Here is a 115,343-nt window from a genome sequence, read left to right on the forward strand (position 1 = left end):
AAAAGGAGGCAACAAGTAAAAAAAGATAAAAATATTATAAATGAAATCATATAATTTAGACAGTTTTTATCAAATCAACGTATATAATGACATCATTTTAGATTGATTTGGATTGGAATTTTATGTCCGATTGGCCACCAAAACCACAAAATGAACCTATAATCCCTAAACAAAATGGACCAGAATGGCAAATTCTTGAGAAGGCTGTACTTGCTTCAGTAGAAGAGCAACGCCGTAGTCGTCGTTGGGGTATCTTCTTTAAAACATTAACTTTTATTTATCTATTATTCATTATTGTACTCATGGGCAAAGGCTGTTCAACCAGCAAAGAAGGCTCTGCTGTAAGTAGCAGTAGTGCTCATTTGGCAGTGGTGGATATTATTGGAACAATTGATGCTTCGAGTAATCAAGCGGTAAATAGTGAAGATACGAATAAAGCGCTTAAACGTGCTTTTGAAGCCTCAAATAGTAAGGCTGTTGCACTTAACATTAACTCACCTGGCGGTTCTCCAGTTCAGTCTGATGAAATCTGGCAGGAAATTCGTTATTTGAAAAAACAGCACCCTGATAAGAAAGTTTATGCCGTTATTGGTGATATGGGGGCATCGGGTGCGTACTATATCGCTTCTGCTGCGGATGAGATTATTGTCAACCCATCAAGTTTAGTGGGCTCAATTGGTGTAATCATGCCTAACTATGGCATTACTGGTTTAGCTCAGAAGCTCGGTATTGAAGACCGCACTTTAACTGCCGGAACGAATAAAGACATTTTAAGTATGACAAAACCGATTGATCCTGCTCAAAAGCAACATATTCAATCTGTTCTTGATAATGTTCATACTCACTTTATTACCGCAGTGAAAGAAGGCCGTGGTAAGCGTTTGAAATCGAATGATCCAGCTATTTTTTCTGGCTTATTCTGGACGGGTGAACAAGCAATTCAATTAGGTGTTGCTGACCGTTCAGGTAATATTACGAGCTTGATGCGTGAACTAAACCTTGATAATAAAGTTGACTACACAATTGAGCGTAACCCACTACAATCCATTTTGGGTCGTATGGGGGCACAAATCGGGCAAGGAGTAAGTGAATCTATTGCTCAAGAGGTGCAGACTAGTCAAAGCGCAAAATTACAATAAATCTGTATTTTTAGGATAACGGTATGTCAATGAAACCGGTTATACACTTTGCGCATGCTAATGGTGTGCCATCTATGGTGTATCAAAAATTGTTTGATGAATTAAAAGATGAGTATGACGTAATTTATGTTCCACTCATTGGTCCTGACAAACGTTATCCTGTGACTAACCATTGGCCTGCTTTGGTTGATCAAGTTATTGATAGTATTGTGCGTCAGGCGAAAGGACGTAAAGTCATCGGATTAGGCCATTCTCTTGGTTCGGTTTTAACATTGATGGCATCTTTTCGACGTCCTGAACTGTTTTCTCAAGTCATTATGTTAGATCCGCCTCTTATTTTAGGGCGATATTCATTTGCTTTTCATATGGCAAAATTATTTCGTCCTAAATTGGTTGATGCGATGACACCGGCGGGTTTATCTGCACGTCGTCGTGAACATTGGGAATCGAGAGAGCAGGCTGCTGAGTTACTTCGTCCTAAAGGATTTTATAAAGATTTTGATGAAGATTGTTTTCAGGCTTATATTGATTATGCTTTGAAAGAAGATTCGATTCGCGGTGGAGTAACTTTAACGATTTCTCGTGAAGATGAAGTTGCAATTTTCCGTAAAAATCCTTCTTGGTGGTGGCTGCCTATGCCAAAACCTAAGATGCCTGTGCATTTAGTTGTGGGTAAAGGAAGTGATTTCTTAAAAAGAGGCTTTCCTCAAATGGCAAAGCGAAAAATGGGAATCCCATTTACTGTGGTTGAAGGGGGCCATATGTTCCCTCTAGAGCATCCTATTGATACAGTAAACTCTATAAAGAAATTGATTCATCATTAATTAAATTAATTTAAAGCTTATAAAAAAGGACATGCCAGCATGTCCTTTTTTATTTTTGTTTGTTAGTAAAATACTTTACCAACTTGCAAAACGAATAGGGTCTTTTAGAACTTGATTACGGAAATAGGCTTGCCCATCTTTCCATGTAAGTTGACCGTTACACAGCCACTCTGCAACTTGTGGGTAGATAAAGTGCTCAAGTGTGTGCACTCGATCTGCTAATGAAGCGACAGTATCATGTTCTTTAACTGATATAGCTGATTGGGCAATAGATTGACCAGAATCCAGTTCAGCAGTTACAAAGTGTACGGTACAACCATGCAAACGATCACCCGTGTTTAAAACACGTTGATGAGTATTCACACCTTTGTAAGCTGGAAGAAGCGAGGGATGTATATTCAGCATTTTCCCTGGCCATTTGTTGACAAAAGTTGGTGTTAAGATACGCATGAAGCCAGCTAAAATAACTACATCTACTTCCCAAGCTAAGAGTTGCTGATGCATTGCCTCATCAAAAACTTCGCGCGTTGGAAAGTCTTTATGGGAGATAACAGCGGTAGCAATATTGGCTTTTTGAGCACGCTCTAGGGCATAAGCATCTGCTTTATTAGACAGTACACCTACAATTTGCCCTGATAGATTTGCATCTATCAAGGCCTGTAAATTACTGCCATTCCCAGAGACTAGAACAGCAATTTTTATCATGCAAAGATCACACGAATTTTTTCGTCTGCACCTTCCACTGACTCAGCATTTTCTTGGATATGTCCAATTTTCCAAGCTTTTTCACCTTGAGCATTAAGTACTTCAATTGTTTTTTCAGCATCATTTGCATCAACAGCAATAACCATACCTACGCCACAGTTAAACGTACGGTACATTTCAAAGCGTTCTACATTGCCTTCGCGTTGTAGAAGTTGGAACAATTCAGGCCATTCCCAAGAAGATTCATCAATAACTGCTTGTGCACCATTGGGTAATACACGAGGTAAGTTACCTGGTAAACCACCACCAGTAATGTGTGCCATAGCATGAACATCAACTTGTTTGCAGAGTTCAAGAACCGGTTTTACATAAATACGAGTTGGTTCCATTGCTACATCAGCAAGAGGACGACCATCAATCGTTTGAGTTAAATCAACGTTTTTAACGTCTAAAATTTTACGTAGTAATGAGTAACCATTCGAGTGAGCACCACTTGATGCAACACCGATAAGTACGTCACCAGACTTTACTTTAGAGCCATCAATAATTTTGCTTTGCTCAACAACACCAACGGCAAAACCAGCAAGGTCGTAATCTTCGCCTTCGTACATGCCTGGCATTTCTGCGGTTTCACCACCTACAAGTGCGCAACCTGCAAGCTCACAACCTTTACCAATACCAGTAACAACATTTGCAGCAACGTCAACATTTAAGTGACCAGTCGCGTAATAATCAAGGAAGAATAATGGTTCTGCGCCACAAACTAAAAGGTCATTTACACACATAGCCACAAGGTCTTGGCCGATTGTGTCATGACGATTGAGATTAAGGGCCAAACGTAATTTAGTTCCTACACCATCGGTTCCAGAAACTAAAACAGGCTCTTCATAACCTTTAGGAATTTTGCATAGTGCACCAAAGCCACCAAGCCCGCCCATTACTTCAGGACGACTTGTACGTTTAGCGACTGACTTGATACGATCGACCAGTGCGTCGCCCGCTTCAATGTCGACACCCGCATCTTTGTAGCTTAAACCGGTATTTGGGGTAGAAGTTGAGTTGCTCATAAATGAAGTCTCCGCATTGGCGGCAGATTATAACCTGAATATACGAAACTCTTATGTTATTTATGCTCGAAAATGCTATCTTTAATAAAAATATTTTTTCATTTATAACGATTAAATCAAAAAAGGCTAGATTTTATGCAAGATCGTATACTGCGCCGTATTTTTTTACTCGCAGGTATTGTATTGCTGGTATGGGTGTTGTACTTACTCAAGCCTGTAGTCATTCCTTTTATCGGTGCTTTTTTCCTGGCTTATTTATTCAGTCCACTTGTTGATGTGCTGGTAAAAATGAAATTGCCTCGCTGGTTAGCAATTAGCGTGGTATTTGTTGGAATAGGCGTAACCTTAACTATTGCACTCTGGTATTTAGTTCCACTGATTTGGAAACAATTAGTTTATGCCCGAGATAGTATTCCAGCAGGTATTCACTGGATTAACGCTACCTTTTTACCTTGGGTGTCTTCGACATTTAATGTCCAGCAAATGGAAATTGACACAGAGCAGTTGTCTAAAGCTGTCATGGAATATGTCCAAACAAACTATAGCGCAGACAGCATTCAGGCAGTGTTATTAAAACTGGCTCAATCTGGTTTGAATTTTATTCAGATTGGTGGAACAGTTGTTTTAATTCCAATTATTGCTTTCTATTTCTTGCTTGATTGGGAACGTATGTTACAAAACTTACGTCGTCTCATTCCGCGTCCATATGAAGCAACTACTTTACAGATCGTTGGTGAATGCCATAGCGTTTTAGGGGCATTTGTTAAAGGTCAGTTTCTTGTCATGCTATTGCTTGGCGTAGTGTATGCAGTTGGTTTACAGCTCATCGGTTTGGAAGTTGGCCTGATTATTGGTATGGTGGCAGGGCTTGCTAGTATTATTCCTTATTTAGGTTTTGCCGTAGGTATTATTGCTGCTGTTATTGCCAGCCTGTTCCAGTTTGGTATGGATTGGATGCATCTATTACTGGTTGGTATCGTCTTCATGATTGGTCAAGCGGTAGAAGGCTATATCCTACAGCCATTCCTACTGGGTGATAAAATTGGTTTATCTCCTGTAGCAGTTGTTTTTGCAGTATTGGCAGGTGCACAGCTTGCAGGCTTCTTGGGAATGTTAATTGCATTGCCTGTTGCTGCGGTTATTGTAGTGTTGTTGAAGCATTTAAGAGAGAATTACGAAAGAAGCTCACTTTATGCTCCACCATCTACATTAGTGATCCAACATGGCGATATTGAGCAAATTCATGTACAAACTGAAAGTACTAAGCTTGATCTTGAAGTTAAAACACAGCAAGATACAGATGAACTAAAATCTCCTAACCAGAAATAATTTCAAGGTTAATTCAATATATGCGTCAACTCCAACTGGATATAGAACCTCAACTTGATGCCCGAATCAGTGATTTTTCGGGACCGGGTTGGGGTCATGTAGTCGATGCCGTGCGTCAACTACATGCTGGTCTGGTGAGTAGGTTCTATATTTACGGTGGAGCGGGGACGGGGAAAAGTCATTTACTTTCTGCAATTTGTGATTCTTATTTAGAAATAGGCAAATCTGCTATTAAAGTATCTTTGCTTGAACTGCTTGATGCACCTATTGAGGCAATTACGTCTTTAGAACATTATGATCTTGTTGCTTTGGATGATATTGAATCGATTAGTGGTGTGCCTCACTGGCAAAAAGCTGTTTTTCATTTAATGAATAATCATGAAGGACAACTGGTATTTTCTTCGCGTGTAGCACCGATTGAATTAAAGCTGGAATTACCAGATCTACAATCACGACTTACACAAGCCGTTAGTGTAAAAGTGCCAAGTGGAAGTTTATATGCAGACCGCTATGCCTTGGTGACATCTGTAATGGCTAGACGTGGTATCCACTTTGATCAACAAATTGTTGACTACTTATTATTACATGGTCCTCATCAAGCATCTCTTTTACTGCAAACTGTTGCTCAGTTAGAAAAACTGCTCAAAGGCGAAAAAACAAAACTTTCTAATGCGACTTTAAGGCAAATTTACGCTTTGATTGATGAGTATCAACAATAGTTTCTTTAACTTAAGTTTGCTGTTTTGCTTAAATTAAACTCATACAATTAAAAAAGGGCTTTCCCTACATAAGTTTTTTATTTCAGAATAGTTATATTTATATCTTCTAAATTTTCTTTTAATTTTTTTAATACGCCACTTTTTTGTATTTAAAAAATTTTTTAGATCTACGAAGCTTTTTGTAATCTAGCTCAAAAATGACTCTACAGACCGACCAAAATGTCTTGAGAAATTCTACTTCCTGTGACAAAGTACGCACAAAGGATGCGATTGCAAAAGCGGAAATTTTGCAATATTGACAAAGAAAAATGAAAAAAGATGTAAGGAGATGGGTATGCTCAAACGGAGCATTGCTTTTGCTTTATTGGCTGTTGCTGGACACGCTTATTCTGCCGATATTCAAGTCACAACTACAACTGATGAAGACGTCGATAACACGGTCTGTTCATTACGTGAAGCAATACAATTTCTAAAATATCGTGCATCTTCTAATGCTGCTGAAGTTGAAAAATATGCAAATGGTTATAATGGTTGCGGAAATAAAGATGCTTCTTCAAATATTATTTTGCAGCGTGATAAAGAATATACTCTAAGTAAAAGTATAGTAATTACCATTCCTGTAGCTATTAGCACGGCAAAAAATGATTCTACTCTGATTGAGGAAGGTGCACCCAATTCACATAATGCAACGATTAAAATGATAGGTACGGATCAATTATTCCGTATAGATGATGGTAGTGTTGAAAAAGCCTCTTTTACAGTTTCATTTATTGATGTCAATTTAAAAGGTGCTGGCCTAAAGAGTGTAATACCTCAAGGTAACGGTGGATTGATTTATAACCATGAACAATTGGTTATTCAAAATTCTCGTTTAATAGATGGATATGCAACAAATGGTGGAGCAATTTATAACGCTGGTAATTTATCAAATACTACAAAAACAGCGGGTTCGGTAACGATCACTAATAGCTTGATTCAGAATAATAAAGCGAGTCAGGGAGGCATTTTATATAGTGATATGCCACTTTACTATATTACTCGCTCTGTAGTGCGTGATAATGAAGTAACTGCTGCAGATGGTGCATTATTTCATGCTGAAACTAAATTTGCAGATGAAAGTACGGGCGGATATTTAACCTCTCGTATTATTGGTTTAAGTAATAGTACGATTTTTCATAATAAGGGTAGTTTTATCGCCAATGTCCGTGATGGAATGGTGATCAATAATATTACTATGATTAAAAATGTGGGAGGCTTGTATTTTGATGCTCCACAAGGAAAAGCATCTGTCTCTAATAGTATTTTAGTAGGTAATACGACAAACTGTAAGGTATCTACAATAGATAAAACGATTGTGCAGAGTAATTTAGTAACAACGGAATGTAACCGTAATGCTTCTGCAGAGTTACCAAATATTCTATACCCTGCAAGTGAAAAACTAATTGCTGGAAATGCAGATGAAGGAACCTGTGATGTTCCACCAGCAGATGGTTTGTTATGTCCGTATTCAACACCGAGTGATAGTTTTTTAGGATTCTTTAAACCTCGAGTTTTGGATAAATATACTAGTCTTTCGCAATCATTGTTAATTAACAAAGGTCGTTTATATAGCGATGGAACTTCTGTCGGTTTGGCGAGTTGTGAAAAGCAAGATCAACGTGGAAAGAATCGAAGTGGTTATGACGAGTTATGTGATTTAGGTGCAATTGAATTAATTATCAACCGCGATGATATCAGTACACATGGTCAAGATATTAAGTATGGAGAAATTGCCAAATTTAATATCGCCGATGTTGTAGGTGATGGAGAGTTAGTTTCTCCACAAACATGTGAAAAAATGTTTGGAAAAAGAACAGATGGTCAAGCCTGGCAGTCTGGGTGTATGAAGATTGTTCAAACCAGTACACCATCTAAAGGGACTTTATCCATTGATGCTCAGGGAAATTTAACTTATGTTCCAAATGGGAACTGGCATGGAGCAGATGTATTTAATCTATTAGTCGTTACTACTACCACACGTTTTAATGATGCTGCGGATGTTTATCTAACTGTTCCAGTTCAAATCGTGCAAGATCCACCATCAGGTATTGAAGATAAATCTGTAAGCACGGGTGGCGGGGGAAGTGTAGGTGGTGGTTTAGTTTTAGGTCTATTTGGTTTAATTGCTTTAAGACGTTTAAAGTCATAATCAAGGATGATAAAGGCTATGAAAAATTATAAAAAGGCTTTATTAGCATTAGCTGTGATTGCTGCGATGCCATTATTTGCAGATACAACGACTGGAAGAATTGATGTTACAACTTTTGATGATGAAGATGGCGACAATACTAACGCCTGCTCATTGCGTGAAGCGATAAAAACAGCTGAGTTGCGTAAATCGTATGGTGGATGTACTGTTATTGATACACGCGAAACTACTCAAAAATCGATTCAGCTTAAAGCAGGAATGTACACTCTAAATAAGGAATTAGTTCCAAATGCTAATATTGCTATTTTTGGTGCTGATCCCGTAGATTGGCAGAAAAAAAGCGTATTAACCAATGATTATCCTGCACAACTTGACTTACAAACACGTATTAATGCTCAAGGTAAATCACGCATTTTCAATACTACTACCTATAAACAGCCCTTGACCTTAAATAATGTAATTCTTGAAAATGGCGTTACAACTGGCCAGGGTGGCGCGATTTATGCTGGTGCTGATATCGCTTTGCAAAATAGTCAGATTTTATCATCTCAAGCAACAAACGGTGGAGCAATTTATTTAGCTTCACCTAATATTACTTTGTCAGTAAATCATTCATTACTTAAAGGTAATAACGCAACACAAGGTAGTGTTTTATCAATGGGGTGTTTTAGTGACACTGTCTATGCACCACGTACCATCACCCTTACATCAAATAGTATTGTGAATAATGGTAATACAGCTTCAACAAGTACATTTGAGTTCTGTGGTAAACCTACTGCGACATTATCGGTTAATACCATTGCAAAAAATATAGCGAATAGTACTAGCGGCAGTATTATTAAGTTTACTGGTGATACCAATAATCCAGCCAATACATCAAGTATTTTAAGTTCAAGCAGTAGTTTAGTACTTTTAAATAATACAATTGTTGAAAACAACGCGAATAGTACTTTCCTCTACGATAAATTGGGCGCAAAAAAGCTAAGTTTTAACGTATTGGCTTATAATACCGGAAGTTATGCCTGTAAATATCTTTTAGGTGCGGCAGCAGAGCAAAAGAGTGTAGGTCTAACGCTAGATTTCAATGCACTTGACTGGACATCAGCAACAGCAAAATGTGATATACCAAAAGAGTCTTTACCAGATGGCCATACGAATATTGATATAAGTACACAATCTTTTAGTAATCTGCTAAGTCCTTTAGTAGAACCAGCAACAGCTTATACAGGCTTTTTACCTATTTACTATCCAAAAAATATTTCTTCTAGCACAGATTTAATTGACGTTGATCAAGATAGTAAAGGAAGTTGTGCCACAATTGACCAACGTGGTTTAAATCGTTTGGCAGACATTACCTCATATTATCAGCCAGAAAGTCGTAATAGTTGTGATATTGGCTCTGTTGAGTTAATGAAGCTCACTGCAGGTGATTTAGAGGATGTTAGTAATATTTCATTAACGACTTTAATTGATACTTATCAACAAAATTATGATTTATTTGATAATTATATTAAAGACCCTAAGACACCTTCTAACTTTATTACTTACTATAAAGTACGTTTAGCGGAGTTTAAGAATCTAATTGATACAACTAAGGCAAATCTTAAATATCGCGCAATTTATCTTGATTTAAAGAATTATGATTTACCTTTACCGACTGAAGACGCTAATCATGTGCTGAAGTTCTTTAACCCAACTGACTATCGTATGACAACTGAGCCATTAGGTATTGGATCACTTGATGATAAATATGATGCTCAACAAGTTAAAGATCTATCTGACAAAGACAAGGTATTCTGTGAGTGGAATAACGCTTTACAGCAAATTGTTTTTTATCGCAAAGACGATACGGTGACTCAAGCTGGTACATATGCTTATTGCAAATATACAATTACAACAGCTGATAATAAATTAAGCTCAAGCGGTCTGATAAAAGCTCGTTTTAATAATATAGAACCAGTTTCTGGCGATGGGACAATTACCTTTAAATATCTTGCAAATGAAATTATTCCATTGAATTTACTTAAATATGCTAACGATGATGGTGATGGTCCTATAAATACGCTTTTAAAGCCTAAATCACAATTTTGGGTAAATGGAGACGGTGTAGAGTTACCTATTTATTTACCAAGCAAAACATCGAAAGATGGTATTTTTAAAGTAATTAAGGCTGATCGAGAAGGCCCATGTCCGAAAGATGATAAGGATAAAATTTGTTATGGCGGAAATATCTATATTCAGGCAAATAACGTATTTAATACTTTTAATGACTCATTAAGTTATAACGTTTATGATGCTGATGGGAAAATTTCACCTAAAGCTGGCACAATTAACCTTGTAAGTACCGCTACTACTACAGATGATACACGTGGTGGAGGCGGCGGTGGTAGCTTCGGAATTTTATCTTTAGCCTCTTTACTTGGTTTAGCAGCTTATAGACGCTACCGTAAATAAAATTAAAGAATAAAAAAGCCTCCAATTGGAGGCTTTTTATAAGAAATAAAATCAAAATAATTAAGTGATTAGATGCCTTATCTTTGATAGCCAAATAAGAACTTAGTGTTCTAAATACTTGTTCATGTATTCTTCACGAATTGCTGTTCTTTCTTCACCATTCGCTTTAAGCATCCGCTCACGTAAGTCTTTTCGCTCTTGCGTACTCATTTTTTGCCATGCTTCACGCATTTTTTGTTTTTCAGCTTCAGGAAGTTGAGTAAACCAGTCCATACGTTGCTGTAAGTTGGTGCTTTGATTCGCTGGTAGCTCTTTTAAACTCTGGTAACGTTTAATGACTGCACGTTGCTCTTCTTCGGAAAGGGCATCCCATGTGTCATCCACTTGTGCATTGGCATCTTTAGAAAAAATCCAAAAGCGTTCAAAACCTGCAAAACTTGTCTGCAAGAAACTTAATGAACACAGGATAAGCGCTAACTTTTTAGCTGCCATGTTGTACTTTATCCTCACCCAACACCATTAACATCTCTAAATCTTCCACCATTTGTGGAGATAATTTAGGATTAACGATCACTTGATTTTGTGGCTTATCCACAATCTCGACTGAGTTAGGCAGAATCACAAAACCTGTAATTGCTGCGGCAAGTGCGAAACCAGTCATTTTCCAGACACTATAATAAGAGGCTGGTTTTTGTTGAATATGGTCAAGCACATGATTCATGACCACTGTTTTATTTTTATGGTGATCTGCCAAACTATCAAGTTTGGATGTCACCTTTTTAGTGAAATCATCATGATTCATCAGAACCTCCCAAGGGATTTAAATGTGCCAAGTATTCTCTAAGTCCCTGAATTGCTCGGTGATAATGGGTTTTCACACTACCTTCGGTACAGTTCATGATCTGAGCTGTTGTATGGGTGTCAAACCCTTCCCACGCACGTAACATAAATGCCTGTTGTTGACGAACAGGTAGTTTTTCAATTGCTTCCCGAATTTCCTCTATCGTTACTGCTTGATCGAGAAAATCTGCAGGATTAATAGCTTTTTCATCAACTACATCGATAACTTCGTCGTCGTCATTATCCAGACTAACTTTTTTGAAGAATGAAAATGGGTTTGCTCTACGAGCTTCTTTGCGGCGCCAATCTTGAAGTTTGTTATTCAAAATAGTGTAGAACAGGGGATACCATTCTTCAGTACTTTTATCGGCATAAGATTTGTGTAAAGCAATAAATGCTTCTTGAACCAAATCCATCGCAATACCTTGTTGACCTTGGGTAGCACTCTCCATCATTACCAAAGCACGACCAGTAACATCTTGCATGAAAACTTTCAGGCGTTGCTCAGCCGTGCTGGCATGAGCACTAGATGTTTCCGATCGAGACTTTTTCGGTGCTAAATCCATGGAGATGGAAAATCCTGTCATTGGACATACCCACCTTATCTTCAATATATCTCTTATATAACGTTGAAAAGAGGTGGGAGGTTGACAACAATCGGTTATTTTTTACTAGTGTAATTGATTTTTTTCACAAATATGTGCGATGTAAAATAAATTAACGTTTTATTGGCGTTGGCGAACCATCTCAAAAAAACAAATAGATCCTGCAATTGCCACGTTTAATGACTCTTGTCCACCCGGTTGAGGAATAGTCACTGATTGTGCGTGATCTAACGCGTAATCGCTTGCACCTTGACCTTCATTTCCTAAAATCCACACACACGGTTTAGATAGGTCTTTTGAGTAAAGACTGGTTGAGCGATGAGAGCTAGTAACAAAAACCGGGATTTGAAATTTTGGAAGGATATCTGTCAGCTGGAAGTTTTCAAAACAATGTAAGCTAAAATGAGCGCCCATACCTGCTCTTAAAACTCGTGGTGACCAAAGTGATGCAGAGCCTTGTGTGCAAATGATTTGTTTAATATTTGCTGCTGCTGCTGAACGTAGAAGTGTACCTACGTTACCCGGATCTTGAATATTTTCTAGAATTAAGGTGTCTACATTGTAGTCGATAGTTGATGCAGTTTTAGGTAAATCAATAATCGCTAAACAAGGTAAGCTTGTACCTAATGTACTCAAATCTCTATATAAAACTTCGCTAATAACAAAGATATGGCCTTGATGCAGTTTCGTTATTTTCTTTAAATCTTCGTGTTCTAATGCTTGTTCTGTCGTAAATAAAGAAAAAATCTTCTTTTGCTGTTGTAACCAAGCCAAACAAAGATGGGTGCCTTCAAGAACGGTTTGTTGGTGCTTTTTTCGGGCGTTACTGAGTTCGATTAATCCACGCAAATGTTTAATTTTTGCATTGTCTTTTGATTCTAAAAAAATAACCGCCATAAGAAAATATCCAACAAAAGGGCACCATCATACTATGATGCCCTAAGTAATTAAAATTATTAGTGGTAGCTTGTTACGCGTTCAACTTCATTTTTAGAACCGATAATCACAGGTACACGTTGGTGAAGTTCTGTAGGTTCAATCTCTAGAATGCGTACACGGCCAGTAGTTGATGCACCGCCTGCTTGTTCAATGAGCATACTCATTGGGTTCGCTTCATACATTAAACGTAAACGACCAGCTTTTTTCGGATCTTTTAAGTCGTATGGGTAAAGGAAAATACCACTACGACATAAAATGCGGTGAATATCACCCACCATACATGCTACCCAGCGCATATTGAAATCTTTTTCACGAACAGATGTCTTGCCCGCGAGTAATTCATCAATATATTGTTTTACGGGTTGTTCCCAATGACGTTGGTTAGATGCATTAATAGCGAATTCTTGAGTATCTGCTGCAACCTGTACATTCTCATTAGTAAGCAAGAAGGTTTGAGTTTCTGGATCTAAAGTAAAGAATGCTACGCCATTTCCTACAGTTAAAGCCATCATAGTTGATGGACCATAAAGCACATAACCAGCAGCAACTTGCTGTGTACCAGCTTGCATGAAATCGTTTGCTTGTGTTACTGCATTTTTTGCAGGCAAAATAGAGAAAATCGTACCTACACACATATTAATATCGATATTGCTTGAGCCATCTAATGGATCAAATAAAACGAGGTATTTACCATTTTCTTGTGCAGGTGTGAACTCATCAAGCTCTTCAGAAGCGAGACCGCCCACGTGCGGGTGTACTTTTAAAGCATCAATTAAGTAGTCATTCGAAATCACATCAAGTTTTTTCTGTGTTTCACCCTGAACATTTTCATTGCCAGCACTACCTAAAATACCAGCCAGAGCACCTTTTTGTAATGCTTGGTCGATTGTTTTACAGGTCGTGGCAATAGTATCGATGACTTGAGCCAACTCAGGTGTTAGATTCCCTTTTTGTTGTTGTAAAAATTGGGACAAAGTGAGGTTGGACATAAAAAACGCTCCTGTGCTTCAAGCATCAAAATGAGTCAGATAAATACGTGGCATATTCTAGATGAGAATGTCATAAAATAAAAATTATCTTACTTTATTTGTGTTGGATTTATGCTTACAAGCCCCAATTAAAATGGTATGTTGATTGCATTACAAAGGATTGTATATTTTTAGGAGAATCGAAATGACAACAAAGAAGTTTGATGCGACCCCCACGGCAGGTGAACCAATCAATCTAGATGAAATTTCGAAAGAAAATGTTCAGGAAGCTTGGAAAGATTATGAGGCAAAACCTGAATATAAAGATTTTAATAAGCATGATTTGATTGAGTCCATGCAACATCCTGAAGAAGACAAGAAATCTTCTTAAGTAATAAAAAAACGCTCATATTATTATGAGCGTTTTTTTATGCATATCCCTTATTTTAATAAAGGAGGGACTGCTTCGTAATTAATCTCAACGCGGCGATTTTCTTTCCACGCTGATTCATCATGTCCCGCATTAACAGGAGCTTCTTTACCATAACTTACAGCTTCAAGTTGCTGCGGGTTTACACCATTGGTAATTAAATAGCTTTGTACAGCTTTAGCACGACGCTCACCTAAAGCCATGTTGTACTCACGTGTACCACGTTCATCTGTATGGCCTGTTAATGCAACTTTTGAATTTGCATTTGCGATAAGGAACTGAGCATGAGCTTGAAGTGTTTGGTAGTCTTCAGTAGATAAATCGCTGCTGTCATAATCAAAGTGAACAACGCGTTTAGCCAAAGCCGCTTTATTTGCTTCAGTTACACCTTTAGATGAAGCACCTGCCAAATTTTGAGCATTTAATGCAGCATCTTCACTTAAACCAGAAGTGTTTACCGTGCTTGGATTTGTACCAGTCGTGGTCGTCGCTGCAGGTTTACGGCTAGCACAGCCTGTCATTACGAGTGCTACGCTAAGAAAGGGTAGAGCTAAATACTTGATTGATTTCATGATCATCTCCGTCAATGGAATTAAAAGTTATTTTGGTGCCCAGGCTGGTTCACGTACTTCACCTTGTTCGCTTGGTAAATTCATACGGAAACGTCCATCAGTAGACATAATAGACAACAAGCCACGGTTGCCTTCACGAGTTGCGTAGACCACCATTTGCCCATTTGGTGAGAAACTTGGTGATTCATCTAAACTAGTTGGGGTAAGAATATTGGTGATGCCAGTATTAATGTCTTGAATTGCAACTTTATAACTGCTGCCACTTGGGCGATGAACAAGTGCAATCTTTTTGCCATCGGCACTCAGAGTTCCACGTGCATTAAATGACCCTTTAAATGTCAAACGCTTTACTGAGCCATCAGCAAAGGTGTAACGATAAATTTGGGCAGAGCCACCACGGTCAGAAGTGAAAATAAAGGATTTTCCATCTGGTGTATAACGTGCTTCGGTATCAATTGCCGAGTCATTTGTCATGCGTTTGACTTGGCGAGTTGATAAATCCATTTGATAGATTTCAGGGTTGCCATTCATAGATGCTGTAAACAGCATTGATTGGCCATCGGGTGAGAAACTTGGTGCGCCGTTTAAGCCTCTGAAACTAGTAAGAACTTCACGTGTTCCAGTTGATAAATCCTGTAAATAAATTGCTGGACGTTTAGTTTCAAAAGAAACATAAGCAATTTTTTTAGCATCTGGTGTCCATGCTGGAGAAAGAATTGGATCACGAGATGATAAAACAGTCTTTGGTTGTTCACCATCCGTATCTGCAATTTGTAGTGTATAACGCTCGGCTGGTGTTGCAGGATTTCTTAGCACATATGCAATACGGCCGCTAAAGTCACCTGGAATACCAGTAAGTGCTTGATAAATAGCATCACTTACCATATGGCCAGCCTGACGTATGCGAGCAGCTGGTACATTTAAAAGTTCATTTAAAATGTATTGTTGCTTTTGTACATCATAAAGTTGGTAGTGAACTTCAAAACCTGTCGCTGTTTGTTTAATTTGACCCGTAACTACATATGGTATACCTGCGGCTTGCCAGTCAGAAGCTTGAATCTGATTAATTGCAGCATTGGCAGGTAAGTTTTTAGATGAGCTTGTAAAGCGCCCAGAACGGTTTAAGTCTGTTTCAACAATAGGATAGAGCCCATTGTCGTTGGTAAACGGGACAATAGCAATTTTGGGTGCCTGATCTGGTGCTTTGGCAATTTCCAGATATAACTGGGCAAAAGCAGTGGTAGAAGCAATAGGGCTTAAGGCTGTGATCAGTGCTAAAGATAGCAGGTGTTTGCGGCTCGTATTCATAAGTTTAAAGTCATAGCAGGTATTTTTGTGACTGTTGATTTTGTAGCATAGTTACATGCCTTAAACTATTTAAAGCATGTAACTCTTTCAAAATTATTGCGCTCTAAATGTAGAGCTAACACTTCTTGCTTCACGTCTTGCATCTGGATCTGATGGCATAGGATAGGGCGCTGCGGCTTGAATTGCAGCTTTAATACTTGCGTCTAAGGCATCATCACCACTTGAACGTGTGATCACAATAGAATTAACGCTTCCCGAATCGGAGAGGGTAAAACGAACACCAACTGTTTTACCACTACTGCCAGTTGGAACGTCCCAAGAGCGTCGAATTTTTTGTTCAAAATCGCGTCTAGCTGAAGAAGCAACTTTTTTAGCTTCAGCTTTCTTTTGAGCTGCTTCTTCTTGTGCTTTTTGAGCAGATGCAGCTTTGGCTTCGGCCTCTGCTTCAGCTTTACGCTTAGCATCGTCAGCAGCTTTTTGCTTGGCTTTAGCATCAGCTTCAGCTTTACGTTTAGCATCGTCAGCAGCCTTTTGCTGTTTGGCTTTCGCATCGGCCTCTGCTTTACGTTTAGCATCGTCAGTAGCTTTTTGTTGTTTAGCTTTTGCATCTGCTTCAGCTTTGCGTTTAGCATCATCAGCTTTTTGCTGTTTAGCTTTCGCATCGGCTTCCGCTTTACGTTTAGCATCATCAGCAGACTTTTGCTGCTTAGCTTTAGCAGCAGCTTCAGCTTTGCGTTTAGCGTCATCGGCAGCTTTTTGCTGCTTGGCTTTTGCATCAGCTTCAGCTTTACGTTTAGCATCGTCATTAGCTTTTTGCTGTTTAGCTTTAGCATCTGCTTCAGCTTTTCGCTTAGCTTCTTGTTGTGCCTGAAGCTTAGCATTCTCGGCCTTTTGAGCTTCACGTTTTAATTTTGCATCAGCCTCAGCTTTACGTTTAGCGTCTTCAGCAGCTTTACGAGCTTCACTTTGCTCTTGCTTAGCTTTGGCATCTGCTTGAGCTTTTGCCGTTTGTTCGGCCTTACGCTTTTGTTCGGCTTCTGATTTTGCTTTAGCTTCAGCCTGCTGTTTTTGTATTTCCTCTTTACGTTGCTGTTCCGCTGCTTGTTTCATTTTTGCAGCTTCTTCAGCTTTACGTTTTTGCTCAGCTAACTTAGCTTGTTGTGCCTGTTCGGCCTTTTGCTGTTGGGCAGCAAGTTGTTGAGCTGTTGGAGGAGGAGGCGTAGTCGGAAGATTTTGAGGAAGCGTTTCATCCACAATAGGGGTTAATACCTCTTTTGCTTCATTGGTAGCTGTAGTCTCTTGTTCAACTTCTTTTGCTAAAGGAGGAGGCAAATCTTCTGGCTTAACTAAAATAGTTGTTAGCTTTTTTGGCTGTTCAGGTGGTTTACTCAAGCCTAAAAAAAGCAAGCCAACAATGGCAATTGCATGAACTCCGAGTGTAAAGCTCAATGCAATCGCATTTTGTTTAAAGGGTGGCTTTTGATTTTTGTTCATAGCTTATTTTAAAGGCTCTGTCAGAAGGCCAACTTGAGTTAAACCTGCTTCTTGTAAACTCGCCATCAATGATACGACTTCTCCATAAGGACGAGACTTATCACCATTGACTAAAACTGTGAGTTGTTTGTTTTCTTGTTCAGCTTGTTTTTGAGCATCGCTTAAAACTTCTTCAAGCTTTTCACGAGATAATGGTTCATTATCTTTGTAATCTTCATACTGAAGATAAATATTGCCATCTTTGCCAATTGTTACCATGGCTGGCATATCTTTTGATTCGATTGGATGGTTATTTGCTTGAGGTAAATCGACCTTGATACCACTGGTAATCATAGGGGCAGTTACCATAAAAATAACCAAAAGCACGAGCATAACGTCAATATAAGGTACGACGTTCATATCACTTTTTAATGGTTTTTTTATGCGCTCAAAGCGCCCTGAACGCTGAATTGCCATTATGCATCTTCCTGTGATGAACCCACAGATTGACGTTGCAATAAAGCAATCATCTCTTCAGCAAATAAAGCGCGATCAGAATAAACACTTTCACTTTTAGCAGTGAAGTGGTTAAAAGCTAATACAGCAGGAATTGCGGCAAACAAACCAATTGCAGTTGCAATAAGTGCTTCGGCAATACCCGGTGCAACAGTTGCTAGAGTTACCTGATCAACCGCAGCCAAACCGATAAAGGCATTCATAATACCCCAAACAGTACCGAATAGACCGATGTACGGTGCTACAGAACCGATACTTGCTAAAGTACCTAAGCCGTATTCTAAATGGCTCTGATCACGACTCAAACCTACGCGCAAAATCCGTTCAGTGCCTTCAATTGTTTGTGAAACAGGAGCCTGACGCTTTTTGAGTTTAAAAAATTCGCTCAACCCTTGATAAAAAATATCTTCAAGCCCAGAGCGCTTTGAGTTGAGTTGGGCATTGTTATAAAGTGTATTGAGTTCAGCACCAGACCAGAACATTTTTTGGAAATGTTCATCGTCTTGATGTGCTTTTTTATAACTCATATGTAACTTGGCAATCAGATACCAACTAAAGATCGATGCTAACAATAAAATTAGCATGACCAACTGAACGACTGGACTTGCTTGTAAAATAAGGTCAGAAATATGCAGGGTTGATTCAATGTTTGTTGCCATAGGTTACATATGCCGGTTGTTTTTTTAGTCTTGTTCCAATTCTTTACGAATAAGATCACGTATTTCTTCTGGAAGACGACGAGCTACAAGTTCTTTACTTAAACATGCCAACTCAACCTCGCCAGAAGCAAGCAAGATTTCACCACGATAAATATTTTGTTGCAACACAAATGACGCAGCTTTACATGAAACTACACGTGCTGTAACAGTAATTAAATCATCCATTAAAATAGGACGCATGTATTTTACGTCAATTTTGTGTACGACAAAGTTGTAGTCTTTTTGATGCCAGTAATGATCAACGCCAGAAGCACGGAGCCATTCAGTACGGGTACGTTCCATATAGCGAATATGGTTGGCATGGTAAACAATACCACCTGCGTCCGTATCTTCAATATAAACACGAATGTTGAATTCAAAATGATTCGCCATGAGAGTATTCCGTTTTAGTTCACTATAGAGCTTTATATTTAAAATATGGCTTTGAATAAAACATTGGTTCCATTCAAAAGCCATACATCTGCTTTTAAATACGGGGCAGTTTAGCAGATTGCATACTAAGTCCTATGGCACAACCTTTCAATTGCGGTTGCTGTATTTCTAATCTAAAAACGCTATATCTTATGGCTAGCAAGCTTTTTAAGTTAAGAGGGCTTCCATGAAGTTTGAACTTGTTTTGATATATTCGGATAATCTAATACGAATCTTACATGTAGCTCGGTCCCAGTTTTTAAAGCCTTGTTATCTACAATAAAATAAGGGCTATGATTTGGTGCCGCCTGAGTTAAGTCTTGATTTTCTGGTGTTGCACCCAAGAAAACAAAGAATGACGGCATTAACTTGCCATAATAGGCAAAATCTTCACTTGCGCTTGCATTATGATCTAAAACATGGAGTTTTGAATCGCCAACAACTTTGGCTAGGGTTGGCTGAATAAACTGAGTGAGCGCTTTATCATTCATGGTCACTGGAGCGTAAGGAGCAATTTCAACTTTGGCGGTGACGTCATTGGCTTGAGCGTTATGCTCTATCATGGCAGGTAAACTTTTTAAGATATTTGCCCGTATCTGTTCGTTATTAGAACGAATAGTACCGATCATATTGACCTGTTCAGGAATCACATTTCCTGCCGTACCACCTTGAATGTTACCGATGCTGACAACGCCCATGCCTTGGGTGAGATCAGTTCTTCGACTAATAAGGCTCTGTAAATTATTAATCATTTGTGCCGATGCATAAATCGGATCTCTACCTAACCAAGGCGTCGAACCATGAACCTGCTTACCGTTGACCTGAATACGCAAGTGATCTGCACTATTTAAAATAGCGCCATCTTTATAATAAAGGTGTCCACTTTGCATACCAGATATGACATGCATTCCAAAAATAGCCTCGGGTTTATAATCTTTAAATGCACCATCTGCGATCATTTTTCTTGAGCCGATTTGATCACCCTGCGTAAAGTTGTCTATATCTGCTCCACCTTCTTCAGCGGGTTGAAAAACAAAGACAACGGTACCCGATATTTTATCTTTATTGGCAGCCAGAATTTTTGCTGCACCTAATAACATTGCAGTATGTGCGTCATGTCCACAAGCATGCATTACGTAAGTTTCTTTACCTTGATAAATTGCTTTTTGTTTACTCGCAAAGGCAACACCATTTTTTTCTTCCATAGGTAGTGCATCCATATCGGCTCTAAGTGCAATAATCGGGCCGGGTTTATTCCCTTTTAAAATGCCAATAACACCTGTTTTCGCATAACTTGTTTTAACTTGAATGCCATAAGACTTTAATTCTTTTTGAACTAGTGCAGATGTTTTAAATTCCATATTGCCAAGTTCAGGATGCTCATGAATATGTTGTCTTAATTGAATCACCTGATTTTCATTTTGTTGTGCAGCATCTTTTACCCAATCTGCTAGGCTCAGCTGGCTCATTAGAGCGAGTGGAAAAATCAAAGCGGCTTTTTTGTACATGTCCTTATCCTAAAAATATTATTGTTCATAAGATTTGATATCTACATTTCTTATAATTTAGTTTTTAGAAATATTAAAAAATCAATAAGGTATAAAGAAAGACTTAAAAGGTATAGAGTGGCTAATTTATTGATAAGACAACTATTATTTTAATTGGATAGAGAGATTAAATTAAAAAAGGAAGAGAAAATTCTCTTCCTTTGGTTAGTTTTTAGGCTCAGGTGGTGTCATTCCAAACTGTAAATAAGATTGGTTAGTTGCGATGCGACCTCGTGCAGTACGCATGACATAACCTTGTTGAATTAAATAAGGTTCAATCACGTCTTCAAGCGTACCGCTGTCTTCAGCCATCGCTGCTGCAAGCGCTTCGACTCCAGCAGGACCGCCATCAAAACGCTCGAGTAGCATGCCCAAATAACGTCTGTCTAAGGTATCTAAACCAGCTTTATCAACATTGAGCATATCAAGCGCGCGTTGTGCCATTTCATGGGTCACTTCACCTGTGCCTTTCACTTGTGCATAGTCACGAACACGTCTTAATAAACGGTTAGCGATACGAGGTGTTCCGCGTGATCGACGAGCTACTTCTTCTGCGCCTTCAACTGTAATGGGTACATCCATTAAGTTTGCAGAGCGTGACACAATGTGAGTCAAGTCTTCTACAGAGTAAAACTCAAGACGTTGCACAATACCGAAGCGGTCACGTAATGGTGAGGTCAGTAAGCCCGCACGTGTGGTCGCAGCGACGAGTGTAAAAGGGGGTAAATCGAGTTTAATTGAACGAGCAGCAGGGCCTTCACCAATCATGATGTCGAGTTGGTAATCTTCCATCGCCGGATACAGAATTTCTTCAATCACCGGTGAAAGACGATGAATTTCATCAATAAATAAAACATCGCCTTCTTCAAGGTTAGTCAGCATTGCTGCTAAATCACCTGCACGTTCCAAGACAGGCCCTGAAGTCGATTTGAGGTTGCCACCCATTTCACGTGCAATAATATTAGCAAGTGTGGTTTTACCTAAACCCGGCGGACCAAAAATCAGTGTATGGTCGAGTGCTTCACCACGGCCACGAGCAGCACCAATAAAAATTTCCATTTGCTCGCGTACGACTGGTTGCCCAATATAGTCGGCAAGAGAAGTTGGTCGAATAGCCCGGTCAAAATGATCTTCTGGTTTTTCTGTTCCACTGATTAGACGGTCTTGCATAAGTGTTTTACTTCATCATGGATTTAAGAGCAGCACGAATAATATCGGCTGATTCTGTGTAATCGGCTTTAACCGCAGCAACAGCTTTTTGTGCTTCAAGTGGCTTATAACCTAAAGATTGCAATGCAGCTTCTGCTTCTGCAACAGGAGAGTTTGCAGCAAATTGAATTTGAGGCATGGTCGCCGCAGTTGAAGTGCCTTGAGCTAATGTTTTGAAACGGTCACGAAGTTCGATCATTAAACGTTCAGCCGTTTTTTTGCCTACACCTGGAACTTTGACCAGCGTATTAATATCATCATGTTCAATGGTGTGAACCAATAACTCAACACTTAGCGTCGATAAAATACCTAAGGCCATTTTCGGACCGACACCGTTTACTTTTAATAAGGTGCGGAAAATTGTTTTTTCTTGAGCATCGCTAAAACCGTAGAGCTGCTGTGCATCTTCACGAACAACCAAATGCGTCCATAGCGTAACTTTCTGGCCCTTTTGTAACTGGCAAAATGTTGAAAGTGGCGTATCAATTTCATAACCCACACCGTTTACATTCAATAAGACAGTAGGGGCTTCTAAGGCAAACACTTCGCCAATTAAACATCCGATCATAGCGTAATTTCACTTATTCATAACTGTAAATCTGGTCGTTCTAAAATAAATTGAAAACGACACTGGTTTTATTTCTTTCTATATCAAGCCAGCTTAAAACAAGCCAATTTTATTACCTTGCAACTCTTGCGCCAAGCTATAAGCCTGATGATCTGAGAACTTACTAATAATATCGAGGACTTGCATAATATTGCTGTAGTGATTATTGCTAAAGTTAGCACCGTATAGGTTAAGGATAGACATTAAACGTTGTTCTTTAAAGCTTAAAGATTTATGCGGCGTTGTGAGTGGTACAAATGCATCCAAAATCGTTTGTAAACTCTGATGTGCAATAATTTCTAAACCAGATTTTTGTGGGTGCTCAAAAATTTTATCACGTGCCAGATTTTTGGCAGTTTCGATACCAATTGCAATATCTGGCGAACAATATTGCAAAAGGTTGCCTTTAAGCTGACCTGTAATAATTTCATAATGATGTTTAGCAAAGGCTGTAGTGACTTCATCTACAAGCCGTTTCATGACTCGACCACGTAATGCTGAGATCTTTTGTTGCCATGTACTGTTTGGATGAGACAACTCTTCAGGTTGACCATAGTCGGCAATAAGATTTAGGAATATTGGTTCAACTTCTTGGTAACTCAGCATATTCAAGACAATGCCATCTTCTAAATCAATTAATGCATAACAAATGTCATCAGCAGCTTCTAGCAGGTAGGTGAGTGGATGACGGCAATAATGATATTCACCGAGTTGAATCAGCCCGAGCTGTTCAGCAATCTGTTTTAAAATTTCTTTTTCAGACTGATAACAACCAAACTTTGCTCTTTGATGGGAAGGGCGGTCACCCTGCGAAGCAATTGTTTTTGAAAGCCATGGATATTTTAGATAAGCACCTAAAGTTGCATAAGTTAAGCGCATACCGCCATCATTTGGATGATAGTCAATACGACTTAATAGACGTAATCCTTGAGCATTACCTTCAAACTGACGAACATCAGCTTCTTCTTCGGGGCTTAGTTTTTTCAAAAAATCATCATGCGAGGCATCATCGAACCATTCGCGAATTGCGTATTCACCCGCATGCCCGAAAGGAGGATTACCTATATCGTGGGCCAGACAAGCTGCTTGAATAATTGCTCCGACATCGGCAGGTGAAATCCAAACGGGTAATTCATCTTTTATTTTTTCTGCGGCAAGCATACCCATTGAGCGACCAATGCAGGAAACTTCAAGGGAGTGTGTTAAGCGGGTATGAATGCCATCATGCTGTGCTAGAGGATGAACTTGAGTCTTACGGTTTAACTGACGAAAACTTTGAGAAAATATAATGCGGTCATAATCTTTATGGAATGGGCTACGAGCCAGTTCTGTACTACTTTTTTTGCTACCTAAACGAACTGCGGAAAGCAGCTCTAACCAACGCATTTGTTCCATTTATCATTATTCAAAACTATAAAAGCTGATCATGCCAAAAAAAACTTAAAAGCACTAGCTTGGTGCGACATAGTTTGTCTTAGTTCGGGTTTTATTATGTTATTGAATAAACATGCAACAATTTATTTTTAGCAAGAATGACTAAAAAAATGATTTTGAACAAAAAACAAATCACTTCTTGCAGAATTAGGTTACAGAATACTGATTCTACATCTAGCTGATTTTAGCAAGAAGCAGTAGAATATGCGCTCTCTCTAAAGTCACATTGCGGTAAGGTTCACAAGACCTGCCCGTGGAGCCAAAATCAACATGTTTATCGTGGCCGGTGCAGCAGCACATTCTTCTTTTAAGAAAGCTCAACTATTAACACGTTTATCGTCAATTAGTTCTGTTCAATCTTTTGACAGCCAATGGGTCTATTTGTTTGATCAAGCGCTCAACGAGCAGCAACATCAATCTGCTTTGCAATTATTGAATGACGGTGAGTCTTTTGAACTTCGTCAATCTGCAAGTGATGAGATTCAGATTTTAGTTACACCACGTGTGGGTACTATTTCACCTTGGTCTTCTAAAGCAACTGATATTTTCAAAAACTGTAATACACCAGTACACCGTTTAGAACGTGGTCTTTTATTCACGTTAAAAGGCGTTACTGAAATTACAAATGAAGTTAAACAAGTACTTCATGACCGTATGACAGAAACAGTTTTTGCTCAAATTGAAGATGCAAAAGCATTATTCTCAGAAACAGCTCCAAAACCATTAAATTCAATTGATATCTTGGGCCAAGGCAAAGAAGCTTTGGTTAAAGCGAACAATGAGTTCGGTTTTGCGCTTTCTGAACAAGAAATTGATTATTTAACAGAAGCATTCGGTAAGCTTGGTCGTAATCCAAATGATATCGAATTGATGATGTTTGCACAGGCGAACTCTGAACACTGTCGTCATAAAATCTTCGGTTCTGAATGGACAATTGATGGTGAAAAACAACCATTATCATTGTTCCAGATGATTAAAAACACTTACAAAGAATCACCAACTGACGTTTTATCTGCATACAAAGATAATGCTTCTGTAATTGTGGGTTATGACACGATGCGTTTTTATCCAAAAGCGGATGAAAATGGTCACTTTGTTTATAAATATAAGAGCCAAGCAGCTCATATTTTAATGAAGGTTGAAACTCATAACCACCCAACAGCAATTTCTCCATTTGCTGGTGCTGCAACTGGTTCAGGCGGTGAAATCCGTGATGAAGGTGCAACCGGTCGTGGTGGTAAACCAAAAGCTGGTTTAACGGGCTTTACAGTTTCTAACTTAAATATTCCTGGTTTTGAACAACCGTGGGAAGAAAACTACGGTAAACCTTCACGTATGGCATCGCCATTACAAATCATGATTGAAGGTCCATTAGGTGGCGCGGCATTTAACAACGAATTCGGTCGCCCTGCATTAAATGGTTATTTCCGTACTTTCGAACAAAATGTAAATGGTGAAGTGAAGGGCTTCCATAAGCCAATCATGATCGCTGGTGGTTACGGTAACATTCGTCCTGACCATGTAGAAAAAGATGCGATTCAACCAGGTGACTTGCTCATTGTATTGGGTGGCCCTGCAATGTTAATCGGTCTTGGCGGTGGTGCAGCATCTTCTGTAGATAGCGGTACAATGGGTGAAAGCCTTGATTTCGCTTCTGTACAACGTGAAAATCCAGAAATGGAACGCCGTTGCCAAGAAGTAATCGATACATGCTGGCGCTTAGAAGACTTCAACCCAATCGTTTCTGTACATGACGTTGGTGCGGGTGGTCTATCAAATGCTATGCCTGAACTTGTGAATGACCATGAGTTGGGTGCAGTTCTTAACCTTCGTAAGATTCCTTCATTAGAACCGGGCATGAGCCCAATGGAAATCTGGTCAAACGAAGCACAAGAGCGTTATGTTCTTGCAATTCGTCCAGAGTCTTTAGAACAGTTCGAAGCAATCTGTGCTCGTGAACGTTGTCCATTTGCCGTTTTGGGTGAAGCAACAGAAGCACGTCATTTAACTGTTGAAGATCCATTGTTCCAAAACAATGCAGTTGATATCCCAATGCAAGTAATGCTTGGTGGTACACCGCGTATGCAACGTTCTTATGAAACAATTGAGCGTAAAGGTAACCAATTTGACGCTTCAAAAGTTGATTTGAAAGACGCGATTTTCCGTGTATTGAAAAATCCTACAGTTGCTTCTAAATCATTCTTAATCACCATTGGTGACCGCTCAATTACAGGTATGGTTGCGCGTGATCAAATGGTTGGTCGTTGGCAGATTCCTGTTGCGGATGCAGCAGTAACGACGACAAGCTTACAAGGCTTCACTGGTGAAGCAATGGCGATGGGTGAACGTCCGCCAGTAGCATTGTTAAATCCTGCAGCATCTGCTCGTTTGGCAGTTGCTGAAGCAATTACTAATATTGCATGTGCAAACATTGAACAAATTAGCGATATCAAACTTTCTGCAAACTGGATGGCTGCTGCTGGTCAAAAAGGTGAAGACCAAGCATTGTTTGAAGGTGTGAAAGCAATTGGTATGGAAATGTGTCCTGCTTTAGGAATTGCGATTCCTGTAGGTAAAGACTCACTTTCAATGCGTACTACTTGGAACGAAAACGGTGAAGATAAAGCTGTAACATCTCCAATGACAGGTGTAATTACGGCATTTGCTCCAGTAACAGATGTTCGTAAAACTTTAACACCTGAACTTAAGAATTTAGAAGATTCAGTACTTGTACGTATTGATTTATCTAAAGGCCAGTTCCGTTTAGGTGGTTCGATTCTTGCGCAAGTATATAAAGCAATTGGTTCAATCACTCCAGACGTTGATAGTTTTGATGATTTCAAAGCGTTCTTTGCTTTAATTCAAGATTGGAACAACCGTGGCTTGATTCACGCTTACCATGACATCGGTGATGGTGGTTTACTCGCAACTGTTGCTGAAATGATGTTCGCTGCACGTTTAGGTGTTGCATTAGAAGACCAAACTCCAGCAAGTTTGTTTGCTGAAGAAATTGGTGCAGTAGTTCAAATCAAAGCAACTGATTGGGACGCTTTACAAGTAGAAGTTGCTGCATCTAGCTTAAAAGATGCAATTGCTGTAGTTGGTCGTGTAAACAACACAGATCAATTATCTGTAAACGGTTTGACTCTAGAGCGTGCAGAGTTACAACAGGCTTGGTCTGAAGTATCTCATCAGATCCAACGTTTACGTGATAACGTTGAAACTGCTGACCAAGAATTTGCTTTAATTACTGATAAATCACATCAAGGTTTAATTGCTAAACCAACATTTGACTTGAATGAACCTATCGAAGCACCTTTCATTAACACACGTCGTCCTAATATGGCGATCTTGCGTGAGCAAGGTGTAAATGGTCATATTGAGATGGCAGCAGCCTTTGATAAGGTTGGTTTCAATACCGTTGACGTGCACATGAGTGATTTACTTGCTGGTCGCGTTAGCCTAAGTGATTTTGAAGGTTTAGTGACTTGTGGCGGTTTCTCTTACGGTGACGTAATGGGTGCTGGCGGAGGCTGGGCAAAATCTGTATTGTTCAATGCGAAATTACGTGATCAGTTTGAACAATTCTTCCATCGTGAAGATACGTTCAGCTTAGGTATCTGTAATGGTTGCCAAATGTTGTCACAATTAGCGCCACTTATTCCAGGTGCTGAACACTGGCCACGTTTCCACCGCAATATGTCAGAAGTTTTTGAAGCTCGTAGTGTAAACGTTCGTGTTGAAAAATCTGTTTCTGTATTGCTTAATGGAATGGAAGGTTCGATTTTACCGATTGCTGTAGCACACGGTGAAGGTCGTGCAGTTGCGAGTGAAGCTGATATTGCAGGCTTGAATGCAGCTAACCAAGTTGCTTTGCGTTATGTTGACAGCCATGGTAACCCGACTCAACATTATCCATTGAACCCGAATGGTTCACCTGAAGCGATTACTGGTGTAACGTCTAAAGATGGTCGTGCAACAATTATGATGCCACACCCAGAGCGTACTTTCCGTGCAATTCAACACTCTTGGAGTCCAGAAGAATGGACTGAAGATGGTGCATGGTTACGTATGTTCCGTAATGCACGTAAGTTTATCGGGTAATATAAAAGTTGAAATAAGCCACCGTAAGGTGGCTTATTTGTATGTAGTACGATATTAATAAATAGCAGAGAAGAAAAATGAAATCAAAAATCCATTTCCATGAATTTGCACTTCTGATGGCATTGCTCATGTCTATTGTTTCTTTTTCAATAGATGCAGTCCTACCTGCTTTGGGCGAAATCGGACGAGTTTTTGACTTAAAAAATAATAATCAGACACAGTGGGTCATTATTGGTATTTTTTCCGGTATGACGATTGGTCAACTGATTGCTGGCCCTCTATCCGATGCAATTGGCCGTAAACGTATTTTATTCACAGGAATTGTTATTTACTTTCTTGGAAGTTTGTTGTGCTTTACAACACAAAGTTTTGAATGGTTTCTAGTTGGACGTTTCATTCAAGGGGTTGGCGTATCAGGTCCTTACGTGGCTTCTATTTCAATTGTTAGAGATAAATACAGTGGGGCTCAAATGGCCCGCATCATGTCTTTAATTATGATGGTGTTTATGGTTGCCCCAGCAATTGCACCAAGTTTGGGACAGCTCATTATCCATTTCTTTGGTTGGCGTGAGATCTTTGTTTTATATATGGCCTATGCCACAGTTGTCGGGGTATGGGTTGCTTTACGTTTGGAAGAGACGTTGCTTCCAGAAAATCGTTTACCTATGCGTCTACAAGCATTTCGGGAAGGTTTTAAAGAAGTTGTAAGTAATAAAACCACCATGAGCTATTTGCTATGTGCAGGTTTTTGCTTTGGTGGATTCATTGGTTACTTAGGTACTTCTCAGCAAATTTTTATGCAGCAGTTTGGGAAAACAGGGCAAGAGTTTAGTGCTTATTTTGCTGTGCTTGCAGGTGTAATGGGAGTCGCTTCATTTACAAACTCTAAAATTGTTATGAAGTTTGGTATGCGTCCAATCTGTATTTATGGCTTTCTAGGTTTGTGCTTAATTTCTTTAGTTTTCTTAGGAATTCAACTTTTAGGTGTGGCTGTTTCATTCTGGATGTTTATGCTTTATGCCTGCATTTTATTTTTATTATTTGGAACTTTATTTGGAAATTTAAACGCAATTGCAATGGAACCGATGGGACATGTTGCTGGTATGGCATCGGCCATTATTGGTGCAGCTTCTTCTGTTTTGTCACTTATTCTTGCATCTATTATTGGGCAATTATATGACGGTACATTAATACCAATGACTGGCGGCTTCGTCATTTTATGTGGTTTAGCATTTATGATGACAATATATGAGAACAGATATTTAAAGAAATCGAATGCTTAAAATTATAAAGATGCAGCTAGCACACTGAAATTTAAAATTTTGTTCAGAATAAGAGCTACATAAAAATGAGTGTAGTTCTTTTAAGCATTTTAGAAAAATTATAAGCCTATAGACATTCGGCTATTTAACACTTTATAGTTTGTTTAAAATTGGATCAATTTTTGCTTTCTCTGTAACAACGATAAAAATCGGAGATCAAAATGATGAAAAATAAGTATCACATAAGAACAATGTATACCAAAGATAAGGGCTGGCGCTTGTTTGGCTTGGCGCTTGCCATTCAAATCCTCTTTATTGGAGCAAATTATTTGGTAATGATGAGCTGACTTTGATTTAGAAGCTTTTTTAACGGTATGATTTAAAGCAAGTTCACTAGTTTTGAGTCATTCTACTTATGTTAAAGCTGATTTATTACGTGCCAGATTCACATCTTGAGTCGACTAAACAAGCTATTTTTTCTGCTGGTGCGGGGGGTATCGGTAATTATGAACACTGCGCATGGCAAGTGAAAGGAATAGGGCAATTTAAACCAGTCAAAGGTGCAGATCCTTATATTGGAGAGCTGGGTGAACTTGAACAAGTGGATGAGTGGCGGGTTGAAACAATTGTAATTGAAGAAAATGCAAAGGCTGTAGCAAAAGCATTAAAGGCAAGCCATCCTTATGAAGAGCCTGCCTTTGAGTTTATTCAAATCATAGAAGTTGATTTTTAATTAAACTGCGAGAAATCTGGTTTACGTTTCTGCATAAACGCTTGTACAGCTTCTAGCATTTCTGGAGAGTGAACGCGTTGCATAAAGATTTCAGCTTCATGGTCAATACATTCAATAATTTGATCTAAATCATGTTTCATCAATGCTTTGGTTTGTTTTAATGAGGCAAGTGGCAAAGCTGCTAAATGTTGAGCGGTTGCCTGAGCAGATGCATAAGCATCTTCAACAACTTCATTAACTAAGCTTGCTTGTACTGCGGTTTCTGCATTAAATTTTTTCGCAGTAAATAGAAGTTCAGCTGCTTTGTGATAACCCGCTTGTTTAACCAATAGTTGGCTTGCACCGCCTTCTGGAGAAAGGCCAAGACTTACAAATGGAATTTGGAAAAGGGCAGTGTTGTCAGCAAAAACTAAATCTGCGTGTAATAAAATCGTAACACCAATACCAATTGCCACACCTTTTACTGCAATAATAAGCGGCTTTGATAATCTAGCAGCAGATTTAAGGAGTACAAACGGAGGAACTTGACCTACTGGACCTAGATTAGGATTTTGTACAAAACCCATAAAATCTTTCATGTCATTACCAGCGGTAAAGTCTTGCTCTACACCACGTAGAATGATTACTCGTACATCTTTGTCTTGGTCAGCTTCATCAAGTGCTTTGGCAATCCATAAGTAAAGCTCGCCATACAGTGCATTTTTTGCTTCTGGGCGATTTATGGCTAAGGTGAGTACGCCACCTTCTAAATTTGCGTGTAAATGTTGATGAGGTTGTTGAATACAGCTAAGTGTCATCGTACTATCCTTGCTTTAAACCACGTTGTTAATTTTTAGGTTCTCATTATGGCGCATATTTTTTGTAATGCGGTTAACTGGTGAGTTCATAAAAAGTGAAAATCTAATTATGTATAAATTTGACTATCTCGTTTTTATAGGGCGTTTTCAACCATTTCATTTAGCTCATATGCAGACAATTGAAATTGCCTTACAGCAAAGCCATTATGTGGTTTTGGCGCTAGGCTCTGCTCAAATGGAACGTAATATTAAAAATCCGTTCTTAGCAATAGAGCGTGAGCAAATGATCTTGTCAAATTTCTCGTTAGAAGAGCAAAAACGCATTCGTTTTGTACATGTAGTAGATGTTTATAATGACGAAAAATGGGTAAAACAAGTCAAATCTTTAGTGAATGGCGTAATTGAACCGAACTCAAAAGTTGGTTTGATTGGACACTTTAAGGATGAGTCTTCATATTATTTACGACTATTTCCTGAGTGGATTATGGTTGAGCTTGATAGTTTAAAAGACTCTATCTCGGCAACACCAATGCGTGAAGCTTATTATCGTGGTGAAATCCAAACCGAATTTTTCCCTGTAGGAACTATTCAATTTTTAGATGAGTTTAAAAAAACACGCACTTATCAACAGTTACAACAACGCTTTGAAGAAGATGATCGCTCTAATTTAGATGATTTTGAGTAAGTGTATATAAATTAAGCATCTGCCCAAAAGATGATTCGGTTGGAAAAAGGATCAGTGATACAGAGTTCAAGTGTCTCCCAATCTGTTTTTTCAACCTGAGGCTTAGAAAATTTATAATCTTTTTTGCTTAGTTCACTATGCAACTCATAAATATGTTCCCAATAAATACGGATTGCACTATGTGGACTCGCATCTCCAAAATGCTCGGATAAATGAATAACGCAATCATCTTTAGAAATTTGTAAATATAACGGAAAGTTGTCTTCAAATTGGTGTTGCCAATCAAGCTGAAAACCTAAGAATTCAAGATAAAATGATTGAGCTAACTCGACATCAAAAATTCTTAAAATAGGAGTGATCGAACCTGATTGCATCTTTTTTCCTTTTAACGTGTACCAAATTGTTGAGTCCAATAGCTCTTTTGTTTTACAGATTGATCAGAAGCACAAGCAATTGCATAGGTTGTAAATTTAGGGTTCATTAGGTTACTACAATGTAAGGGACTCGATAGCCATCTAGACATCACTTCATCTAATGTTTTCTGTCCACTCGCGACATTTTCACCATTGGCTTTACCGAGTGTATTATAAATTTTCAAACGTGATTTTAAATCTAATCCCGTGGAGCCAACATGTCCAAGAAAGTTGTGTGTTGCCATATCTTCACTATGAGAAAGTGCACCTTTATATAAATTATCACTCCAACTTAGTGGTCTGGTTGCAGAGAAATGTTGTTGTCCACATCGGCGTGATTGCTGGCGAATTTGATTAATTATTTTAAGTACAGCTTGTTGATAGGCAGGGTTTTGTAAATCTTGGCAACTTATTTTTATAGGTGGAGTTTCAACTTGTGATGTAGATGATGTAAGTGAGGGCGGCATACCGGATGAACTAACGGAGCAAGCAGAGATAACAAGACCACTAGACAGTAAATTACAAACTTTGAGCAGACTCATGTAAATACCTTAGCGTGAATTATTCTAATGTCTTTATCATACGCCAAAGTAAAGGAGTAAGTAATTTGTTCATATACAAAAAACGAGCATTATGCTCGCTTTTTGTTTCTTAAGTTTATTAAGCTGTTTGTAGAGCTTTTAAGTCTTCTAGAACTTGCTCTGCATGCCCAGCTGCTTTAACTTTGCGATAGCTTTTAACTAAAGTTTTGTTATGGAAAATAAAAGTAGAACGTTCAATACCCATGACTTTCTTTCCATACATATTCTTTTCTTTAATCACATCAAAGTGATGACAAAGAATTTCTTCTTTATCACTGATCAGATCAATAGTAAGTGCCTGCTTCTCTGTAAAATTTTGATGGGCTTTTACCGAGTCACGTGAAATACCGAAAATACGGGCACCTAAAGCATCAAACTGATCTTTCAAACAAGAAAAACCCACTGCTTGTGTTGTACACCCTGGTGTTGAATCTTTAGGATAGAAGTAAATAATTAACCATTCATTTTCGACTTCGGTCAAGTTCACTTCGCCGTGTGTAGTAGGGAACACCTGATTTGGCAGTTGAATATTCTCAGACATTTCTTATCCTTTAAAAGTTAAATTTGATCTAATTCAAGTGGTAAAAAAGCGTATTCCTCATGATAAACAATATTGAGTTTTCTTACAGGGATTGCTTTGTTAAAAATTGGCCCATCAATCACGGTCGTATGAAATTCACCGCCCTCACCACATGGATCAATGCCACGGTTCTCAAGCTCTTGGATATATTCTAAAGTTAAAGTTTTTCCTAAATCTCCTACCTTCATCCCGAGTTTAAGGTTTACGGTCACCACTACACTCTGGAATCCAAGTTGAATAAATTCTTCAACAACTTCACGATGCGGACGTAGCCAAAGAGGCATTGCTAATTGAAGACCTACTTGTTGCGTTACTCGATCATGCCAACAGCCGTGTTCAGGCATATCAAGGTCACCTGTAACCAGTACCTCGGCTCCTTGTTGCTTTGCTTGATTGAGTAATTCAATAAATTTAGCTTCATAGTCATTCCAACTTGATGAAGCCATAAACACGGGCAAGCCGATTGCTTTAGCTTGCGCTTGAATAATATCAAGAGGCATGGCATGTGAGCGAGAACGTTGGCCTTGTTCTTCTAGCATTACGATCAATCCAATCACTTCGCCTGTCTGCATTGCATGGTAGAGTGCTAGAGAACTGTCTTTGCCTCCACTAAATGAGACAATAGACCTTTTATGGTTAGCATTAGTTTTCCATTGTTCTTGCATAGCTTACATCAAATGAATTGGTCAAAAGTGCTGTTATTTTAACAGAGCTATAAAAAAGCCTGCATAAATGCAGGCTTAATTTAGAACATTAAAATCTTATTTTTTAGGAGCTTGTTGTTGAGCTGCCTTCATTGCATCTTCAGTTAACTTTTCAAGCTTAGTTGTTAACTGAGGACCAAAACATGCTTTAAGATCACGGTTTTGTTGTTGTACAAATCCTAGAGAACTTGGGCTTTTCTTCGCATTGATTGCGCTTTGGATTTCCCATTTTTGTGCTTCAGTCACTTTACCTTGTGCTTCAACTTGGCAGCTACAGAATTTGCTAACTTCAGATGAACTTAACTTGCCGCCTTTAGCAGTTTGTTCTTTACAAACGTTAACTAATGCACCTTTAACGTTAGTGCTTTTATATGCCGCTTGAACTGGGTTTTCAGCTGCTTGAGCTGAACCCGCCATAAGTGCAGCTGCTGAGAATAAAGATGAAAGAATAAGATTTGATTTTAACAACTTCATAAATTTTACCTACTTATTACGGTATATAGCGTGTTGGATCGGTAACACCAGCATCGATAAAGCCTGCTTTACGCAAACGGCAACTGTCACATTTACCACACGCACGTCCTTGAGCATCTGCTTGGTAGCAAGATACTGTTTGACTATAGTCTACGCCATGTTCAATCCCTAAACGTATGATATTCGCTTTGGATAAATGTAACAGGGGTGTTTCAAATTTAAGTGGTTTTCCTTCTACGCCAGCTTTAGTTGCTAAACGGGCCATATTCGCAAAAGCATCAATAAATTCAGGACGACAATCAGGATATCCTGAATAATCAACAGCATTGATACCAATAACAATAGCTTCAGCATTAAATACTTCGGCTGCTGCTAGAGCATATGAGAGGAAAATAGTGTTACGCGCTGGTACATAAGTTACAGGAATACCTTCTTGTAACTGTTCTGGTACTGCAATGTTGTGATCTGTAAGTGCTGATCCACCTAAATTTGCTAGATCAATATTAATTACACGATGTTCAACACCTGAACGCTGAGCTAATGCTTTTGCAGCATCAAGTTCAGTGGTTGAGCGTTGACCATACATAAAACTAATAGCAATACATTCATAGCGCGCTTGTGCCCAAGCTAGGCAAGTGGTTGAGTCTAAGCCGCCTGAAAGTAAAACAATGGCACGAGAGCGCATATTTTTCTCCATATCTGGAATGATTTATTTTATTGAGTGATTAACGACCTGATTCATCGTTCCAAAGCAGTTTATGTAACTGAAGTTGGAAACGAACAGGTAATTTATCATCAAGTATCCACTGTGCCAGATCACGTGCTAGACGTGGCAGGCCTACAGCACCTTTTTCAACCGCAAAGGCAGGGGAGAACCAAACGGTACTGACTTTGGTTTGCAGTTGATATTTTTCAACTTGTTGCTTTGACCATTCATAGTCTTCACGATTACAAATCACAAATTTGATTTGGTCACGTGATGTTAAATGGTCAAGATTACTGATGAGATTACGATGTTCTTCACCAGAAGTTGGAGTCTTTAAATCGAGGACTTTTGAAACACGGGGATCTACTTTTGATACATCAAGAGCACCACTGGTTTCTAAAGAGACGTCAAAACCTGCCTCACATAAACGTTGTAATAAAATCAAACAGTTTGGCTGAGCAAGAGGTTCACCACCTGTTACACAAATATAAGGTGTTTGAAATTGTGTAGCTGTTTCAATGATATGTTCAAGTGAGAAACGTTCGCCACCTTCAAAGGAATAGGTGGTATCGCAATAGCTACAACGTAATGGACAGCCTGTTAGACGAATAAATACAGTCGGTAGGCCAGAGGCATTTGCTTCACCCTGCAACGAGTAAAAAATCTCGGTAATGCGTAAACCGGACGCAGGGTCTGAGACAGGAATTGCAGAGGAACGTAAGGAAGCCATTCTAGAAATACCACACTATATAAAAAATAAAATCTCTACGATCAGTTTGATCGTAGAGATGAGGAGCGATTAAAGCTCCGCCAGAGAGTTATAACAAATTAGTCAGCGCGTAACAAATCGTTTAAGCTTGTTTTTGAACGTGTTTGCGCATCAACTTTTTTCACGATAATTGCAGCATATAAGCTGTAAGTACCACATTTAGATGGCAAGCTACCTGAAACTACAACTGAACCTGCTGGTACACGGCCATAATGGATTTCGCCAGTTTCACGGTCATAAATTTTAGTTGATTGACCAATGAAAACGCCCATTGAAATGACTGAACCTTCTTCAACGATAACGCCTTCAACGATTTCTGAACGCGCACCGATAAAGCAGTTGTCTTCAATAATGGTTGGGTTAGCTTGTAATGGTTCTAAAACACCACCAATACCTACACCACCAGACAAGTGAACATTTTTACCGATTTGAGCACATGAACCTACAGTTGCCCATGTATCAACCATTGTGCCTTCATCTACATAAGCGCCAATGTTGACATAAGATGGCATTAACACCACGTTTTTAGCTTGGAAGCTACCACGACGTGCTACAGCAGGAGGAACAACACGAACACCTGCAGCTTTAAATTGCTCTTCAGTCCAACCAGAGAATTTAGTTTCAACTTTGTCATAGAAACGAAGATCACATGACTCGATTGGTTTATTGTCATTCAGTTTAAATGATAATAAAACAGCTTTTTTTAACCATTGATGAACAACCCATTCACCATTGATTTTTTCAGCAACTCGAAGTGTACCGTTATCTAAACCAGCAATTGCTTCTTCAACAGCTTGGCGAATTTCGCTTGAACAATCTGCTGCAGTAAAATTTGCGCGGTCTTCAAATGCTTGCTCAATGATCGTAGAAAGCTGAGACATGATCTTCCTTCCATAAAAAATTTTAAAGATTTTACACTAATTTGTGACAAGAATCTTTCAAAAAACGTGTTAGGTTTAATTGATGATATAAATGAGGTAAATCGGAATAAGCTTATTAGATAATCAAGTGTTTTTTACACAAAAATGATTTGAAAATAAAAATTTAACTCAATTTGTATCAAAAAATAACAGAAATCTAGCATTTTTTGTATAAAAAAGAATCTAAGCTGTCATTATTATGATTTCAGTCACAAGATGAATAAATTAAAAACAGAGCCTTTTTGAGGAGAAAACTATGAAAGCATTACGTGTATTAGTCACTACAACAGCTTTATTTGCTGCTGGCGCTGCTATGGCAGATGAAGCCGTTGTTCATGACAGCTACGCATTTGACAAAAACCAATTAATTCCTGTGGGGGCACGTGCTGAGGTAGGTACAACTGGTTATGGTGGTGCTTTATTATGGCAAGCAAACCCATATGTAGGTTTGGCTTTGGGTTATAACGGTGGTGACATTTCGTGGACAGATGATGTTTCTGTAAATGGTACTAAATATGACCTAGATATGGATAACAATAATATCTACTTAAATGCTGAGATTCGTCCATGGGGTGCAAGTGCTAACCGTTGGGCTCAAGGCTTATATATAGCTGCGGGTGCTGCTTATCTAGATAATGATTATGATTTAGCTAAACGCATTGGTAATGGTGAAACTTTATCAATTGATGGTAAGAACTATCAACAAGCAGTTGCTGGCCAAGAAGGTGGTGTAAGAGGTAAAATGTCTTACAAGAATGATATCGCTCCATACTTAGGTTTTGGTTTTGCACCTAAAATCAATAAAAACTGGGGTGTATTTGGTGAGGTAGGTGCTTACTATACTGGTAACCCACAAGTTCAGTTAACTCAATATAACCTTGCTCCTGTAACAGGTAACCCAACATCTGCCCAAGATGCTGTTGATAAAGAAGCAAATGAAATTCGTAATGACGATAAATACCAATGGATGCCAGTTGGTAAAGTTGGTGTGAACTTCTACTGGTAAGATCACAAAAGAAAAAACGAGCTACGGCTCGTTTTTTTTGTACTTAATAGAATAAATAAAAGAGCTAAAAAGCTCTTTTATTTATTTTTAATTTTTATTCGTCTGGGTAAGCAATTTTCTTAAGCGCTTTAATATCCGCATCAGGTGAGCATAAAGAAATAAATTCGTAACCATAACCGCGTAATAAGTGGCCTTTGCGAACCGCAATCCATGTCGTATTAACACCAAAAATATCAGTTTTGGTTTGCTTTAAACGATAATCACGTTCTGTATCATAAGCCACGTCATTGACAATACCCACACCCATGCCAAGTTCCACATAGGTTTTGATAACATCGGCATCAAGAGCTGACATTACGATATCTGCATCTAGATGAGCCTCTTCAAAGGCTTTATCAATTTTAGATCGACCTGTAAAACCACCATGATAAGTAATGAGTGGATATTCTGCTAAAAGTTCTAGAGTGATCTTATCCGCCTGCACTAAAGGATGATTTTGCGGGGTAATAATACTGTGCTGCCATTGATAGTAAGGAATGCTAGCCAGATTTTCTTCAGTCGTTAAAGACTCGGTTGCAATTCCAATATCCGCTTCGCCTTGTAAAAGCATTTCTGAAATTTCGACAGGGCTAGCTTGTTGTAAAATTAAATGTACTTTTGGGAATAATTTCTTAAATTGATTAACGATTGGAGGCAATACATAACGCGCTTGAGTATGCGTAGTTGCGATCGTTAATGTTCCTTCGTCAACCTTATTAAAATCTTCGGCAAGTCTTTTAATATTTTCAGCATCAACTAACATGCGTTCAACAATGCTAAGAAGTGATTGGCCTGGTTCTGTTAAACCTAAAAGGCGTTTACCTTTACGAACGAAAAGTTGAACACCTAATTCATCTTCTAAATCTTTAATGTGCTTACTTACACCTGATTGAGATGTGTAGAGTGCAGCCGATGCTTCCGTCAAGTTAAAGTTTTGGCGTACTGTTTCTCGGATAATTCTTAATTGTTGAAAGTTCATTTACACTTTTCCTCAAAAGAGGTGAGGAGCGTCTAAAGATCCGCAAGATATTTCCTCACCAAATATATTTCTTAAGCAACTTGGTCTGCAAATAAGTGCAATTGAGATGCGCTCACCCAAACAGTTTGATTAGGTTTAAATGCATGTAATTTTGCAGCTTCACTGCTCAGAGCAATTTCAATTAAACGTCCATTACGGTCTTGTAATTCGGCCACTACTTTTCCAGCAATCCAGATTTCACGTACAAAAGTCGCTTCAATGGTATTCGCTTGCGGTTGCGAGTGAATATGTAACTCATCTGGACGGGCAAAAGCAATCACTTTTCCTTGAGGTGCCTCAACTGCTGTCGGTAATTGAATACGGTCATTACCGATACGGATAATACCTTCCGTATGTTCACCTTCAAATCGATTTGCCTGACCCAAGAAATCAAACACAAATGGCGTTGCAGGTTTTTCATAAACTTCACGAGGTGAACCGATTTGCTCAACATTACCTTTATTCATGACAATAATCTGGTCTGCAACCTCAAGTGCTTCTTCTTGATCGTGAGTCACGAAAATTGAAGTGATATGCAATTCATCATGTAAGTTGCGTAACCAGCGACGTAATTCTTTGCGTACTTTGGCATCCAGAGCACCAAATGGTTCATCTAGTAATAACACGCGAGGTTCTACTGCCAAAGCACGGGCTAAAGCAATACGCTGACGTTGTCCGCCAGAAAGCTGAGCAGGGTAGCGGTCTGCTAAAAAGCCTAGTTGAACTAGATCAAGTAAACGAGTGACACGTTTTTTAATTTCAGCTTCCGAAGGACGGGTTGCACGAGGGCGAACGCGTAAACCAAAGGCAATATTGTCAAATACAGTCATGTGACGGAATAAAGCATAGTGCTGAAATACAAAGCCGACCTGACGCTCACGCACATGTACATTAGTCGCATCTTCACCTTCAAGTAAAACCTGACCGCCATCGGCTGATTCTAGACCTGCAATGATACGGAGTAACGTTGTTTTACCGCATCCAGATGGGCCAAGTAACGCAACCAGTTCACCTTCCGGAAAGTCTAGGGAAATATTCTTAAGCGCATGGAATGCACCAAAGTGTTTTTCAATATTTTTAACTTGAATACTCATGATTTCATTCCTTACGAATCAGTTGAATGCGGTTCTGGTTTATCTTGATGTAGCTCTAACCAAGTTTTTAAAATCAGTGTTAAAAGAGCTAAGAAGGCAAGCAGTGAGGACACGGCAAAGGCTGCGCTAAAGGTGTACTCGTTATATAAAATTTCAACATGCAGTGGCAGAGTATTGGTTTCACCACGGATATGACCAGAAACCACTGATACTGCGCCAAACTCACCCATTGCACGGGCATTACACAAAATCACGCCGTAAATCAGACCCCATTTAATGTTAGGGAGTGTGACCTTCCAAAAAGTTTTCCAACCTGAAGCACCGAGTACAATTGCTGCTTCTTCTTCCTCTGTTCCCTGAGCTTCCATGAGTGGAATTAACTCACGAGCCACAAATGGAACCGTAATAAAAATGGTGGCTAAAACAATTCCAGGTACGGCATATAAAATCTTGATGTCATGATCCATTAACCAGCCGCCGAACCAACCTTGCGCACCAAAAATTAGAACAATCATTAAACCTGCAATAACGGGGGAAACCGAAAAAGGCATATCAATGATAGTGGTTAAAATAGCCTTGCCTTTAAACTGGAACTTAGAGACAGCCCATGCTGCAGCAACACCAAATATCACATTAATTGGAACTGCAATTGCTGCGGTGAGTAATGTTAATTTCACTGCTGATAAGGTATCTGGATCAATCAAAGCCTGAACATAGACTTCAAGTCCCTGTTTAAATGCTTCTACGAAAACTAAAATGAGTGGCAGCATGAGGCAACTGAGGAAAAAAATCAGTGCAATTGTAATAAGGGTATAACGTACCCAAGTTGGCTCACGTGTCGCATCACGAGACTGTAACTTCAAAGCAAGTGCGTTGCTGTCGGTATGTAAATTCATGTGATGTTTCTCCCTGTACGACGGTTTGCCCATGCTTGAAGTAAGTTAATGACAAATAGAATGATAAAAGAGAGAACTAACATGACCGCTGCAATGGTCGTTGCACCTGCATAATCATATTCTTCAAGACGAGAAATGATCATCAGCGGTGCAATTTCTGTTTTAAATGGCTGGTTACCTGCAATAAAAATAACAGAACCATACTCACCCACGCCGCGAGCAAACGCTAAAGCAAAGCCCGTAAATAGAGCAGGTAGTAAGATGGGTAAAATAATTTTAGTAATGGTTTGCCAGCGATTTGCACCAAGTGCTGAAGCAGCCTCTTCAAGTTCGGTTTCAATATCGCTGAGTACTGGCTGAACGGTTCGAACAATAAATGGAATACCAATAAAGACCAATGCTAGCGTAATCCCGATAGGTGTATAGGCAACCTGAATACCAAGTGGTTCAAGATATTGACCTAACCAACCAGTAGGTGCATAGAGTGAAGTCAGTGCAATACCTGCAACTGCGGTCGGAAGCGCAAAAGGTAAATCGACCAATGCATCAACTAGACGCTTTCCGGGAAAGTTATAGCGAACAAGACACCAAGCCAAAAGCAGACCAAACACAACATTAATAAATGCTGCGATTAAAGCTGAACTAAAGCTGAGTTGAAGCGATTTCAAAATACGCTCAGACGTTAAAATTTCCCATAACCCGTCCCATCCGATTCCAAATGATTTGATAAAGACTGCGGCTAATGGAATAAGCACAATAAAAGAAACGTAGGCGAGGGTGAAGCCCAAAGATAGACCAAACCCAGGCAGCACTCGGGATCGCTGCGACATGATATTTCCTCAAAGAGAAAAGCCTGCTGAAACCAGTAAGCGAATAAATAAAGATAAACAGTGCGGTATAAAGATTGGTATTAAGCAAATTTCAAAGAGAAATGTGTTTTTACCGGGTCGATAGATGAGTGACTACACATCGAATCTTCTAGAATCAAATAATTCAGCAAATCTGGAAATGGTCCAAAACCTGAGGCAACATTAATATGGCCCACTTCACCAAGATTAACGGGATTTAACTTCCATGATTTTGCAAGTTGTAAAGCATCAAAAAAGCCAAGCCATGGATCATTTTCACTAATGAATAGCGTTGCAGGCACATCAATTTTTAATTGATGAAAATAATCTTTGTAATCGGTCAAGCTATGGCGGGCAAACCCTGCCTCCCCAAAGCGTGCTGGATTCGCTGGAGCGACTAAAATTAGTTTCTTAACTTGGCTTCTTAATTCTGGATGCTCAGCCAAAGCAGCTACACTCGTTAAGCATCCAAAACTATGTGCAACAATTTGAACAGGAGCTTGAGCTGCTTGAACTGTTTTAACGAATTGCTCAACCCATTCGCTTAATACAGGTCTATCCCAGTTTTTTTGCTCAACACGAGAACTAGACACGAGTTGACGCTGCAACCAAGATTGCCAATGCTGATGTTCACTGCCACCTACACCCGGAACAATTACAGTGTGAATCATGTCTGTTCTCCTTACTTTTAGCGCAAAGAATTACTTCTCTGCACTATTAATTTTCACGATTTGATCGAAAACACCACCATTATCGAAGTGTTGTTTTTGTACTTTTGTCCAACCACCAAACTCTTTGTCGATTGTTACAAGCTTCAATGGCTTAAATACATTGCTGTATTTTTTAAGAACAGCTGCGTTACGCGGACGGTAGAAGTTACGTGCTGCAATTTCTTGACCAGCAGGTGAGTACAAATAGTTGAGATAACCTTTCGCAATGGTTAAGTTGCCTTTTTTAGCTGCATTTTTCTCCACAATTGCAACTGGAGGCTCAGCTAAGATCGAAAGAGACGGAGTAATAATTTCAAATTTGCCTGGCTGTTCACGAATAGCTAAATGAGCTTCATTTTCCCAAGCCAGTAATACATCACCAATGCCACGCTCAGCGAAAGTAGTCGTCGCACCGCGAGCACCAGAATCTAAAACTTTAGTATGTTTATAAATTTGGCGAACGTATTCTTGTGCTTTTGCATCATTGCCGCCTGGTTGATGTTTTGCCCAAGCCCAAGCTGCAAGATAGTTCCAACGAGCACCACCAGAGGTTTTCGGGTTTGGTGTAATGATTTCTACGCCTGGTTTGATTAAATCAGCCCAGTCTTTAATTTGCTTTGGGTTGCCTTTACGCACCAAAAACACAATGGTTGATGTATATGGCGTTGAGTTTTGTGGCAGTTTTTTCTGCCAGTTGGTTGGAAGTAATTTTGCTTTTTCAGCAATTTCATCAATATCTGCTGCAAGTGCTAATGTCACCACATCTGCATTTAAACCATCGATAACCGCACGAGCCTGTTTACCAGAGCCGCCGTGTGATTGCTTAAACTCAATATCTTGACCAGTACGTTGTTTCCAGTAAGTACCGAACTGTTTGTTGAAATCTGTATATAGCTCACGAGTAGGATCGTAAGAAACGTTTAAAAATTCTTGGGCTGCAAATGACGAAACAGAAAGAAGTGCAGCGATAACCCCGACTTTTAATTGAGAAAAACGCATGAGATAAGTCCTCAAAAAATATGAAATGTTCAAAACATGAACGCAGAATAGCGCTAGTCTTTATTCTAAAAAAATAATAAAAAACGAATTTAATATGAAAAAAATAGAAATAATAAAAAGAGATAAACTATTCTTAAATCTTGATATATAACAAGTTTCAAAAGCAGATACGAAATCGGTATAATTTTTTAAAATCAATTATTTATTATTTAAATGAAAGGTGTTGTATTGTTGTGCGGCTTTTAGTAAAGGATGGAACAAACATGTGGTGTTTTAAAAATGGGCAACCCGTTGAGACTATTCCTTTATTGGATCGAGCCTTTCATTATGGAGATGGGTGCTTTACCACAATTCGTGTTTTTCAAAATCAAATTGAGCTTAAAGAAAGACACTGGCAACGTCTAAAACTTGCATGTCAAAAACTGTCTTTAACTGTAAATTTTGAATTAATTGAACTGAGTGTACAGCAACTCCAAAAGCAAAACCTCGTACTCAACGGCACTTTAAAAATTGTGATTAGTCGTGGGGAAGGCGATCGCGGTTATACTTTGCCGAAACATGAAGCTGATATTTATATCTGGTTTTATCCAAAAGCTTTAGAGCCGTGTATGCCTGATTTTATCCAGTGTGGTGTTTTAAATCAGGCCCTAGGTTTAACCATGCCGAGCTTAGTGGGGCTTAAATCTTTAAACCGCCTTGAACAAGTATTGCTAAAAAAAGAAGCAGATCAACTCGGGTGGGCTGAAGCATTAGTTACTGATGTACAAGGTTATATTGTTGAAGGGGTCAGTAGTAATTGTTTTATTCGTTTAAATGATAGATGGATTACTCCTGAACTTCGCTATAATGGCGTCCACGGTGTAATGCGGGCAGAAATTCTGGCGCGTATGCAGCACCATGGTATTGCCTGTGAAGTACGTGTGATTGAATTAGATGAAGTATCTGAAATACAAAGTCTATTCTTTTGTAATGCTTTAAACCCTATGCGAGTGGTTACTCATTTAGGCGAGAAAACGCTAGATACACAGGCATGCATAGATTTATTTCATATCCTTAACTTAAATCAGATTCATTAATATGCCGAAGCCACCTGTGAATGCGAAAGCAAAAAACGCCAAGAAAAATAACAAAAAACAAGCTCCAAAATTTTCTAAGCGATTGGTTCTAATTGGCCTTTTTATTGTTTTAATCTTTACGTTTGCCATTTTATGGTCAAGTTTGTTTAAGGCTTATCCTATCGAAGGCAAAAAACAGATGTTATCTATTACATCTGGGGAAACTTATTCTGGTTTTATTGATCGTTTGGCAAAAGAAGATAAAGTTAGCTTTCCTATCATATTGAAGCTTTATCAAAAGTTTATGATTCATGACAGCATGAAAGCTGGTGTGTATGAAATTGAACAAGGGATGAGCGTAAGACAAGTGTTAGAGATGTTATCTGACGCTGATAATGCTCAGATGAATCGTGTTTTGGTGATTGAAGGTACAACTTTTAAGCAGCTTATTACTGCACTCAAAAATGATAAAAATGTAAAAAATACAATATTGGATTTACCTAATGATCAGCTTATGAAAGCGCTTGGGATTCCTTACGATCATCCAGAAGGCTTATTCGCGCCGAATACTTATTTCTTTGCCAAAGGCGAGACTGACAAGAAAATTCTTACCGATTTATATCATCGTCAAATAAAAGCTCTAGATACAGCTTGGGCAAATCGCGCGCCGAATTTACCTTATAAAGATAAATATGAAGCATTAATTATGGCTTCTATTGTTGAGAAAGAAACGAGTTTAGACAGTGAACTTACACAAGTTTCTGGAGTTTTTGTCCGCCGTTTAAAACTCGGTATGCGTTTACAAACGGATCCAACTGTTATTTACGGAATGGGTAATAACTATAAAGGCAACATTACCCGAGAAGACCTGCGTACTCCAACACCATATAATACTTATACCATTAATGGTTTACCGCCGACTCCAATTGCTTTGCCAAGCCAAAAAGCAATTGAAGCAGCATTACATCCAGATGATTCAAATAACATCTATTTCGTAGCGACTGGTAATGGTGGACATAAATTTACGGCAGACTTGCAAGCTCATAATCAAGCAGTGCAAGAATATTTATCCGTGTTGAGATCGAAGAAATAAGGAAAAGAGATGTTTATCAGCTTTGAAGGCACGGAAGGGGTAGGTAAAACTACACTCATTCGAAAAATTCATCAGCATTTTGAAGAGCATGGCAAACAAGTTGTTTTAACTCGAGAGCCGGGGGGCACACCGTTAGCTGAGCAAATTCGTTCTATGCTTTTGGCGGTGAATCATGATGAAAATATGAGTCATGATACCGAGTTATTACTCATTTATGCAGCACGTGCTCAACACTTACAACAAGTTATTTTGCCTGCTTTAGAAGCTAACAAAATTGTATTAAGTGATCGCTTTACCGATGCGAGTTTTGCTTATCAATGTTCTGGTCGTGGTTTAAGCCAAGATAAATTACAACTTTTAAATCAGAACTTCGTTTCACGCATGCCGGAGGTGACTTTCTGGCTAGACGCACCGATTGAACTTGGTATGAACCGTGCACGTGAACGTGGAGCTTTAGACCGTTTTGAACAAGAAAAGTTAAGCTTCTTTACTAAGGTTCGTGAAGGTTATGAAACCTTATGGAAGGCTGAGCCTGAGCGTATTAAACGTTTAGATGCAACACAAAGTCCTGATCAGGTGTTTGAACAGGCTTTGCAATATTTAGCATAGGCCATCGGATTAGCCACTCTCATATTTTTGGGAGTGGTGAAAAATGACGTTAATTCTGATTTAAATCGTCATAGAAAATATCTGCTATTTTCTTATGCTATCTTACATATGATTTATAGATTGAAGAATAACAAGGATGAAAAGCTCAAAAGAAGAAATCATGGCATTTCTTGAAAAGGAATTTCCACCAAGTCTTGAACATTGCACGATTGAATCAGTCACCCCCAAAGCAGCGGTTGTTTATTATCATGTCGACCAAAGGCATCAACGCCCTGGTGGCACGATATCTGGTCCAACCATGATGACATTAGCTGATTTTGCCTTATATATTGCGATATTAGGTGAGATCGGTATTGTTGGTTTAGCCGTAACCACCAACTTTAATATTAATTTTTTAAGAAAACCCGCGGGTGATCAAGACTTACGTAGTGAATGTAAACTCATGAAAGTAGGAAAGAGTTTAGTGGTGGGTGAGGTTTGGATTTATTCGGTCGGTTTGGATGAACCTGTTGCGCATGTGACCGCGACTTATTCAATCCCACCTAGAGCATAAATATCAAAGCAAATAAAAAAGCACAGCTAAAGCTGTGCTTTTTTATAGAAGAACAACTTAAATGTCAGTATTAACCAATGGCTGTTCTACTGCAAAATTTGGAGGAGTCAAAACAGTTTTACGAATCTCACTCGAAGTTTCCGGATAGTCGAGTGTGTAATGTAAACCACGTGATTCTTTACGTTGCATAGCACAGCGAACAATCATTTCAGATACTAAAACAAGATTACGCAGCTCAATCAGGTTTTTGCTAACACGATAGTCTTGATAATATTCAGTGATTTCACGCTTTAACATTTCAATACGGTGTAAAGCACGTTCTAAACGTTTTGTGGTTCTGACAATACCAACGTAGTTCCACATGGTCGAACGTAACTCATCCCAGTTTTGTAAAATCACAACATCTTCATCAGGATTGGTTACTTGTGAGTCATCCCAAGTTGGTACTTCTGGTAATTTGAAGTTTTCATCAAATTTATTTTCGATATCTTTTGCTGCACTCATGCCATAAACGAAGCACTCAAGTAATGAGTTACTTGCCATGCGGTTTGCACCATGTAAGCCAGTATAAGACGTTTCACCAATCGCATAGAGACCTTCAATATCCGTCTGGCTATTTGAGTCAACCATAACACCACCACATGTATAGTGAGCTGCTGGAACTACAGGAATCATGTCTTTGGTAATATCGATGCCTAACTCAAGCAATCTTGCATAAAGTGTAGGGAAGTGCTCTTTAATAAATTCTGGTGATTTATGGGTAATGTCTAACCACACGTGACGAATACCGAGACGCTTGATTTCATGGTCAATGGTACGTGCCACAATATCGCGAGGAGCCAGTTCTGCACGATCATCAAAACGCAACATAAAACGTTCGCCATCAGGTAAGCGCAAATAAGCACCTTCACCACGCATAGCTTCGGTAATTAAAAATGATCGTGCTTGAGGGTGATAGAGACATGTTGGATGAAACTGATTAAATTCCATATTGGCTACACGGCAACCTGCGCGGTAAGCCATTGCAATACCATCACCTGTGGCAATATCTGGATTAGATGTGTACAGATAAGCTTTCATCGCACCGCCGCAAGCCAGTGCGGTGAATGGTGCAAGGAAAGTATGAACCTTTTCAGTATTTTCATCTAATGCATATAAACCAATAGCACGATTCGCTTGGTCGGTATGGCCTAATTTATGCGAGGTGATTAAATCAATCGCAATATAGTTTTCAAAAATAGTAATATTTTTACGTTCTTTGGCACGCTCAACTAAAGTGGTTGAAATGGCTTTGCCTGTTGCATCAGCAGAATGGATAATGCGACGCTGCGAGTGACCACCTTCACGAGTTAAGTGAAGTTGCTCATCCTCATCTAAGGTAAATTGCACGCCTTGTTTTAAAAGAAAATCAACAGAAGAGCGGCCGCCTTCTACGGTATGTTGTACCGCGTCCATTTCACATAAATGAGCGCCTGCAATCATAGTGTCATTAATATGCTGTTGAATAGAGTCAGTCTCATCAAGAACAGCAGCAACGCCACCTTGAGCATAAAAGGTACTTGCTTCGGTTAGAGCAGCTTTGGCTAAAACTGCAATATTAAAATGATTTGGTAACGATAAAGCCAGACTTAAACCAGCGCCGCCGCTGCCCACAATAATCACGTCAAAGTGGTGAATTGTCTGTAAATTAGGCATGTCCATTCGCATCAATTTAAAACGTCCGCTAATGACACCCCTTTTTACCTAAAAAGGCAAGAGCTTAAGCGCTCTAACTCAGAGAAAAATTGCAATTGGCTTAAAAAGTTGCAATGCGTAAAATAATCCTTGTGATGACGTATTACAAATAAACATATTGTTACGCAAAACCTCAAAGCGTTGTGATACAACAGTTTTATCCTTATTCTCGTAGACCAATTGTGGGTGAGCACCGAATGAAATCTCGCTATTTACAACAAGGAATGTATGCAGCGGTATTTACAGTTGCTGCTGTTCAAGCAAATGCTGCTGTTGATTTTTCAAATCTTGTTGAACAAGTTAGTCCAGCAGTCGTGAGTGTAAATGTCGTAAAAAAAATGACTCAGGATGAACTGTTGCAGCAACAAGTTCCTGAAATTTTAAAACGTTTCTTTGGCAATCAGGTCATCATTCCACAGCAACAAGGTCCACAAGAAAAGACAGCTTACGGAAGCGCATTCTTCATTAGTAAAGATGGTTACTTACTCACAAACCACCATGTGATTGAAAATGCCTCTCGTATCAGCATCACTCTAAATGACCGCCGTGAAATTGATGCAACCGTGGTGGGTAGTGATGAGCGTACAGACGTTGCTTTGTTAAAGGTAAATGGAACTAACTATCCAGCTTTACGAGTAGGAAATGTTGACCGTTTACGTGTCGGCGAACCTGTTTTAGCAATTGGTTCGCCGTTTGGTTTTGACTACTCAGCTTCGGCAGGTATTGTTAGTGCAAAATCACGAAACATGAGCGGTGAAACTTCGGTGCCATTTATTCAAACAGATGTGGCTTTAAACCCGGGTAACTCTGGTGGTCCATTGTTTAACCAAAATGGTGAAGTGGTCGGGGTAAACTCTCGAATATTTAGTGGTACCGGCGGTTATATGGGCTTGTCTTTCTCTATTCCGATTGACGTAGCTATGGATGTTGCCGATCAGCTTAAAACAAAAGGTAAAGTCACACGCTCTTATCTAGGGGTGATGATGCAAGATATTGACCGAAACCTTGCTGATGCGTACAAATTACCAAAACCTGAAGGTGCTTTAATTACTCAAATTTCTCCGAACTCACCTGCACAAAAAGCAGGGCTAAGAGCGGGCGACGTGATTTTAAAATTAAATGGTGCGCCTGTACTTCGTACAAGTGATTTACTGTACGCATTAAACAAAGTACAGCCAAATCAAACTGTTCAGTTTGAAGTATTACGTGATGATAAAACACGTAATATTTCAGCGACTTTAACGACTGCACCAGATGAAACACCTGCTACTGGTTTACAAGGTGCTGCATCTAAGGGACCAGTTTTAGGCATGAGTATTCGTGATCTAGCTGAACCGGAAAAAAATGCGTTGAGTGTAAAAGGTGGTATTTTTGTACAAGATGTTCGCCGTGGTGGTTTAGCGTCATTGTCCAATATCATTCCGGGTGATGTGATTACCCAAGTCAATAATAGCCAAATTTTAAATAGTCAGGATTTTGCAAAAGTTGTTTCTAACTTGCCGAAAAATACTGTAGCACGTGTTGCTATTATTCGTCAGGGACAGCGCGCAATGCTTGGTTTACGTATTCAATAATCCTCAATCCAATCAATAAACCACCCTGAAAATGGGTGGTTTTTGTTATTTATCTTGAGCGTTTAGCGATATCTACCTACACTTATTTCAGTTTTAAGGTTAATAAATAAGAGTGTTCATTTGTGAGTAGTATTTTTGATTTACATATTCAGGTGCAGCCACATCATATTGATGCGTTGGGACATGTAAATAACGTAATGTATGTTCAGTGGATGCAGGATGTAGCGGCTGCCCATGTTGAAACTTTGGGAGTAGGGGTAACTAAATATCTTGAGTTAAAACACGCCATGGTCGCGGTTGAGCATCATGTGCAATATCGTAAAGCTGCTTTTGAAGGCGAACAAATTGTGTTACGTACATGGTTAGATGACATTAATGCACTTTATTCATTCCGCCAGTATGTGTTTTTTCGCCCATCAGATCAGGCCGTATTATTTGTTGGAAATACCAAATGGGCATGTATTGAAATTGCTACAGGACGTCCAAAACGAATGTCGCCAACTTTTACTCATGCATATACGCCGCTTGATTCAAGCATAAATCCTTATGATTTTACCGTTTCATATGCCCAATAGTTGGACGTAATACGCTTACTTTGACTGTCCTTTTTTAAAACATAAGTACAAAGCTCATGATTATTTTGGATACTTTAAAATATGCATCTGTTATAATCTCACGCAATTTATTTAACCGCTTTGGCTGTGTATTAAAACAAGCTACATAGCACTCTATATTTTCTCAAGGTAACCCATGGCGCAAGCTAAAAAATCCGTCGATATCAAAAATATACGAAATTTCTCGATTATTGCCCACATTGACCATGGTAAGTCTACATTGGCTGACCGTTTTATTCAGATGTGTGGCGGTCTACAAGATCGTGAAATGCAAGCTCAGGTCTTAGACTCAATGGAGCTTGAGCGTGAACGTGGGATTACCATTAAAGCCGCTTCTGTCACGCTGTATTACACCCATCCAAATGGTCAGGAATACCAACTTAACTTTATTGATACGCCAGGGCACGTTGACTTCTCCTATGAAGTTTCTCGTTCATTAGCTGCGTGTGAAGGTGCACTATTGGTTGTAGATGCTGCACAAGGTGTTGAAGCTCAATCAGTTGCAAATTGTTATACAGCAATTGAACAAGGCCTAGAAGTTCTTCCTATTCTAAATAAAATTGATTTACCACAGGCTGAACCTGAACGTGTCATTCATGAAATTGAAGAAATTATCGGGATTGAAGCGACAGATGCACCAACCTGTTCAGCAAAAACTGGTTTAGGTGTTGAAGGTGTACTCGAGCGTTTAGTCGATGTTATTCCGGCACCAGAAGGTGATCGTGAAGCACCATTACAAGCATTAATTATCGACTCATGGTTTGATAACTACTTAGGCGTAGTTTCTCTTGTTCGTATTAAACAAGGTCGTATCCGCAAGGGCGACAAAATGTTGGTTAAGTCGACAGGGCAAACTCATCCGGTCACTTCTGTGGGTGTATTTAATCCTAAGCATACCGAAACAGATATTCTCGAAGCTGGTGAAGTAGGTTTTGTTATTGCGGGTATTAAAGATATTTTTGGTGCGCCAGTAGGTGACACAATTACTCTTGCTTCTACACCAGACGTTGCAACTTTACCGGGTTTCAAAAAAGTTAAACCGCAAGTATATGCTGGTCTTTTCCCGATTGATGCCAGTGACTTTGAACCATTCCGTGAAGCATTACAAAAATTACAGATCAATGACTCGGCTTTATTCTTTGAACCAGAAAGTTCTGATGCATTAGGCTTTGGTTTCCGTTGTGGCTTCTTAGGTATGCTGCACATGGAAATTGTACAAGAGCGTTTAGAGCGTGAGTACGATCTTGACCTCATCAGTTCTGCACCTACCGTAATTTATGAAGCATTAACCAAGAAAGGCGAAACGATTTACATCGATAGTCCATCAAAAATGCCGGATGGATCGACCGTAGAAGATTTGCGTGAACCAATTGCTGAATGTCATATTCTTGTTCCTCAAGAATATTTAGGGAACGTAATGACGCTCTGTATCGAACGTCGTGGTGTACAAAAAGATATGAAATTCTTGGGTAACCAAGTTTCTATTACTTTTGAAATTCCGATGGCTGAAGTCGTTATGGATTTTTTTGACAGATTAAAGTCGTGCTCTCGTGGCTTTGCATCTTTAGACTATAACTTTGTACGTTTTGAAAGTTCAGCTTTAGTTAAGGTTGATGTGTTAATTAATAGCGAAAAGGTTGATGCCTTGGCTATGATTTGTCACCGTAATGATGCACGCCATCGTGGTATTGCATTGGTTGAGAAAATGAAAGACTTAATTCCTCGCCAAATGTTCGATGTTGCTATTCAGGCAGCAATCGGTGCGCAAATTATTGCCCGTTCTACTGTAAAAGCGATGCGTAAAAACGTATTGGCAAAATGTTATGGTGGTGACGTTTCACGTAAGAAAAAACTACTTTCTAAACAGAAAGAAGGTAAGAAACGTATGAAACAAGTGGGAAGTGTTGAAATTCCACAAGAAGCGTTCTTGGCTGTATTGAAAGTAGAAAGATAAGAAATGAGGGTGGGGAAAGTGAATAATTTCCTTTCCCCACTGTAATACAAGCAGCGAGGCTGCGAGTGAGGTCATGTGGATTTTGATTTTAATTTAATTCTTGTTCCAGTTACGCTGATTCTATTTGCAGTGTGGTTGTTAGATAAACTTGTATTAAAACAGCGTGCAAATAAAGGACGCGGGAACGAAAATTTTGTCATTACATGGGCCTATGACTTTTGGCCAGTTTTAGCTGTAGTACTTGTACTTCGTTCATTTCTTTATGAACCATTTAATATTCCGTCGGATTCTATGGTGCCAACTCTAGAAACTGGTGATTTTATTTTGGTGAATAAATTTGATTATGGTGTACGTTTACCTATTGTTAATAAGAAAATTATTGATGTTGGTGAACCAAAGCGTGGTGATGTAATTGTATTCCGTTATCCACCTCAACCAACAATTAGCTATATTAAACGTGTAATTGGTTTACCTGGTGATCATATTGTTTATGACCATGGGCAATTGATTATTAATGGGCAAAAAGTACCGAAAGTATTAACACAGTTCAGTCGTGAAAAAGATGTGATGGATACACCAACGTCTATTTATCATAAAGAGACGATTGGTGAGCATACCTTTACGATGCGTGAGCTTGAAGGCGTAAATGTGGCGCGTCAAGCACCGTTTATCAACTATGTTGAAAATGGTAAATATGCGAACCAAGACGGTTTATATTGGGAAGTGACTGTACCAAAAGGACATTACTTTGCAATGGGGGATAACCGCGATCAAAGTGCAGACAGTCGTTTCTGGGGGTTCGTTCCTGAAGAAAACTTAACAGGACGAGCATTCTACGTGTGGATGCATAAAGAACCGGGTTTACACCTTCCTAACTTTAGCCGAAATGGAAAAATAGATTAAAAACAACCATTAGGAAAAAAAGAAATGCGTAAGGCACAACAGGGTACTTCGTATTTAGCAATTTTATTTGGGGTGGTTATATTTGCGGTTGCAGTAAAAGCTGTACTTGCAGTTTGGCCAGCATATTGGGATGATCGGCTGATTAATAATCAGATAGAAGAGCTTTTACAAGAAAGCTCTTCTGAGATCACACCACAAAAGTTTGTAACACAAATGGATCAGCGACTCGAAATGAACAATATTCGTGATCTCCACTTTAAAGAGATCGCTCAAGTGTTTAATCAGTCAGGTCTAACGGTCAAAAAGAAATATGAAGTAAGAAAACCTTTCTTATTTAATATTGATTTAGTTTTAACATTTGAGAAGAGTTTTGATAAAACATCAGTTCAAACTAAGTGATCCTCGCTTACTGAGTCGAATCGGATATCAATTTAAGCAGCTTGAATTGTTACAGTTAGCTTTGACTCATCGTTCGGTGAGTCACAAATACAATTACGAGCGCTTAGAGTTTCTCGGTGATTCATTATTAGGCATGATAATCGCTAATTATCTATATCATGCCTATCCAAATGAAAATGAAGGCCGCCTCACGCGTATGCGAGCGACTTTAGTTCGTCAGGAAGCTTTAGGTAAGATTGCAACAGATTTGCAACTTAGTCGGTGTTTAATATTAAGTACAGGCGAGTTGAAGTCTGGTGGTCATCATCGTGAGTCAATATTAGCAGATACGGTAGAAGCGATTATTGGTGCAATCTATCTTGATAGTGGTGATCTCAACTTACTTAAAGATATTGTGCTAAAATGGTACATACCCTATTTAGACCATATAGAACCTACGGATCAACTCAAAGATCCCAAATCACGTTTACAAGAGTATCTACAAGCACGTAAAAAACCTCTCCCTGTTTACGAGGTTGTAGATATTCAGGGTGATGCACCTCATCAGCACTTTAAAGTGGAATGTGTGGTAGATGGTTTACCGAAGATTTATGGTGAGGGTTCAAGTCGTCGTTTTGCCGAGCAGGCAGCAGCGGCGGAAATTTTAAAGTTATTGGAGCAATAACCTGCATGTCGATGCATTCTGATCAAATCAATCCAGATTCAAATGAAAACCAAGATCCTAATAATCTGATTGATCAATTTTTTAGTTCCAAAGGCGTAACAATCCCTTCGGATTTTAAGAGCGGATTTGTGGCGATTGTAGGACGTCCAAATGTGGGTAAATCTACCCTCATGAACCATTTATTGGGTCAAAAACTTTCTATTACCTCGCGTAAACCTCAAACAACACGTCATAAAATTATTGGTATTGATTCGCGTGAAAAAATGCAGGCGGTATATGTAGATACCCCAGGTATGCATAAAAAAGAAGTGCGTGCTATTAATAAAATGATGAACCGTGCTGCTCATTCTGCATTACGTGACGTTAACTTAGTTTTATTCGTTATTGATGCTTATAAGTGGACTCAAAACGACGATTTAGTGCTTGAAAAACTCAAGAACGCTGAAATGCCGGTTATTTTAGTCATTAATAAGGCTGACACTTTTGAAGATAAAAGAGAGATTCTTCCTCTCATTCAAGAACGTGCCAAACTTATGAATTTTGCTGAGATTGTTCCTGTTTCTGCTTTGCGTGGTGCAAACTTAGAACACTTGAGTGAAACGATTGAGAAATACCTTCCTTATCAACCACCATTGTATTCATTTGATCAGATTACTGACCGCTCTGAACGCTTCTTGGCAAGTGAAATTATTCGCGAAAAAATCATGCGTCAGTTGGGTGAAGAGCTTCCTTATGATTTAACAGTACAAATTGAATCTTTCAAAACAGAAGAAGCAACTGTTAATGAAAAAACTGGTCGTTTAAAACCAGCTTGTACCTATATCGATGCAACGATTTTTGTAGACCGCGCTGGTCAAAAAGCCATTGTGATTGGTGAAAAAGGTGCCAAGCTTAAAACGATTGGTATGGATGCTCGTAAAGACATGGAAAAAATGTTTGAGCAAAAAATTATGCTCACACTTTGGGTGAAAGTGAAGGGTGGCTGGTCTGATGATGAGCGTGCTCTCAAAAGCTTAGGATACAGTGATATCTAAAGGATAAGGATGCTGGTATGAAAACAATTACATCATTAATCGCTATAGTTGGATGTACATTGATGTTACAAGGTTGTGTATATAAGCTTGTAACCGTACCAGTAGGTATCGCCTATAAAACTACTAAAGGTGTAGTTAAAGGTACAGCAGCTGTTGTAGGTGCTGTTATTCCTGACGGTGATGATGAGGATGACAAAAAAGAAAAAGAATCTGAGGAATAGATTCTTTTTATGATGCGCAATGAAGTCCTCCATGGATATATGATTCATCACCGTAAGTACCGTGAAAAAAGTCATATTGTGCATCTTTTTACTCAGGAATATGGGCGAGTCGATGGTATTTTAAGACAGACTCCGCCCCCTCAATATCAGCCTATTCGGCTACAAGCCACGGGTAAAAGTGAACTCAAAAATTTTACTAAGCTGGAAATATTAAATCAGCCTGTTTTCTTTTTTGGTGATGCTTTTTTTGCTGGTTTTTATCTAAATGAAATTGTTCTTAGACTTTGCCCATTAGAAGAGGCAATGCCGCAATCTTTTGAGCAATATCAATTAACTTTGCTTCAATTACAGCAATTATCTTCCCATGAAAATCCTGATCTTTTTCTGAGACAGATTTTGCGCCAGTTCGAACATGTTTTACTTCCTGAGCTGGGTTACGCGATTGATTTCTCAATTGATACTCAACAACAGCCAATACAGGCCCACCAGTTTTATCAATTTCAGGTAACTGAAGGTTTTGCACCCGTTGTTCAGGCAAGCCGCTCTTCATTGTCAGGTAAAGCAATTTTATCTATGTTGGATTATGAGCAAGGTCAGGATTTTTCTCACGAACAATTGCAATTATTAGGTAAACTATACCGTCAAATGATTACATCGCTTTTAGGAGATCGTCCCCTAAAAAGTCGACAATTGTGGATTCAAAATACTCAAACTCAATCGTAATTAGGATTTATTTATGGCTGCATTGCTTGGTGTAAACATAGACCATGTTGCTACTTTGAGACAGGCGCGCGGTACTACTTATCCAGACCCTGTAGAAGCTGCTCTTATTTGTGAACAAGCTGGTGCAGAGGGGATTACTTTGCATTTGCGTGAAGACCGTCGCCATATTCAAGATGATGATGTACGTCGCATGCGTCCATTATTAAAAACGCGTATGAACCTAGAGTTAGCTGTTACTGATGAAATGGTCGAGTTTGCGAAAGAAATTCAGCCGCAGCACGTGTGTTTTGTTCCAGAAAGACGCCAAGAAGTAACAACTGAAGGCGGTTTGGATGTAGTGGGTAACTTTGAAAAAGTTAAAGCTGCAACTCAAACTTTAGCAGCTATTGGTTGCGACGTATCATTATTTATTGATGCTGATTTAGCCCAAATTGATGCAGCAGTTGCGTGTGGCGCACCTACGATTGAGTTGCATACAGGTGCATATGCAGATGCGGAAACAGAGCAAGATCAACAAGCCGAGTTAGAGCGCATTATCAAAGGTGTTGAATATGCAGCTTCAAAAGGTTTGGTTGTAAATGCAGGTCATGGCCTTAACCTTAAAAATATTGCGCCAATTGCAGCTATTCCACAAATTCATGAATTAAACATTGGTCATTCAATTATTGCTGAAAGTGTTTTTGTAGGTCTGGTTCAAGCTGTTAAAGATATGAAAACAGCGATTCAGGCAGCTGGATAGTTGGTTATGTCGAGTATCAATTACGATGAATTAATGCAACCTGTGGTGGCCTTTTTAGGATGTCAAACACCAAATGCATGGTTGGATGAGGCAATCAATAATTTAGATATCTTGATGCAAGATCATGCTAATTGTGAAAAGAAAGCTGCTAGTACAGCAATGAACTTAATGTTCCGCTATAGCTTCTTTCCTGACTTACAAGTAAAACTTGCTCAACTTGTACGAGAAGAAATGCTTCACTATGAACAAGTACTTGAGCTTATGGCTAAGCGCGGTCAAGAGTGGACTGGTTTAAGTGCTGGGCGTTATGCAGGTGGGTTGCGTAAAGAGATTCGTACGTATGAGCCTGAAGCTTTAATTGATGTGCTGGTGATTGGGGCATTCGTAGAGGCTCGTTCATGTGAGCGTTTTTATGCACTTGCTCCGCGTGTAGATGATGAGTTAGGACGTTATTATCGATACTTGCTTAAGTCAGAGTCTCGTCATTTTGAAGACTATCTCGCACTTGCGCTTGATGTGGCAACCACTGCAAAAATGAAAGATCCTAAAGAGGATATTCAGCAGCGAATTGATCATATCCGTGAAGTTGAAAAGAATCTGATTTTAACCCCAGATAATACTTTCCGTTTTCATAGTGGTATTCCTGCTTAGTCTTGGATGTCTCAAATAAAAAAGTTTACCTTTCACGGTAAACTTTTTTATTAGGTAAGCATGTTCTGCTTTTAGTTTTTTAATGCATATAATTATTTAATAAATATATTTTTTATAGATTTTAATTTCTCTTAAAATTTTTAAAAAACTTTTATTTTTTTAGGCTAATAATAAATATTGTGTAAATATAAAGGCTGATATGTTCATCATGAGTTCAACTGAAATAGTTGATCATTTCTAAGGATATAAGAATGTTAGCATTAGTTACAGGTGCCTCAGCGGGTTTTGGTTATAGCATTTCAAAAAAACTGATTGAGTTAGGATATAACGTTATTGGTTGCGGAAGACGAGCAGAAAAACTAGAAGAACTAAAACAAGAACTTGGTGAAAAATTCTACCCATTAGTATTTGACATGACAGATACGGCAGAAAATATAAATAAAGTATTGGTTGATTTGCCAGCCGAATTTCAAATCGGCCAAATTGATTTATTGGTGAATAATGCAGGTTTGGCATTAGGATTGGAACCAGCAGATAAATCAGATCTAGATGATTGGTACACGATGATTGATACCAATGTTAAGGGGCTTGTTACGATTACCCGATTAATTTTGCCAAGTATGGTAAAGAAAAAATCAGGTTTGATTATTAATATGGGGTCTATCGCAGGCACATATCCATACCCAGGGGGCAATGTGTATGGGGCAACCAAAGCATTTGTGGAGCAATTTAGTCTAAATCTTCGTGCTGATTTGGCTGGTACTGGTGTGCGCGTAACTAACATTGAACCAGGGTTGTGTGGAGGTACTGAATTTTCTCTTGTGCGTTTTAAAGGTGATGAGGATAAAGTAAACAGTCTATATGATAAAAAGAATCCACTCTTGCCTGAAGATATTGCAAATACAGTAGCTTGGATTGCTTCACAACCTCCACACATTAATATTAATCGTATTGAAATGATGCCGACCACTCAATCTTTTAATCCTTTAAAAGTGGTTGAAGTGGAATAATAATTTAAGAAGAAAATATATTCTTTCGAGTTAGGTTAGAGCGTTAAACCTAATAAAGACTCTAAGAAAAAATTAAATCCTCTATCTGCTGATAGGGGATTTTTTATAATTATTGATAAATTTATGGCAAAAAAAAGCCCGCTTTAATGCTGCGGGCTTTTTAGTATTTGGCTCTCCCACCTGGGCTCGAACCAGGGACCTGCGGATTAACAGTCCGTCGCTCTACCGACTGAGCTATGGGAGAATCTGCATGAGATTATAAGGAGATTTTGAGAAGGGTCAAGTCTAAATTGTCATGTTTACTTCATTTTTGTGTCGTATGCTTTTTATTTGATCAGTTGAGTGATGAGTTAAGAAATTACTTGCACTTTAAAAAATCAATTGCTAGATTCAAAAAAGAACAAGCGTTTGGAGAAATCCAAACAGTGTGGATTTAAACCAACTTGCCAGCACTAAAATGGCTAAATCGGAGATAAGTATGAAAACGCTTACGATCGCTTCTATTTTTTCTAATTTTGATTTCTATCAACACAATTATCTCAATATCTTAAATCAATCAGAATCTTATTACACACTTGTAGAAGGTGCATGGATTAATGCTTATCCTTTCAAAAAGCAGGATTTATATTTAGGCGATTTATTGCAGCTTTGGTTTAGCGCTAAATGGAATGTGCATAATTCACTTAAGATTTTAAAAAGCTCGAAACTACTAAACTCTTCTGAATCTTTATATATTTTTCAATTAGAAGGGGAGTTATTGTTGGGTAAAAATAAAGTTTTAGCTTGGTCTGTAGAGCATCAAGAAATTATAGAACTTCAACTTAAAAATATTTGGGCGCCGTATGTGATTGCACAAACTTGTGAACGTCCAGATAATTCAGATGACTTAATAAAAAAGGCAGCGGTTTAAGGCTGCCTTTAATGATTATGGACGAATAATCATGCAGGTTGCTGTTGCATAGGCATACAGTTTACCTTCCTCATCAATAATCTTTCCTTCAGAAATACCTAAATTTTTACTTAAATTAATAACTTTGCCTGTTGCAATTAAAGCCTGATTTTGGGGAATAGGGCGGCACATTTTTACGTTAAGGTCGATTGTGCCGTAACCTACACCCGCAGGTAACATCGTATGTACTGCACAGCCAGTCACTGAATCTAGGACGGTGGCAGCAAAACCACCATGTACGCCACCGAGTGGATTTAAATGGTTATGATCTGCTTGGGCTTTAAAGGTAACAGATCCTTCTGAAATTTCAGTAGGTTGCATAGGTATTGTTTTACTAATGCTGGCAGGTGGAATATGGCCTTCTATCATTGCTTGTAAAAATTCAAGGCCAGTCATTTCCATCGGATTTTTCATTTTTTGGGTCCTTTAATTTTTTAAGTTCCAAAATAGAACTTGATATTAGCCTATTATTAAGTCATCGATAAGTCAATTCTATAGTTAAAGATTGAACTGATAAGTTGAATTTTAAAATTTTGTTCATTTAATATAAAATTCCTTTATTATAAAAATTGAATTAAATGAGTTGCATAATGAATTAGATAGATAAGAAAGACTTCTTTTACATTATAAGAAATAACAGGAGCATAAGGACAATGCTTTTTAAAATTGCACTCATAATGGCCGCTTTTGCAGCAAATTCTGTATTGTGTCGTTTGGCTTTGGTTGGCCGACATATTGACCCAATGACTTTTAGTCTAATACGAGTGGGAAGTGGTGCGGTTGTTTTATTTGGACTGTTTTTATATTCAAAATCGTCTCAAACCAAAGTCCAATGGAGTTTAAAAAACGCATTTTTTCTAGCGGTTTATATTTTGGCATTTTCGTATGCTTATCTTCAGATCGACGCTGGTATTGGTGCTCTGTTATTGTTTGGGGTTGTACAGCTGACTATGGTGCTTTATGGCTATTGGCAGGGTGAACAGATTGGCATATACCGTGGTATAGGCTTATGTATTGCTTTGGCTGGAATAATTGTTTTGTTATTACCCGATACTCATGCGCCTGATTGGGGATATGCTCTAATTATGGTGATATCTGGGTTGGCATGGGCAGGATACAGCATTGCTGGTCGTAATATGACACAACCGATTGGTAGTACGTTGGCAAATTTTACGCTAGCTGTGCCAATGGTTTTGTTGGCGAATGTATTACTTGCCCAAGATCGCTACATTGACATGCAAGGATGGATCTTAGCGATTTTGTCGGGCGGTGTCACTTCAAGCGGGGCTTATGTACTCTGGTATGTAATTTTGAAGCATATTGATCGGGTGACAGCGAGTACAGTACAGCTAAGTGTGCCATGTTTGGCGATTATAGGTGGAAGCCTATTTGTAAATGAGACTGTGACAGGGCGAGTGATTTTATCGAGTTTTATGGTTTTATTTGGAATTTTATTAGTCATTTATATAAGACCTCAAAAAGCCAAAAATGCATAAGTGAATGAAAAAAAGGGTTCTCTCAAGAGAACCCCTTTTATGCAAAATGCAGATTATTTCGCAGCTTTTTCAGCTTCAATTGAAGCGATAGCAGCGTCTACACCTTCAATTGAATCAGCAGCTTTTTTGATACGTGCTAACGCATCAACAAGTACTTCATCAGCTGTTGCATATGAAATACGCATAAAACCGCCTAAACCAAATGCATCACCAGGAACAACTGCTACGCCAGTTTCTTCTAGTAACCATTCAGAGAACTCTGTGCAAGATTTTAAGCCTTTTGCACGAATAAGAGGGCGAATGTTTGCATAGGCATAGAAAGCACCATCAGCAGGTAAGCAAGAAATACCTTTAATATCATTTAAGCCATTTACAACTAAGTCATGACGGCGTTTAAACGCTTCAATCATAGGTTGTAAAACGTCTTGTGGACCATTCAATGCAGCTTCAGCAGCAACTTGCGAAATAGAAGTTGGGTTAGAAGTTGACTGTGATTGGATCTTTTTCATTGCACCAATGATTTTTGCTGGGCCGGCTGCATAGCCAATACGCCAACCTGTCATTGCATATGCTTTAGAAACACCGTTTAAAACAATCGTGCGGTCATATAAATCTGGAGCAACAGTTGCGATGTTGTAGAACTCATCTTCCCAACGAATCGGTTCATACATATCGTCAGATGCAACAAATACTTGTGGATGACGGCGTAAAACTTCAGCTAAAGCTTCTAATTCAGCTTTGCTATAAATCATACCTGTTGGGTTAGATGGGCTGTTTAATACAACTAAACGAGTCTTAGGTGTAATAGCAGCTTCTAATTGTTCAGGAGTGATTTTGAAGCGTTGGTCTTCGCCACATTTCACAATGACTGGAGTACCTTCAGCAATAATGACCATATCTGGATAGCTTACCCAGAAAGGTGCTGGAATGATAACTTCATCGCCTTTGTTTAATAGAGCAAGTGCCAAGTTAAAGAAGCTTTGCTTACCACCACAAGAAACCAAAATCTGGTTCGCTTGATAATCAAGATTATTATCACGCTTGAACTTAGCAATAATTGCTTTTTTTAACCCAGGAGTACCATCTACAGCCGTATATTTGGTGAAACCATTATTAATCGCTTCGATTGCAGCATCTTTGATGTGTTGAGGGGTATCAAAATCTGGCTCGCCAGCACCTAAACCAATCACGTTCTTGCCAGCAGCTTTAAGTTCAGCAGCTTTGTTTGTTACAGCAAGTGTAGGGGACGGTTTGATAGCATTGACACGATCAGAAAGACGTACGTCCACGGCAATATTCCTCTTATGGGATTAAAAAATAAAAAGCATACTATCTTATCGCAAAAATTAAGCAATTTGCGGATACGGGTATTTTTAGATGTAAAAAAGTTTAATTTAAGAAGGTTCTTGTTGCTGTTTTACTCAATTGAAGCTTTTTTGAAAAGAAATGATAAAAATCATTTATAATAGGTCGCAATCGAAATTTCGAGAATGAATCATGACTGAGCAACAGCCAAAACAGAAAAAGGCTTTGGTGAAATTGCCATTCCCAATGCCGAATGAAAGCAATCAAGCAGATGATGCGGTACACAACCAAGTGCGTCCAAAACCAGAGCAATACGCGGATAGAACATGGATGCCTCCACGTGGTACGCGTCGTTCTATGGGAAAACGCTAATTTTGAAAAACAGGCAATATGCCTGTTTTTTATTGATTGAATAAAATTTCTTGATAATAACTTTTTTTCTTTTGATACATGTGATGGTCTGCTCGTTTTAACATGTCCTCAATTTGTTCATTTGTTTGAGTGGTTGCATGTCCAATTGCAATACTTACTGGATGGCTTGAATAGTATTGATTGTCGATATTAAAAAGCTCCTGAATCGTTTGAAGCATAATTTGAACGTTCGCTTCATCTGCACCTGGCATTAAGATCACGAACTCATCGCCACCTATTCTAGAAGCCGTATATGCTGTATTTGAAATAGCCTGACTTAAAATATTTCCAACACGGCGTAATAAACCATCTCCAATATCATGCCCAAACTGGTCATTTGTTTCTTTTAATCCATTCATATCTAAAAAAATTGAAGAAACTGGTCGAATAATACTTCGGTTTAAGCGATTAAGTTCCTCTGTAAAAAAAGCACGGTTATATAGTTTAGTAAGAACATCGTGTTGCCCTAAATATTCAAGATAGTTTTCCGCTTTTTTCCGGGCAGTAATATCTGTCAGCGCAACTTGCACTAATCCCCAAGTCTCTTCATATCCCGGAAAAACGGTAAATTGAAGCAAGACATTTCTGATTTGGCCATCTAAAGCGTAGTTAACGGCTTCACGTTTATGATGGATATTACCTTGCCATAACTCGATGAGTTGTTCTCGAAAGGTTTCAACCATTTCTTCAGCGAAAATCTTATGTGTATTTCTTAAAAGTGTCGACTTATCAGGAGCTTTAAATAAATCTATCGTGGCCTGATTAACATCTAAAATTAAAATATCTTCTACGCACTGGCGGACAAATTCAGGATGAACATCGAGAAAAGTTCTGAAGTCTTCAATTCCCAATAGCCTGAGTTGATCAATTCTATTCTTTATACGGCTGAAATCCTCGACCCACAGCGAAGTAGGCGAGTAGATAAACATAGATTCAGCCAGTCGACGATTTTTTTCTTCCTGACGGAGTGCATTTTGATAAGGGGTAATATCTTCTGTAGTAATTAATACCCGCTCAAAAGTAGATTCAGAACCAGGTAAAATGGAACCTCTTAGCTGAACATCAATACGTTTGCCTGATAAAGTGTAATTCACAGTGGTGCTTGAAAAATGGGTTTTGCCATTCCATAACGCTTCAAGTTCATAAATATGTGATTCGAACATTTCCTTTTTAAAAATAAGATTCAAATTTGAATATAGTTCTTCGCGTGTTGTTGCTTCAAAAAGTTCTAAAGTTTTTTGGTTAACACGAATAATTTTAATTTTATGAGCGCATTCGATAACTAAGTGTTTATTTTGATTTAAAAATTCATGGAGATTTTCAATTCCTTGCTTTCTCCATAAATCAAATTGTTGTTTAACTTCACTGAAATCCTCAATCCACATTGGAATTGGGCTAAGGTCAAAAATCGAAGAATCTAAAGTTTCCATATGTTTCTTTAAGTATTCAGTTTGCCTTAAAGTATAATGAGAAAAATTAAGATTTGGGAGGATAAAGAGTTTAAATATATTAGAATAATTAAAAATAAAAGGATTAAACGTAAGGAAAAATAAAATAATGAGAAAGCAGAGATTATCTGCTTAACTCATAAATTCATAAGAAAACTTAACGATTAATCGGGTGATCAATGTTTTTTTCACCACGCCATAACTTAATAAAATCTTGCTCATCAAAATCGTAAAGTTCCATCAGTGCAACAACAGCACTCACAAAAATCATGGCACCTTCAGAGTTTCCATGAAGATTGAAAATTTTACCGTTTAACTTCCCTAAAATATCACTAAGCTCATGATCACGGCCTCGTCCATAACGATCTCGTGGATACAACTCTTCATTTAAGACAATAAGAGCTATGGCTTTCTCAGCATCTGATAAATCAGTTTTATCTAAAGCTTCCTCAAATGATTCACTGCCATGATTAAAGTAAAAAATAACTTCATCATTAATGAAACTTTGTACCATCTTTTGAGTTAAAGTCGGAAATTGAGATACTGCATTATCTTCTACATAGGGTTTAAAAGATTCCGGAAAGATAACGTTATGATAAATCCCTTTAAAAAGAGGAGCGATTTCAGAAACTTTATAGCCTGCGATGCCACAACCTAATGCAGTAATGAAATATTTCATTTTAGGATGATTTTTTGTGTATATCTTAAAGTCTTCAACATAATGCTGAATTTGTGAAAGTGGCATTTGTTGAATGTGTTCATTTAAAGTTGGGATTGCAAAGCTTTGACCAGCCCAGCCACGACCTACACCTTCAACTGCTCCGAAGTGCTGACTTGCAACGCGCGCTGCACCACTACCGTGTTGTCCAGCAAGATTACTTCCAAATACAAAAACTGTATCCTCGGGAAGTTCGGTTACAATACTTTCATCATGATATTGATAGGTCATGGTTATACTTTTTGTTTAATGGATAGCTTCATGTTGCAACCGATTAGGGTATTGGTCAAGTGTTAAGATGCTTAATCTTTTACATTGAATTTCAAGCTCAATTTAGACTTTAAATTAAGATAAAAATCCCCATTAAAAGGGGAGACGTTAAATTCAATTTTTCATAAAGAGAGATAACTTTGAACGAAAATCAACCTTTTGATTTGGTCACTCATTATCAGCCAGCAGGTGATCAGCCACAGGCCATTGAAAAGCTGGTAAATGGTATCGAGCATGGTTTTCGTAATCAGTTATTGCTGGGTGTAACTGGCTCGGGTAAAACCTATACCATGGCGAATGTGATCGCTCAAACACAGCGACCTACAATTGTGATGGCTCATAACAAAACTTTGGCTGCCCAGCTTTATGGAGAGTTTAAAGCGTTCTTCCCTAATAATGCGGTTGAGTATTTCGTAAGTTACTATGATTACTATCAACCCGAGGCTTACGTTCCATCCTCAGATACTTTTATTGAAAAAGATGCTGCCATTAACGATCACATTGACCAGATGCGACTATCAGCAACACGTGCTTTATTAGAGCGTCGTGATGCAATTATTGTGGCCTCGGTTTCTGCAATTTATGGTTTGGGTGACCCAAATGCTTATATGCAAATGTTACTGCATGTGGTTGAGGGCGACCGTGTAAGTCGTGATGAAATTATCCGCCGTTTGGTTGAAATGCAATATACGCGTAATGAACTTGAGTTCTTACGTGGTACATATCGAATTCGCGGCGAAATTATTGATATTTTCCCTGCCGAATCTGATCAACATGCGATTCGTATTGAACTATTTGATGACGAGGTCGATTCGATCCGTTGGTTTGACCCGTTAACGGGTAAAATGGTCCGTAAAGTTCCACGTGTTACGATTTATCCAAAAAGCCACTATGTAACGCCGAAAGATCATCTAACTCGTGCTATTGATACAATTAAAGATGAGTTACAAGATCAACTTAAATTCTTCCGTGAACATGACAAATTGCTGGAAGCCCAGCGTATTGAGCAGCGTACCCGTTATGATTTAGAAATGATGCAACAGTTGGGCTATACCAATGGTATCGAAAACTATTCACGTCATTTATCGGGCCGTCCAGCTGGTGAAGCGCCTCCAACTTTATTTGATTATGTACCAGAAGATGCATTACTGATTATTGATGAGTCACACGTTACAGTTCCGCAAATTGGGGCGATGTATAAAGGTGACCGATCACGTAAAGAAAATTTAGTGAATTATGGTTTCCGTTTACCAAGCGCACTTGATAATCGACCAATGAAATTTGAAGAGTGGGAACGCATTGTGCCGACGACTATTTTTGTCAGTGCAACACCTGCTAAATATGAGCTAGAAAAGTCTGACCAAGTGGTTGAACAAGTGGTACGTCCAACAGGACTAATCGATCCAGAAATTGAAGTTCGCCCAGTACTTACTCAAGTCGATGATGTTCTTTCTGAAATTAATATTCGTAAGAACCTAAATGAACGTGTGTTAGTGACTACTTTAACAAAGCGTATGGCGGAAGATCTGACTTCTTATTTAAAAGAATATGGGGTTAAAGTCGCTTATTTACACTCGGATATTGATACGGTTGAACGTGTCAAAATTATTCATGAGTTACGTACAGGTGTATTCGACGTTCTAGTCGGTATTAACTTGTTGCGTGAAGGTCTCGACATGCCAGAAGTTTCTTTAGTTGCTATTTTAGATGCAGATAAAGAAGGTTTTTTACGTTCAGAACGCTCACTCATTCAGACAATTGGTCGTGCCGCGCGTAACGTGAAAGGTAAAGCAATTTTATATGCTGACCGAATTACTGATTCTATGCAAAAAGCAATAGATGAGACTGAACGCCGTAGAGCTAAACAAATCGAGTTCAACGAGTTGCATGGTATTACGCCACGTAGTGCTGTTCGTCAGGTCATCAAAGAAATTGATTCAGGCGAAGTGCTTTCAGACGACGAAATTGATGAGAAGGTGCTTGAACAAGCACAAGCTTTAAGTGCTGACGAAAGACATATTCTCTCTGATCCAAAATTGTTTAGTAAGCATATTACTAAGCTTGAAAAAGAGATGTTAAAAGCTTCGAAAGATTTACAGTTTGAGCAAGCAGCACGGATACGTGATGAAATCATTCGACTAAAAGCGCAAATGTTGCAATAAACGAATACATAACGCTACATAATGTGTTTAAAAAACAAGCTACTGTAGATATTTGAGTTCTTTTGTATTCACAACTAATCGTTGAGGGCAACAATGGCATTTCGAAATAATGTTCCGCAAGCCAGCTGGCGTTTGGCTAAAATTGCGTTGGGCGGTGTCGTTTTGGCTGGTTTGGCTGTTGGAACCTATGTCTATGCCCAGCCGAAACCTTTGCAAACTGTCTATAAAGTTGAACTGGACCGATATTTAGGTGTTTGGTATGAAGTCGCGCGTAAACCTGCATTTTTTCAAAAAAAGTGTGCTTATAATGTATCTGCAACCTACACCTTAAACGAAAATGGAAATGTAGTAGTAGATAATCGCTGCTACGATAATAGAAAACAATTACAGCAATCTATCGGGGAGGCTTTTGTGGTTAACCCGCCATATAACACCAAATTGAAGGTAAGTTTTTTACCGGAAGCTGTAAGATGGATTCCGGTAATTCGTGGGGATTACTGGATTTTAAAGCTAGATGAAGACTATCAGACTGTTTTGGTTGGGGAACCTTCACGTAAATACCTTTGGGTGTTATCAAGAGACCCTCATCCAGAGCAAGAAGTGGTAGATGAATATTTAAATTATGCAAAAACATTAGGTTTTGATATTCGAGATATTATTCGTACAGAACATAAAGAATAGTGGTATATGTCTGTTTAAGAAAAAACCATGTTTTTACATGGTTTTTTCTTTTTTATAGTGGATAAATCAAGTATTGTAGTGAGTTGTTTTTACTAAAGTCTAAGAGGTTTATGATGTTTAAGGGCGTGATCTTGTCTGTCATGGCATCATTCACTTTTGGTGTACTTTATTTTTATACTCAATTATTAAGCCAGCTAGATAGTGAGCAAACTTTTGGATGGCGGATTATTGCAACACTACCGTTCCTTACTTTATTTATGTGGTGGAGTGGTGATTTAGCCTATATCAAGAATATCTACCAACGTATTTTGGCTAAGCCTTCTTTACTATTATTATTAATCACAACCTCTATTTTAACCTCAGTACAACTTTGGCTTTTTTTGTGGGGGCCGATGCATGGGCGTGGGTTGCAAGTCTCTTTGGGATATTTCCTATTACCGCTGGTTCTTGTCTTAGCTGGAAGTGTGTTGTATGGCGAAAAAATATCAAAATTTCAATGGGTAGCAATTATTCTTGCAGTTATTGGCGTTAGTCATGAAATATGGCGTTTGGGAAGTATTGCTTGGGAAACTGCATTGGTAGCAGTTGGATATTCTGCCTACTTTTTATTACGTAAAAAAATTAAAACAGATAATTTAGGGGGCTTTTGGTGGGATTTGGTCATTATTATGCCCGTTGCGATTTATTTAACTCATACAGGTTTGCTGCCATACAGTAAATTTATAGACCAACCAAGTCTTTCTTTGATCATTATTGGGCTTGGAATTTTAAGTGCTATTGGTCTGGGAAGTTATATTCTGGCAAGTCGCTTTCTACCTTTAGTTGTGTTTGGACTTTTAGGATATTTGGAACCTGTATTACTGGCTTTAGCTTCTTTAGTTTTAGGGGAGAGCATTGGCCAAGAAGAATGGTTCACTTATATTCCGATTTGGTGTGCTGTTTTTGTACTCGTTTTAGAAGGAGCTATTCATCTTTATCAACAACGGCAAAAAGCCCAAAATCTGCAACTTAATATCACGAAATATCAAAAAAGATTAAAAAATGATGAGTTCAATTAGGTCGTCAGAACCTAAAAAGTAAGAAAAAGCAAAAATTTAGCTGCTTTAAACAATAAGATAATAAAAAATAATTATAGGTATTTTATGAATTTATGATGAATTTTAGGAAAATCTAGTCACTAATGTCAGCTTTTGATTCATTCTTGCCAATAATTCCATTACAATTACGGGGTTTTAAAAATCACGCCTAGATATAATTAATTAGAGGACGTATCTGTGAGCAAAGACACTATCATCGCCCTGCACGCTGAACACCAAGGCCGTTGGAAAAACCGTGAAGAAATCGCGGAACGTATGATTGCATTAATCGGTCAATTATACCGTGAAAAAAATATTGTCGTATCTGTTTACGGTCGCTCTTTAATTAACCGTTCTGTTATCCAAATTTTGAAAACTCACCGTCGTACACGTGTTGTAGACGTTGAGCTTTCTGTTGTAAATACTTTCCCAATTTTAGAAGCTTTAGCAAAAGTTGAAAATATTGGTTCTGCAGAAGTTGATATCGGTAAACTTGCTGTTGAATATAAAGAAAAAGGCGGTGATGTTGATGCTTTTGTTGCTCAATCAGTTGAGTCAATCAAAGGTAGCGCAACTTCTGAACAACCTAAAGATGTAGTTCTTTACGGTTTTGGTCGTATTGGTCGTATCTTGGCTCGTTTAATCATTAGCCAATCAGGTTTAGGTCGTGGTTTAAGCCTTAAAGCAATTGTTGTACGTAAGTCTTCTGACGGTGACTTGGCAAAACGTGCTTCTTTACTTCGCCGTGACTCTATTCACGGTACTTTCGCTGGTACAATTTCTGTTGATGAAGAAAACGAAGCAATCATTGCTAACGGTAACTTCATTAAAGTGATTTATGCGTCTAGCCCAAGTGAAGTTGACTATACTGAATACGGTATTGAAAACGCACTTTTAATCGACAACACTGGTAAATGGCGTGATGCTGAAGGTCTAAGCCAACACTTGAAATGCCCAGGTGTTGCACGTGTTGTATTGACTGCACCAAGTAAAGGCGAAATGAAAAACGTTGTATTTGGCGTAAACAACACAGATATCTTGGATGAAGACAAAATCATCTCTGCTGCAAGTTGTACAACAAATGCAATTACTCCAATTCTTAAAGTATTGGATGACAAATATAAAGTTCTTAACGGTCATGTTGAAACTGTTCACTCATTTACAAATGACCAGAACTTAATCGATAACTACCATAAAGCAGATCGTCGTGGCCGTGCTGCTACTTTGAACATGGTAATTACAGAGACTGGCGCAGCTAAAGCAGTTGCTAAAGCATTACCTGCATTGAAAGGTAAATTAACTGGTAACTCTGTACGTGTTCCTACACCAAACGTATCTCTTGCAATCTTGAACTTAACACTTGATAAAGAAGTTGATCGTGAAGAAGTGAACGAATACATTCGTCAAATTTCGATTAACTCTAACCTTCAAGGTCAAATTGGTTATACCAACTCGACTGAAGTTGTATCGAGTGACTTTATCGGTTCTCGTACAGCAGGTGTATACGATGCTCAAGCAACGATTACTTCTGGTAACCGTTTAACTGCTTACGTTTGGTACGATAACGAAGTTGGTTATAGCTGTCAGGTATTACGTATCGCTGAACAAATGTGCGGCGTAAGCTACAAAAAAATTCCAGCAGAATTGAATGCTTAAGATCATTTAACGATCTATAAAATATTTTCACAAAAAGACCCAGTTTAGACTGGGTTTTTTTACAACCGTACAAAATATATGCTGACTATTTTTTGTAAATAAATGAGAATACAAATTAAGGAAAAAAAGAAAATAGTAAGGGATAGGAATTGTCGCAGTTTAAACGTTTGTTGGTCGTTTTTGTATTCATCATTATTGCCAATTTATGTGGTGTACTCATTGCAATATGGGTATTTAAGCACTTTAATATTTATATTCCACTGAAAAATCAGGCAGTTGCTATTGATTTACAAGAGCCTCTACAGGTTAAGGTTAAAGTGCAAGATGCTTTAAATGTGGATGTAAAAGGGCGCGTAAATGCCAGTATTCCAATTGATGAGAAACTGAATATTCCTTTAACACAAACATTAACTCCGCGTGTTTACTTCGATAATATGGTGCCGATTAGTACAACCATTCCAGTCAAAGAAACATTAAAAGTTGAGCAAAATCTACCAATTGATACCAAGGTTCAGGTGCGTGTTTTGGGGCGTGATATTACATTGCCATTGAAAGGAACAATTCCATTAAAACTTGATGTGCCAATTGATATTAATGTTCCGCTTGAGCAAAAGGTTCATTTAAAATTTGATGCTCCAGTACGCACGGTATTAAAAGAAAATCTACATATTCCTTTAAAAGCAAGATTGGACACGAATATCCCAATTGAGGGTAATTTAAATGTACCTGTTAAAACTGCATTAAATGCTTCGGTTGATGTAAAAAATACTCTGCCTGTTAAGATTGCAAATGGTGAGTTAAAGATTCCTCTGTCCACTATGCGATTAAATCGAGTATTAGGTTCAGAAACATCACAAAAGACAGCTGATCAATAGGGTGGATGCTAATGTTTCGTTCACTCAAGAGTATGTTAATCAGTTTCTTTTTAATGATGATACTTGCCGCTATTATGTTTTGGGTATATCTCAATATTCAAGCAAATTTAGTCGTTTCGGCTCATAATGCCGACATTAGTTTACCTGACTCTCTAGAAACAAAGATTCAAGTTGGTAATACTTTGCAGGTTCAGTCTATTGGTAAACTTGATACAACCTTAGATATAGACCGCCAATTAACTTTACCCTTAAAAGGGAAATATTTGGCAGATTTAAATTTTGCCGTAGAAACTCCTATTACGGTAAGTGTCGATTATTCAACGACTCTAAAAATTGATCAGGTTATGCCTTTAGAAACCACCACAGATTTGGTTTATCAAAGTAAGTTTTTACCAAAATTTCCCCTTAAATTAGATATCCCTATTAAATTAGATGTGCCTTTTAATTTAAAACGTAGTTATACCGTTCCCGTTAAAATTGTTTTTGATGGTCCAGTTTATTTTGAATTCGATGAACCTGTAAATTTATCGGTGAAACATCAGTTTAAACCAAGCCTAAACGTAAATGATCCTATGGAAATGGGTAATGTCTCTTCATTTAATGCCATCATGTATAATTCTGTGCCAAAAACAAAAGCAAATCTTGATATGCAAATGACCTTACCTCTGCGCAATGTTCATCCTTGATAATTAAATAAATTGGCTAAATTTTATTTTTTATAAGGATCCTATTTGCAAAACTAAAAGCATATGCTGGATTAAAGATAAAACAGATCGTTATAAATGGAATTGTTCCATTTTCTATTCGAGAATTTTATGAAAATATGGCAGAATAGGCGGTTTTAGAGTTTTTAGAGGATTGGCAGATGCGCTTTGTTGATGAAGCAGTCATTACCGTAGAGGCTGGCGACGGTGGCAATGGCGTAGCCAGTTTTCGCCGTGAAAAATTTGTACCATTTGGTGGCCCAGATGGTGGTGATGGCGGACGTGGTGGAAGTATCTATATTCAAGCTGATGACGATACAAGTACGCTAGTCGATTACCGTTACACACGTAAATTCCGTGCTGAGCGTGGAAAAAACGGTGCAGGTGCTAACTGTACTGGACGTGGTGGTGAAGATGTGGTTTTAAAAGTACCCGTTGGTACAACAATTGTTGATACAGATTCAGGCGATATTATTGGCGATTTGGTTGAAGACGGCCAAAGAATTCTGGTTGCTGGTGGTGGTGAAGGTGGTTTAGGTAACACTCACTTTAAATCATCAACTAACCGAGCACCGCGTAAATGTACAACTGGTACAAAAGGTGAGTTCCGCGAAATTCGTCTTGAATTAAAAGTATTGGCAGATGTTGGTTTGCTAGGTATGCCAAATGCCGGTAAATCTACTTTCATTCGTGCTGTAAGCGCTGCAAAACCAAAAGTGGCAGATTATCCATTTACAACCATGGTTCCAAACTTGGGTGTAGTCGATGCTGACCGCCATCGTTCATTTGTAATGGCCGATATTCCAGGGTTAATCGAGGGTGCAGCAGAAGGTGCAGGTTTAGGAATTCGTTTCCTTAAACATTTGGCACGTACTCGTATTCTTTTACACATTATTGATGTACAACCAATTGATGGTTCAGATCCAGCGCATAATGCAAAAGCGATTATGAATGAGTTGGCTAAGTTCTCACCAACTTTGGCTAAATTACCAGTTGTTTTAGTACTCAATAAACTTGATCAGATTGCTGAAGAAAGCCGCGAAGAGTGGTGTCAGCACATTCTAGATGAACTAGAGTGGACTGGACCTGTCTTTAAGACATCGGGCTTATTAAGCGAAGGTACAAAAGAAGTTGTGTATTACCTGATGGATCAAATTGAACAACAACGTGAACGCGAAGTTGAAGATCCTGAATACGCAGCAGAAGTAAGAGCTTTCCGTGAACAACTAGAAGTTGAAACACGTGAACAAACCATTGCGGCAAAAGAAGCATATCGTGCAATGCGTCGAGCACAACGTCTCGAAAGCATGATGGACGATGATGATGATTTTGACGATGATGAAGACGACAATGATGTAGAAGTCATCTACGTTCGTGACTAGAAAACCGAGGGAAACATGATAGAAGTGGTCGATGGGCAACGTCAGCTCAGTGAGTGTAAACGAATCGTTGTTAAAATCGGATCATCTTTACTTACGGCTAATGGGCAAGGTTTAGATCTGGACGCTATTTCGCATTGGGCGAAACAGATTGCAGATCTGCACAATGCTGGACACGAGATTATTTTAGTGTCATCAGGAGCTGTAGCAGAAGGTATGGTTCGTATGAAGCTTGCGAGTCGACCCACCGATCTACCCAGTCTACAAGCCTGTGCTGCAATTGGGCAGATGGGCTTAATTCATACTTGGTCTAGTGTGCTTGAAAACCACGGTATTCGTACTGCTCAGGTTTTATTGACTCATGATGATTTGGCAGATCGCCGTCGTTATCTGAACTCGTGTGATGCTTTGCAAAACTTGATTGATTGGCGTGTGATTCCTGTCATTAATGAAAATGACACGGTGTCTACTGATGAGATCCGTTTTGGTGATAATGATACTTTAGCTGCTATGGTGGCAGGTCAGGTTCATGCAGAATTGCTGATCATTTTAACCGATCAGCAAGGTATGTTTGACTCAGATCCGCGTCATAATCCTGATGCTAAATTACTCTCTACTGTTCGTGCTATGGATGATGATTTATTCGATATGGCCGGCGGTGGCGGTGTGCTCGGGCGAGGTGGCATGGTCACTAAAGTTCGTGCTGCGCGTTTAGCTGCTAAATCGGGCTGCCCAACCCTCATCGCGAGTGGCGAAAGTGATAATGTCTTATCACGTGCGATGGCAGGTGAGATGCTAGGCACTTTGTTTACTACAGATAAAGACCGTATGACTGCTCATCAACAGTGGCTCGCTGCTCATTTACAAACGGCAGGCCGTCTTGTGATTGATGATGGTGCTGTTGAAGCGATTAAATTGAAGCATCGCAGTTTACTCCCTGTTGGAGTTAAAAATGTTGAAGGACATTTTGATCGTGGTGATGTGGTTGAATGTGTTGATAAACAAGGTAAACGTATTGCGGTAGGTCGAGTGAACTTTAGCTCACGATCAGCCGAAATTATTAAAGGCTTAGCCTCAGATAAGGTTTATCAAGTGCTTGGTGAAGCTCGTTCACTTGAAATGATTCACCGTGATCATATGGCAATTTATTAAGTTTTGTTCAAATAAAAAAGCTCGCTTTATGCGAGCTTTTTTTCTGGTGTTAAACGAGGTAAAACACGGTCTTCACCTACCATATATGGATGTGTGGCGAGACTGAGCATGTCTAAGTCTTCCGAGCTATTACCATACGCATAAATCTGGTGGTAATGCTGTAGCGTATATTGCTGATGTATCCTTAACTTCTTTTGTTCACTACTACAGTCTGGAGTGGAATAGTAACCCGTCATTATGCCGTTTTTAATTTGAGTTTCGGTACAAATCAACTCGATATCTAGTAACTTGCAAAGTGGAGCAAGATAGACATCAATTGAAGCTGAAACTAATACGACCTGATCACCACGCAGTTGATGGTGTTGTAACTGATTAAAAATTTCAGGCGAAAGCGCAGAGACTAGCTCTTGGGCGTATTCTTCACCTAATTTTTGTAATTCAATTGCAGGCGTATTTTTAAACATGCTGCGGAATAACTTGGCACGCATAGCATGGGCAGGGTAAAAGTTAAGATAGTAGGCTTGAATCCATGGCAGAATTTTCAAGCCTTGCTTAACAATGTGACGCTTAGATAAAGCATAAAAGATGAACCCTGTAAAACTATCTTTACTACACAAGGTTCCATCAAAATCGAACAGGGCGAGACTTTTTATAGTCTTATTCGTTTCGCTCGTTGCATACATGTTTCATATCGTCCGTTTACGCGGGTTGCATACCAATTGGTATTATAATCACGACTTAATTTAGGCCCAGAAATTACCACTTGAGGCATAATTGCATAGAGTGGTTCTTTGCCAGTTTTTGATTTATAAAGTTTAGTCAGCGCAATATAAGTTTGAGTACTTTCAAACTTTTTCTCTTTTTCTAATTTAAGATCATCACGAATTTGTCGTGGGGTAACCAATACATTATTTTTTGCAAATACCGTAATCAGCTCTTTTTCTGACTCGCTTTGAGCTGCGCGTGGATCGCCATCTTTTGTATAAAGAAGTAGATCGCCATCAAGGCTTATATCTTTATCGGTAAGTTCTTTTAGCATTTTTTGAAAAGCTGCATTACGGCTAGAGTACATACCAGAGTTATAATCCGCAAAACGATAAATGGCTTTATCGTAGTCTGCCGGATAAACCATTAAACGATGTATGCCGTAATATAAACCACCGTATTCAGTATATAGGTCATCGCGGAGCGCAGCAGTACTCATACTCGAACGCTTATTGGCTTTAGCATAGTTAATATGAACTTGCATTGAGCCCAAAGTCGTAATAGGGTTCATTTTCTCGCCAATATCTTGACCAACCAATTTGGCTGCACCAGTTAAGGCACTCACATGATAGTGTTTAGCCATGAAGTCGAAAATTTCTCGGTAAAGTAAGTCGAGTTCTTTCTCGGTTTTAACTTTACGCATTTGACTCATATAGTTGTTATCAGGAGAGGGCTGAGTTCTTAGAACTTCTTCAAAGTAACCAGCAATTGTTCCACCAACGGTTTTGCCAAGCTTATCTTCAAATTTTTCATTTAAACGTGTACTAACTTCTTCAACTGCTTTTTGTCCTAACCCAGGCACTTGAGGGTTGGCAACAAAGTTAGATTCCTGATCCACTACAGCCACAATACTGCAGACATTTTTCTTGGTTTTAGGAATATTCAAGTTTTTCATAATGTCATCAATATCTTTAGCCCATGACTCACGGTCATGCACACGTGATGGAATTAGACGTTTAATCTGTTGGCTTTCTAGTTCAGGCTCATCATTGTTTGACCACCAAGCTTTATCACCACAAGCAGCTAAACTCATGCATACGGCAGCCATGCCGAATGATTTTAATAAAAAACGGGAAGACAACGGTTTGTTCATGGCGAGGAAAGCACCTGCATAAAAAGATGAGCCGATTAAGCGGATGAAGTATACTATGTTGATCATCAATTGTATGAATATATATGTATATTGGTCCCTATCAACTGTCAAATAATTTAATTGTTGCTCCTATGGCCGGAGTAACTGACCGTCCATTTAGAACACTCTGCAAGTATTTTGGCGCAGGCCATGCAGTCAGTGAAATGATGACTGCTGATAAAACTTTGCGGATGAGCAAAAAGAGCCTCTACCGTGCGAACTTTGATGGTGAACTCGCTCCAATCTCTGCTCAAATTGCAGGTTCTGATCCTGAGCAATTGGCAGAGGCTGCACGTTATCAAGTAGCAAATGGCGCACAAATTGTTGATATCAATATGGGATGTCCTGCCAAGAAAGTATGTAATAAGCTCGCTGGTTCAGCGTTATTGCAAGATGAGGACTTGGTAGCGCGAATACTTGATGCAGTTGTCGCTGCTGTTGATGTTCCCGTGACTTTGAAAACCCGTTTAGGCTTTTTAAATGGTCAGGAAAATATTTTAAGAGTAGCAAAAAGAGCAGAAGAAGCGGGGATTGCCGCGCTAGCTTTACATGGCCGCACCCGTGAAGACATGTATTTAAATACAGCACGTTATGATTTGATCAAACATGTCAAAGAATTAATCAATATTCCACTTATTGCGAACGGTGATATTGATAGTCCTGAAAAAGCAAAATATGTACTCGACTATACAGGGGCCGATGCAATTATGATTGGTCGTGCTGCTCAAGGTCGACCATGGATTTTTCGTGAAATTGCTCATTATTTAAAAACTGGTGAACACTTAGCTGCACCTAATATTGAAGAGGTGAAGCAGGTGTTACTAGGACATTTATCAGAACTTTATCAATTTTATGGTGAATACTCTGGCTGCCGTATTGCCCGTAAACACATTGCTTGGTACACCAAAGGATTACGTTCGAGTAATGAATTCCGCCAAAATATGTATAAAGTTGAAAGTACTGCTGAACAGGCAATAGTAGTCGAAAATTATTTTAATCAGCTATTGGCTGAAGGCAATTTGATGAGTGATGTTCAAGTTGAGCAGGTTAACTTACTAGAAACCCATTAAATAAAAAGCCAGTATATGATTACTGGCTTTTTAAGATTTACTCATCTTCTAGCATTTCTACAACTAACTGGTTAACCAGATCAGCAGCATCTAGCTCTCGTATTTGAGAGACATTACTACCCGCCCAAAAAGCACCGAAGCCATAGTCTTTATTCTTGCTTGCAATGGCATTTAATTGCTTGGCTAGATCGTATGCATATGGATATTCGGGTTGAGCAGGGCGATTAGGTAAATCAATTTGTGTGTGCCAATGGTTGAGCAAGCCACGGGCTGGACGCCCAGAAAGACTGGCGCTGATTTGTGTCACAGGCTCATTAAATAAAGCCTTACGATACTCGGTAGATGCATTTGATGTATGGCATTGCACAAATGCTGTTCCGAGTTGAACCGCAGTAGCTCCTAAGCTCAACATATATCGTGCCTGAGCTCCATTCATAATACCGCCTGCGGCTACCACAGGTGGTTTGCAATGCTTGACAATAAGGTGTACTAAATCGCTCGTTTTAATTGCTGCATCAAAGGTTTTATTAAAGATTCCACGATGTCCGCCTGCTTCAATCCCTTGAGCAATAATAATATCTATACCAGCCGCTTCAATGGCTTGTGCTTCAACTAAATTGGTAGCAGACACCATCGTAATAATTCCGGCATCTTTTAATGCCTGAATTTGATGGGGATGGGGAATGCCAAAATGAAAACTGACCGCTTTAGGTTTGGTTTCTAATACGACATTTAGAAAATCATCGTTATCAAGAAAACTTGGATAAATACAGTTTAAGTTTTGAGGAGGCTGTTCTCCGAACTTTTCAAATTGTGGGCGTAAATATTCAATCCATTGAGCAGAAGTTTGAAGGTTAAGTTGTTCGGGTTGATGACAGAAAAAATTAACCTGAAATGATTTTTCTGTAAGTGTTTGGGTTTTTAAAATCTGTTCACGTGCACTTTGCGCCGTATTTGCACCTAGACCTAAGGACCCAAGACCACCCTGATTAGAAACTTCTGCTGCAAGTTCAGGTGTAGATACACCTGCCATAGGGGCAAGAAAAATTGGATGTTTAATTTCAAGTTGTTGTAATAGGTCCATTTTATTCACCTCATTTCTTTCTATTCACCATAGCGTGAAAACCGAACCAAGAGCAAATAATATTGGGCATTTAGTTTTTAAATATTTAGTTCTTAAACATTGATAAGTTCTGATTTTTTTAAAGTGGAGTAACATGAAATAAAGAGCCGATCCAGCTTGAAAAGCCCATCGCTAAAATTCCCCACAAGGTAATGCGTAGGCTCCCTTTAAGCTTAGAAGTGCCCGCGAAATGACTTGATAGCGCTCCTAAAAAAGCTAATGAAATAATGCCAAATATTAAGACTGTTTTTTCGATCCATATCTCTGGACTGAGTAAAATAGCCAGCATAGGAAACAATGCCCCAAATGAAAATGAGCCAGCTGAAGCTAATGCGGCTTGAATAGGATTTGCTGCGGTATTTTCATGAATACCTATTTCATCACGCGCGTGAGCCCCTAATGCATCATGATTTGTAAGTTCAGTAGCAACTTGTAGCGCTAAATCAGGTGCTAAGCCTCTGGATATATAAATTTGAGTGAGTTCGTCCAGTTCACGCTGCGGATGCTTTTTAAGTTCTTGTTCTTCAAATTTTAAGTCGGCTTTTTCAATATCTTCTTGTGATTTTACTGAAATATATTCTCCTGCAGCCATAGAGGTTGCACCGGAAATTAAACCAGCAATACATGCAATAAGAAGTGTATGAGCAGAAGCCCCACTTGCAGCCATTCCCATAATTAGACTAGTAACAGAAATAATTCCATCATTTGCCCCTAAAACGGCCGCCCTTAACCACCCTGAGCGGTGAATAAAATGATGTTCTGGATGTTGAGAAAAGGACATGTTTTCTCCTATTTGTAGTTATAAATTTTTATCTTATCCTATAAGATTATTTACAATAATACGATTAAAAAATGTGTCATTATAGGAAAAACAAACAGATAAGAACTTTTTAAAACATCATATTAAAGGAGATAAAATGAACAATTTAAAGAACTCATCTACTTATATAAACAGTGTCATTTATGGGTTTAATTATAATACTTATTGATTAAATTTTAATTTGATTGCTACGCAAGCATTCTATCTACTTTACTTTAGAGGTCCCAATGAATAGCAAAACAATAAAATCTATAACCCGTTCCTTTATCGTTATTGGTTCGATCTGTCCAGCTTTATGCCTCTTAAGTATTGAGACTAGTTTTGCGCAAGAGATTGTTAATCAAGAATATAAACCAGGTAATCCAATTTATGATAAATGGGATCAATTTTATAAAATTGAAAAGACTCAACCTGAAAATGCCGAGAAGTTATTATTAGAACTTGGAGAGATGACACCACAAGATATTAAAGTATGGAAAAGCTTAACTTATTTACAAATTCGACTAGGGAAACAAGATGCAGCTTTGCAAAGTCTGAGAAAAGCAGAGGCCTTAGACCCAGCAGATGATAATTTAAAACTCCAAGAAGCCTATTTATTGAATTCTCAAAAAAATAATAAAGAAGCTTTGGTAGTTTTTAAGGAGCTTACGCAATCTAAAGATGCTGATATTGCGACTAAAGCGACACAGGCTGTAAAAAATCTGAGTGGAGGAGAGGTCAAAACTTATTTCCGTGATGTGTATTTTGCGCCTTCATATGAATCACGTTACGACGATGTAATTTTCCCACTTAAAGCTCGCTATGGTAAGAACCTCGATAATGGTCGAGCGCAGGTGTATGGCTTTTTAAATCTAAACCGCGATACTCAATCTCAAGGCGGAGTACGACCTGAAATTATTGATGAAAATGCAGTAACTCTAGGTGTAGGCGCTAATTATCAACCTTGGACTTCTATACCTGTGCGCATGTATTTAGAAGTAGGTGGAAGCTATGATCTAATTGACCGAAATAGAGATAAGTTTCGTGAAAGTGTTGTCGGTGGGGTGACAGGTTATCAAGAATGGTATTCTCAAAATAGTTGTAATCAGTCACTTTGTTTTAATGATTACTTCACTGATTTATATGGCAATGCTGCAACTTATTCTAGAGAAGATTATAACGTTATTGGTGATTTGAGATTACGCACGGGTCTGAATATCTATAAAGGCGAGAACGGAACTGTACAAGCTTATATGAAATTGCATGGCTTAGCTGACAGTAAAGATGAATATTACAATAATTTATTTGAATATGGCCCAGGTATTTCATGGCAGCCTTTTAATTATCAACCAATAAAACTACGTGTTGAACGACTATATGGCAATTACTTTAAAGATGTGCCAGTAAATACGAAAGATCATTACAACAATACTCGAGTAGAACTCGTTTTTTATAAGGATTTCTAAAGTGAATAAAGTTTTTATATCTATTGTATTTGGAACCCGTCCTGAATTAATCAAACTTGCCCCTGTTATTTTATTGGCAAAACAAGACCCTCGTTTTCAAGTTGAAGTGATTTTTACTGGACAGCATGACGAACTAGTAAGAGATGCGATAGATTTCTTTGGGGTTGAAATTGACCACCGTCTTAAAATTATGAATGCTGGACAAAGTTTAAATCAGCTCTTAATTCATGGTTTGAGCCAAATCGAGAATGTATACACTGATGGGCAAAAACGAGATGCAATTGTTATCCAAGGTGATACAACAACTGTTTTAGCAGCTGGCTTAGTCGCGTTTTCAATGAAAGTCCCTGTTGCGCATGTTGAAGCTGGTTTACGTTCTTATGATTTAGATCATCCTTTTCCAGAGGAGGGAAATCGTCAGTTGGTTTCACGTATTACTAAATGGCATTTTGCCCCGACTGAACAATCAAAAAGAAATTTACTCAATGAACAAATTCCGTCAGAGCTCATTACGGTTACAGGCAATACAGTTGTTGATGCGGTGTATTTAGGGCGTAAATTAATTGCTGAAAAATCTGATTTGAAGAACCGGCTTGAACCTTATGGAATTCAATTAAAGCAAGATGACAAAGTAGTACTTATTACTGCCCACCGTCGTGAAAATTTTGGCGGTGGAATTCAAAATATTTGCAATGCGGTTGAGCACTTAGCTCAAGCACATCCTGATTTACATTTCATTTGGCCTGTACATTTAAACCCAGCCGTCCATGACGTAGTCCATGATAAGTTTAAAGACCATTCCCAAATTCATCTTGTTAAACCATTAGACTACCCAAGTCTATTGGCAGTGATAGACCGATCTACTTTTATTTTGACGGATTCGGGAGGCTTACAAGAAGAAAGTCCATCATTTAATAAGCCAGTTTTAATCTTGCGGGACACTACCGAGCGACCAGAAGTGGTTGAGGTGGGGGCAGGCGTTTTGGTGGGGACAAATCAAGAAAAAATTATTGAAGAAGCTGAAAAGTTACTCACTGACCAACAGCACTATGAAAAAATGGCGCATGTAGAAAACCCATTCGGCGATGGGCAAGCAGCTCAACGTATTCTCAATCAAATTGCTAAATCTTATGAATTGGCATAATCATGATTTAAGGATCTCGTCTCATTTATGGTTTTGTTGGCATGACCATAAGTGAGGCGGTACCATAAGCTCACAATATTAACGCACCAGCGGCTCATGTAATGAGGACCATCAAAAATATAAACAGTTTTACCTTCATATGCTTTTAGCTGAGAAATAATTTCCCAAGGATATGCGGCTCTAAATTGCCCATTCTTTTTCACTCTAAAAGCTTCTAATACTATAATTACTTTGTCTTTTCCAAGTTTATCTTCAAGCTGATCTAAAATATGTTTGGCCTGTTTAGGTGATCGAACGCCTACGCCAACACCATCTTGGAAAAAAACTCCCGTATGGTCAGGCAGCCAGCTTTTAACCCATAAATCATAATTTTCAGGCTCAGTTTCGCCACTATAAATACTCACCCAGACTGGAGAAGGAAGCTTCGATAACACATGACCTAAAGCACTGACTCGTAGCCAAGTTGGATCTGCTTCTACCGGAAAGTAATAACCTTTAAATGCTGTTTTTTGCTCTTTTATAATTTGGGCAGATTTTTCGCCTAACTCAATGACATTAGCCCGAGCTTTAGGTTCATTATATTCACCGGCTAAGCCCAATATGAGATTTTTTGCCCAAGGTTCTTGTTTAATCTTTTCTAAATTAATAGCTTTTTCCCATTGTGGAAAATTTGATTCTTTCCACCAAGATTTAGATTCAACAACAGACCATTGGGGAACAAATGTATCAACACCTAAATAGTGCCAATTTCCTTCTGGAGGAGTAGTGTTATTGTCAGGTTGCCAGAAAACACCTTCAATATGAGGGGCTTGACCTTGATGTTTGAAAAGCCCCGCATATACGATGACACTACATATAATTAAAATAATAAAAGCAGCTATTTTAATTGGTATCTGTTTTCTCATTATTTCGTCTTAACCAGTACCACAAGAAGATAATTATTATCATAATTGCAGAGATAATCACAACTAATAAGAAGAAAGAAGACTGTTGGACTAGAGGCGCCTTTTGATTTCCGACAATGAGTTTTTGTAAAACATAGATATTTCCATTTTCTGAAACCAGCATTTTCGTCACGTTGTTTGGAATTTTATGTTGTATTTTTTCCCAAAGGTGCATAAACGTTTGTGCGCCACCTTGTGAGTCGGTAATCACATCAAAGCGGTTATTGTTATAACTGACAATAAAACCATTTTGGGCAGCAGGTGCATAAATAATATCCTGATGCATTAGTACTTGTTGTTGATAAATATCTTTGTTAACGCGGACATTTACAGATTGTGGCGCGCTCGGTGAATAACGGACTAGGTTGAGAGGCATTGGTGCTTGGGTTAAAAGCATTTTTTTCGCAGTTTGACCTAACACAATCGCGATATTTAATGCACCAGATTGATCATCAATCGCAATTGTCGGAGTCGTTGCTAAAGTCATTGAAATTGCGGCTACACCATTTTTAAGTTTATGAGGTAGCTTTACAGTAGATTTGGCTGTATCAATCCAAAGTGAACCATGTGCGTTAGGTAAACATTGGGAATTGGCTATCACTGAATTTTCCAGCTTTAGACTAAAATTTGTCGTATTAGAAATAGCTTTTGCAAAAATATTGAACTGACGGTTTACTGGGTCTGAAGCAAGATCCGCTGTTTTCATACTTCCTGCAAGCCCACCATCAATCCAAGCTGTAATATTGGAACCTTGTAATAAACCACTTTGAATACGAAGTGCGATTTGTCCTTGCAAGATATCGGTTGGTTGCCATATCGCAGGGAAATCAAGAAATAAGTTTTTTTCAGCGTGATTTAATCTGAAGTCCTCAATGCCTAAATCGGCGAGTGTATCGATTTTTTTAAATTGTGCCCAAGTTGGAGTGGAGATTGTTGTGGGGAAAATTGCACTTCCTGTATCAAGTTGCTCTACATATGAGGGATTGATTAGTCCATTTATGGCAGCAGTGAGTTCTTGTGGTGTGTGATAAGTAATTGAAAGAGTAGCCACTCCATCTGCTGGTTTTGCAATTTGTACTAAAGCTCCCCCTTTAAGTGGCGTAGCTGAGCGAATCACTTCAATAATAAAATTTGTTTCATCATTTAAATTAGTTTGTCCTGAATCAACCCATTCAATTGGTGTGATAGAAGTCCATGAACTTGCTAATCTAGCGAGCATAGAAGCTTCTATAATCTCTTTACGGTTATATTTTAAAATACCAACAAACGGAGTAGGCCGTCTCGCTTGTGGATTAGCTAAAGCATCTGGTAAGTCTTTTAAACGGTATACATTACGGATAGGCGTAAAGTCGAGTTGGGAATTGCTTAAATAAGTTAAGTGATCAATATCTTCTGTACAGAATGTTTCTTTGGTTTGATTCAGCGTAGTGGGTTTAGCATACTGTTGAATAATAAAATCTAAACGATGAAAGCCACTCTGACTTGCTGGGATATCAAATTTGAATTGACCGTCCCCACTCAGTGTAGTGTTATAAATGAGTTTATCATCATATTTTACGAGTAAAGTTGTATCACTTTCAGTGGAATAATCACTTGAAAATTGAATGTTTTGCCATTGGGCACCTTTGCCAATATAGAAAAAATGGGGCTCGACCGTATATTTAGTTGAAGTACTAATATCGTCGAGTTTCCATATGTACGCATGAGCAGACATGGCAAGCATAAGACTGGTGCTGGCAAGGAGCACTTGAGCTGTTTTGTAAAGATCAAAAGTCTTTTTCATTTATTTTTTCTCCTTGCTACGTTCCGTTTTGTACCATTGAAGGGAGTTGCCCTGTATTTTATTTTTAAGCATGTCATATGCGGCTTTAAAAACAATAAATAGAAATATTTGTGAGTAACTTACGTAAGATAGAACTGAATAAAAGTAGAGTTCTGGTTTGACCCTTTCTAAAGAGAGAGTAAACCACATTTGTGCCACATATAGGCAAAACGACAGTCCCCATAGAGTTGTGAATGGGCCTGGAACTGAAATACCCGCAATATCAAGTATGCCAAGGGTTAACGTGATATGACTCCAGAATAAAGCGGGTACAAAAAGTATGTAGCACATAATGTTGTTAAGAATTTCAATTCCGATAGGAAAAGGCGTTCTTAATGCTACGGGTAAATATTTACGAGTCACATAAAAATTACCTTGGGTCCAACGTGAACGCTGTTTAACAAACACACTCAGAGATGGAGGATCTTGCTGCCAACCAATCGCATAGGGCACCCATTTAATTCGTTTTTGGCCAATGAAAATCCTAAAACTCATTTCTGTATCATCGACCAATGACTTTTCATCAAAACCACCTAAGGTTTCTAAAGCATCACGCCAAATTACATAGTTAGTACCCATTAATGTCGATAGCTCAAAACGTTGCCAACGACCGCCTTGGAAAATCCATTGGAAAAAGATGAACTCAATGGCAATAAATCGGGTCAAAATACTATCTTGCCAATTACGTGTTCTTACTTTTCCATTAACGGCTACTAATTTTTTATCGGCAAGCAGGGTTTGAGCTAGCAAGCGAACACAATCGGGTTCAGGCGTACTATCTGCGTCATAGACAACAATTAATTCACCTCGAGCATGGGGGAGGCCATTATTAAGCGTTCTAGATTTACCTTTACCACCCATTCCTTTAGGAACATTAACAATCTTTATGCAAGGATAAATTTTTGCCAAATTTTCGGCAATTTCTAAGGTGTTATCCTTTGACCCATCATTAATGAGTAAAACTTCATATGCTTCGGCTGGGTAATCTTGTTGAGCAATTGCATGCAAGGTATCTTCAATCACAACACCTTCATTATAGGCAGGAATCAAAACACTCAAAACGGGCCATCTCTCTGGTATTGGAAGGTTTTGTAACTCTTTTTCTGCTGTTTTTGAATATTTCCAAGCTTGATAACTTAACCACGCCCAAAATGCTTGTGGAATCCAAATCCCTAAAAATCCAAATAAGAAGAGAATATCAATGGGAGCCATTTGATTTAACCCTCCTGATAATAGACGAGATGAGCAAGACTAATAAAATCAACCCGATTACAAGAGAGAACCATGAAATATAGCTGCCAAACGTACCAAGGAGGTCAGGGTAGGTACTCGTGAGAATTAGATCGAGTGGAACTACAACAGTACTTAAACCGATAAAAATGTATCCAAGGAAATTAGTTTTTACATGCTCTGGCGTACTTATGTAATTAATCTTATTAAATTTCCAAGATATTCCGAGTTGAGGATATCGAATATTTGTTGTGGGTAGATCAGCAGGAGGATTAATAATAATTTCATACCCAGAAATATGACCGTTAAAACGTTTAGCCGAATAAAATAAATGCTGTTTTTGCTTAATTTCTCTAGAGGGTAACGGGAGCTGCGAAGGGGTAAATTGAATAATATAACTACCAGCGGTCTGTGAAATTAAATTTTCATCCCATCCCGTTGAGACAAAAGCAGCCATTGGGCGCAACCCAATTGCAGTCGAAAATGTGGCTTTAGCCGCAAAATATTGAGGTTGCTCTGATTTATAAAGTGCAATCGGAATCGCACCTTGGCTGACTGCTTCTTTGAGCAAGAAATAATGAGAAAAGCTAAAAACTTCATCCGGCAATATAATGCCAGGCTTGAACCCTTTATGAATAAGTCGTTGAAAGCTATCCGAGCTGATCTGGTCAATTGTAAAGATAGGCCACCATGTATCCTGATATGGAAAAAACATTGAAAGATCATCGGTACTCTGAACTTCTGTTTTTGTTTGTTCCGTTTTAATCTCACAATGATAATATTGCCGATAGAACTGCTGTAAAGTGGCATCAGGATACTGACTAGATGCAATAATAATTCCACAAATATTAAGAAGATTAGACATTAAGTAATCTCCTCTTCAGGTGGAATCTGAATAACTTTATATTCGACTTCAAGCCGCAAAGTCATAATTTCTTTTAGCTTTTTAATAAATTCAGGTTCTTCATCCGTTTTTTGCTTGCGAATTACAATGCTGTATATAGTTTCAAGATCATCATCAGCAAACTGGAAAACGATTTCTTGTGGATGATGTTGGCTCAAAATTTTAATCATTTCATTTTGAGTGGTTTTCCACACATCGTCGCCTAACATTTCTTTAATTAAGCTTCGGTTGAGAATTCTAATTTCAAAGACTTCATAGTCTTGAATGTGATGATGATCAAGAAGCTTAAAGAAACTGCGTTGAAAATACTTGAGTGCGCTAAGCGGGAAAATATCACGGCGATAATTACGGTCATAACTTTGAATATCGCGGTATTTTTGAACGTTAATTTCAATATTATGGCGAACAGCACTCAGAAAAAGAGGAATGAGGGGAATAATAAAAAGTAAAAGAAGCTGACGTTCAATATGCGTCTGAGCCCCTAAGTCGAGTAGAAAATATACTGCAACACCGATAAAAGCGAGTAAGCCCACAATTAAGGATGCACCAACTTGTAAAAAAGCTCCAGAAATTAAAAGAATGAGAATAAAAATCCAGCTTCCTCTAAAACTTACAGGCAACCACTCATACGCCACCATGCCCATAAATAGATGAGCTGCGATAATCCATAAGACGAGTGTTCTTCCAGGGTTCTTTTGTTGCATGTGAGCTATAGCTACCTTATTGTAATGTTAATTTTTTTATACTTTTATTACTAAATGTGAGACATTGCGAAGTTGTTGTTGTTTATGGCCTTTTTTAAGTATCTATTATGTTTATTTGTAGAACAAAGTCTCACTATAGTCAAATACTGTTATTATTTTTTAATTAAAAATAAACACTTAAGACGTAATTCTTATTTAAATACTCTTGAAAGTTTCAATTGCTTTAAGACGAGTTTCCTTTAAATCTACAATTGGTTTTGGATAATTTAACTGAATATTCGTTTTAGTCGAGTAGGGCTCATGAATGGCTTTATTGTCTAGATGAGCTAATTCTTCAACCCATTGACGAATATAATCTCCATTTGGATCAAATTTCTTTGATTGAGCAATAGGGTTAAAAATTCTAAAGTAAGGTACGGCATCAGTTCCGGTAGAAGCACACCATTGCCAGCCACCATTATTTGCTGCTAAATCCCCATCGATTAAATGCTCCATAAACCATTGTTCACCTACTCGCCAATCGATGAGTAAGTTTTTACATAAAAACATAGCGGTAATCATGCGAACACGATTATGCATCCATCCCGTTTTTAAAAGTTGACGCATTCCAGCATCAATAATCGGTATACCTGTCTGGCCCGTTTGCCATGCAATTAGGTGCTCTGGGTTGTGATTCCACTTAATTTTCTGAGTGTCTTTTTTAAACGGAATATGTTTAGAAACATGGGGGAAATCAAATAAAATATGTTGATAAAATTCTCGCCAAATGAGTTCATCTAACCAAGTCTGCTGGCCTTCATTTGTCAAATGAAAGTTGCCATGTTCAGCCCTAAAAAGAGCTTGCAGGCACTGGCGGATAGACAAAATCCCAATGTTTAAGTAGGGAGAAAGTTGGCTAGTTCCTTTTATATTTGGAAAGTCACGTTCTAATTTATAACCAGATAAATGATCTTTAATAAATATGTCGAGCTGCTCTAGAGCAAAATTTTCTCCAGCTGGCCATAAGTCTTGTTGCTCTTTAGAAACAGAAGGATCAAAAAAAGCTTCAATATCTTCTAGAGTTAAGCTGTTTATTTTTGAAAAAGACGCTGGATAGCTACTTTGCTTTTCAGGAATTGGATAGCATTGAGGTAAACCACTGATATCCAATTTTGAATAACATGCTTTTTTGAATGCACCGAAAACCTGATAGGGCTGCTGTGACTGATTGCGAATAGAGCATAAAGGAAAAATCGTACGGTCATGGAATAAAAAGAGCTCTTTACCTTGTTGATTTAAAAAATCTTGTACAGTTTTATCTCTTTTTAATTCATTAACGCCGAACTCTATATTTGAATAGACATTTTCAATATTAAGTTGAGTGCTAAGTTCACCCATATAATCAGCGATATCTTTCCAGTAAGGAATGACTTGGATAATAAGGGGAATATTAAGTTGTTCTAGTTCTTTTTTGAGTTGTTGAAGTTGACGTAAATAGAAATTAATTTTTATAGGCGCATCGTGATGCATTTTCCATTGTTCAGGCGATAAAATAATTAACCCAATACAAGGCCCTTGTTGAGAGGCATGCCATAAAGCAGCATGGTCTCGAACTCTCAAATCTTGACGAAACCAAATTAGCTGATTTACGTTTGACATGAAAATTGGCCCTTATAGAGTGAGGTGAGTTAAAGAATTATTATCAAAATATTATATAAAAATAAATACATAAAAAAAGCAAAGCCGAAGCTTTGCCCTTATCATCTTTAAAGATGAATTAGTGGTGATGACCACCAGCACCGTGTACGTGACCGTGATCTAATTCTTCTTGAGAAGCATCACGGATTTCTACGATTTCAACTTCAAAAGTTAAATCTTGACCAGCAAGTGGGAAGTTAGCATCAACAACAACGTTGTCGCCTTCAACCGCTTTAACAGTAACGATCTGTACGCCGTCATCTGTTTGAGCTTGGAATTGCATACCAGGTTGAATGTTCTCAACACCTTGGAACATTTGAGCTGGAACTTCTTGTACTAGGTCTGGGTTGTATTCGCCATAACCTTCAGCAGCTGGAACGTTAACAGTGAATTTTTCACCAACAGTTTTACCTGTTAATGCATTTTCTAAACCAGGAATGATATTGCCTGCACCGTGCAAATAGGCAAGTGGTTCACCTTGAGATTGATCAAGTGTTTCACCCTCAGCGTTTGTTAATTTGTAGTGGAATGAAACCACGTGGTTATTTGCAATAGCAGTCATGTTTTTGATCCATTCAATCAATTGAAGCGTACATCATAAAGTGAAAAATAAATTTTGTAGACTACAAAATCTTAATCTTTGGCACTTTTTCTGATGCGTTTTTATATAAATAGGGACGAACTTAAAAAATTCAACTTAATACAGCTTAATTTTTGGACGTACACGTCTTGTAAGTAAATCTTTCATTGTGAGTAGTCCAGCCTGAGTATATCCGTGAATCGTTGCTTGATGTAAACGATATAAAGAGACATACATTGTTTTCGCAATATAGCCTTGCACGCTTACATCTCCAAGTAATTCTCCAACGGCTTTATGACGACTTAAAGACACGAGAGAACCTTTGTCGTTAAATGTAAACATCGGCTGTGATCGGCCATTTAGTCGAGCAGCCATAGCATCGACTAAAAAGCTGGCCTGTTGGCTTGCAACTTGAGCACGGGGGCCAAGTGGAGGATGTCTTGCATCAAGTTGGCAATGAGCACAGTCACCAAACGCAAATACATTTGGATCAGAATAGGTTTGCAAGGTCGCATAGACCATCAGACGGTTAATGTTATCGCGTTTAAAGTCAGTAAAACTTTCTAATACCTTTGGTGCTTTTACGCCTGCAGCCCAAACGGTAATATCACTTTTGAGTTGGTTGCCATTGCTAAAGTAGATGCAATGCTCATCAATTTTTTCAACGCGGTGTTGAGTTAAAATTTCAACACCCATTTTTTTGAGTTGCCCAGCACTGTGTTCAGCAGTTTTATCGCTTAGAGCGGGTAAAATACGTTCAGAAGCTTCAATCAATGTGATTTTGACTTGGTTTGGATGAATCTTCTTTAAACCATATCGATAAAAGTTTTTAGTTGTTTCAATTAACTCAGCTGCCAGCTCCACACCCGTTGCTCCCGCACCAACAATTCCAATATTTAAAGTTCGCTGATTGGGTTGATTCTGAGCTTCAATATAAAGATGTAATAAATCTTGCTGGAAAATATCGGCTTGCTTTCTGCTATCAAGGAAATGGCAGTTTTCACGCACTCCAGTGGTATTAAAGTCATTTGATACTGAACCAAGCGCTAAAATAAGTGTGTCATAACTTAGCTCTTGCGAATGATTCTGTTGATCCTTAGACACTTGAGGGGGCATTAGTTCAATTAATTTTTTATCTTTATTAACCCCAACTAATGTTCCGAGCACAAATTCGTAATGATGTTTTTCTGAGTGCGCAAAATAGTTAGTTTGTTCTTCGTGGGGATTTAAAGAACCAGCAGCAATTTCGTGAAGCAATGGTTTCCAAATATGGGTAAGGTTTTGGTCAACCAATGTAATCTTTGCTTTACGATTTTTCCCAAAAGTTTCACCGAGTTGTGTCGCCAGTTCTAAGCCGCCAGCACCACCACCAACAATTACAATATGATGTAAATTTTGGGTCATTTTTTCACCTAATTATTTTTCTATAAAAAAAGATGGCTAAATTATGCCATCTTTTATTTATAAAATTTATTGTGCGTCTGTGCACAATTTGATGTTTTTAGTGCGAATCTACAGGGTAGAGTTTTGCAGCACTATGTTCACTTGATGAAAAAATAGAGAAGAGGCTAGAAAACCACATTGCGATTTTTTGGAAAATATTGGCTTCTTCAATATGTACGTTATCTTCGATTTGAAGACTACGGATCAGTTGATTATTTTGATAAATCGATACTGTTGCCAAACTTACGACTTTCATTAATGGCGCAGTTAATTGTTTTTCATTGAGCTCAATGTTTACATGTGTTTGAGTCGTTTCAAGTGGAGCAATCACCTTGAGCTGTTGGTTACTATCGAGTACTTGAACGCGTTGGGTTGCATTATCAAAAGTATTTAGGTCAATTGGTGCTGGGTCTGCATATAAAGATGTCGTTACAATTGTTGGTTGCTTTGTTTCAACCTTAAACATTTTTAAAGTCGACTTTACAACAGGTAGTTCAGCAATTAATTTCTGCTCAGGAATAATCACTTCATCACGTGTATAGGCGTAAGCAAGATTCATTAATTTATCTGCAATCTCAGCGCGTTTTACAGCACTCGGTGTACCTAAAACAATGACTAATAAACGTCTTTGAGTTAAGTCAGATGAGAATGAAGGACGTGAAGCTGTGAGTGCCAAGTTATAACCTGCTGCTTTGGTATATCCCGTTTTAAGGCCATCTACATATGGATCATATTTGAGCGCAAGGTTTGTCGCATGATGGAAGCGTTGGTTATAGCTAAAGCTTGGCATTTTTGAATAATGCAAATATTCAGGAGTTTGTTTAATTAACGCCTGACTTAATAAGCTAAGGTCGTGTGCTGTAGTGAAATGATCAGGCATCGTAATTCCGGCAGGATTACTAAAATGAGTATCTTTCATACCCAAAGCTTGAGCTTCCTGATTCATACGTTGTACGAAGCACGGAACATCACCAGAGATTTTTTCAGCTAAAGTCACGGCTGCATCATTAGCAGACATCACGATTAAACCTGCCAATAACTGATCAACTGAAATTTGTTCACCAGCTTTAAGATACATTTGTGATTCATCCCACTGCACAACACTAACCACTGGAGTTGCAGTAATGATTTCTTCTTTTTTCAGTTTTCCAGCTTTAATCTCTTTTAGGGCAATGTAGGCAACCATCATTTTGGTTAAAGATGCTGGTGCACGTTGCACATGGCTATTATGCTCAGCAATGATTTGACCCGATTGAGTATCTACAATAGTCCATGCAGCAGCTTCAACACTTTCAGGTGCAATATTGAGTAGTGCAGCATTGGTTAGAGTAGTACAAAAAATACTAAAGAGGGTAAAAAGAGATAGAAAAAATTTCACGGATGACCTTAACTTCACTGGCAAATACGGGACACAGATGCACAGCATGCTATGCCTTTTTTTCATGGAAGGCTAGTGGGAATTGTTGCCAAAAAATACATCTACGCAAGACGATACAAAAAAGTGATAATCTAATGTGAAGCCGTTCTTATTTTAAATTGAAGAATTTATGTTGCATTATCAAATTGAGTTCGATGATTACAAACAGCACCTTGTTCACGTGACAATTCGTTTTTTAGCCAACCCGAATCAGGAACTTTGGCTACCAACGTGGATTCCGGGTAGTTATCTAATTCGAGAGTTCTCAAAACATATTGAATCCGTTAAAGCTTATGATGAAGCTGGACGTCTGCTGGACATTAAAAAAACGAGCAAGAATCGCTGGCGTTTATTTAATACAGATCATGAATTAATGACGATTGAATATGATGTGTATGCATATGATTTGTCTGTCCGTGGTGCGTATGTAGACCAGACTCGTCTATATATTAATCCTGCGTGTGTATGTTTGGCTTTAGAAGGGCAGGAGCAGTCCGCTTGTGAAGTCGAAGTTTTCTTGCCGGATGAATTAAAGCATTTTCAGTTAGCAACAGGCTTAGCTTCAAAAAGCTTAGTCAAAGGTCGATTTACTTTAAAAGCAGATCATTACGATCAACTGATTGATAGTCCATTTGAATTGGCTGATCAAACACGCTTTAGTTTTGAGACGAACGGCATTGGACATGAGTTTGTAATTTCTGGTTCGCATAATACCAATATTGATCGCCTAAAAGCCGATATTGAAAAGATTTGTGCAGCTGAAATAAATATGTTCGGTTCGGCACCATTTAAAAACTATACCTTTATGACCATGGCAACAGGTAATAGTTATGGCGGATTAGAGCATTGCAATAGCACAAGCTTGATTACACCGCGTGATGATTTGCCAAAATCGAATGAACCAACTGAACCTTCTAAAGATTATCAACGCTTTTTAGGCTTATGTAGTCATGAATATTTTCATTCATGGTTAGTCAAGTTTATCCGTCCAGAAAACTTTGCAAACTATAATTTGCATCAAGAAGGTTATACTTCTTTACTTTGGATATTTGAAGGCTTTACTTCATATTATGATGACCTGATTTTATTACGTAGCGGCGTGATTTCTCAGAAGTCTTATCTTGATTTACTCAAAGCACAAATTGACCGCTACTTGCAAAACCCGGGTCGTTTTGTTCAAACAGTTGCAGAGTCAAGTTTTGACGCGTGGATTAAATTTTATCGCCAAGATGAAAACTCGAATAATGCGGGCACTAGTTACTACAATAAAGGTTCGTTAGTTGCATTATGTCTAGATTTAGGTTTACGTCTACGTGGTTCTAGTCTTGATGCTTTAATGCGTCGGTTATATGAAAACACTCAAAATGGTATGCAAGTAAACGAAAGAACCATTTTTGATTTATGTAAAGAACTGACGGGTGATAGCTGGATTGAACAAATTAATCATTTGATTAATACCACTGATGAATTGCCACTTGATCAACTGTTCCCTGAGTTTGGCTTAAGTTATAGAGTTAAAACTGACAAATCTTTGCCACTTGGTTTGAAACTTGTTGATAAGCCAGAGGGCGTACTCGTGCAAAGTGCTCGCCGTGATAGCGCAGCAGCTAAAGCAGGTATTTCTGCCAATGATGTAATTATTGCAATTGATGGTTTAAAAGCGACCACTAAACTTGTTGAGAAGTATGCAAAGCAGGGCGGTATTTATACCGTGTTTGCTTTCCGTCGCGATGAGTTACTATCTTTTGAAGTTGAGTGTGCTACATCTGATTTAACTGAAGTTGAACTTATTATTGAAGATCAGGCTAAAACTGAAAAATGGTTAAAAGCTTAAATAACAGTTAAATAGTTTATAAAAAACCGATGTTTTGTACATCGGTTTTTTATTTTTAAGTGCTACTAAACGATGAGATTCGTTTTATCTTTGAGTTTGTTTTGAATGAAAAGTATAATAATTGTCAGAACTCTGAAAGATATCTCATGTAATTTAATCGTATTCAGTCCCTAAAAAAGTAATGATGAATTATGTATTACTTAAAGTTGGGTATAGGAATATTATCAATAGATTTAAATTATGTATTATTTCGCTGCGAAATGTCGTTATCACTGGATATTTCGTTGACTGGAAGACAATGAGAGCCGATACTCTCAGGGTTTTATTTAAGCATATCGGTTCGTAGGCACTGGGCCACAAGCTCGGTCCTCAACACTCAATCAAACGGAAGGGGCTATATATGGCTGGTGAAAAGTCAACTATTATTTACACACTGACTGATGAGGCGCCATTATTGGCGACCTATTCGCTACTGCCGATCATTGAGACCTTTACCAAGCCAGCTGGCATCGAGATTATTAAAAGTGACATCTCTGTAGCTGCACGTGTGCTCGCAGAATTCGCTGATTACCTAAGTGAAGAGCAAAAGGTATCTGACAACCTTGCAGAGCTAGGTCGTCTTACACAAGATCCAGATACAAACATTATCAAACTACCGAACATTAGTGCGTCTGTTGCGCAATTAACTGCATGTATTAAAGAGCTTCAATCAAAAGGTTACGCAATTCCTGATTATCCGGAAAATCCAACGACTGAAGAAGAAAAATCAATCAAAGCTCGTTATGGTAAGTGCCTTGGTTCAGCAGTAAACCCTGTCCTTCGTGAAGGTAACTCTGACCGCCGTGCTCCAGCAGCAGTTAAAAACTATGCGAAAAAACACCCTCATTCAATGAGCGAGTGGAAACAGTGGTCACAAACTCACGTTTCACATATGGAAGAAGGTGACTTCTACCATGGTGAAAAATCAATGACACTTGATCGCGCACGTAATGTGAAAATGGAACTTATCACGAATAGTGGTAAGAGCATTGTTCTTAAGCCAAAAGTTGCGCTTCAAGAAGGTGAAATCATTGATTCAATGTTCATGAGCAAGAAAGCACTTTGTGATTTCTATGAAAAAGAACTTGATGATTGTAAAGAAGCGGGAATTTTATTCTCTTTACACGTAAAAGCGACAATGATGAAAGTTTCACACCCGATCGTTTTCGGTCACTGTGTGAAAATTTACTATAAAGAAGCTTTTGAAAAGCACGGTAAGTTATTTGACGAATTAGGCATTAACGTTAATAACGGTATGGCTGGGTTGTACGAGAAAATCGAAACTCTTCCAACTTCGTTGCGTGAAGAAATCATTGAAGACTTGCATGCTTGTCAAGAACACCGTCCTGCACTTGCAATGGTTGACTCAGCAAAAGGCATCACAAACTTCCATTCACCAAACGACATCATCGTTGATGCTTCTATGCCAGCAATGATCCGTGCCGGTGGTAAAATGTGGGGTGCTGATGGTAAGCAGTATGATGCTAAAGCTGTTATGCCAGAATCAACATTTGCCCGTATTTACCAAGAAATGATCAACTTCTGTAAGTGGCATGGTAACTTCGATCCGAAGACTATGGGTACAGTACCAAACGTTGGTTTGATGGCTCAAAAAGCTGAAGAATACGGTTCTCACGACAAGACTTTTGAGATTTCAGAAGCTGGTATTGCAAACATTACCGATCTTGACACTGGTGAAGTGTTATTGACTCAAAATGTGGAAGAAGGCGATATCTGGCGTATGTGTCAGGTTAAAGATGCTCCGATTCGTGACTGGGTTAAACTTGCAGTAACTCGTGCACGTAACTCAGGCATGCCTGCAATCTTCTGGCTTGACCCGTACCGCCCACACGAAAACGAATTGATCAAGAAAGTACAAAAGTACTTAAAAGATCATGATACGACTGGTCTTGATATCCAAATCATGTCTCAAGTACGTGCAATGCGTTACACACTTGAGCGCGTAGTACGTGGCCTAGACACGATTTCTGTGACTGGTAACATCTTACGTGACTACTTAACTGACTTGTTCCCAATTATGGAACTTGGTACTTCTGCAAAAATGTTGTCTATCGTTCCGCTAATGGCGGGTGGTGGTATGTACGAAACTGGTGCAGGTGGTTCAGCGCCAAAACACGTACAACAACTTGTTGAAGAAAACCACTTACGTTGGGATTCACTTGGTGAGTTCCTTGCGCTTGCAGTATCTTTAGAAGAAATGGGCATTAAAGAAAATAATGCTCGTGCTAAGTTACTTGCGAAGACACTTGATGAAGCGACTGGTAAATTGCTTGACAATGACAAGTCTCCATCACGTCGTACTGGTGAAATCGATAACCGTGGCAGCCACTTCTACTTGTCACTTTACTGGGCTGAAGCACTTGCTGCTCAGAACGAAGATGCTGAGTTGAAAGCTAAATTTGCTCCTCTTGCTAAAGCTTTAGCTGAAAATGAAGAGAAGATTGTTGCTGAACTTGCTCAAGTACAAGGTAAACCAGCGGACATTGGTGGTTACTACGCAATTGACCCAACTAAAGTAAATGCTGTAATGCGTCCAAGTGCTACATTTAATGCAGCTCTTGCAACAGTTGAGGTTTAATTACTAACTCGTTAGTAAATAGCTTAAGAGCCGGTGCATATGCACCGGTTTTTTATTGCCTAAAATAAAAGACATTAAAAAAGCCCACTGATGTGAGCTTTTAAAAGATTAAATCTTATCGACCATTGCGGCCACGACCACGTGGTGCTTTGGTATTTGGACGAGTTGTACCATTGGTTTTACGGCGTGGTTTCTCGCTTTCATCCATTTGCCAAATACGTTTTGTCCCAGACTTTTTCGCAGAACCATCTTTGTTTTTGCGAACCATTGGTTTGCCACCCGTACCGCCTGGCTTTTTCACATACGAACGTGAGCGATAAGGCTGTTCAGCTGGCACATCTTTAAAGTCAGGGTAAAGTAATGGTTCAATTTCTTTTACATCGCCCGGTTTTAAGCCAAGTTGAACTAAATCGATTGAGCCAATTTTAGTACGAATTAAACGTAAAGTTGGAAAACCTACCGCAGAAGTCATACGACGAACTTGACGGTTACGGCCTTCGCAAATTGAAATTTCAATCCAAGATGTTGGAATATTTGCACGGTAACGTACTGGCGGATTACGTTCCCATAACCATTCAGGTTCACTGACTTTAATGGCTTTGGCAGGAAGCGTCATACCATCATTTAGCTCTACACCTTTACGAAGTTGCTCAAGCGCTTCTTCGGTTACATCGCCATCAACTTGAACTAAATACGTTTTGTATTTTTTATTTGCAGGGTTGGTAATGAACTGATTCAGACCACCATGATCGGTTAAAAAAACTAAACCCTCAGAGTCCATATCGAGACGGCCTGCCAAGCGCAAAGTCGGGTCATCAACAAAGTCAGAGACGGTCATGTGCGCTTCGTCTTTACGAAACTGGGAGAGAACGTCATAAGGCTTGTTGAGAATCACAATTTTCATAAAAAATGGCTTCTTCTTTCAAATAACTAGAGAAAACATTGAGCTATATTTAAGTGCGAAATTTGCTTATTTCCCACATAAATCTCAAAAAGAATTAAATTCGATTAAGCTATTATGCGTTAATAAAAGTTGAAAGTATTGTTTATCGATAATTATTTTTAGTTAATTAAGTATTATAAAAGGGAGAATCTACACAATGGGTTATCAGAAGATCGTGGTTCCTGCCGACGGCGACAAAATCAAAGTAAATGCAGACCTGTCACTGAACGTACCAAATCATCCAATTATTCCTTTCATTGAGGGTGATGGTATTGGTGTAGATATTACACCAACCATGAAAGCAGTCGTAGATGCTGCTATTTTAAAAGCTTACGGTGGCAAACGCTCAATCGAATGGATGGAAGTGTATTGCGGCGAGAAAGCCAATAAAATTTATGGCAACTATATGCCCGAAGAAACTTTCGAAGCACTCCGCGAGTTTGTTGTATCCATCAAAGGTCCTTTAACCACACCAGTAGGTGGAGGCATTCGTTCACTCAACGTTGCTTTGCGCCAAGAATTAGATCTATATGTTTGCGTACGACCAGTACGTTGGTTTGAAGGCGTTCCTTCACCGGTTCAACACCCCGAATTAACTGATATGGTGATTTTCCGTGAGAATTCGGAAGATATCTATGCAGGTATTGAGTGGAAAGCCGATTCTGAAGAAGCCAAAAAAGTCATTAAGTTCCTTCAAGAAGAAATGGGTGTCACAAAAATCCGTTTCCCTGAAGGATGTGGCATTGGAATTAAACCTGTATCGAAAGAAGGTTCACAGCGGTTAGTCCGTAAAGCTATTCAGTTCGCAATCGAAAATGACAAGCCTTCTGTGACTCTTGTTCACAAGGGTAATATTATGAAATACACCGAAGGCGCTTTTAAAGAATGGGGCTATGAATTGGCTCTGGATCGTTTCGGTGGAGAGCTAATTGATGGTGGCCCATGGGTTAAAATTAAAAACCCTAGGACTGGTAAAGATATCATTATCAAAGATGTCATTGCAGACGCGTTTTTACAGCAGATTCTCATGCGTCCAGCCGATTACTCTGTTATTGCCACGCTAAACTTAAACGGTGATTATATTTCTGATGCTTTGGCAGCAGAGGTTGGAGGTATTGGTATTGCACCAGGTGCAAATATTGGTGGTGCTATTGCTGTGTATGAAGCAACTCATGGCACAGCACCTAAATATGCAGGTCAGGATAAAGTAAACCCTGGTTCTATTATTCTTTCTGCGGAAATGATGCTACGTGATATGGGGTGGACAGAGGCAGCTGATTTGATCATTAAAGGAATTTCTGGGGCGATTGCTGCCAAAACCGTAACTTACGATTTTGAGCGCCTAATGCCGGGTGCAACCTTGTTACGTTGTTCTGAATTTGGTGATGCAATTATCAAACATATGGGAGAGTAATCTTCTATTAAAAAGCCCTCGGTTGAGGGCTTTTTTTATTGCATAAATTCGGGATGTTTCGGAGTTTTAATAAAGCCAGTTTTCTTTTGATAACTCTGGTCTAGGGCTTGAATAACAAGAACGAAAGTAACTAGAAATAAAGGAAAGAGCAGAGTTTTCACGATTTGGTTTCTCCGAAAGTTGAGGTGAAAGAAGGGCGTAGGGGAATTAAAAGGCAAACCGCAAAGAGAAGAACGGTTCCACCCAAAAGAAAGAGATGGGCATAAGACCAATGCAAATGATGCAAAGTACTAATGACAACACCACCCAAAAGTTGAGTACTGGCAAAGCCAATGGTGGCAACGCTCCAAAGCTTTTGATAACGGTGCTCATAAATCTGTAGCAGACTATAAGAACTAATAAATACGGTTGCGGGAGTCAGTAAGCCTGTCAGAAGCGAAGATAAGGCCAGTAAAGATGCGGTATGTGAAAGGAACGGCAAAACAACGGCTAAGCTGTAAATGGTATATAACCATTTAATGGCCTGTAGATATCCGATTAGTCTGCTTAAGCAATAAGCGACAAGTGCACCAATGCAGCTTCCCACTCCATAGAGAACCCAAAATAGATTTCTTTGCTGTAGGGGAAAATGCAGAGTTCCAGATAAATAATCCATCCAAAACAAAGAGTGTGGAATATATGCAAAGGCACTACACATATAGGCAATAATAATGACAAGGCCTAAACGTGATTTTTGTAAGGCTTGTAGAGAGGTCGATTGCGGTTTAATAATCTGGGCAGTATTACGAGTTAATAATCGATAAAGAGTTAAACTTCCTAATAGAGAAAGACCCGCGAAAATATTCCAAACATAATGTACGGGCGTATTTTTAAGTAGAGGAATAATAATAGTGGCGGATAAAACGCCGGTACCAATCCCGCTAAATCCTAAAAAGTTAACTTTTAATCTTTGGGTGGTAGGAATGTATTTCATCGCAAAGCTAGGTGCCAAAATCATTAGTAAGCCGCCAGCAATACCTGAAATCGTACGCCAGACAATGAACCACATCAGAGGCATATCCATGAATGAACAGCATAGTAGGCTAAGGCTACCCGCTATAGCCGAAAGTACGATGAGGGAGGGGATGAACTTTTCTTTAATACTTAAGAGCGCTAATAAGGCGCCAATGAGATATCCCAATAAATTTGCGCTGCCTAAGTAACTGGCAAAATCGTGAGTCCAGTGGTATTGCTCGATCATGATGGGCATAAGCGCAGTATAGGAAAATCTAAAAACACCAATTCCCAAACAAGTTGCCAAAAAGACAATTAAGCTCATTCGATAAAACGTAGACATGAGAGGACGCTCATTTTTTTTATTATTAAAAGCGAGTTTTTAAATCTTTAAAAATGATTTAATATGATGGTGATTATCTTGTTTTGAGATAGTGAAATGTTACTTAAGTCCCTAGAGTTTTTTTTAGCTGTTGCAGAGAGTGGAAGTTTTTCCTTAGCTGCACAAAAAATGTATACCGTGCAATCGAATATCACGAGCCATGTGAAAAAACTTGAAGAAGAGTTAGGGGTTATTTTATTCAATCGTAATAACCCTGTGACTTTAACGAATGCTGGACAACAGCTGCATAGTTATGCTGTTCAAATGATTGCTCTACATAATAAAGCGAAAAAAATCTTTCAAGAGGGTGATATTGACCCGAACGAAACCATTCGTTTGGGCAGTATGGAAACGACAGCAGCAATACGTCTACCTCAATTACTCAATCAATGTATGCAGCAATATCCGAATTTGCCGATTGAGCTGCAAACTCACCCGACACGATATTTGTTAAGCGCTGTGCAGCAAGGAGAGGTCGATTGTGCTTTTGTTGCTTCTAAATATTTAATTCCAGAGTTGTATAGTTTACCTGTTTGGCAAGAACAATTGGTTTTGGTTTGTCCGAAACAGCAAACTCACTTTCCAGACATTGCCAAGCTTGCAAAGACCCGATTTATTGCGTTTCGGCAGGGGTGTTCTTATCGTCATGCAATCGAGTTATTTTTAAATGATCACAGTGTCCCGCCTTCACAAATCATGGAAATGGGCAGTCTGGACGGGATTGTAAGCTGTGTGGAATTAGGTGTTGGTTTTGCTTTATTGCCAAAGTCATATCTAAACAAAGTAGTCGAGAAAGTGTCATTAAGTTGTTTTGAGCTTAATACTGAATCCGCTCATTTTACTACCTACTTGGTTGCCCAGTCGCCTGAAACATGGGGAACCAATTTAAAGCAGTTTATTCATTTTATTGAGCAACAATTTGAATTAAAGGTTGCTTAGGTTGTGATTGATTTTCATACGTAAATATCCAACTTAATTTATAAATTAAAAGTGATATATATGTATGAAAAAGTCATTTTATATTCTCACAGAGGTTTGTAATCATCTTGATGCTATAAAATTGTTGAAAAGGGTAGTTTATATAGGCTGGCTATGGTCAAATATGCCCCCTTGAAAGATGACACAAGCAATAATTTGGAGTTTGGGAATGAATATACCCTTAATCATCAATATTGTGGTTTTTGTCGGGTTAATATTTTTACTCGCCCAAACACGTAAAACGGACTGGAGCTTATCTAAAAAAGTTCTGGCTGGCTTAGTTCTAGGTGTGGTGTTTGGTTTAGGACTACATTTGATTTATGGCGGTGGCCATCCGATTCTTGCTGAATCTATTAGCTGGTTTAATATCGTTGGAAACGGCTATGTAAAACTTTTACAAATGGTCGTGATGCCTTTGGTATTTGTGTCTATTTTGGGAGCGGTTGCAAAATTACACCAAGCCTCATCTTTAGGCAAAATCAGTTTTTATACGATTGGTACTTTACTCTTTACAACACTGATTGCTGCACTGGTAGGGGTATTTGTTACCAACCTGTTTGGCTTAACGGCAGAAGGTTTGGTGCAAGGTGCTGCTGAAACTGCACGCTTAACTGCCATTAATACGGACTATGTAGGTAAAGTTACCGATTTAAGTGTACCGCAGTTTATTCTTTCCTTTATTCCAAGTAACCCATTTGCTGAATTGACTGGTGCAAACCCAACATCAATTATTAGTGTAGTTATTTTCGCCGTCTTTTTAGGTATAGCAGCGCTTAACCTAATGAAGGATGATGCTGAAAAAGGTCAACGTATTCTGACTGCAATTCAGACGTTGCAGTCATGGGTAATGAAGCTTGTGCGCTTAGTGATGACACTTACGCCGTATGGTGTTTTTGCCCTCATGACCAAAGTCGTGGCAAGTTCAAACGTCGCAGATATCTTAAATCTAGGCGGGTTCTTGGTTGCATCTTATTTAGGCTTGGCGATTATGTTTGTCGTACATGCCATTATTTTGACTATGACGGGTGTTTCTCCTCTTAAATTCTTTAAGAAAGTTGCTCCAGTTTTAACGTTTGCATTCACTAGCCGTTCAAGTGCAGCAAGTATTCCACTGAGCATTGAAACACAAACTCGTCGTTTAGGTGTGCCTGAATCAATTGCAAGTTTCTCTGCTTCTTTTGGGGCGACTATTGGTCAAAATGGTTGTGCAGGTTTATATCCAGCAATGCTCGCGGTGATGGTTGCGCCAACTATGGGTATTAACACCTTAGATCCAATGTGGATTGCATCGTTAGTTGGTATTGTGACTTTAAGTTCAATTGGGGTTGCCGGAGTAGGTGGTGGTGCGACTTTTGCTGCGTTGATTGTGCTTCCTGCAATGGGTTTACCTGTAACTTTGGTTGCACTTCTTATTTCAATTGAACCACTCATTGATATGGGACGTACTGCATTAAACGTAAATGGTTCAATGACTGCGGGTGTAGTGACGAGTCAATTCATGGGTCAGACTGATAAAGAAATATTAAACAGTGAAGATGAAATTGAATTAACTCAACATCATTAAAGATCAGTAAAAAAACGGCTCTCTATTCTGGATGAGCCGTTTTTTTATATGCATAAATTATTACTGTGATGTTAATTTTAAAAAAACTGTATCTGTTTTTCTTTTAAATAATTTTCGAAAATGAGCCTATTACAAAAGAGAGCACTATCATGAAAATGTATCAAGTCGATGCTTTTACAAAAGAGTTATTTCGTGGAAATCCAGCCGCTGTCGTTGTTGAAAAAGAGTGGTTAGATGTAGATTTAATGCAGAAGATAGCACTTGAAAACAACTTATCTGAAACTGCTTTTGTAAAAATTATAGACTCTGAAAACTATGAAATCCGTTGGTTCACTCCAACGATCGAAGTTGATTTCTGTGGGCATGCCACACTTGCCAGCGCTTTCGTATTATTTAAAGATTTTACCGAGAAAAAGACCATTAATTTCCATGTTCGAAACTTAGGTCTTTTTGTAGTTCACCAAGATGAAGACGGTAAAATCAGAATGGATTTTCCAATTCGCAAAGCTCATCAAGTTGAAGATTATCCAGCTATTTTACGTCAAGCTTTAACAAAACCTTTTAAAGCAGTTTATCAAAATGTTCAAGCCTACATTGTTGAGTATGAATCAGTGCAGGACGTATTAGATGAGCAGCCTGACATGAATTTGCTCAAAGCTCTAGGTAAGAGAACTGCGATTACTACTGCAGGGATGGATGTTGCCATCACCTCAAAAGCCGATCAACAATATGATTGTGTATCGCGTTATTTTGCACCTGTCGCGGGCATTGAAGAAGATCCAGTTACGGGTTCAATTCATACGGCAATAGCACCATTATGGGCAGAGAAACTCGCTAAAAATAATATTATTGCTTATCAGGCTTCTAGCCGTGGAGGCGTTTTATATTGCAATGTTCTGAATCAGGAACGTATTGAAGTTTCAGGGTATGGGAAGCTTTATATGCAAGCTGAAATTTTTCCTTAAAATATAAGGCCGTTTAAATAAACGGCTTTTTTTTCAAAACTTTACTATGAAAGTTAGTTCAAATTTCCTACTATAGTCCCACAACTATTGATTTTTTATTATTCAAATTAATTGGTATTTATATGTTTATGCAGTTTAAACAACTGACACTCTCCCTATGTATTCTTGGTTTAAGTGCTGCGTCTTGGGCACAAACTACACTAGTAAAAAGTAAGCAAAATATTGAGGAATATAAATTAGATAATGGTTTTCGGATTGTGCTTGCACCGAATGACAAAGAAAATAAAATCTTTATTAATACCATTTATTTAACAGGCTCATTAAATGACCCGCAAGGTAAAAGCGGCTTAGCTCATTTGCTTGAGCATTTGGCTTTTAAGGGGACACAAAATGTTAAAGGGGAAGAATTCCAGCGTCGTTTAGATCAATATACATTGATGACAAACGCCAGTACCGATTATTATTCAACAAAATATACTAATATCGTTCGTCCAGAAAAAACTGCGCTTGATCAGGTACTGTATCTTGAATCTGAGCGTATGGATAAATTAGTTCTTCAAGAAAAGTTTGTTCCTTCCGAGATTGAAATCGTAAAGCGTGAACGCGAAGTTCGCATGGATCAGCCATTTGCTGTGCTGATGGATCAAATGTGGAAGTCAGCTTACGGTAATCAATATTTAGGACGTTTACCGATTGGCGATTTGCCTGAGCTTAAATCTATTAAGATGCCTGAATTGAACCAGTTCTATCGTAGCTGGTATGCACCCAATAATGCTGTTATGGTGATTTCAGGTAAATTTGATAAGACAGATGTCTTAAAAACAATTGATCAATATTTTAGTCCAATTGCGGCAAGAGAAGTTCCGAAGACTGTACAGATTCCTGTGCTTGACTCTACAAAAATAAAAAATCGTCAATTCATGGTGAAAAAGGGCAGTGATCTGGCTAAATTCCATATCTATATGAATGGTAAAAATACCAAAATTCAGCCGACACTCGCTTTAGCTCCTTTGTTATACACCATGCAACCAAGTGGTCACCTATACCAGAACATGGTGGAAACAGGTATTACCACAAATGTTGAAGCGAGTACTTGGTTAGATCAAGATTTTAACGTGGTGTTTTTAGGTGCTATTTATTCACCAAGTAATGACCCTAAAAAAGTTGAAAGCTCTTTGTTAGCAGGCATTGAAAAAGGGAAGCCTTTTACTGAAGTTGAATTAAATCGTGTTAAAAGTTTAATGAAAACTCAAGGTGATCTAATCACGAAAGATGCGGTAGCACTAGGGTCACGGTTAAGTGATTACACCGTCGCTGGCGGGCAATGGGATCAATATTTTAAAGATTTAGATTCTGTAGAAAAAGTTAAGCTAGATGATGTGAATCAAACTTTAAAACAGTTCCTTGTGGCTGATCATCGTATTGATGACGATATTTTGCCAACACCTGAAGACCAGAAAAAAGCGCAACAGCAAAATTCAAAAGAGACACCTAAAACTCTAGATCAGGTCGAAGCAAAGGTCGAGCCTTTAAAAGATCCGAAGGTATATCAACAAGAAGTTGCTGAGTTTTTAAAAACTTCAAAGCAATATGTTGAAAGCAATGAGAAGAAGATTATCCGTGGAAAACTAAAAAATGGAATGAAGTATGCTTTATTCCCAGTTGAAACACGTGATGATCGTACTTATGCAACGATTACGATGGACTTCGGAACAGAAAAATCTTTATTTAATAAAGGTACAGTAGTTGATCTAACCTCATACTTATTGCTCCGTGGTTCTGATAAATACAGTTTGCAAGATATTGCCGATAAATCAATTGATGCAGGCGGTGCAGCTTATGCAAGTGCTGACGGCAATGGCATGACCATTAATATTCAGTCTAAATCAGAAAAATTTGATGAGTTTTTCAAGTTTGTTCTTGATGTGATGAAAAATCCGAAATTTGAACAATCTCAATTTGATTTAATTAAATCGCAAAGCTTATCAAGCCTAGATCGTCCTTATACCGAGCCAGATGTGGTGGCGGGTTTAACACTTTCACGGTTACTTGAAGAATATCAACCAGGTGATTTGCGTTATCACTTCGAACCTGAACTGGCAAAACAGCAGTTGAAAAACACAACTCAAGAGCAAGTGAAAGAGTTATATGAGCGTTTCTTTGCAATGAACCATGCTCAAATTGCCATTACAGGCGAATTTGATGCGAAAAAGATGCAGAAATTACTGAATCATGAATTTGGTCGTTGGAACGGTAAGCAGCCATATCAAAAAATCTTGATTGATCACGTTGATTTTCCAGCACAGCAAGTTCATGTTTTATCTGAGCAGCGCGAATTTGGTAGCTACCAAAGTGTCCTTTCAATTCCAGTTGGGAAAAACCATCCAGATGCATCTGCTCTCATTTTAATGAACTATATTTTAGGTGAGTCTCAAATTTCATCACGTTTGGCTCAAGAGCTTCGTGAGAAAAATGCGCTAGTCTATGGTTTTGGAAGTGGGCTGCAACTTGATCGTGACACGAATGTAGGAGCTTTGAGTATTAGTGCAAATTATACTTCAGGTCGCTCAGCACAAGTGTCTGCTTCAATACACAAAGTGTTAAATGACTTGGTTAAAAATGGGGTAACTGAGCAAGAGCTTGAAGCTGCTAAAGCAGATATCATGAAGAAACGAGTTACGGCTTTAGAAGATGAACGTAATATTCATGGCATGTTAAATCTACAGCTTGAAACAAACAAAACATTGCAAGACCGAATTCGTCATGATCAAGAGCTAACTAAATTGACTGTTGCTGACGTTAACAGAGTAATTAAGAAGTATATTAAACCTGAACATTTGGTCGAAGTGATGGCTGATCAATATGGTCAGGCCGCAAAGAAATAAAGTCTTCTCGCAAATAAAAAGCCACTCAAATGTGGCTTTTTATTTAGGTATTTAAATCATATTAATGATCATGTTTATGCGCGTGAAAATCTTCATTTTTACGGAAACGTAAATAATTTTCGAATTGTTCACAATATTCATCGAAGTTATCTTCAAGCATCATCTGAAATTGCTGAAGAAGGTAAGACATAACCTGATCTTTTGCATCACGCATTTCATTACCATCTTTAAAGTTATTTGCTGCTACCCATGTATTGAAGCGGGCAGTAGCAAATAACATTGCAGCACTCACTTGACCACGTAGCTCAGCTGGATCAACTTTTTTATCTTTTGGCGGGCGACAAAAATCATTAGCTTGTTTAATAAATTCATCCGCACGCTCAAAGAAAACCGCATTTAACGCTTCTTCTTCAGTAATATCTGTTGCATTAATCTTTTGAGACATGACTTATTCCCGCAAAAATAGAGCTGCTTATTATAGGCAAACGCTTGCGGAAACAAAACCTTTGACTTAGTCTGTAAATAGCCTAAGTATTGGTAGGAGAGACTAATATGCAAGATGCAATTGCTATTCAAAGTTTAAAGACAGATATTGCTTTATTACGCCAGCATGTTTTCCCACCTCAATATTTAGAGCATGTTGAAGGGCTGCCGATTTATTATGGCTTGCAAGAAGAAGTCGAAAATTATTACCAACAATGGCAGGGGCTAATTGAAAGGGCACAAGAGCTTTTTCAGCCATTTATGGAAGATGAATTACCAGACGCGATTCATTTGCCAAGCCATTTAAATTTACCGCTATTCTTTTTTCACGTAGACCGAATTCGGATTAATAAAACACGTGCAAAAGAATCTAAAACTTTCCGCGGTGTTGCGAGTCTTATTGAAAAATGCGGGCAGTTTGAAACAGACCAGATATTTACGATGCAAGAATGGTTGCAAAGTGATGATACCGCGGCTTTGGTTGCTCACCGTGAATTCATCGATTTAAGAACCTATGTGTTTCAACATGGGCAAAGCGAATATACACGTTCACGGTTTTATACCAATGGGATTGTGCTAGGGGTTGAGCCGCATTTTAAACTGGTCGATGCTCGTGATAAGCCAAGAAAGCAACGCAGCGATAGCTATAGTGATCCGTTAGCAGATAACGGCGTATGGAAAGTATTTGGTAAATACCGATAAAAAGTCGCTGCTTGTTTACAGCGACTTTTTATAAATTACCAGAAATTTTCAGCCTGACTAAAAGTTTGTAAAGCTTTTGCTGAGCGCTTTTGTAATTGTGGCTGTTTGGCTTTGACCCAGCCTAGAGCAAACCAGAAAGACGGATCTTGTTCCACCACATTGTTAAAAATACCTTCTGCAATAAACAAATCGTTATATTGACCTAGAGTATTTTGCATAGGTTGTAGCTGTTTTAAATATTGCTGTACTTTTTTATTTGGATAAAGACTCGAAATAAACTCAACACAATAACGTAACTGTTTAGCTTGCTTTCTTATTTTGTGCTGTTCATTCACTTCAAGCTCAGAGAAGTGTTCAGCATTATTAATCACTTTATGATGTAACTTATCTAAACTCTTTTTAATGTGTTTTTTTAATCCACCTGTTTTGCTGTCTGAATCTTCTTCTGAATAAGCAAATGCTAATAAATCGAGTAATAGCTTAATCGTGTCCGCAGAGGTAAAGATTATTGAGAGTTCTTTTGAGGGCTGGGCTGAAACTGGTAGTAAAAGTTCAGGTGAACCGTGTTGTTGAATAATAGGTAACACTTCGGTGCGAATCGCATCTTCATCACGAGTGTCTCCAAGTTTACGGAAAAGCTCAGCAATTTGTTCTTCCCAAACAGGATTTAGCTCGCTTGACCAACCTGCAAAATGCTTAAGGGCACTACGTAAACGACGTAAGCTTACCCGTGCCTGATGGATATGCTCAGCTTCGGCAACCCCATCGGCAATGGCAGCCATATTTGGTAAGAATTGCCCTAAACAGTTTTCGACAATCTTTTTTAGAGCCTGTTCAGCACTAATATCTTTATTTAATGTCAGAGTTTTAGCATGAACAGCAGGTGAGGCAGCTTGCCCTAGTGCTAATAAGTTGCCACGTTCGGCTTTACTTCTTACATCAAGCCAAAGTGAATAACGATTAATCCATTGCTGCGCAAACTGAATGAGCGTTTTCACAGCCCCTTGTTTGAGTTCAAATTCGACTTCACAAATTACACTTTGTGCATCTGCTGTTTTTACGACACCGTCATCAAGGCAAACTTCAATAGCTGTATTGTCTGCTTCAAATACATGATAAGTACGCTGTACATCCGTCTCAAATTGCAAACTTAACTTTTCAGCTTCTTTACCTAGAGCTGTATTAATTAAATCAATTATGACTTTATTATCTTGATATAACTCAAGGTTTAAGTCAGGTTCTTGGTCACAAACGCCTAAATGAGTTTCTTCTTCAACACGGTGGAGATGGCTTTGACCGGCGGCTTTAAACGTTTGTACCCATTGATCATCTTCTTTACGTAAACGTAAGGCCATACCATTTTTTGCAAGTAATCGATCAGGAGTGTCGTAATACTTTGCCTGTAAGTGAATGTTCTTTGCTTTGTGTTTTTTTAAGTATTGCTGGACAGTTTTTTTCTTCGATTCAGGTAACTGAAACTTTAGTTCGACTTCGACCATAATATATCTCCCTGAATCAGGTATTTAGACTATCTTGAATAAGTATAATAGCTTAGCTCTAAAAATAATGGTTTTGATAGAGAAAGTTACAATCAAACATATGACGCTACACTTTTATTTAGGTGTACAATCAGGTGACGTTTTGATCAAATAAAAATCAGGAAGATGATCGTGAATGCACCAGTAAACTTTAGCCATGAAGCTCAGCCAGAGTTTGAATTGCCGATTAAAAATTATCAGGAATTTTATCGTTTTTATTTAACTGAACACCGTAACATTATGAGCAGACGCTTACACGTGGTGGGCAGTAGCATTGGTCTATACTTTTTTTCAAAAGCAGTCCGTAAGAAGCAAGCCAAATATGTACTCTATGGTTTGGTAGCAGGCTACGCAAATGCTTGGGTTGGACATTTTGTGTTTGAAAAAAATAAACCTGCCAGTTTTAAACAACCTTTCTATAGCTTTATTTCTGATTGGCGAATGCTGTCTGACGTAGCGACTGGTCGATTAAGTTTGATTGACCGTAAGCACGATAAAATACCAAGTTAATTTTACTTTCTATTCTTAATATACCGATTGGTACTGTTAAGCCTATATCAATCGGTACTTATGATGATCTATAAATCCGTTATACTAGCGAAGTTTTTTAAAGCGAGAGTAGAGTATGCGCGGTTTATACCTCATTACCAACGATGACCCAATCCAACTATTATTAGAAAAACTAGATGCCGCACTCGCAACTCGTCAGGTCGCAATTTTACAGTACCGCCGTAAGAAAATAGACAAAGCAGACCAACCCGCTGAAGTCGAACAAATCAAATTATTGTGTGAAAAATATCAGGTTCCTTTTGTCATTAATGATGACTTAAAACTTGCCGCTCAGTTTGGTTTAGGTGTGCATTTAGGTCAAAGTGACGGTGAAATTACCGATGCAAAATCACAATTACCAGAAGGCATCATTATTGGTCGTACTTGTCTGAATTCTTTAGAGCTTGCACAAAAAGCAATTGCAGATGGCGCGACTTATATTGCATTTGGTGCAGTCTATGCGACCTCTACAAAACCTGAAGCAGGTAATGTGGGTATTGAAGTGATTAAGCAAGCAGCAGCCCAATATGATTTACCAATTTGTGCGATTGGTGGTTTAACTGTTGAAAACTCAAAACCTGTGATTGAGGCTGGGGCTGACCTCTGTGCAGTCATTAGTGATATATTAGGCCGATCAACTGCTGAAATTCCTGCCCGTGTACAGGCCTGGGCACAATTATTTTCTTAAGCTTTCAAAATTATTTTTTAGATATTTAAGACGAGCATTTCCATGAGTTTATATCCAAAGCAAGAACAGTTATTTAAACAAGCCAGCAAACACATTCCAGGTGGTGTGAACTCTCCAGTACGTGCCTTTAATGGTGTTGGAGGAACACCTGTTTTCATCGAGAAAGCAAAAGGTGCTTATTTATGGGATGTCGATGGCAAGCGTTATGTTGACTATGTTGGTTCTTGGGGGCCAATGATTTTAGGTCATGCTCATCCAGAGATTATTAAGGCTGTACAAACAGCAGCAGAAGATGGCTTAAGTTTTGGCGCACCAACAGTACACGAAACAACACTGGCAGATATTATCTGTGAAATCATGCCATCCATTGAATTGGTGCGTATGACTAACTCGGGTACAGAAGCGACCATGACGGCTATTCGTTTAGCGCGTGGTTATACTGGCCGTGACAAGATTGTAAAGTTTGAAGGTTGTTACCATGGCCACTCTGACTCACTTTTAGTAAAAGCAGGTTCGGGCTTACTTACTTTAGGTGAGGGTGAACCGACTTCGAAAGGTGTTCCTGTTGATTTTGCTAAACACACTTTAACACTACCTTATAACGATATTACTGCATTAAAAGAATGCTTTGCTAAATTTGGTCATGAAATTGCGGGTGTCATTATTGAACCAGTCGCGGGCAACATGAATATGGTGAAACCAATTGATGGTTTCTTACAAGCCATTCGTGATATTTGTGATGAATATAAATCTGTATTCATTATTGATGAAGTGATGACAGGCTTCCGTGTTGCTTTAGGCGGTGCGCAATCGGTTTATAACGTTAAACCTGATTTAACGACTTTAGGTAAAATTATCGGTGCAGGTCTGCCTGTTGGTGCGTTTGGTGGTAAGCGTGAAATCATGGAATGTATCGCACCTTTAGGCGGTGTATACCAAGCAGGTACATTATCTGGTAACCCACTTGCTATGCGTGCTGGTATTGAGATGTTTAAACATTTACGCCAACCAGACTTTTATAGCAAATTATCTGCTCAACTTGAAAAGTTACTTGCAGGCTTACAAGCTGCAGCTGATGAAGCGGGTATTCCATTTAAGACTCAGCAAGCTGGCGCAATGTTCGGTCTTTACTTTACTGACCAAGAAGATATTACAAGCTTTGACTCAATGTTGGCATGTGATATTGAAGCTTTCAAAAAGTTCTTCCATGGCATGTTAAAGCGTGGGGTAAACTTGGCACCTTCAGCATTTGAAGCAGGCTTTATTTCATCTGCACATTCTGATAAAGATATTGAATTTACGATTCAGGCTGCAAAAGAAACATTCGCTGAAATGAAGTAAGCAAAAAAGCCCGTGTTAAACGGGCTTTTTAATTTGAGCTATTTTTATATTTGTAGAGAACAATGTTTTATCCCTTACCTCGAAAAATCCAATTAGCTGCAAGTACTTCAAATTGGTCAATTGAGTCAGCGCAAAGTATTTTGCTCATGGTTGGGCTCAATGAGCTTAAACTACGACCAGATTGGTCTGAGCAACCATTGGCGAACCATTTGGAACTGTTGAGTAAGCGCGCTCAATCACTCGAAATTCCAATTATTTTTATTGAGACATCTCAACTTCAACAAACCATGTTGGAGCTTGGTCAGCGTTTGTCATCAAATACTCAGGCTCAAGTCATGATGGCTGGTGATTTATCGCCTTTGTTTAAACAAGTCATGCAGCTTGTTTTATCGATTACAGATCAGGTCAGTGTTGTAAATGATGCGATCTTGGCGGCTAATCTAGAGCAGCATATCCAATGGGTTGAAAAGATCAGTTTTGACCATATAAAACATTTAAATACGCAGAGCTTAATGCGGTTATGGTCTTTAAGTACGCCGTCCTCTTATATCTTGTCAGATAAAGGAATCTTATTGGCAATTGCTGAACAGGTGGGGCGACATCCTATGGAGATCCATCCTGAAATTGATTTAAGAAACTACGGACTAGATCAGCCTGCTGTTAATTATCTGGTCGATCTATGGCGTGCAAATGGTGCGAGCTTAAGTGCTGAAGAGATAATGCAAGCACCGACATTGCAACATATTATGCAGTTATTGAAGCCTTGACTGACTATAGACCTCAAGTGATCCATAATATTTGCAAATTCTGCTGTTAATTTACCCGAACGGCATTGTAATTCGGACGTAAGCTTTTTATTATTGCCCGCTTGTTTTTCATCTTACCTTGGGAATACAACTTTGAGTGATTTTCTAAGTGAACATCTGATCTATCGTGATGATGATTTTATGGTGATTCATAAACCTTCGGACATCTTAAGTGTTCCTGGTAAGGGTGATTTACATGATAGCGTTTTGACAAGGTTGGTTGCGATTGAACCTAAAACTTTGCTCATTCATCGTCTAGACCGAGATACTTCAGGTATTTTAGTATTTGGTTTATCGAAGCGCGGTCAAAGTGCAATTGCACGTCAATTTCAAGATCGTCAGACTTCAAAAATATATGAAGCGCTTGTTGCAGGTCATTTAGAGGGTGAGGGGACTGTAGATATTCCTGTCATCTATGACCCAAGCCGACCACCTTTACATATTGTCGACGCTTCTCACAACAAGCCTGCTTTAACACATTGGCAGGCAATAGAACATTTTCAGATTCAGGGACAGCCTGTAACTCGTGTGAAATTAACACCAATTACGGGCCGATCTCATCAACTCCGTGTACACATGCAATATCTTGGGCATCCAATTGTAGGTGACACGCTGTATGCAACACCGGAGCAGCAACTTGTTCCGCGTTTATGTTTGCATGCCAAACAGTTAAGTTTTAATCATCCTGTCACAGCAGAAACATTAACTTTTGACTGTCCTGTACCGTTTTAATGTAAAAATTTTAATGCGTGATTTTTTGTAGCAAAGCGATTTAATTGGTTTTTGCTTCAAAATTTTGCTTTAAAGACTACATAAAAAGATGCAAAAATAAGCTAATTTGCATCGTACAATATGTAGTGCGAACTTGAGAGAAAGGTGGAAAAATTGCAGCAGTATGCTATTGGTCAACGTTGGCTATCAGACACAGAAACTGAGCTCGGTTTAGGTGTTCTTATTGATGTAGATGAAAGATCTGTCAGCATTTTATTCCCCAAAAGTGATGAGACACGTGTCTATGCGCGTAACAATGCTCCACTATCTCGTATCATCTTCAATACGAATGATGAAGTTCAAGATCAAGAAGGCCAGAAGTGGATCGTTGAGTCTGTTGAAGATCGTCATGGCGTTTTGCGTTACAACGTTGTTCGTACTTTAGAAAATGGCGAGCAAGAGCGTAAAGCACTCAATGAAACACGTATTGGTGCGCAAATTCAATTATCTAAACCTTTAGACCGTTTGCTTGCAAGTCAAGTTGACTATAAAGAGT

At 38.6% G+C, this 115,343-nt stretch carries 113 protein-coding genes and 1 tRNA gene (1 of these 114 only partly in view); 58 read left to right on the forward strand and 56 right to left on the reverse strand.

What is annotated here, in order from left to right:
• Positions 1-122 precede the first annotated feature (122 nt).
• Together sppA and ACTJJH_RS10925 are read left to right on the forward strand one after the other, a co-directional pair.
• Complete coding sequence (gene sppA / locus ACTJJH_RS10920; RefSeq protein WP_005067744.1) at positions 123-1,139, forward strand: signal peptide peptidase SppA; 1,017 nt, start codon at positions 123-125, stop codon at positions 1,137-1,139.
• 23 nt (positions 1,140-1,162) lie between these two features.
• Positions 1,163-1,963, forward strand: coding sequence for an alpha/beta fold hydrolase (locus ACTJJH_RS10925; protein ID WP_440601129.1), 801 nt, complete (start codon positions 1,163-1,165; stop codon positions 1,961-1,963).
• 75 nt (positions 1,964-2,038) lie between these two features.
• On the opposite strand, the gene purN is transcribed toward ACTJJH_RS10925, so the two are convergent.
• A complete protein-coding gene (purN, locus tag ACTJJH_RS10930; protein WP_440601130.1) occupies positions 2,039-2,668 on the reverse strand; it encodes a phosphoribosylglycinamide formyltransferase in 630 nt (209 codons plus the stop codon).
• On the reverse strand, positions 2,665-3,735 hold the full coding sequence (gene purM / locus ACTJJH_RS10935) for a phosphoribosylformylglycinamidine cyclo-ligase (protein WP_017385817.1): 1,071 nt from the start codon (positions 3,733-3,735) through the stop codon (positions 2,665-2,667). Before purM ends, purN begins: the two co-directional genes overlap by 4 nt.
• Before the next feature lie 135 nt (positions 3,736-3,870).
• On the opposite strand from purM, the gene cxpE reads away from it, so the two are divergent.
• The 4 genes from cxpE to ACTJJH_RS10955 all read left to right on the forward strand — a co-directional run bounded on the left by cxpE (position 3,871) and on the right by ACTJJH_RS10955 (position 10,425).
• Positions 3,871-5,064 carry a chloramphenicol efflux transporter CxpE gene (cxpE, locus tag ACTJJH_RS10940; RefSeq protein WP_204085382.1) on the forward strand — a complete coding sequence of 398 codons (1,194 nt, stop codon included), beginning with the start codon at positions 3,871-3,873 and terminating at the stop codon, positions 5,062-5,064.
• A 20-nt stretch (positions 5,065-5,084) separates the two neighbouring features.
• Positions 5,085-5,783, forward strand: coding sequence for a DnaA regulatory inactivator Hda (gene hda, locus ACTJJH_RS10945; protein WP_002118656.1), 699 nt, complete (start codon positions 5,085-5,087; stop codon positions 5,781-5,783).
• Between the two features lie 328 nt (positions 5,784-6,111).
• Entirely contained in the window at positions 6,112-7,971 is a 1,860-nt protein-coding gene (gene rbtA / locus ACTJJH_RS10950) for a rhombotarget A (protein WP_410560162.1), read from the forward strand.
• A gap of 18 nt (positions 7,972-7,989) precedes the next feature.
• Positions 7,990-10,425, forward strand: a complete 2,436-nt coding sequence (locus tag ACTJJH_RS10955) for a CSLREA domain-containing protein (RefSeq protein WP_032035983.1) — start codon at positions 7,990-7,992, stop codon at positions 10,423-10,425.
• A gap of 102 nt (positions 10,426-10,527) precedes the next feature.
• On the opposite strand, the gene ACTJJH_RS10960 is transcribed toward ACTJJH_RS10955, so the two are convergent.
• The 5 genes from ACTJJH_RS10960 to ACTJJH_RS10980 all read right to left on the reverse strand — a co-directional run bounded on the left by ACTJJH_RS10960 (position 10,528) and on the right by ACTJJH_RS10980 (position 13,798).
• Complete coding sequence (locus tag ACTJJH_RS10960) at positions 10,528-10,917, reverse strand: DUF3106 domain-containing protein (protein ID WP_002118619.1); 390 nt, start codon at positions 10,915-10,917, stop codon at positions 10,528-10,530.
• Entirely contained in the window at positions 10,907-11,227 is a 321-nt protein-coding gene (locus ACTJJH_RS10965) for a hypothetical protein (RefSeq protein WP_002118556.1), read from the reverse strand. The genes ACTJJH_RS10960 and ACTJJH_RS10965 overlap by 11 nt, the downstream gene beginning before the upstream one ends.
• The gene (locus ACTJJH_RS10970) at positions 11,217-11,831 is read right to left on the reverse strand and encodes an RNA polymerase sigma factor (protein WP_002118814.1); all 615 of its coding nucleotides are present in this window, start codon (positions 11,829-11,831) and stop codon (positions 11,217-11,219) included. The genes ACTJJH_RS10965 and ACTJJH_RS10970 overlap by 11 nt, the downstream gene beginning before the upstream one ends.
• 159 nt (positions 11,832-11,990) lie before the next feature.
• Positions 11,991-12,767, reverse strand: a complete 777-nt coding sequence (locus tag ACTJJH_RS10975) for a TrmH family RNA methyltransferase (RefSeq protein ID WP_167563154.1) — start codon at positions 12,765-12,767, stop codon at positions 11,991-11,993.
• A gap of 59 nt (positions 12,768-12,826) precedes the next feature.
• Positions 12,827-13,798 carry a class 1 fructose-bisphosphatase gene (locus tag ACTJJH_RS10980; protein ID WP_017399238.1) on the reverse strand — a complete coding sequence of 324 codons (972 nt, stop codon included), beginning with the start codon at positions 13,796-13,798 and terminating at the stop codon, positions 12,827-12,829.
• Between the two features lie 184 nt (positions 13,799-13,982).
• Here ACTJJH_RS10980 and ACTJJH_RS10985 point away from each other — a divergent pair, with 184 nt between their 5' ends.
• Positions 13,983-14,168 (forward strand): NF038105 family protein, encoded by a 186-nt coding sequence (locus ACTJJH_RS10985; protein WP_005067763.1) that lies wholly within the window; start codon positions 13,983-13,985, stop codon positions 14,166-14,168.
• 50 nt (positions 14,169-14,218) lie between these two features.
• On the opposite strand, the gene pal is transcribed toward ACTJJH_RS10985, so the two are convergent.
• The 10 genes from pal to ACTJJH_RS11035 form a co-directional block, all read right to left on the reverse strand.
• Positions 14,219-14,779 carry a peptidoglycan-associated lipoprotein Pal gene (gene pal / locus ACTJJH_RS10990; RefSeq protein ID WP_002118513.1) on the reverse strand — a complete coding sequence of 187 codons (561 nt, stop codon included), beginning with the start codon at positions 14,777-14,779 and terminating at the stop codon, positions 14,219-14,221.
• Positions 14,780-14,806: 27 nt separating this feature from the next.
• Positions 14,807-16,087 (reverse strand): Tol-Pal system beta propeller repeat protein TolB, encoded by a 1,281-nt coding sequence (gene tolB, locus ACTJJH_RS10995; protein ID WP_002118491.1) that lies wholly within the window; start codon positions 16,085-16,087, stop codon positions 14,807-14,809.
• Between the two features lie 93 nt (positions 16,088-16,180).
• Entirely contained in the window at positions 16,181-17,581 is a 1,401-nt protein-coding gene (gene tolA, locus ACTJJH_RS11000) for a cell envelope integrity protein TolA (RefSeq protein ID WP_086399777.1), read from the reverse strand.
• Positions 17,582-17,584: 3 nt separating this feature from the next.
• The gene (gene tolR, locus ACTJJH_RS11005; RefSeq protein ID WP_005067772.1) at positions 17,585-18,037 is read right to left on the reverse strand and encodes a protein TolR; all 453 of its coding nucleotides are present in this window, start codon (positions 18,035-18,037) and stop codon (positions 17,585-17,587) included.
• Complete coding sequence (gene tolQ, locus ACTJJH_RS11010) at positions 18,037-18,735, reverse strand: protein TolQ (protein ID WP_016140259.1); 699 nt, start codon at positions 18,733-18,735, stop codon at positions 18,037-18,039. The genes tolR and tolQ overlap by 1 nt, the downstream gene beginning before the upstream one ends.
• Positions 18,736-18,759: 24 nt before the next feature.
• Positions 18,760-19,167: a tol-pal system-associated acyl-CoA thioesterase gene (ybgC, locus tag ACTJJH_RS11015; protein WP_004699892.1), complete on the reverse strand. Its 408-nt coding sequence runs from the start codon at positions 19,165-19,167 to the stop codon at positions 18,760-18,762.
• A 212-nt stretch (positions 19,168-19,379) separates the two neighbouring features.
• Positions 19,380-20,714: a M20 family metallopeptidase gene (locus ACTJJH_RS11020; RefSeq protein ID WP_440601131.1), complete on the reverse strand. Its 1,335-nt coding sequence runs from the start codon at positions 20,712-20,714 to the stop codon at positions 19,380-19,382.
• 204 nt (positions 20,715-20,918) lie between these two features.
• Positions 20,919-21,923, reverse strand: coding sequence for a Holliday junction branch migration DNA helicase RuvB (gene ruvB, locus ACTJJH_RS11025; protein WP_204085377.1), 1,005 nt, complete (start codon positions 21,921-21,923; stop codon positions 20,919-20,921).
• Between the two features lie 7 nt (positions 21,924-21,930).
• Entirely contained in the window at positions 21,931-22,530 is a 600-nt protein-coding gene (gene ruvA / locus ACTJJH_RS11030; RefSeq protein ID WP_016146147.1) for a Holliday junction branch migration protein RuvA, read from the reverse strand.
• A gap of 93 nt (positions 22,531-22,623) precedes the next feature.
• Positions 22,624-23,964 (reverse strand): deoxyguanosinetriphosphate triphosphohydrolase, encoded by a 1,341-nt coding sequence (locus tag ACTJJH_RS11035; protein WP_002118538.1) that lies wholly within the window; start codon positions 23,962-23,964, stop codon positions 22,624-22,626.
• A gap of 309 nt (positions 23,965-24,273) precedes the next feature.
• Here ACTJJH_RS11035 and purL point away from each other — a divergent pair, with 309 nt between their 5' ends.
• The 4 genes from purL to ACTJJH_RS11055 all read left to right on the forward strand — a co-directional run bounded on the left by purL (position 24,274) and on the right by ACTJJH_RS11055 (position 30,102).
• Positions 24,274-28,107 (forward strand): phosphoribosylformylglycinamidine synthase, encoded by a 3,834-nt coding sequence (gene purL / locus ACTJJH_RS11040; protein ID WP_440601132.1) that lies wholly within the window; start codon positions 24,274-24,276, stop codon positions 28,105-28,107.
• Between the two features lie 77 nt (positions 28,108-28,184).
• Positions 28,185-29,390, forward strand: a complete 1,206-nt coding sequence (locus ACTJJH_RS11045) for a multidrug effflux MFS transporter (RefSeq protein ID WP_057062973.1) — start codon at positions 28,185-28,187, stop codon at positions 29,388-29,390.
• A 200-nt stretch (positions 29,391-29,590) separates the two neighbouring features.
• A complete protein-coding gene (locus ACTJJH_RS11050; RefSeq protein WP_002118600.1) occupies positions 29,591-29,716 on the forward strand; it encodes a KGW motif small protein in 126 nt (41 codons plus the stop codon).
• A 68-nt stretch (positions 29,717-29,784) separates the two neighbouring features.
• Complete coding sequence (locus ACTJJH_RS11055; protein ID WP_119684948.1) at positions 29,785-30,102, forward strand: NGG1p interacting factor NIF3; 318 nt, start codon at positions 29,785-29,787, stop codon at positions 30,100-30,102.
• On the opposite strand, the gene ACTJJH_RS11060 is transcribed toward ACTJJH_RS11055, so the two are convergent.
• Positions 30,099-30,899 (reverse strand): enoyl-CoA hydratase-related protein, encoded by an 801-nt coding sequence (locus ACTJJH_RS11060; protein ID WP_440601133.1) that lies wholly within the window; start codon positions 30,897-30,899, stop codon positions 30,099-30,101. The genes ACTJJH_RS11055 and ACTJJH_RS11060 overlap by 4 nt on opposite strands.
• 109 nt (positions 30,900-31,008) lie before the next feature.
• On the opposite strand from ACTJJH_RS11060, the gene ACTJJH_RS11065 reads away from it, so the two are divergent.
• On the forward strand, positions 31,009-31,584 hold the full coding sequence (locus tag ACTJJH_RS11065; RefSeq protein WP_081038692.1) for a nicotinate-nicotinamide nucleotide adenylyltransferase: 576 nt from the start codon (positions 31,009-31,011) through the stop codon (positions 31,582-31,584).
• A gap of 11 nt (positions 31,585-31,595) precedes the next feature.
• On the opposite strand, the gene ACTJJH_RS11070 is transcribed toward ACTJJH_RS11065, so the two are convergent.
• The 8 genes from ACTJJH_RS11070 to dapD all read right to left on the reverse strand — a co-directional run bounded on the left by ACTJJH_RS11070 (position 31,596) and on the right by dapD (position 36,692).
• Entirely contained in the window at positions 31,596-31,958 is a 363-nt protein-coding gene (locus ACTJJH_RS11070) for a glyoxalase superfamily protein (RefSeq protein WP_014207383.1), read from the reverse strand.
• 11 nt (positions 31,959-31,969) lie between these two features.
• Complete coding sequence (locus ACTJJH_RS11075) at positions 31,970-32,539, reverse strand: CAP domain-containing protein (RefSeq protein WP_440601134.1); 570 nt, start codon at positions 32,537-32,539, stop codon at positions 31,970-31,972.
• Positions 32,540-32,657: 118 nt separating this feature from the next.
• Positions 32,658-33,119 carry a peroxiredoxin gene (locus ACTJJH_RS11080; RefSeq protein WP_017399250.1) on the reverse strand — a complete coding sequence of 154 codons (462 nt, stop codon included), beginning with the start codon at positions 33,117-33,119 and terminating at the stop codon, positions 32,658-32,660.
• Positions 33,120-33,136: 17 nt separating this feature from the next.
• Entirely contained in the window at positions 33,137-33,823 is a 687-nt protein-coding gene (locus ACTJJH_RS11085) for a diphthine--ammonia ligase (protein ID WP_119684944.1), read from the reverse strand.
• A gap of 96 nt (positions 33,824-33,919) precedes the next feature.
• On the reverse strand, positions 33,920-34,336 hold the full coding sequence (locus ACTJJH_RS11090; RefSeq protein WP_005073124.1) for a hypothetical protein: 417 nt from the start codon (positions 34,334-34,336) through the stop codon (positions 33,920-33,922).
• 16 nt (positions 34,337-34,352) lie between these two features.
• Positions 34,353-35,021: a 7-cyano-7-deazaguanine synthase QueC gene (queC, locus tag ACTJJH_RS11095; protein WP_440601135.1), complete on the reverse strand. Its 669-nt coding sequence runs from the start codon at positions 35,019-35,021 to the stop codon at positions 34,353-34,355.
• 40 nt (positions 35,022-35,061) lie between these two features.
• Positions 35,062-35,772 carry a 7-carboxy-7-deazaguanine synthase QueE gene (queE, locus tag ACTJJH_RS11100; RefSeq protein ID WP_440601136.1) on the reverse strand — a complete coding sequence of 237 codons (711 nt, stop codon included), beginning with the start codon at positions 35,770-35,772 and terminating at the stop codon, positions 35,062-35,064.
• 98 nt (positions 35,773-35,870) lie between these two features.
• Positions 35,871-36,692: a 2,3,4,5-tetrahydropyridine-2,6-dicarboxylate N-succinyltransferase gene (gene dapD, locus ACTJJH_RS11105; RefSeq protein ID WP_002118664.1), complete on the reverse strand. Its 822-nt coding sequence runs from the start codon at positions 36,690-36,692 to the stop codon at positions 35,871-35,873.
• A gap of 295 nt (positions 36,693-36,987) precedes the next feature.
• Between dapD and carO the strand changes: the two genes are divergently transcribed.
• Entirely contained in the window at positions 36,988-37,737 is a 750-nt protein-coding gene (carO, locus tag ACTJJH_RS11110) for an ornithine uptake porin CarO type 1 (RefSeq protein ID WP_032035952.1), read from the forward strand.
• A gap of 94 nt (positions 37,738-37,831) precedes the next feature.
• On the opposite strand, the gene ACTJJH_RS11115 is transcribed toward carO, so the two are convergent.
• The 6 genes from ACTJJH_RS11115 to ACTJJH_RS11140 all read right to left on the reverse strand — a co-directional run bounded on the left by ACTJJH_RS11115 (position 37,832) and on the right by ACTJJH_RS11140 (position 43,341).
• Complete coding sequence (locus ACTJJH_RS11115) at positions 37,832-38,755, reverse strand: CysB family HTH-type transcriptional regulator (RefSeq protein WP_002118601.1); 924 nt, start codon at positions 38,753-38,755, stop codon at positions 37,832-37,834.
• 71 nt (positions 38,756-38,826) lie between these two features.
• Entirely contained in the window at positions 38,827-39,888 is a 1,062-nt protein-coding gene (locus tag ACTJJH_RS11120) for a sulfate/molybdate ABC transporter ATP-binding protein (protein WP_002118816.1), read from the reverse strand.
• 11 nt (positions 39,889-39,899) lie between these two features.
• Complete coding sequence (gene cysW, locus ACTJJH_RS11125; RefSeq protein WP_199997292.1) at positions 39,900-40,784, reverse strand: sulfate ABC transporter permease subunit CysW; 885 nt, start codon at positions 40,782-40,784, stop codon at positions 39,900-39,902.
• Positions 40,781-41,614 carry a sulfate ABC transporter permease subunit CysT gene (cysT, locus tag ACTJJH_RS11130; RefSeq protein WP_005073131.1) on the reverse strand — a complete coding sequence of 278 codons (834 nt, stop codon included), beginning with the start codon at positions 41,612-41,614 and terminating at the stop codon, positions 40,781-40,783. Before cysT ends, cysW begins: the two co-directional genes overlap by 4 nt.
• Before the next feature lie 80 nt (positions 41,615-41,694).
• Positions 41,695-42,303 carry an RBBP9/YdeN family alpha/beta hydrolase gene (locus tag ACTJJH_RS11135; RefSeq protein WP_440601137.1) on the reverse strand — a complete coding sequence of 203 codons (609 nt, stop codon included), beginning with the start codon at positions 42,301-42,303 and terminating at the stop codon, positions 41,695-41,697.
• Positions 42,304-42,333: 30 nt separating this feature from the next.
• Positions 42,334-43,341, reverse strand: coding sequence for a sulfate ABC transporter substrate-binding protein (locus tag ACTJJH_RS11140; protein ID WP_001212602.1), 1,008 nt, complete (start codon positions 43,339-43,341; stop codon positions 42,334-42,336).
• Positions 43,342-43,604: 263 nt separating this feature from the next.
• On the opposite strand from ACTJJH_RS11140, the gene pabC reads away from it, so the two are divergent.
• The 4 genes from pabC (at position 43,605) to ACTJJH_RS11160 (ending at position 46,651) form a co-directional block, all read left to right on the forward strand.
• Complete coding sequence (gene pabC, locus ACTJJH_RS11145; RefSeq protein WP_032035945.1) at positions 43,605-44,417, forward strand: aminodeoxychorismate lyase; 813 nt, start codon at positions 43,605-43,607, stop codon at positions 44,415-44,417.
• Position 44,418: 1 nt separating this feature from the next.
• Positions 44,419-45,489, forward strand: a complete 1,071-nt coding sequence (gene mltG / locus ACTJJH_RS11150) for an endolytic transglycosylase MltG (RefSeq protein WP_017399254.1) — start codon at positions 44,419-44,421, stop codon at positions 45,487-45,489.
• A gap of 9 nt (positions 45,490-45,498) precedes the next feature.
• Positions 45,499-46,098, forward strand: a complete 600-nt coding sequence (gene tmk, locus ACTJJH_RS11155) for a dTMP kinase (protein WP_032035943.1) — start codon at positions 45,499-45,501, stop codon at positions 46,096-46,098.
• 136 nt (positions 46,099-46,234) lie between these two features.
• Complete coding sequence (locus tag ACTJJH_RS11160; protein WP_032035941.1) at positions 46,235-46,651, forward strand: PaaI family thioesterase; 417 nt, start codon at positions 46,235-46,237, stop codon at positions 46,649-46,651.
• A gap of 57 nt (positions 46,652-46,708) precedes the next feature.
• Here the strand turns inward: ACTJJH_RS11160 and nadB are convergent, their stop codons facing one another.
• Positions 46,709-48,352 carry an L-aspartate oxidase gene (nadB, locus tag ACTJJH_RS11165; RefSeq protein ID WP_440601138.1) on the reverse strand — a complete coding sequence of 548 codons (1,644 nt, stop codon included), beginning with the start codon at positions 48,350-48,352 and terminating at the stop codon, positions 46,709-46,711.
• Positions 48,353-48,582: 230 nt separating this feature from the next.
• On the opposite strand from nadB, the gene ACTJJH_RS11170 reads away from it, so the two are divergent.
• The 12 genes from ACTJJH_RS11170 to ACTJJH_RS11225 all read left to right on the forward strand — a co-directional run bounded on the left by ACTJJH_RS11170 (position 48,583) and on the right by ACTJJH_RS11225 (position 58,871).
• On the forward strand, positions 48,583-49,959 hold the full coding sequence (locus tag ACTJJH_RS11170) for a Do family serine endopeptidase (RefSeq protein WP_060464843.1): 1,377 nt from the start codon (positions 48,583-48,585) through the stop codon (positions 49,957-49,959).
• Between the two features lie 122 nt (positions 49,960-50,081).
• Positions 50,082-50,534 (forward strand): acyl-CoA thioesterase, encoded by a 453-nt coding sequence (locus ACTJJH_RS11175; protein ID WP_060464842.1) that lies wholly within the window; start codon positions 50,082-50,084, stop codon positions 50,532-50,534.
• Positions 50,535-50,709: 175 nt separating this feature from the next.
• Entirely contained in the window at positions 50,710-52,527 is a 1,818-nt protein-coding gene (lepA, locus tag ACTJJH_RS11180; protein ID WP_002118606.1) for a translation elongation factor 4, read from the forward strand.
• 75 nt (positions 52,528-52,602) lie between these two features.
• The gene (lepB, locus tag ACTJJH_RS11185; RefSeq protein WP_005067825.1) at positions 52,603-53,430 is read left to right on the forward strand and encodes a signal peptidase I; all 828 of its coding nucleotides are present in this window, start codon (positions 52,603-52,605) and stop codon (positions 53,428-53,430) included.
• A 24-nt stretch (positions 53,431-53,454) separates the two neighbouring features.
• A complete protein-coding gene (locus ACTJJH_RS11190) occupies positions 53,455-53,829 on the forward strand; it encodes a DUF4845 domain-containing protein (RefSeq protein WP_032055219.1) in 375 nt (124 codons plus the stop codon).
• Complete coding sequence (gene rnc, locus ACTJJH_RS11195; protein WP_005067830.1) at positions 53,801-54,493, forward strand: ribonuclease III; 693 nt, start codon at positions 53,801-53,803, stop codon at positions 54,491-54,493. The genes ACTJJH_RS11190 and rnc overlap by 29 nt, the downstream gene beginning before the upstream one ends.
• Before the next feature lie 11 nt (positions 54,494-54,504).
• Positions 54,505-55,527 (forward strand): GTPase Era, encoded by a 1,023-nt coding sequence (gene era, locus ACTJJH_RS11200; protein ID WP_079381034.1) that lies wholly within the window; start codon positions 54,505-54,507, stop codon positions 55,525-55,527.
• Positions 55,528-55,544: 17 nt separating this feature from the next.
• On the forward strand, positions 55,545-55,748 hold the full coding sequence (locus ACTJJH_RS11205) for an NF038104 family lipoprotein (RefSeq protein WP_005067833.1): 204 nt from the start codon (positions 55,545-55,547) through the stop codon (positions 55,746-55,748).
• A 9-nt stretch (positions 55,749-55,757) separates the two neighbouring features.
• The gene (recO, locus tag ACTJJH_RS11210) at positions 55,758-56,471 is read left to right on the forward strand and encodes a DNA repair protein RecO (protein ID WP_016146115.1); all 714 of its coding nucleotides are present in this window, start codon (positions 55,758-55,760) and stop codon (positions 56,469-56,471) included.
• 13 nt (positions 56,472-56,484) lie between these two features.
• Positions 56,485-57,210: a pyridoxine 5'-phosphate synthase gene (pdxJ, locus tag ACTJJH_RS11215; protein WP_017386244.1), complete on the forward strand. Its 726-nt coding sequence runs from the start codon at positions 56,485-56,487 to the stop codon at positions 57,208-57,210.
• A 6-nt stretch (positions 57,211-57,216) separates the two neighbouring features.
• Complete coding sequence (locus ACTJJH_RS11220) at positions 57,217-57,861, forward strand: tRNA-(ms[2]io[6]A)-hydroxylase (RefSeq protein WP_182917858.1); 645 nt, start codon at positions 57,217-57,219, stop codon at positions 57,859-57,861.
• A 251-nt stretch (positions 57,862-58,112) separates the two neighbouring features.
• Positions 58,113-58,871, forward strand: a complete 759-nt coding sequence (locus ACTJJH_RS11225; protein ID WP_032035927.1) for an SDR family oxidoreductase — start codon at positions 58,113-58,115, stop codon at positions 58,869-58,871.
• Between the two features lie 168 nt (positions 58,872-59,039).
• Here ACTJJH_RS11225 and ACTJJH_RS11230 read toward each other — a convergent pair.
• Positions 59,040-59,115: transfer RNA gene (locus ACTJJH_RS11230), tRNA-Asn, on the reverse strand.
• Positions 59,116-59,161: 46 nt separating this feature from the next.
• Between ACTJJH_RS11230 and ACTJJH_RS11235 the strand changes: the two genes are divergently transcribed.
• Both ACTJJH_RS11235 and ACTJJH_RS11240 read left to right on the forward strand, forming a co-directional pair.
• Entirely contained in the window at positions 59,162-59,308 is a 147-nt protein-coding gene (locus ACTJJH_RS11235) for a hypothetical protein (RefSeq protein WP_079381033.1), read from the forward strand.
• A gap of 41 nt (positions 59,309-59,349) precedes the next feature.
• Positions 59,350-59,781, forward strand: a complete 432-nt coding sequence (locus ACTJJH_RS11240; protein WP_017386246.1) for a hypothetical protein — start codon at positions 59,350-59,352, stop codon at positions 59,779-59,781.
• 15 nt (positions 59,782-59,796) lie between these two features.
• On the opposite strand, the gene ACTJJH_RS11245 is transcribed toward ACTJJH_RS11240, so the two are convergent.
• Positions 59,797-60,234, reverse strand: a complete 438-nt coding sequence (locus ACTJJH_RS11245) for a PaaI family thioesterase (RefSeq protein ID WP_002119022.1) — start codon at positions 60,232-60,234, stop codon at positions 59,797-59,799.
• Between the two features lie 239 nt (positions 60,235-60,473).
• Between ACTJJH_RS11245 and ACTJJH_RS11250 the strand changes: the two genes are divergently transcribed.
• Positions 60,474-61,316, forward strand: a complete 843-nt coding sequence (locus ACTJJH_RS11250) for a DMT family transporter (protein ID WP_057085805.1) — start codon at positions 60,474-60,476, stop codon at positions 61,314-61,316.
• 53 nt (positions 61,317-61,369) lie between these two features.
• Here the strand turns inward: ACTJJH_RS11250 and ACTJJH_RS11255 are convergent, their stop codons facing one another.
• Entirely contained in the window at positions 61,370-62,605 is a 1,236-nt protein-coding gene (locus ACTJJH_RS11255) for a pyridoxal phosphate-dependent aminotransferase (protein WP_060464837.1), read from the reverse strand.
• 208 nt (positions 62,606-62,813) lie between these two features.
• Between ACTJJH_RS11255 and ACTJJH_RS11260 the strand changes: the two genes are divergently transcribed.
• Entirely contained in the window at positions 62,814-62,993 is a 180-nt protein-coding gene (locus tag ACTJJH_RS11260; protein WP_002118942.1) for a hypothetical protein, read from the forward strand.
• Positions 62,994-63,022: 29 nt separating this feature from the next.
• Here ACTJJH_RS11260 and ACTJJH_RS11265 read toward each other — a convergent pair whose 3' ends face one another.
• Both ACTJJH_RS11265 and ACTJJH_RS11270 read right to left on the reverse strand, forming a co-directional pair.
• Positions 63,023-64,462, reverse strand: coding sequence for a sensor domain-containing diguanylate cyclase (locus ACTJJH_RS11265; protein WP_039759574.1), 1,440 nt, complete (start codon positions 64,460-64,462; stop codon positions 63,023-63,025).
• A gap of 175 nt (positions 64,463-64,637) precedes the next feature.
• Positions 64,638-65,429, reverse strand: a complete 792-nt coding sequence (locus ACTJJH_RS11270) for an A1S_2505 family phage non-structural protein (RefSeq protein WP_002118650.1) — start codon at positions 65,427-65,429, stop codon at positions 64,638-64,640.
• Positions 65,430-65,608: 179 nt separating this feature from the next.
• On the opposite strand from ACTJJH_RS11270, the gene uvrB reads away from it, so the two are divergent.
• The 8 genes from uvrB (at position 65,609) to proB (ending at position 75,153) form a co-directional block, all read left to right on the forward strand.
• Positions 65,609-67,630, forward strand: coding sequence for an excinuclease ABC subunit UvrB (gene uvrB / locus ACTJJH_RS11275; protein WP_002118463.1), 2,022 nt, complete (start codon positions 65,609-65,611; stop codon positions 67,628-67,630).
• A gap of 93 nt (positions 67,631-67,723) precedes the next feature.
• Positions 67,724-68,311 carry a lipocalin family protein gene (locus ACTJJH_RS11280; RefSeq protein ID WP_017402788.1) on the forward strand — a complete coding sequence of 196 codons (588 nt, stop codon included), beginning with the start codon at positions 67,724-67,726 and terminating at the stop codon, positions 68,309-68,311.
• A 110-nt stretch (positions 68,312-68,421) separates the two neighbouring features.
• On the forward strand, positions 68,422-69,369 hold the full coding sequence (gene rarD, locus ACTJJH_RS11285; protein WP_014207355.1) for an EamA family transporter RarD: 948 nt from the start codon (positions 68,422-68,424) through the stop codon (positions 69,367-69,369).
• 216 nt (positions 69,370-69,585) lie between these two features.
• Positions 69,586-71,043: a glyceraldehyde-3-phosphate dehydrogenase gene (locus tag ACTJJH_RS11290; protein WP_002118702.1), complete on the forward strand. Its 1,458-nt coding sequence runs from the start codon at positions 69,586-69,588 to the stop codon at positions 71,041-71,043.
• Between the two features lie 149 nt (positions 71,044-71,192).
• Complete coding sequence (locus ACTJJH_RS11295) at positions 71,193-71,918, forward strand: hypothetical protein (protein ID WP_017399267.1); 726 nt, start codon at positions 71,193-71,195, stop codon at positions 71,916-71,918.
• 11 nt (positions 71,919-71,929) lie between these two features.
• Entirely contained in the window at positions 71,930-72,604 is a 675-nt protein-coding gene (locus ACTJJH_RS11300; protein WP_005073191.1) for a hypothetical protein, read from the forward strand.
• A gap of 179 nt (positions 72,605-72,783) precedes the next feature.
• A complete protein-coding gene (gene cgtA, locus ACTJJH_RS11305) occupies positions 72,784-74,004 on the forward strand; it encodes an Obg family GTPase CgtA (RefSeq protein WP_002118576.1) in 1,221 nt (406 codons plus the stop codon).
• A 15-nt stretch (positions 74,005-74,019) separates the two neighbouring features.
• On the forward strand, positions 74,020-75,153 hold the full coding sequence (proB, locus tag ACTJJH_RS11310) for a glutamate 5-kinase (RefSeq protein WP_002118789.1): 1,134 nt from the start codon (positions 74,020-74,022) through the stop codon (positions 75,151-75,153).
• Positions 75,154-75,179: 26 nt separating this feature from the next.
• On the opposite strand, the gene ACTJJH_RS11315 is transcribed toward proB, so the two are convergent.
• Both ACTJJH_RS11315 and ACTJJH_RS11320 read right to left on the reverse strand, forming a co-directional pair.
• Entirely contained in the window at positions 75,180-75,836 is a 657-nt protein-coding gene (locus ACTJJH_RS11315; RefSeq protein WP_069123833.1) for an HAD-IB family hydrolase, read from the reverse strand.
• Positions 75,803-77,011, reverse strand: coding sequence for a DUF1615 domain-containing protein (locus ACTJJH_RS11320; protein WP_440601139.1), 1,209 nt, complete (start codon positions 77,009-77,011; stop codon positions 75,803-75,805). Before ACTJJH_RS11320 ends, ACTJJH_RS11315 begins: the two co-directional genes overlap by 34 nt.
• A gap of 83 nt (positions 77,012-77,094) precedes the next feature.
• Here ACTJJH_RS11320 and dusB point away from each other — a divergent pair, with 83 nt between their 5' ends.
• On the forward strand, positions 77,095-78,120 hold the full coding sequence (gene dusB / locus ACTJJH_RS11325; protein ID WP_005067871.1) for a tRNA dihydrouridine synthase DusB: 1,026 nt from the start codon (positions 77,095-77,097) through the stop codon (positions 78,118-78,120).
• 37 nt (positions 78,121-78,157) lie between these two features.
• On the opposite strand, the gene ACTJJH_RS11330 is transcribed toward dusB, so the two are convergent.
• Entirely contained in the window at positions 78,158-79,204 is a 1,047-nt protein-coding gene (locus ACTJJH_RS11330; protein ID WP_199113107.1) for an NAD(P)H-dependent flavin oxidoreductase, read from the reverse strand.
• Positions 79,205-79,322: 118 nt separating this feature from the next.
• Positions 79,323-80,024, reverse strand: a complete 702-nt coding sequence (locus ACTJJH_RS11335) for a VIT1/CCC1 transporter family protein (RefSeq protein WP_005067876.1) — start codon at positions 80,022-80,024, stop codon at positions 79,323-79,325.
• A 266-nt stretch (positions 80,025-80,290) separates the two neighbouring features.
• On the opposite strand from ACTJJH_RS11335, the gene ACTJJH_RS11340 reads away from it, so the two are divergent.
• Both ACTJJH_RS11340 and wecB read left to right on the forward strand, forming a co-directional pair.
• Entirely contained in the window at positions 80,291-81,508 is a 1,218-nt protein-coding gene (locus ACTJJH_RS11340; RefSeq protein WP_320124317.1) for a tetratricopeptide repeat protein, read from the forward strand.
• A 1-nt stretch (position 81,509) separates the two neighbouring features.
• The gene (gene wecB / locus ACTJJH_RS11345; RefSeq protein ID WP_032006957.1) at positions 81,510-82,652 is read left to right on the forward strand and encodes a non-hydrolyzing UDP-N-acetylglucosamine 2-epimerase; all 1,143 of its coding nucleotides are present in this window, start codon (positions 81,510-81,512) and stop codon (positions 82,650-82,652) included.
• Here the strand turns inward: wecB and ACTJJH_RS11350 are convergent.
• The 9 genes from ACTJJH_RS11350 to ACTJJH_RS11390 form a co-directional block, all read right to left on the reverse strand.
• Positions 82,637-83,557 carry a hypothetical protein gene (locus tag ACTJJH_RS11350; protein ID WP_017386261.1) on the reverse strand — a complete coding sequence of 307 codons (921 nt, stop codon included), beginning with the start codon at positions 83,555-83,557 and terminating at the stop codon, positions 82,637-82,639. The two genes, wecB and ACTJJH_RS11350, sit on opposite strands and share 16 nt — an antisense overlap.
• Positions 83,535-85,379, reverse strand: coding sequence for a hypothetical protein (locus ACTJJH_RS11355; RefSeq protein WP_440601140.1), 1,845 nt, complete (start codon positions 85,377-85,379; stop codon positions 83,535-83,537). The genes ACTJJH_RS11350 and ACTJJH_RS11355 overlap by 23 nt, the downstream gene beginning before the upstream one ends.
• Positions 85,380-86,630: a glycosyltransferase family 2 protein gene (locus ACTJJH_RS11360; protein ID WP_060464831.1), complete on the reverse strand. Its 1,251-nt coding sequence runs from the start codon at positions 86,628-86,630 to the stop codon at positions 85,380-85,382.
• Complete coding sequence (locus ACTJJH_RS11365; RefSeq protein WP_440601141.1) at positions 86,617-87,513, reverse strand: hypothetical protein; 897 nt, start codon at positions 87,511-87,513, stop codon at positions 86,617-86,619. The genes ACTJJH_RS11360 and ACTJJH_RS11365 overlap by 14 nt, the downstream gene beginning before the upstream one ends.
• Entirely contained in the window at positions 87,513-88,256 is a 744-nt protein-coding gene (locus tag ACTJJH_RS11370; protein WP_002118735.1) for a hypothetical protein, read from the reverse strand. Before ACTJJH_RS11370 ends, ACTJJH_RS11365 begins: the two co-directional genes overlap by 1 nt.
• 195 nt (positions 88,257-88,451) lie before the next feature.
• Complete coding sequence (locus ACTJJH_RS11375; RefSeq protein WP_440601142.1) at positions 88,452-89,894, reverse strand: cryptochrome/photolyase family protein; 1,443 nt, start codon at positions 89,892-89,894, stop codon at positions 88,452-88,454.
• A gap of 118 nt (positions 89,895-90,012) precedes the next feature.
• Entirely contained in the window at positions 90,013-90,495 is a 483-nt protein-coding gene (locus ACTJJH_RS11380) for an FKBP-type peptidyl-prolyl cis-trans isomerase (RefSeq protein ID WP_002118581.1), read from the reverse strand.
• Positions 90,496-90,630: 135 nt separating this feature from the next.
• Positions 90,631-91,917, reverse strand: a complete 1,287-nt coding sequence (locus ACTJJH_RS11385; RefSeq protein ID WP_005067905.1) for an NAD(P)/FAD-dependent oxidoreductase — start codon at positions 91,915-91,917, stop codon at positions 90,631-90,633.
• 97 nt (positions 91,918-92,014) lie between these two features.
• Entirely contained in the window at positions 92,015-93,334 is a 1,320-nt protein-coding gene (locus tag ACTJJH_RS11390; RefSeq protein WP_440601143.1) for a D-alanyl-D-alanine carboxypeptidase PBP6B, read from the reverse strand.
• A 169-nt stretch (positions 93,335-93,503) separates the two neighbouring features.
• Here ACTJJH_RS11390 and ACTJJH_RS11395 point away from each other — a divergent pair, with 169 nt between their 5' ends.
• The gene (locus tag ACTJJH_RS11395; protein ID WP_440601144.1) at positions 93,504-95,207 is read left to right on the forward strand and encodes a M61 family metallopeptidase; all 1,704 of its coding nucleotides are present in this window, start codon (positions 93,504-93,506) and stop codon (positions 95,205-95,207) included.
• A gap of 400 nt (positions 95,208-95,607) precedes the next feature.
• Complete coding sequence (locus tag ACTJJH_RS11400; protein WP_064785813.1) at positions 95,608-97,845, forward strand: NADP-dependent isocitrate dehydrogenase; 2,238 nt, start codon at positions 95,608-95,610, stop codon at positions 97,843-97,845.
• Positions 97,846-97,960: 115 nt separating this feature from the next.
• Here the strand turns inward: ACTJJH_RS11400 and ACTJJH_RS11405 are convergent, their stop codons facing one another.
• Entirely contained in the window at positions 97,961-98,749 is a 789-nt protein-coding gene (locus ACTJJH_RS11405) for an rRNA large subunit pseudouridine synthase E (RefSeq protein WP_032063312.1), read from the reverse strand.
• Positions 98,750-98,945: 196 nt separating this feature from the next.
• Between ACTJJH_RS11405 and icd the strand changes: the two genes are divergently transcribed.
• Positions 98,946-100,202 (forward strand): NADP-dependent isocitrate dehydrogenase, encoded by a 1,257-nt coding sequence (icd, locus tag ACTJJH_RS11410; RefSeq protein WP_002118856.1) that lies wholly within the window; start codon positions 98,946-98,948, stop codon positions 100,200-100,202.
• A gap of 35 nt (positions 100,203-100,237) precedes the next feature.
• Here icd and ACTJJH_RS11415 read toward each other — a convergent pair whose 3' ends face one another.
• Positions 100,238-100,363, reverse strand: a complete 126-nt coding sequence (locus ACTJJH_RS11415) for a hypothetical protein (RefSeq protein ID WP_014207334.1) — start codon at positions 100,361-100,363, stop codon at positions 100,238-100,240.
• Positions 100,360-101,538: a YbfB/YjiJ family MFS transporter gene (locus ACTJJH_RS11420; protein ID WP_440601145.1), complete on the reverse strand. Its 1,179-nt coding sequence runs from the start codon at positions 101,536-101,538 to the stop codon at positions 100,360-100,362. Before ACTJJH_RS11420 ends, ACTJJH_RS11415 begins: the two co-directional genes overlap by 4 nt.
• 96 nt (positions 101,539-101,634) lie before the next feature.
• Here ACTJJH_RS11420 and ACTJJH_RS11425 point away from each other — a divergent pair, with 96 nt between their 5' ends.
• The 4 genes from ACTJJH_RS11425 (at position 101,635) to ACTJJH_RS11440 (ending at position 107,969) form a co-directional block, all read left to right on the forward strand.
• Positions 101,635-102,516, forward strand: coding sequence for a LysR family transcriptional regulator (locus ACTJJH_RS11425; protein ID WP_068930158.1), 882 nt, complete (start codon positions 101,635-101,637; stop codon positions 102,514-102,516).
• Between the two features lie 208 nt (positions 102,517-102,724).
• Complete coding sequence (locus ACTJJH_RS11430; RefSeq protein ID WP_320124324.1) at positions 102,725-104,119, forward strand: L-cystine transporter; 1,395 nt, start codon at positions 102,725-102,727, stop codon at positions 104,117-104,119.
• A gap of 149 nt (positions 104,120-104,268) precedes the next feature.
• Positions 104,269-105,084, forward strand: coding sequence for a PhzF family phenazine biosynthesis protein (locus ACTJJH_RS11435; protein ID WP_320124325.1), 816 nt, complete (start codon positions 104,269-104,271; stop codon positions 105,082-105,084).
• A gap of 122 nt (positions 105,085-105,206) precedes the next feature.
• A complete protein-coding gene (locus tag ACTJJH_RS11440; RefSeq protein ID WP_440601146.1) occupies positions 105,207-107,969 on the forward strand; it encodes a M16 family metallopeptidase in 2,763 nt (920 codons plus the stop codon).
• A gap of 61 nt (positions 107,970-108,030) precedes the next feature.
• On the opposite strand, the gene ACTJJH_RS11445 is transcribed toward ACTJJH_RS11440, so the two are convergent.
• Positions 108,031-108,414, reverse strand: coding sequence for a DUF3144 domain-containing protein (locus tag ACTJJH_RS11445; protein ID WP_002118682.1), 384 nt, complete (start codon positions 108,412-108,414; stop codon positions 108,031-108,033).
• Between the two features lie 107 nt (positions 108,415-108,521).
• Between ACTJJH_RS11445 and ACTJJH_RS11450 the strand changes: the two genes are divergently transcribed.
• Positions 108,522-109,154 (forward strand): hypothetical protein, encoded by a 633-nt coding sequence (locus tag ACTJJH_RS11450; RefSeq protein WP_017387283.1) that lies wholly within the window; start codon positions 108,522-108,524, stop codon positions 109,152-109,154.
• Between the two features lie 35 nt (positions 109,155-109,189).
• Here ACTJJH_RS11450 and ACTJJH_RS11455 read toward each other — a convergent pair whose 3' ends face one another.
• Complete coding sequence (locus ACTJJH_RS11455; RefSeq protein ID WP_413775280.1) at positions 109,190-110,653, reverse strand: CYTH and CHAD domain-containing protein; 1,464 nt, start codon at positions 110,651-110,653, stop codon at positions 109,190-109,192.
• Between the two features lie 165 nt (positions 110,654-110,818).
• On the opposite strand from ACTJJH_RS11455, the gene ACTJJH_RS11460 reads away from it, so the two are divergent.
• The 6 genes from ACTJJH_RS11460 to rapA all read left to right on the forward strand — a co-directional run.
• Entirely contained in the window at positions 110,819-111,202 is a 384-nt protein-coding gene (locus tag ACTJJH_RS11460) for a DUF962 domain-containing protein (protein WP_017387281.1), read from the forward strand.
• A 115-nt stretch (positions 111,203-111,317) separates the two neighbouring features.
• Positions 111,318-111,929, forward strand: coding sequence for a thiamine phosphate synthase (gene thiE / locus ACTJJH_RS11465; RefSeq protein WP_440601147.1), 612 nt, complete (start codon positions 111,318-111,320; stop codon positions 111,927-111,929).
• 42 nt (positions 111,930-111,971) lie between these two features.
• Positions 111,972-113,270 carry a glutamate-1-semialdehyde 2,1-aminomutase gene (gene hemL / locus ACTJJH_RS11470; RefSeq protein ID WP_440601148.1) on the forward strand — a complete coding sequence of 433 codons (1,299 nt, stop codon included), beginning with the start codon at positions 111,972-111,974 and terminating at the stop codon, positions 113,268-113,270.
• A 62-nt stretch (positions 113,271-113,332) separates the two neighbouring features.
• Entirely contained in the window at positions 113,333-114,037 is a 705-nt protein-coding gene (locus ACTJJH_RS11475) for an acyl carrier protein (protein WP_320124328.1), read from the forward strand.
• 132 nt (positions 114,038-114,169) lie between these two features.
• A complete protein-coding gene (locus ACTJJH_RS11480) occupies positions 114,170-114,808 on the forward strand; it encodes an RluA family pseudouridine synthase (RefSeq protein ID WP_005307342.1) in 639 nt (212 codons plus the stop codon).
• A 144-nt stretch (positions 114,809-114,952) separates the two neighbouring features.
• Positions 114,953-115,343, forward strand: the 5' portion of a protein-coding gene (gene rapA / locus ACTJJH_RS11485; protein WP_005073250.1) for an RNA polymerase-associated protein RapA. The gene runs 2,447 nt beyond the window's last position; the window shows 391 of its 2,838 coding nt (coding positions 1-391); its start codon is at positions 114,953-114,955; its stop codon lies beyond the right edge, outside the window.

Origin of the sequence: Acinetobacter sp. 22301, from assembly GCF_052045285.1 — a bacterium.
Lineage (GTDB): Bacteria > Pseudomonadota > Gammaproteobacteria > Pseudomonadales > Moraxellaceae > Acinetobacter > Acinetobacter pittii.

Bases quoted from the DNA above. Each gene is read 5' to 3' on its own strand.
- sppA (WP_005067744.1), top strand. From the start codon at position 123: ATGTCCGATTGGCCACCAAAACCACAAAATGAACCTATAATCCCTAAA.
- ACTJJH_RS10925 (WP_440601129.1), top strand. From the start codon at position 1,163: ATGTCAATGAAACCGGTTATACACTTTGCGCATGCTAATGGTGTGCCA.
- purN (WP_440601130.1), bottom strand. From the start codon at position 2,668: ATGATAAAAATTGCTGTTCTAGTCTCTGGGAATGGCAGTAATTTACAG.
- purM (WP_017385817.1), bottom strand. From the start codon at position 3,735: ATGAGCAACTCAACTTCTACCCCAAATACCGGTTTAAGCTACAAAGAT.
- cxpE (WP_204085382.1), top strand. From the start codon at position 3,871: ATGCAAGATCGTATACTGCGCCGTATTTTTTTACTCGCAGGTATTGTA.
- hda (WP_002118656.1), top strand. From the start codon at position 5,085: ATGCGTCAACTCCAACTGGATATAGAACCTCAACTTGATGCCCGAATC.
- rbtA (WP_410560162.1), top strand. From the start codon at position 6,112: ATGGGTATGCTCAAACGGAGCATTGCTTTTGCTTTATTGGCTGTTGCT.
- ACTJJH_RS10955 (WP_032035983.1), top strand. From the start codon at position 7,990: ATGAAAAATTATAAAAAGGCTTTATTAGCATTAGCTGTGATTGCTGCG.
- ACTJJH_RS10960 (WP_002118619.1), bottom strand. From the start codon at position 10,917: ATGGCAGCTAAAAAGTTAGCGCTTATCCTGTGTTCATTAAGTTTCTTG.
- ACTJJH_RS10965 (WP_002118556.1), bottom strand. From the start codon at position 11,227: ATGAATCATGATGATTTCACTAAAAAGGTGACATCCAAACTTGATAGT.
- ACTJJH_RS10970 (WP_002118814.1), bottom strand. From the start codon at position 11,831: ATGGATTTAGCACCGAAAAAGTCTCGATCGGAAACATCTAGTGCTCAT.
- ACTJJH_RS10975 (WP_167563154.1), bottom strand. From the start codon at position 12,767: ATGGCGGTTATTTTTTTAGAATCAAAAGACAATGCAAAAATTAAACAT.
- ACTJJH_RS10980 (WP_017399238.1), bottom strand. From the start codon at position 13,798: ATGTCCAACCTCACTTTGTCCCAATTTTTACAACAACAAAAAGGGAAT.
- ACTJJH_RS10985 (WP_005067763.1), top strand. From the start codon at position 13,983: ATGACAACAAAGAAGTTTGATGCGACCCCCACGGCAGGTGAACCAATC.
- pal (WP_002118513.1), bottom strand. From the start codon at position 14,779: ATGAAATCAATCAAGTATTTAGCTCTACCCTTTCTTAGCGTAGCACTC.
- tolB (WP_002118491.1), bottom strand. From the start codon at position 16,087: ATGAATACGAGCCGCAAACACCTGCTATCTTTAGCACTGATCACAGCC.
- tolA (WP_086399777.1), bottom strand. From the start codon at position 17,581: ATGAACAAAAATCAAAAGCCACCCTTTAAACAAAATGCGATTGCATTG.
- tolR (WP_005067772.1), bottom strand. From the start codon at position 18,037: ATGGCAATTCAGCGTTCAGGGCGCTTTGAGCGCATAAAAAAACCATTA.
- tolQ (WP_016140259.1), bottom strand. From the start codon at position 18,735: ATGGCAACAAACATTGAATCAACCCTGCATATTTCTGACCTTATTTTA.
- ybgC (WP_004699892.1), bottom strand. From the start codon at position 19,167: ATGGCGAATCATTTTGAATTCAACATTCGTGTTTATATTGAAGATACG.
- ACTJJH_RS11020 (WP_440601131.1), bottom strand. From the start codon at position 20,714: ATGTACAAAAAAGCCGCTTTGATTTTTCCACTCGCTCTAATGAGCCAG.
- ruvB (WP_204085377.1), bottom strand. From the start codon at position 21,923: ATGCAAGACCGTCTAATCAGTGGAACAGAAAAACCAGAAGATCATTTT.
- ruvA (WP_016146147.1), bottom strand. From the start codon at position 22,530: ATGATCGGATGTTTAATTGGCGAAGTGTTTGCCTTAGAAGCCCCTACT.
- ACTJJH_RS11035 (WP_002118538.1), bottom strand. From the start codon at position 23,964: ATGGAACAAATGCGTTGGTTAGAGCTGCTTTCCGCAGTTCGTTTAGGT.
- purL (WP_440601132.1), top strand. From the start codon at position 24,274: ATGTTTATCGTGGCCGGTGCAGCAGCACATTCTTCTTTTAAGAAAGCT.
- ACTJJH_RS11045 (WP_057062973.1), top strand. From the start codon at position 28,185: ATGAAATCAAAAATCCATTTCCATGAATTTGCACTTCTGATGGCATTG.
- ACTJJH_RS11050 (WP_002118600.1), top strand. From the start codon at position 29,591: ATGATGAAAAATAAGTATCACATAAGAACAATGTATACCAAAGATAAG.
- ACTJJH_RS11055 (WP_119684948.1), top strand. From the start codon at position 29,785: ATGTTAAAGCTGATTTATTACGTGCCAGATTCACATCTTGAGTCGACT.
- ACTJJH_RS11060 (WP_440601133.1), bottom strand. From the start codon at position 30,899: ATGACACTTAGCTGTATTCAACAACCTCATCAACATTTACACGCAAAT.
- ACTJJH_RS11065 (WP_081038692.1), top strand. From the start codon at position 31,009: ATGTATAAATTTGACTATCTCGTTTTTATAGGGCGTTTTCAACCATTT.
- ACTJJH_RS11070 (WP_014207383.1), bottom strand. From the start codon at position 31,958: ATGCAATCAGGTTCGATCACTCCTATTTTAAGAATTTTTGATGTCGAG.
- ACTJJH_RS11075 (WP_440601134.1), bottom strand. From the start codon at position 32,539: ATGAGTCTGCTCAAAGTTTGTAATTTACTGTCTAGTGGTCTTGTTATC.
- ACTJJH_RS11080 (WP_017399250.1), bottom strand. From the start codon at position 33,119: ATGTCTGAGAATATTCAACTGCCAAATCAGGTGTTCCCTACTACACAC.
- ACTJJH_RS11085 (WP_119684944.1), bottom strand. From the start codon at position 33,823: ATGCAAGAACAATGGAAAACTAATGCTAACCATAAAAGGTCTATTGTC.
- ACTJJH_RS11090 (WP_005073124.1), bottom strand. From the start codon at position 34,336: ATGAAGTTGTTAAAATCAAATCTTATTCTTTCATCTTTATTCTCAGCA.
- queC (WP_440601135.1), bottom strand. From the start codon at position 35,021: ATGCGCTCTCGTGCCATTGTTTTACTTTCAGGCGGCTTAGACTCAACC.
- queE (WP_440601136.1), bottom strand. From the start codon at position 35,772: ATGGCTTCCTTACGTTCCTCTGCAATTCCTGTCTCAGACCCTGCGTCC.
- dapD (WP_002118664.1), bottom strand. From the start codon at position 36,692: ATGTCTCAGCTTTCTACGATCATTGAGCAAGCATTTGAAGACCGCGCA.
- carO (WP_032035952.1), top strand. From the start codon at position 36,988: ATGAAAGCATTACGTGTATTAGTCACTACAACAGCTTTATTTGCTGCT.
- ACTJJH_RS11115 (WP_002118601.1), bottom strand. From the start codon at position 38,755: ATGAACTTTCAACAATTAAGAATTATCCGAGAAACAGTACGCCAAAAC.
- ACTJJH_RS11120 (WP_002118816.1), bottom strand. From the start codon at position 39,888: ATGAGTATTCAAGTTAAAAATATTGAAAAACACTTTGGTGCATTCCAT.
- cysW (WP_199997292.1), bottom strand. From the start codon at position 40,784: ATGAATTTACATACCGACAGCAACGCACTTGCTTTGAAGTTACAGTCT.
- cysT (WP_005073131.1), bottom strand. From the start codon at position 41,614: ATGTCGCAGCGATCCCGAGTGCTGCCTGGGTTTGGTCTATCTTTGGGC.
- ACTJJH_RS11135 (WP_440601137.1), bottom strand. From the start codon at position 42,303: ATGATTCACACTGTAATTGTTCCGGGTGTAGGTGGCAGTGAACATCAG.
- ACTJJH_RS11140 (WP_001212602.1), bottom strand. From the start codon at position 43,341: ATGCGTTTTTCTCAATTAAAAGTCGGGGTTATCGCTGCACTTCTTTCT.
- pabC (WP_032035945.1), top strand. From the start codon at position 43,605: ATGTGGTGTTTTAAAAATGGGCAACCCGTTGAGACTATTCCTTTATTG.
- mltG (WP_017399254.1), top strand. From the start codon at position 44,419: ATGCCGAAGCCACCTGTGAATGCGAAAGCAAAAAACGCCAAGAAAAAT.
- tmk (WP_032035943.1), top strand. From the start codon at position 45,499: ATGTTTATCAGCTTTGAAGGCACGGAAGGGGTAGGTAAAACTACACTC.
- ACTJJH_RS11160 (WP_032035941.1), top strand. From the start codon at position 46,235: ATGAAAAGCTCAAAAGAAGAAATCATGGCATTTCTTGAAAAGGAATTT.
- nadB (WP_440601138.1), bottom strand. From the start codon at position 48,352: ATGGACATGCCTAATTTACAGACAATTCACCACTTTGACGTGATTATT.
- ACTJJH_RS11170 (WP_060464843.1), top strand. From the start codon at position 48,583: ATGAAATCTCGCTATTTACAACAAGGAATGTATGCAGCGGTATTTACA.
- lepA (WP_002118606.1), top strand. From the start codon at position 50,710: ATGGCGCAAGCTAAAAAATCCGTCGATATCAAAAATATACGAAATTTC.
- ACTJJH_RS11190 (WP_032055219.1), top strand. From the start codon at position 53,455: ATGCGTAAGGCACAACAGGGTACTTCGTATTTAGCAATTTTATTTGGG.
- era (WP_079381034.1), top strand. From the start codon at position 54,505: ATGCATTCTGATCAAATCAATCCAGATTCAAATGAAAACCAAGATCCT.
- ACTJJH_RS11205 (WP_005067833.1), top strand. From the start codon at position 55,545: ATGAAAACAATTACATCATTAATCGCTATAGTTGGATGTACATTGATG.
- recO (WP_016146115.1), top strand. From the start codon at position 55,758: ATGATGCGCAATGAAGTCCTCCATGGATATATGATTCATCACCGTAAG.
- pdxJ (WP_017386244.1), top strand. From the start codon at position 56,485: ATGGCTGCATTGCTTGGTGTAAACATAGACCATGTTGCTACTTTGAGA.
- ACTJJH_RS11220 (WP_182917858.1), top strand. From the start codon at position 57,217: ATGTCGAGTATCAATTACGATGAATTAATGCAACCTGTGGTGGCCTTT.
- ACTJJH_RS11225 (WP_032035927.1), top strand. From the start codon at position 58,113: ATGTTAGCATTAGTTACAGGTGCCTCAGCGGGTTTTGGTTATAGCATT.
- ACTJJH_RS11240 (WP_017386246.1), top strand. From the start codon at position 59,350: ATGAAAACGCTTACGATCGCTTCTATTTTTTCTAATTTTGATTTCTAT.
- ACTJJH_RS11245 (WP_002119022.1), bottom strand. From the start codon at position 60,234: ATGAAAAATCCGATGGAAATGACTGGCCTTGAATTTTTACAAGCAATG.
- ACTJJH_RS11250 (WP_057085805.1), top strand. From the start codon at position 60,474: ATGCTTTTTAAAATTGCACTCATAATGGCCGCTTTTGCAGCAAATTCT.
- ACTJJH_RS11260 (WP_002118942.1), top strand. From the start codon at position 62,814: ATGACTGAGCAACAGCCAAAACAGAAAAAGGCTTTGGTGAAATTGCCA.
- ACTJJH_RS11265 (WP_039759574.1), bottom strand. From the start codon at position 64,462: ATGGAAACTTTAGATTCTTCGATTTTTGACCTTAGCCCAATTCCAATG.
- ACTJJH_RS11270 (WP_002118650.1), bottom strand. From the start codon at position 65,429: ATGACCTATCAATATCATGATGAAAGTATTGTAACCGAACTTCCCGAG.
- ACTJJH_RS11280 (WP_017402788.1), top strand. From the start codon at position 67,724: ATGGCATTTCGAAATAATGTTCCGCAAGCCAGCTGGCGTTTGGCTAAA.
- rarD (WP_014207355.1), top strand. From the start codon at position 68,422: ATGATGTTTAAGGGCGTGATCTTGTCTGTCATGGCATCATTCACTTTT.
- ACTJJH_RS11300 (WP_005073191.1), top strand. From the start codon at position 71,930: ATGTTTCGTTCACTCAAGAGTATGTTAATCAGTTTCTTTTTAATGATG.
- cgtA (WP_002118576.1), top strand. From the start codon at position 72,784: ATGCGCTTTGTTGATGAAGCAGTCATTACCGTAGAGGCTGGCGACGGT.
- proB (WP_002118789.1), top strand. From the start codon at position 74,020: ATGATAGAAGTGGTCGATGGGCAACGTCAGCTCAGTGAGTGTAAACGA.
- ACTJJH_RS11315 (WP_069123833.1), bottom strand. From the start codon at position 75,836: ATGTATGCAACGAGCGAAACGAATAAGACTATAAAAAGTCTCGCCCTG.
- ACTJJH_RS11320 (WP_440601139.1), bottom strand. From the start codon at position 77,011: ATGAACAAACCGTTGTCTTCCCGTTTTTTATTAAAATCATTCGGCATG.
- dusB (WP_005067871.1), top strand. From the start codon at position 77,095: ATGTATATTGGTCCCTATCAACTGTCAAATAATTTAATTGTTGCTCCT.
- ACTJJH_RS11330 (WP_199113107.1), bottom strand. From the start codon at position 79,204: ATGGACCTATTACAACAACTTGAAATTAAACATCCAATTTTTCTTGCC.
- ACTJJH_RS11335 (WP_005067876.1), bottom strand. From the start codon at position 80,024: ATGTCCTTTTCTCAACATCCAGAACATCATTTTATTCACCGCTCAGGG.
- ACTJJH_RS11340 (WP_320124317.1), top strand. From the start codon at position 80,291: ATGAATAGCAAAACAATAAAATCTATAACCCGTTCCTTTATCGTTATT.
- ACTJJH_RS11350 (WP_017386261.1), bottom strand. From the start codon at position 83,557: ATGAGAAAACAGATACCAATTAAAATAGCTGCTTTTATTATTTTAATT.
- ACTJJH_RS11355 (WP_440601140.1), bottom strand. From the start codon at position 85,379: ATGAAAAAGACTTTTGATCTTTACAAAACAGCTCAAGTGCTCCTTGCC.
- ACTJJH_RS11360 (WP_060464831.1), bottom strand. From the start codon at position 86,630: ATGGCTCCCATTGATATTCTCTTCTTATTTGGATTTTTAGGGATTTGG.
- ACTJJH_RS11365 (WP_440601141.1), bottom strand. From the start codon at position 87,513: ATGTCTAATCTTCTTAATATTTGTGGAATTATTATTGCATCTAGTCAG.
- ACTJJH_RS11370 (WP_002118735.1), bottom strand. From the start codon at position 88,256: ATGCAACAAAAGAACCCTGGAAGAACACTCGTCTTATGGATTATCGCA.
- ACTJJH_RS11375 (WP_440601142.1), bottom strand. From the start codon at position 89,894: ATGTCAAACGTAAATCAGCTAATTTGGTTTCGTCAAGATTTGAGAGTT.
- ACTJJH_RS11380 (WP_002118581.1), bottom strand. From the start codon at position 90,495: ATGACTGCTATTGCAAATAACCACGTGGTTTCATTCCACTACAAATTA.
- ACTJJH_RS11385 (WP_005067905.1), bottom strand. From the start codon at position 91,917: ATGACCCAAAATTTACATCATATTGTAATTGTTGGTGGTGGTGCTGGC.
- ACTJJH_RS11395 (WP_440601144.1), top strand. From the start codon at position 93,504: ATGTTGCATTATCAAATTGAGTTCGATGATTACAAACAGCACCTTGTT.
- ACTJJH_RS11400 (WP_064785813.1), top strand. From the start codon at position 95,608: ATGGCTGGTGAAAAGTCAACTATTATTTACACACTGACTGATGAGGCG.
- ACTJJH_RS11405 (WP_032063312.1), bottom strand. From the start codon at position 98,749: ATGAAAATTGTGATTCTCAACAAGCCTTATGACGTTCTCTCCCAGTTT.
- icd (WP_002118856.1), top strand. From the start codon at position 98,946: ATGGGTTATCAGAAGATCGTGGTTCCTGCCGACGGCGACAAAATCAAA.
- ACTJJH_RS11420 (WP_440601145.1), bottom strand. From the start codon at position 101,538: ATGTCTACGTTTTATCGAATGAGCTTAATTGTCTTTTTGGCAACTTGT.
- ACTJJH_RS11425 (WP_068930158.1), top strand. From the start codon at position 101,635: ATGTTACTTAAGTCCCTAGAGTTTTTTTTAGCTGTTGCAGAGAGTGGA.
- ACTJJH_RS11430 (WP_320124324.1), top strand. From the start codon at position 102,725: ATGAATATACCCTTAATCATCAATATTGTGGTTTTTGTCGGGTTAATA.
- ACTJJH_RS11435 (WP_320124325.1), top strand. From the start codon at position 104,269: ATGAAAATGTATCAAGTCGATGCTTTTACAAAAGAGTTATTTCGTGGA.
- ACTJJH_RS11440 (WP_440601146.1), top strand. From the start codon at position 105,207: ATGTTTATGCAGTTTAAACAACTGACACTCTCCCTATGTATTCTTGGT.
- ACTJJH_RS11445 (WP_002118682.1), bottom strand. From the start codon at position 108,414: ATGTCTCAAAAGATTAATGCAACAGATATTACTGAAGAAGAAGCGTTA.
- ACTJJH_RS11450 (WP_017387283.1), top strand. From the start codon at position 108,522: ATGCAAGATGCAATTGCTATTCAAAGTTTAAAGACAGATATTGCTTTA.
- ACTJJH_RS11455 (WP_413775280.1), bottom strand. From the start codon at position 110,653: ATGGTCGAAGTCGAACTAAAGTTTCAGTTACCTGAATCGAAGAAAAAA.
- ACTJJH_RS11460 (WP_017387281.1), top strand. From the start codon at position 110,819: ATGATCGTGAATGCACCAGTAAACTTTAGCCATGAAGCTCAGCCAGAG.
- thiE (WP_440601147.1), top strand. From the start codon at position 111,318: ATGCGCGGTTTATACCTCATTACCAACGATGACCCAATCCAACTATTA.
- hemL (WP_440601148.1), top strand. From the start codon at position 111,972: ATGAGTTTATATCCAAAGCAAGAACAGTTATTTAAACAAGCCAGCAAA.
- ACTJJH_RS11475 (WP_320124328.1), top strand. From the start codon at position 113,333: ATGTTTTATCCCTTACCTCGAAAAATCCAATTAGCTGCAAGTACTTCA.